General features: G+C 65.8%; 125 protein-coding genes (2 of these 125 running past the window's edge). 51 read left to right on the forward strand and 74 right to left on the reverse strand.

The genetic code is table 11. The annotated features are described in order from the left end of the window. Window positions 1-158: the 3' portion of an SDR family NAD(P)-dependent oxidoreductase gene (locus tag PRN20_RS17405; protein WP_273958874.1), read on the forward strand. Its footprint begins 625 nt before the window's first position; the window shows 158 of its 783 coding nt (coding positions 626-783); its start codon lies beyond the left edge, outside the window; it ends in the stop codon at window positions 156-158. A 193-nt stretch (window positions 159-351) separates the two neighbouring features. On the opposite strand, the gene PRN20_RS17410 is transcribed toward PRN20_RS17405, so the two are convergent. Then, window positions 352-1,785 carry an MFS transporter gene (locus PRN20_RS17410; RefSeq protein WP_273958875.1) on the reverse strand — a complete coding sequence of 478 codons (1,434 nt, stop codon included), beginning with the start codon at window positions 1,783-1,785 and terminating at the stop codon, window positions 352-354. Window positions 1,786-1,869: 84 nt separating this feature from the next. Here PRN20_RS17410 and soxR point away from each other — a divergent pair, with 84 nt between their 5' ends. The 3 genes from soxR to PRN20_RS17425 are packed head-to-tail and all read left to right on the forward strand — an operon-like array spanning window position 1,870 to window position 3,128. Continuing rightward, window positions 1,870-2,328: a redox-sensitive transcriptional activator SoxR gene (soxR, locus tag PRN20_RS17415; RefSeq protein ID WP_273958876.1), complete on the forward strand. Its 459-nt coding sequence runs from the start codon at window positions 1,870-1,872 to the stop codon at window positions 2,326-2,328. A gap of 57 nt (window positions 2,329-2,385) precedes the next feature. Beyond that, window positions 2,386-2,907, forward strand: a complete 522-nt coding sequence (locus tag PRN20_RS17420; protein WP_273958877.1) for an MgtC/SapB family protein — start codon at window positions 2,386-2,388, stop codon at window positions 2,905-2,907. 26 nt (window positions 2,908-2,933) lie between these two features. Beyond that, window positions 2,934-3,128, forward strand: a complete 195-nt coding sequence (locus tag PRN20_RS17425) for a DUF3008 family protein (protein ID WP_273958878.1) — start codon at window positions 2,934-2,936, stop codon at window positions 3,126-3,128. 7 nt (window positions 3,129-3,135) lie between these two features. Here PRN20_RS17425 and PRN20_RS17430 read toward each other — a convergent pair whose 3' ends face one another. Then, entirely contained in the window at window positions 3,136-3,627 is a 492-nt protein-coding gene (locus tag PRN20_RS17430; RefSeq protein WP_273958879.1) for a hypothetical protein, read from the reverse strand. 449 nt (window positions 3,628-4,076) lie between these two features. After that, on the reverse strand, window positions 4,077-4,523 hold the full coding sequence (locus tag PRN20_RS17435; RefSeq protein WP_273958880.1) for a hypothetical protein: 447 nt from the start codon (window positions 4,521-4,523) through the stop codon (window positions 4,077-4,079). A gap of 280 nt (window positions 4,524-4,803) precedes the next feature. Between PRN20_RS17435 and PRN20_RS17440 the strand changes: the two genes are divergently transcribed. Both PRN20_RS17440 and PRN20_RS17445 read left to right on the forward strand, forming a co-directional pair. After that, window positions 4,804-6,540, forward strand: a complete 1,737-nt coding sequence (locus PRN20_RS17440) for a tetratricopeptide repeat protein (RefSeq protein ID WP_273958881.1) — start codon at window positions 4,804-4,806, stop codon at window positions 6,538-6,540. Window positions 6,541-6,551: 11 nt separating this feature from the next. After that, on the forward strand, window positions 6,552-7,553 hold the full coding sequence (locus PRN20_RS17445) for an MDR family oxidoreductase (protein WP_273958882.1): 1,002 nt from the start codon (window positions 6,552-6,554) through the stop codon (window positions 7,551-7,553). A 3-nt stretch (window positions 7,554-7,556) separates the two neighbouring features. Here the strand turns inward: PRN20_RS17445 and murD are convergent, their stop codons facing one another. The 3 genes from murD to PRN20_RS17460 are packed head-to-tail and all read right to left on the reverse strand — an operon-like array spanning window position 7,557 to window position 11,084. Continuing rightward, window positions 7,557-8,870 carry a UDP-N-acetylmuramoyl-L-alanine--D-glutamate ligase gene (murD, locus tag PRN20_RS17450; RefSeq protein WP_273958883.1) on the reverse strand — a complete coding sequence of 438 codons (1,314 nt, stop codon included), beginning with the start codon at window positions 8,868-8,870 and terminating at the stop codon, window positions 7,557-7,559. After that, window positions 8,860-10,188, reverse strand: a complete 1,329-nt coding sequence (locus PRN20_RS17455) for a hypothetical protein (RefSeq protein ID WP_273958884.1) — start codon at window positions 10,186-10,188, stop codon at window positions 8,860-8,862. The genes murD and PRN20_RS17455 overlap by 11 nt, the downstream gene beginning before the upstream one ends. 2 nt (window positions 10,189-10,190) lie before the next feature. Beyond that, complete coding sequence (locus PRN20_RS17460; RefSeq protein WP_273958885.1) at window positions 10,191-11,084, reverse strand: metallophosphoesterase family protein; 894 nt, start codon at window positions 11,082-11,084, stop codon at window positions 10,191-10,193. Between the two features lie 85 nt (window positions 11,085-11,169). Here PRN20_RS17460 and PRN20_RS17465 point away from each other — a divergent pair, with 85 nt between their 5' ends. Further along, entirely contained in the window at window positions 11,170-11,643 is a 474-nt protein-coding gene (locus PRN20_RS17465) for an NUDIX domain-containing protein (protein ID WP_273958886.1), read from the forward strand. 60 nt (window positions 11,644-11,703) lie between these two features. On the opposite strand, the gene PRN20_RS17470 is transcribed toward PRN20_RS17465, so the two are convergent. Further along, window positions 11,704-12,132 carry a cupin domain-containing protein gene (locus PRN20_RS17470; RefSeq protein ID WP_273958887.1) on the reverse strand — a complete coding sequence of 143 codons (429 nt, stop codon included), beginning with the start codon at window positions 12,130-12,132 and terminating at the stop codon, window positions 11,704-11,706. Between the two features lie 110 nt (window positions 12,133-12,242). Between PRN20_RS17470 and PRN20_RS17475 the strand changes: the two genes are divergently transcribed. The 7 genes from PRN20_RS17475 to PRN20_RS17505 all read left to right on the forward strand — a co-directional run bounded on the left by PRN20_RS17475 (window position 12,243) and on the right by PRN20_RS17505 (window position 19,370). Next, window positions 12,243-13,772, forward strand: a complete 1,530-nt coding sequence (locus PRN20_RS17475; protein WP_273958888.1) for a winged helix-turn-helix domain-containing tetratricopeptide repeat protein — start codon at window positions 12,243-12,245, stop codon at window positions 13,770-13,772. A gap of 286 nt (window positions 13,773-14,058) precedes the next feature. Continuing rightward, entirely contained in the window at window positions 14,059-15,234 is a 1,176-nt protein-coding gene (locus PRN20_RS17480) for an aminotransferase class V-fold PLP-dependent enzyme (protein WP_273958889.1), read from the forward strand. 22 nt (window positions 15,235-15,256) lie between these two features. Then, window positions 15,257-15,781, forward strand: a complete 525-nt coding sequence (locus PRN20_RS17485; protein ID WP_273958890.1) for a hypothetical protein — start codon at window positions 15,257-15,259, stop codon at window positions 15,779-15,781. Between the two features lie 119 nt (window positions 15,782-15,900). Beyond that, entirely contained in the window at window positions 15,901-16,503 is a 603-nt protein-coding gene (locus PRN20_RS17490) for a glutathione S-transferase N-terminal domain-containing protein (RefSeq protein WP_273958891.1), read from the forward strand. A gap of 411 nt (window positions 16,504-16,914) precedes the next feature. Continuing rightward, on the forward strand, window positions 16,915-17,475 hold the full coding sequence (locus PRN20_RS17495; protein ID WP_273958892.1) for a GNAT family N-acetyltransferase: 561 nt from the start codon (window positions 16,915-16,917) through the stop codon (window positions 17,473-17,475). 75 nt (window positions 17,476-17,550) lie between these two features. Further along, window positions 17,551-18,177, forward strand: coding sequence for a CoA pyrophosphatase (locus PRN20_RS17500; protein ID WP_273958893.1), 627 nt, complete (start codon window positions 17,551-17,553; stop codon window positions 18,175-18,177). Next, entirely contained in the window at window positions 18,174-19,370 is a 1,197-nt protein-coding gene (locus PRN20_RS17505; protein ID WP_273958894.1) for a CCA tRNA nucleotidyltransferase, read from the forward strand. Before PRN20_RS17500 ends, PRN20_RS17505 begins: the two co-directional genes overlap by 4 nt. Here PRN20_RS17505 and PRN20_RS17510 read toward each other — a convergent pair. Beyond that, complete coding sequence (locus tag PRN20_RS17510; RefSeq protein ID WP_273958895.1) at window positions 19,367-19,555, reverse strand: DUF1059 domain-containing protein; 189 nt, start codon at window positions 19,553-19,555, stop codon at window positions 19,367-19,369. The two genes, PRN20_RS17505 and PRN20_RS17510, sit on opposite strands and share 4 nt — an antisense overlap. Before the next feature lie 267 nt (window positions 19,556-19,822). Here PRN20_RS17510 and PRN20_RS17515 point away from each other — a divergent pair, with 267 nt between their 5' ends. Next, window positions 19,823-20,872 carry an HD-GYP domain-containing protein gene (locus PRN20_RS17515; protein ID WP_273958896.1) on the forward strand — a complete coding sequence of 350 codons (1,050 nt, stop codon included), beginning with the start codon at window positions 19,823-19,825 and terminating at the stop codon, window positions 20,870-20,872. Between the two features lie 23 nt (window positions 20,873-20,895). Here PRN20_RS17515 and PRN20_RS17520 read toward each other — a convergent pair whose 3' ends face one another. The 4 genes from PRN20_RS17520 to PRN20_RS17535 all read right to left on the reverse strand — a co-directional run bounded on the left by PRN20_RS17520 (window position 20,896) and on the right by PRN20_RS17535 (window position 24,981). Next, complete coding sequence (locus tag PRN20_RS17520; protein WP_273958897.1) at window positions 20,896-22,362, reverse strand: hypothetical protein; 1,467 nt, start codon at window positions 22,360-22,362, stop codon at window positions 20,896-20,898. A gap of 67 nt (window positions 22,363-22,429) precedes the next feature. Continuing rightward, on the reverse strand, window positions 22,430-23,599 hold the full coding sequence (locus PRN20_RS17525) for an AAA family ATPase (protein WP_273958898.1): 1,170 nt from the start codon (window positions 23,597-23,599) through the stop codon (window positions 22,430-22,432). Between the two features lie 36 nt (window positions 23,600-23,635). After that, window positions 23,636-24,514: an oxygen-dependent coproporphyrinogen oxidase gene (gene hemF / locus PRN20_RS17530; RefSeq protein ID WP_273958899.1), complete on the reverse strand. Its 879-nt coding sequence runs from the start codon at window positions 24,512-24,514 to the stop codon at window positions 23,636-23,638. Beyond that, window positions 24,511-24,981, reverse strand: coding sequence for a tRNA (cytidine(34)-2'-O)-methyltransferase (locus PRN20_RS17535; RefSeq protein ID WP_273958900.1), 471 nt, complete (start codon window positions 24,979-24,981; stop codon window positions 24,511-24,513). The genes hemF and PRN20_RS17535 overlap by 4 nt, the downstream gene beginning before the upstream one ends. 229 nt (window positions 24,982-25,210) lie before the next feature. Between PRN20_RS17535 and petA the strand changes: the two genes are divergently transcribed. From petA to PRN20_RS17560, 5 genes are all read left to right on the forward strand, one after another. Then, window positions 25,211-25,735, forward strand: a complete 525-nt coding sequence (gene petA, locus PRN20_RS17540; protein ID WP_273959051.1) for a ubiquinol-cytochrome c reductase iron-sulfur subunit — start codon at window positions 25,211-25,213, stop codon at window positions 25,733-25,735. A gap of 10 nt (window positions 25,736-25,745) precedes the next feature. After that, on the forward strand, window positions 25,746-27,035 hold the full coding sequence (locus PRN20_RS17545) for a cytochrome b (RefSeq protein WP_273958901.1): 1,290 nt from the start codon (window positions 25,746-25,748) through the stop codon (window positions 27,033-27,035). A 17-nt stretch (window positions 27,036-27,052) separates the two neighbouring features. Beyond that, on the forward strand, window positions 27,053-27,898 hold the full coding sequence (locus PRN20_RS17550) for a cytochrome c1 (RefSeq protein WP_273958902.1): 846 nt from the start codon (window positions 27,053-27,055) through the stop codon (window positions 27,896-27,898). A gap of 117 nt (window positions 27,899-28,015) precedes the next feature. Next, a complete protein-coding gene (locus tag PRN20_RS17555) occupies window positions 28,016-28,216 on the forward strand; it encodes a hypothetical protein (RefSeq protein ID WP_273958903.1) in 201 nt (66 codons plus the stop codon). Window positions 28,217-28,311: 95 nt separating this feature from the next. Next, the gene (locus tag PRN20_RS17560) at window positions 28,312-28,842 is read left to right on the forward strand and encodes an adenine phosphoribosyltransferase (protein WP_273958904.1); all 531 of its coding nucleotides are present in this window, start codon (window positions 28,312-28,314) and stop codon (window positions 28,840-28,842) included. Here PRN20_RS17560 and PRN20_RS17565 read toward each other — a convergent pair whose 3' ends face one another. The 19 genes from PRN20_RS17565 to lgt form a co-directional block, all read right to left on the reverse strand. After that, window positions 28,843-30,729: a diguanylate cyclase gene (locus tag PRN20_RS17565; protein ID WP_273958905.1), complete on the reverse strand. Its 1,887-nt coding sequence runs from the start codon at window positions 30,727-30,729 to the stop codon at window positions 28,843-28,845. It abuts the gene before it with no gap. Window positions 30,730-31,158: 429 nt separating this feature from the next. After that, window positions 31,159-31,521: a hypothetical protein gene (locus PRN20_RS17570; RefSeq protein WP_273958906.1), complete on the reverse strand. Its 363-nt coding sequence runs from the start codon at window positions 31,519-31,521 to the stop codon at window positions 31,159-31,161. Between the two features lie 7 nt (window positions 31,522-31,528). After that, window positions 31,529-32,086, reverse strand: coding sequence for a MaoC/PaaZ C-terminal domain-containing protein (locus PRN20_RS17575; protein ID WP_273958907.1), 558 nt, complete (start codon window positions 32,084-32,086; stop codon window positions 31,529-31,531). Then, entirely contained in the window at window positions 32,083-32,607 is a 525-nt protein-coding gene (locus PRN20_RS17580; RefSeq protein WP_273958908.1) for a MaoC family dehydratase, read from the reverse strand. The genes PRN20_RS17575 and PRN20_RS17580 overlap by 4 nt, the downstream gene beginning before the upstream one ends. A gap of 37 nt (window positions 32,608-32,644) precedes the next feature. Continuing rightward, window positions 32,645-33,202, reverse strand: a complete 558-nt coding sequence (locus PRN20_RS17585) for a class I SAM-dependent methyltransferase (protein WP_337956260.1) — start codon at window positions 33,200-33,202, stop codon at window positions 32,645-32,647. A gap of 83 nt (window positions 33,203-33,285) precedes the next feature. Beyond that, window positions 33,286-33,708 carry an LPXTG cell wall anchor domain-containing protein gene (locus PRN20_RS17590; protein WP_273958909.1) on the reverse strand — a complete coding sequence of 141 codons (423 nt, stop codon included), beginning with the start codon at window positions 33,706-33,708 and terminating at the stop codon, window positions 33,286-33,288. Between the two features lie 53 nt (window positions 33,709-33,761). Beyond that, window positions 33,762-34,859: a redox-regulated ATPase YchF gene (gene ychF, locus PRN20_RS17595; RefSeq protein WP_273958910.1), complete on the reverse strand. Its 1,098-nt coding sequence runs from the start codon at window positions 34,857-34,859 to the stop codon at window positions 33,762-33,764. Window positions 34,860-35,043: 184 nt separating this feature from the next. Further along, the gene (pth, locus tag PRN20_RS17600) at window positions 35,044-35,778 is read right to left on the reverse strand and encodes an aminoacyl-tRNA hydrolase (protein WP_273958911.1); all 735 of its coding nucleotides are present in this window, start codon (window positions 35,776-35,778) and stop codon (window positions 35,044-35,046) included. A 61-nt stretch (window positions 35,779-35,839) separates the two neighbouring features. Further along, on the reverse strand, window positions 35,840-36,475 hold the full coding sequence (locus PRN20_RS17605) for a 50S ribosomal protein L25/general stress protein Ctc (protein ID WP_273958912.1): 636 nt from the start codon (window positions 36,473-36,475) through the stop codon (window positions 35,840-35,842). 137 nt (window positions 36,476-36,612) lie between these two features. Then, window positions 36,613-37,857 (reverse strand): RNA polymerase sigma factor, encoded by a 1,245-nt coding sequence (locus tag PRN20_RS17610; RefSeq protein WP_273958913.1) that lies wholly within the window; start codon window positions 37,855-37,857, stop codon window positions 36,613-36,615. A gap of 1 nt (window position 37,858) precedes the next feature. Next, on the reverse strand, window positions 37,859-38,239 hold the full coding sequence (locus tag PRN20_RS17615; RefSeq protein WP_273958914.1) for a YciI family protein: 381 nt from the start codon (window positions 38,237-38,239) through the stop codon (window positions 37,859-37,861). Between the two features lie 13 nt (window positions 38,240-38,252). Continuing rightward, complete coding sequence (locus PRN20_RS17620; protein WP_273958915.1) at window positions 38,253-38,690, reverse strand: iron chaperone; 438 nt, start codon at window positions 38,688-38,690, stop codon at window positions 38,253-38,255. 22 nt (window positions 38,691-38,712) lie between these two features. Next, the gene (locus tag PRN20_RS17625; RefSeq protein ID WP_273958916.1) at window positions 38,713-39,102 is read right to left on the reverse strand and encodes a VOC family protein; all 390 of its coding nucleotides are present in this window, start codon (window positions 39,100-39,102) and stop codon (window positions 38,713-38,715) included. Window positions 39,103-39,207: 105 nt separating this feature from the next. Then, on the reverse strand, window positions 39,208-39,621 hold the full coding sequence (locus PRN20_RS17630; protein WP_273958917.1) for a YciI family protein: 414 nt from the start codon (window positions 39,619-39,621) through the stop codon (window positions 39,208-39,210). A gap of 98 nt (window positions 39,622-39,719) precedes the next feature. Beyond that, window positions 39,720-39,911 (reverse strand): hypothetical protein, encoded by a 192-nt coding sequence (locus PRN20_RS17635; protein WP_273958918.1) that lies wholly within the window; start codon window positions 39,909-39,911, stop codon window positions 39,720-39,722. A 66-nt stretch (window positions 39,912-39,977) separates the two neighbouring features. Then, the gene (locus tag PRN20_RS17640; protein ID WP_273958919.1) at window positions 39,978-40,910 is read right to left on the reverse strand and encodes a ribose-phosphate pyrophosphokinase; all 933 of its coding nucleotides are present in this window, start codon (window positions 40,908-40,910) and stop codon (window positions 39,978-39,980) included. 125 nt (window positions 40,911-41,035) lie between these two features. Then, complete coding sequence (pgeF, locus tag PRN20_RS17645; protein WP_273958920.1) at window positions 41,036-41,812, reverse strand: peptidoglycan editing factor PgeF; 777 nt, start codon at window positions 41,810-41,812, stop codon at window positions 41,036-41,038. Further along, entirely contained in the window at window positions 41,809-42,888 is a 1,080-nt protein-coding gene (locus PRN20_RS17650) for a class I SAM-dependent methyltransferase (protein WP_273958921.1), read from the reverse strand. Before PRN20_RS17650 ends, pgeF begins: the two co-directional genes overlap by 4 nt. After that, on the reverse strand, window positions 42,881-43,693 hold the full coding sequence (gene lgt / locus PRN20_RS17655; RefSeq protein WP_273958922.1) for a prolipoprotein diacylglyceryl transferase: 813 nt from the start codon (window positions 43,691-43,693) through the stop codon (window positions 42,881-42,883). The genes PRN20_RS17650 and lgt overlap by 8 nt, the downstream gene beginning before the upstream one ends. 187 nt (window positions 43,694-43,880) lie before the next feature. Between lgt and PRN20_RS17660 the strand changes: the two genes are divergently transcribed. The 10 genes from PRN20_RS17660 (at window position 43,881) to PRN20_RS17705 (ending at window position 51,422) form a co-directional block, all read left to right on the forward strand. Next, window positions 43,881-44,123, forward strand: a complete 243-nt coding sequence (locus tag PRN20_RS17660) for an accessory factor UbiK family protein (protein WP_273958923.1) — start codon at window positions 43,881-43,883, stop codon at window positions 44,121-44,123. Window positions 44,124-44,129: 6 nt separating this feature from the next. Continuing rightward, window positions 44,130-44,843: a metallophosphoesterase family protein gene (locus tag PRN20_RS17665; protein WP_273958924.1), complete on the forward strand. Its 714-nt coding sequence runs from the start codon at window positions 44,130-44,132 to the stop codon at window positions 44,841-44,843. Between the two features lie 38 nt (window positions 44,844-44,881). Further along, window positions 44,882-45,604, forward strand: coding sequence for a metallophosphoesterase family protein (locus PRN20_RS17670; protein WP_273958925.1), 723 nt, complete (start codon window positions 44,882-44,884; stop codon window positions 45,602-45,604). 408 nt (window positions 45,605-46,012) lie between these two features. Beyond that, window positions 46,013-46,516 (forward strand): YbjN domain-containing protein, encoded by a 504-nt coding sequence (locus PRN20_RS17675; protein ID WP_273958926.1) that lies wholly within the window; start codon window positions 46,013-46,015, stop codon window positions 46,514-46,516. Further along, complete coding sequence (gene proC / locus PRN20_RS17680; protein WP_443112581.1) at window positions 46,513-47,328, forward strand: pyrroline-5-carboxylate reductase; 816 nt, start codon at window positions 46,513-46,515, stop codon at window positions 47,326-47,328. Before PRN20_RS17675 ends, proC begins: the two co-directional genes overlap by 4 nt. After that, entirely contained in the window at window positions 47,325-47,666 is a 342-nt protein-coding gene (locus tag PRN20_RS17685) for a tRNA-binding protein (RefSeq protein WP_273959053.1), read from the forward strand. Before proC ends, PRN20_RS17685 begins: the two co-directional genes overlap by 4 nt. 107 nt (window positions 47,667-47,773) lie before the next feature. Continuing rightward, window positions 47,774-48,691 (forward strand): siderophore ABC transporter substrate-binding protein, encoded by a 918-nt coding sequence (locus PRN20_RS17690; RefSeq protein WP_273958928.1) that lies wholly within the window; start codon window positions 47,774-47,776, stop codon window positions 48,689-48,691. 58 nt (window positions 48,692-48,749) lie between these two features. Beyond that, the gene (locus PRN20_RS17695; protein ID WP_273958929.1) at window positions 48,750-49,709 is read left to right on the forward strand and encodes an ABC transporter permease; all 960 of its coding nucleotides are present in this window, start codon (window positions 48,750-48,752) and stop codon (window positions 49,707-49,709) included. Next, the gene (locus PRN20_RS17700) at window positions 49,702-50,667 is read left to right on the forward strand and encodes an iron chelate uptake ABC transporter family permease subunit (protein ID WP_443112591.1); all 966 of its coding nucleotides are present in this window, start codon (window positions 49,702-49,704) and stop codon (window positions 50,665-50,667) included. Before PRN20_RS17695 ends, PRN20_RS17700 begins: the two co-directional genes overlap by 8 nt. After that, window positions 50,664-51,422, forward strand: coding sequence for an iron ABC transporter ATP-binding protein (locus PRN20_RS17705; RefSeq protein WP_273958931.1), 759 nt, complete (start codon window positions 50,664-50,666; stop codon window positions 51,420-51,422). The genes PRN20_RS17700 and PRN20_RS17705 overlap by 4 nt, the downstream gene beginning before the upstream one ends. A gap of 1 nt (window position 51,423) precedes the next feature. Here the strand turns inward: PRN20_RS17705 and PRN20_RS17710 are convergent, their stop codons facing one another. After that, the gene (locus PRN20_RS17710) at window positions 51,424-51,876 is read right to left on the reverse strand and encodes a MarR family winged helix-turn-helix transcriptional regulator (RefSeq protein WP_273958932.1); all 453 of its coding nucleotides are present in this window, start codon (window positions 51,874-51,876) and stop codon (window positions 51,424-51,426) included. Between the two features lie 201 nt (window positions 51,877-52,077). On the opposite strand from PRN20_RS17710, the gene PRN20_RS17715 reads away from it, so the two are divergent. After that, on the forward strand, window positions 52,078-52,968 hold the full coding sequence (locus tag PRN20_RS17715) for a branched-chain amino acid aminotransferase (RefSeq protein WP_273959054.1): 891 nt from the start codon (window positions 52,078-52,080) through the stop codon (window positions 52,966-52,968). 154 nt (window positions 52,969-53,122) lie between these two features. Next, entirely contained in the window at window positions 53,123-53,719 is a 597-nt protein-coding gene (locus tag PRN20_RS17720; protein WP_273958933.1) for a DUF922 domain-containing protein, read from the forward strand. 105 nt (window positions 53,720-53,824) lie between these two features. On the opposite strand, the gene PRN20_RS17725 is transcribed toward PRN20_RS17720, so the two are convergent. The 3 genes from PRN20_RS17725 to PRN20_RS17735 are packed head-to-tail and all read right to left on the reverse strand — an operon-like array spanning window position 53,825 to window position 56,587. Further along, window positions 53,825-54,415 carry a hypothetical protein gene (locus tag PRN20_RS17725; RefSeq protein WP_273958934.1) on the reverse strand — a complete coding sequence of 197 codons (591 nt, stop codon included), beginning with the start codon at window positions 54,413-54,415 and terminating at the stop codon, window positions 53,825-53,827. Further along, the gene (locus PRN20_RS17730; protein WP_273958935.1) at window positions 54,412-54,813 is read right to left on the reverse strand and encodes a hypothetical protein; all 402 of its coding nucleotides are present in this window, start codon (window positions 54,811-54,813) and stop codon (window positions 54,412-54,414) included. The genes PRN20_RS17725 and PRN20_RS17730 overlap by 4 nt, the downstream gene beginning before the upstream one ends. Before the next feature lie 58 nt (window positions 54,814-54,871). Beyond that, a complete protein-coding gene (locus PRN20_RS17735) occupies window positions 54,872-56,587 on the reverse strand; it encodes an FAD-dependent oxidoreductase (protein WP_273958936.1) in 1,716 nt (571 codons plus the stop codon). 164 nt (window positions 56,588-56,751) lie between these two features. Between PRN20_RS17735 and PRN20_RS17740 the strand changes: the two genes are divergently transcribed. Beyond that, window positions 56,752-57,243: a MarR family winged helix-turn-helix transcriptional regulator gene (locus PRN20_RS17740; protein ID WP_273958937.1), complete on the forward strand. Its 492-nt coding sequence runs from the start codon at window positions 56,752-56,754 to the stop codon at window positions 57,241-57,243. Here the strand turns inward: PRN20_RS17740 and PRN20_RS17745 are convergent. Next, entirely contained in the window at window positions 57,240-57,677 is a 438-nt protein-coding gene (locus tag PRN20_RS17745) for a VOC family protein (protein ID WP_273958938.1), read from the reverse strand. The genes PRN20_RS17740 and PRN20_RS17745 overlap by 4 nt on opposite strands. Window positions 57,678-57,873: 196 nt before the next feature. On the opposite strand from PRN20_RS17745, the gene PRN20_RS17750 reads away from it, so the two are divergent. Next, complete coding sequence (locus tag PRN20_RS17750) at window positions 57,874-58,902, forward strand: glycosyltransferase family 4 protein (RefSeq protein WP_273958939.1); 1,029 nt, start codon at window positions 57,874-57,876, stop codon at window positions 58,900-58,902. Here the strand turns inward: PRN20_RS17750 and PRN20_RS17755 are convergent. From PRN20_RS17755 to PRN20_RS17775, 5 genes are all read right to left on the reverse strand, one after another. Continuing rightward, on the reverse strand, window positions 58,899-59,345 hold the full coding sequence (locus PRN20_RS17755; protein WP_273958940.1) for a molybdenum cofactor biosynthesis protein MoaE: 447 nt from the start codon (window positions 59,343-59,345) through the stop codon (window positions 58,899-58,901). The genes PRN20_RS17750 and PRN20_RS17755 overlap by 4 nt on opposite strands. A gap of 2 nt (window positions 59,346-59,347) precedes the next feature. Beyond that, window positions 59,348-59,599, reverse strand: a complete 252-nt coding sequence (moaD, locus tag PRN20_RS17760; RefSeq protein WP_273958941.1) for a molybdopterin converting factor subunit 1 — start codon at window positions 59,597-59,599, stop codon at window positions 59,348-59,350. Continuing rightward, window positions 59,596-60,165 (reverse strand): CDP-diacylglycerol--glycerol-3-phosphate 3-phosphatidyltransferase, encoded by a 570-nt coding sequence (gene pgsA / locus PRN20_RS17765; RefSeq protein WP_273958942.1) that lies wholly within the window; start codon window positions 60,163-60,165, stop codon window positions 59,596-59,598. Before pgsA ends, moaD begins: the two co-directional genes overlap by 4 nt. Before the next feature lie 144 nt (window positions 60,166-60,309). Next, window positions 60,310-61,383, reverse strand: coding sequence for a 3-deoxy-7-phosphoheptulonate synthase (locus PRN20_RS17770; RefSeq protein WP_273958943.1), 1,074 nt, complete (start codon window positions 61,381-61,383; stop codon window positions 60,310-60,312). A 241-nt stretch (window positions 61,384-61,624) separates the two neighbouring features. Then, the gene (locus tag PRN20_RS17775; protein ID WP_273958944.1) at window positions 61,625-62,083 is read right to left on the reverse strand and encodes a MarR family winged helix-turn-helix transcriptional regulator; all 459 of its coding nucleotides are present in this window, start codon (window positions 62,081-62,083) and stop codon (window positions 61,625-61,627) included. Between the two features lie 78 nt (window positions 62,084-62,161). On the opposite strand from PRN20_RS17775, the gene PRN20_RS17780 reads away from it, so the two are divergent. From PRN20_RS17780 to PRN20_RS17790, 3 genes are all read left to right on the forward strand, one after another. Beyond that, on the forward strand, window positions 62,162-63,010 hold the full coding sequence (locus tag PRN20_RS17780) for a carbohydrate ABC transporter permease (RefSeq protein WP_273958945.1): 849 nt from the start codon (window positions 62,162-62,164) through the stop codon (window positions 63,008-63,010). Beyond that, window positions 63,010-63,804, forward strand: coding sequence for a carbohydrate ABC transporter permease (locus PRN20_RS17785; RefSeq protein WP_273959055.1), 795 nt, complete (start codon window positions 63,010-63,012; stop codon window positions 63,802-63,804). Before PRN20_RS17780 ends, PRN20_RS17785 begins: the two co-directional genes overlap by 1 nt. Window positions 63,805-63,933: 129 nt before the next feature. Beyond that, a complete protein-coding gene (locus tag PRN20_RS17790) occupies window positions 63,934-64,077 on the forward strand; it encodes a DUF1127 domain-containing protein (protein ID WP_273958946.1) in 144 nt (47 codons plus the stop codon). Window positions 64,078-64,331: 254 nt separating this feature from the next. Here PRN20_RS17790 and PRN20_RS17795 read toward each other — a convergent pair whose 3' ends face one another. The 3 genes from PRN20_RS17795 to PRN20_RS17805 form a co-directional block, all read right to left on the reverse strand. Then, window positions 64,332-64,934: a short chain dehydrogenase gene (locus PRN20_RS17795; protein WP_273958947.1), complete on the reverse strand. Its 603-nt coding sequence runs from the start codon at window positions 64,932-64,934 to the stop codon at window positions 64,332-64,334. 104 nt (window positions 64,935-65,038) lie between these two features. Further along, window positions 65,039-66,952 carry an excinuclease ABC subunit UvrC gene (uvrC, locus tag PRN20_RS17800; protein WP_273958948.1) on the reverse strand — a complete coding sequence of 638 codons (1,914 nt, stop codon included), beginning with the start codon at window positions 66,950-66,952 and terminating at the stop codon, window positions 65,039-65,041. Next, the gene (locus tag PRN20_RS17805) at window positions 66,913-67,704 is read right to left on the reverse strand and encodes an SDR family oxidoreductase (protein ID WP_273958949.1); all 792 of its coding nucleotides are present in this window, start codon (window positions 67,702-67,704) and stop codon (window positions 66,913-66,915) included. Before PRN20_RS17805 ends, uvrC begins: the two co-directional genes overlap by 40 nt. Before the next feature lie 261 nt (window positions 67,705-67,965). Here PRN20_RS17805 and PRN20_RS17810 point away from each other — a divergent pair, with 261 nt between their 5' ends. The 3 genes from PRN20_RS17810 (at window position 67,966) to PRN20_RS17820 (ending at window position 69,820) form a co-directional block, all read left to right on the forward strand. Continuing rightward, a complete protein-coding gene (locus tag PRN20_RS17810; protein WP_273958950.1) occupies window positions 67,966-68,289 on the forward strand; it encodes a hypothetical protein in 324 nt (107 codons plus the stop codon). A gap of 65 nt (window positions 68,290-68,354) precedes the next feature. After that, the gene (locus PRN20_RS17815; RefSeq protein ID WP_273958951.1) at window positions 68,355-69,302 is read left to right on the forward strand and encodes a DMT family transporter; all 948 of its coding nucleotides are present in this window, start codon (window positions 68,355-68,357) and stop codon (window positions 69,300-69,302) included. An 86-nt stretch (window positions 69,303-69,388) separates the two neighbouring features. Beyond that, window positions 69,389-69,820, forward strand: coding sequence for a hypothetical protein (locus PRN20_RS17820; RefSeq protein ID WP_273958952.1), 432 nt, complete (start codon window positions 69,389-69,391; stop codon window positions 69,818-69,820). 19 nt (window positions 69,821-69,839) lie between these two features. Here the strand turns inward: PRN20_RS17820 and PRN20_RS17825 are convergent, their stop codons facing one another. The 9 genes from PRN20_RS17825 to PRN20_RS17865 form a co-directional block, all read right to left on the reverse strand. Beyond that, window positions 69,840-70,064, reverse strand: coding sequence for a hypothetical protein (locus tag PRN20_RS17825; protein WP_273958953.1), 225 nt, complete (start codon window positions 70,062-70,064; stop codon window positions 69,840-69,842). A 64-nt stretch (window positions 70,065-70,128) separates the two neighbouring features. Next, window positions 70,129-70,548, reverse strand: a complete 420-nt coding sequence (locus PRN20_RS17830) for an SH3 domain-containing protein (RefSeq protein WP_273958954.1) — start codon at window positions 70,546-70,548, stop codon at window positions 70,129-70,131. A gap of 139 nt (window positions 70,549-70,687) precedes the next feature. Beyond that, the gene (locus PRN20_RS17835) at window positions 70,688-71,062 is read right to left on the reverse strand and encodes an SH3 domain-containing protein (protein ID WP_273958955.1); all 375 of its coding nucleotides are present in this window, start codon (window positions 71,060-71,062) and stop codon (window positions 70,688-70,690) included. Window positions 71,063-71,183: 121 nt separating this feature from the next. Continuing rightward, the gene (locus tag PRN20_RS17840; RefSeq protein WP_273958956.1) at window positions 71,184-71,564 is read right to left on the reverse strand and encodes an SH3 domain-containing protein; all 381 of its coding nucleotides are present in this window, start codon (window positions 71,562-71,564) and stop codon (window positions 71,184-71,186) included. A gap of 144 nt (window positions 71,565-71,708) precedes the next feature. Continuing rightward, entirely contained in the window at window positions 71,709-72,086 is a 378-nt protein-coding gene (locus PRN20_RS17845) for an SH3 domain-containing protein (protein WP_273958957.1), read from the reverse strand. Window positions 72,087-72,207: 121 nt separating this feature from the next. Next, the gene (locus PRN20_RS17850; protein WP_273958958.1) at window positions 72,208-72,510 is read right to left on the reverse strand and encodes a cupredoxin domain-containing protein; all 303 of its coding nucleotides are present in this window, start codon (window positions 72,508-72,510) and stop codon (window positions 72,208-72,210) included. A 127-nt stretch (window positions 72,511-72,637) separates the two neighbouring features. Then, the gene (locus PRN20_RS17855) at window positions 72,638-72,958 is read right to left on the reverse strand and encodes a hypothetical protein (RefSeq protein ID WP_273958959.1); all 321 of its coding nucleotides are present in this window, start codon (window positions 72,956-72,958) and stop codon (window positions 72,638-72,640) included. A 75-nt stretch (window positions 72,959-73,033) separates the two neighbouring features. After that, on the reverse strand, window positions 73,034-73,477 hold the full coding sequence (locus tag PRN20_RS17860; RefSeq protein ID WP_273958960.1) for a Crp/Fnr family transcriptional regulator: 444 nt from the start codon (window positions 73,475-73,477) through the stop codon (window positions 73,034-73,036). A 662-nt stretch (window positions 73,478-74,139) separates the two neighbouring features. Next, window positions 74,140-74,904 carry a hypothetical protein gene (locus PRN20_RS17865; RefSeq protein WP_273958961.1) on the reverse strand — a complete coding sequence of 255 codons (765 nt, stop codon included), beginning with the start codon at window positions 74,902-74,904 and terminating at the stop codon, window positions 74,140-74,142. A 644-nt stretch (window positions 74,905-75,548) separates the two neighbouring features. On the opposite strand from PRN20_RS17865, the gene PRN20_RS17870 reads away from it, so the two are divergent. Next, window positions 75,549-75,746, forward strand: a complete 198-nt coding sequence (locus PRN20_RS17870; protein WP_273958962.1) for a hypothetical protein — start codon at window positions 75,549-75,551, stop codon at window positions 75,744-75,746. 3 nt (window positions 75,747-75,749) lie between these two features. On the opposite strand, the gene PRN20_RS17875 is transcribed toward PRN20_RS17870, so the two are convergent. The 4 genes from PRN20_RS17875 to uvrB form a co-directional block, all read right to left on the reverse strand. Continuing rightward, window positions 75,750-75,998, reverse strand: coding sequence for a DUF7662 domain-containing protein (locus tag PRN20_RS17875; RefSeq protein WP_273958963.1), 249 nt, complete (start codon window positions 75,996-75,998; stop codon window positions 75,750-75,752). 223 nt (window positions 75,999-76,221) lie between these two features. Continuing rightward, window positions 76,222-77,826, reverse strand: coding sequence for an ORC-CDC6 family AAA ATPase (locus tag PRN20_RS17880; protein ID WP_273958964.1), 1,605 nt, complete (start codon window positions 77,824-77,826; stop codon window positions 76,222-76,224). Then, window positions 77,823-78,509, reverse strand: a complete 687-nt coding sequence (locus tag PRN20_RS17885) for a hypothetical protein (RefSeq protein ID WP_273958965.1) — start codon at window positions 78,507-78,509, stop codon at window positions 77,823-77,825. The genes PRN20_RS17880 and PRN20_RS17885 overlap by 4 nt, the downstream gene beginning before the upstream one ends. A gap of 196 nt (window positions 78,510-78,705) precedes the next feature. Next, the gene (uvrB, locus tag PRN20_RS17890) at window positions 78,706-81,120 is read right to left on the reverse strand and encodes an excinuclease ABC subunit UvrB (RefSeq protein ID WP_273959056.1); all 2,415 of its coding nucleotides are present in this window, start codon (window positions 81,118-81,120) and stop codon (window positions 78,706-78,708) included. A 477-nt stretch (window positions 81,121-81,597) separates the two neighbouring features. Between uvrB and PRN20_RS17895 the strand changes: the two genes are divergently transcribed. The 3 genes from PRN20_RS17895 (at window position 81,598) to PRN20_RS17905 (ending at window position 87,906) form a co-directional block, all read left to right on the forward strand. Then, entirely contained in the window at window positions 81,598-85,206 is a 3,609-nt protein-coding gene (locus tag PRN20_RS17895; protein WP_337956261.1) for a class I SAM-dependent DNA methyltransferase, read from the forward strand. Between the two features lie 133 nt (window positions 85,207-85,339). Further along, window positions 85,340-86,497 carry an MFS transporter gene (locus PRN20_RS17900; RefSeq protein ID WP_273958967.1) on the forward strand — a complete coding sequence of 386 codons (1,158 nt, stop codon included), beginning with the start codon at window positions 85,340-85,342 and terminating at the stop codon, window positions 86,495-86,497. Between the two features lie 452 nt (window positions 86,498-86,949). Further along, window positions 86,950-87,906 carry a Kelch repeat-containing protein gene (locus PRN20_RS17905; protein ID WP_273958968.1) on the forward strand — a complete coding sequence of 319 codons (957 nt, stop codon included), beginning with the start codon at window positions 86,950-86,952 and terminating at the stop codon, window positions 87,904-87,906. Here PRN20_RS17905 and uppS read toward each other — a convergent pair. Then, window positions 87,903-88,574, reverse strand: coding sequence for a polyprenyl diphosphate synthase (gene uppS, locus PRN20_RS17910; protein WP_273958969.1), 672 nt, complete (start codon window positions 88,572-88,574; stop codon window positions 87,903-87,905). The two genes, PRN20_RS17905 and uppS, sit on opposite strands and share 4 nt — an antisense overlap. Before the next feature lie 43 nt (window positions 88,575-88,617). Further along, complete coding sequence (locus tag PRN20_RS17915; protein ID WP_273958970.1) at window positions 88,618-88,983, reverse strand: transcriptional regulator; 366 nt, start codon at window positions 88,981-88,983, stop codon at window positions 88,618-88,620. A 753-nt stretch (window positions 88,984-89,736) separates the two neighbouring features. On the opposite strand from PRN20_RS17915, the gene PRN20_RS17925 reads away from it, so the two are divergent. Next, window positions 89,737-90,570: a peptidoglycan-binding protein gene (locus tag PRN20_RS17925; RefSeq protein ID WP_273958971.1), complete on the forward strand. Its 834-nt coding sequence runs from the start codon at window positions 89,737-89,739 to the stop codon at window positions 90,568-90,570. On the opposite strand, the gene arfB is transcribed toward PRN20_RS17925, so the two are convergent. Both arfB and PRN20_RS17935 read right to left on the reverse strand, forming a co-directional pair. Then, window positions 90,567-90,992, reverse strand: a complete 426-nt coding sequence (arfB, locus tag PRN20_RS17930) for an alternative ribosome rescue aminoacyl-tRNA hydrolase ArfB (protein WP_443112592.1) — start codon at window positions 90,990-90,992, stop codon at window positions 90,567-90,569. The two genes, PRN20_RS17925 and arfB, sit on opposite strands and share 4 nt — an antisense overlap. A gap of 10 nt (window positions 90,993-91,002) precedes the next feature. Continuing rightward, entirely contained in the window at window positions 91,003-91,335 is a 333-nt protein-coding gene (locus tag PRN20_RS17935; protein WP_273958972.1) for a winged helix-turn-helix transcriptional regulator, read from the reverse strand. Window positions 91,336-91,547: 212 nt separating this feature from the next. Here PRN20_RS17935 and PRN20_RS17940 point away from each other — a divergent pair, with 212 nt between their 5' ends. Then, window positions 91,548-92,933 (forward strand): MFS transporter, encoded by a 1,386-nt coding sequence (locus PRN20_RS17940; protein WP_273958973.1) that lies wholly within the window; start codon window positions 91,548-91,550, stop codon window positions 92,931-92,933. 67 nt (window positions 92,934-93,000) lie between these two features. On the opposite strand, the gene PRN20_RS17945 is transcribed toward PRN20_RS17940, so the two are convergent. The 4 genes from PRN20_RS17945 to PRN20_RS17960 form a co-directional block, all read right to left on the reverse strand. Then, window positions 93,001-93,681 carry an SH3 domain-containing protein gene (locus PRN20_RS17945; protein WP_273958974.1) on the reverse strand — a complete coding sequence of 227 codons (681 nt, stop codon included), beginning with the start codon at window positions 93,679-93,681 and terminating at the stop codon, window positions 93,001-93,003. Window positions 93,682-93,840: 159 nt separating this feature from the next. Next, window positions 93,841-94,416 (reverse strand): peptidase inhibitor family I36 protein, encoded by a 576-nt coding sequence (locus tag PRN20_RS17950; protein WP_273958975.1) that lies wholly within the window; start codon window positions 94,414-94,416, stop codon window positions 93,841-93,843. A gap of 294 nt (window positions 94,417-94,710) precedes the next feature. Then, entirely contained in the window at window positions 94,711-95,100 is a 390-nt protein-coding gene (locus PRN20_RS17955) for an acyl-CoA thioesterase (RefSeq protein ID WP_273958976.1), read from the reverse strand. Further along, window positions 95,090-95,695, reverse strand: coding sequence for a thymidine kinase (locus PRN20_RS17960; protein WP_273959058.1), 606 nt, complete (start codon window positions 95,693-95,695; stop codon window positions 95,090-95,092). The genes PRN20_RS17955 and PRN20_RS17960 overlap by 11 nt, the downstream gene beginning before the upstream one ends. A 328-nt stretch (window positions 95,696-96,023) precedes the next feature. Here PRN20_RS17960 and PRN20_RS17965 point away from each other — a divergent pair, with 328 nt between their 5' ends. After that, window positions 96,024-96,413 (forward strand): hypothetical protein, encoded by a 390-nt coding sequence (locus tag PRN20_RS17965; RefSeq protein ID WP_273958977.1) that lies wholly within the window; start codon window positions 96,024-96,026, stop codon window positions 96,411-96,413. An 8-nt stretch (window positions 96,414-96,421) separates the two neighbouring features. On the opposite strand, the gene PRN20_RS17970 is transcribed toward PRN20_RS17965, so the two are convergent. Together PRN20_RS17970 and PRN20_RS17975 are read right to left on the reverse strand one after the other, a co-directional pair. Beyond that, complete coding sequence (locus PRN20_RS17970; RefSeq protein ID WP_273958978.1) at window positions 96,422-97,312, reverse strand: DMT family transporter; 891 nt, start codon at window positions 97,310-97,312, stop codon at window positions 96,422-96,424. A gap of 74 nt (window positions 97,313-97,386) precedes the next feature. Then, window positions 97,387-98,289: a DMT family transporter gene (locus PRN20_RS17975; RefSeq protein ID WP_273958979.1), complete on the reverse strand. Its 903-nt coding sequence runs from the start codon at window positions 98,287-98,289 to the stop codon at window positions 97,387-97,389. A gap of 258 nt (window positions 98,290-98,547) precedes the next feature. On the opposite strand from PRN20_RS17975, the gene PRN20_RS17980 reads away from it, so the two are divergent. Further along, on the forward strand, window positions 98,548-99,261 hold the full coding sequence (locus tag PRN20_RS17980; RefSeq protein ID WP_273958980.1) for a DNA helicase: 714 nt from the start codon (window positions 98,548-98,550) through the stop codon (window positions 99,259-99,261). A 72-nt stretch (window positions 99,262-99,333) separates the two neighbouring features. Here PRN20_RS17980 and PRN20_RS17985 read toward each other — a convergent pair whose 3' ends face one another. The 3 genes from PRN20_RS17985 to PRN20_RS17995 all read right to left on the reverse strand — a co-directional run bounded on the left by PRN20_RS17985 (window position 99,334) and on the right by PRN20_RS17995 (window position 102,185). Then, window positions 99,334-100,014, reverse strand: a complete 681-nt coding sequence (locus PRN20_RS17985; RefSeq protein WP_337956262.1) for a class I SAM-dependent methyltransferase — start codon at window positions 100,012-100,014, stop codon at window positions 99,334-99,336. Window positions 100,015-100,120: 106 nt separating this feature from the next. After that, window positions 100,121-100,948: a carbohydrate-binding family 9-like protein gene (locus PRN20_RS17990; RefSeq protein WP_273958981.1), complete on the reverse strand. Its 828-nt coding sequence runs from the start codon at window positions 100,946-100,948 to the stop codon at window positions 100,121-100,123. A gap of 4 nt (window positions 100,949-100,952) precedes the next feature. Beyond that, the gene (locus PRN20_RS17995) at window positions 100,953-102,185 is read right to left on the reverse strand and encodes an aminotransferase class V-fold PLP-dependent enzyme (protein ID WP_273958982.1); all 1,233 of its coding nucleotides are present in this window, start codon (window positions 102,183-102,185) and stop codon (window positions 100,953-100,955) included. 298 nt (window positions 102,186-102,483) lie between these two features. On the opposite strand from PRN20_RS17995, the gene PRN20_RS18000 reads away from it, so the two are divergent. Then, complete coding sequence (locus tag PRN20_RS18000) at window positions 102,484-102,927, forward strand: glyoxalase superfamily protein (protein ID WP_273958983.1); 444 nt, start codon at window positions 102,484-102,486, stop codon at window positions 102,925-102,927. 136 nt (window positions 102,928-103,063) lie between these two features. Continuing rightward, entirely contained in the window at window positions 103,064-103,780 is a 717-nt protein-coding gene (locus PRN20_RS18005; protein ID WP_273958984.1) for a glutathione S-transferase N-terminal domain-containing protein, read from the forward strand. 24 nt (window positions 103,781-103,804) lie between these two features. Here the strand turns inward: PRN20_RS18005 and PRN20_RS18010 are convergent, their stop codons facing one another. Then, entirely contained in the window at window positions 103,805-104,290 is a 486-nt protein-coding gene (locus tag PRN20_RS18010; protein WP_273958985.1) for a DUF2147 domain-containing protein, read from the reverse strand. A 198-nt stretch (window positions 104,291-104,488) separates the two neighbouring features. Between PRN20_RS18010 and PRN20_RS18015 the strand changes: the two genes are divergently transcribed. After that, entirely contained in the window at window positions 104,489-105,424 is a 936-nt protein-coding gene (locus PRN20_RS18015; protein ID WP_273958986.1) for a serine hydrolase domain-containing protein, read from the forward strand. 202 nt (window positions 105,425-105,626) lie between these two features. Here the strand turns inward: PRN20_RS18015 and PRN20_RS18020 are convergent, their stop codons facing one another. The 3 genes from PRN20_RS18020 to PRN20_RS18030 all read right to left on the reverse strand — a co-directional run. Beyond that, window positions 105,627-106,751 carry a tyrosine-type recombinase/integrase gene (locus PRN20_RS18020; protein WP_273958987.1) on the reverse strand — a complete coding sequence of 375 codons (1,125 nt, stop codon included), beginning with the start codon at window positions 106,749-106,751 and terminating at the stop codon, window positions 105,627-105,629. 292 nt (window positions 106,752-107,043) lie between these two features. Beyond that, on the reverse strand, window positions 107,044-107,247 hold the full coding sequence (locus PRN20_RS18025) for a hypothetical protein (protein WP_273958988.1): 204 nt from the start codon (window positions 107,245-107,247) through the stop codon (window positions 107,044-107,046). Beyond that, window positions 107,248-107,328: the end of a hypothetical protein gene (locus PRN20_RS18030; RefSeq protein WP_273958989.1), read on the reverse strand. 345 nt of this gene lie beyond the right edge of the window; only the last 81 of its 426 coding nucleotides appear in the window; the start codon falls outside the window, past its right edge — the gene reads right to left on this strand; its stop codon occupies window positions 107,248-107,250.

A 107,328-nucleotide genomic window follows, 5' to 3' on the forward strand; every position in this document is an offset into this window, starting at 1 on the left:
CGCACCTGCAGGGTGTGGCCGACGAGGCGGGCGGCATGAAGCGGTTTGCGACGCCCGAGGAGCTGGCAAACTTCTTCGTCTTCCTGTGTTCCGACCGGGCGAGCTACTCCACGGGTTCGACGTATTTCGTCGACGGTGGATGGCTGCGGACAGTGTAGGGGTGGTCGGGGCTGGTGGCTCGCCCCGACCGAACCGCCGCGGCTGGAGGTCAGGCTCCGAGGCGGTAAATCGCTGTCAGTGTGACGCAGAACGTCACTACGAGGGTGATGAACACGGCTGTGCAGATGAGTTTCAGTCGGATGTCCATTACCGTACGTTAGGCCTCGCAACCTTACGGGAACCTGACAGACGCTACTCCGCCGGCTGAGTTTCGCCGGCGAGACGGTCGCCGCGGACGATGCTCCAGACGATCGGGATCGTGGCCAGCGGGACCAGCAGGAACAGGCCGTAGAGCCAGTTCGAGGCGCTGATCGTCGTCACGGTGGTGTGGGCCGAGGCGAGGCCCGCGGAGTTGACGATGACGCCGGCAACCGCGGCGCCGAGGCCCGAGGCGAAGAGCTGGACCATCGAGATCGAGGCCGAGGTGAGGTCGCCCTCGCCCGCAGGGGCGGCCTGCAGCAGGCGGGTCGACACATGTGGCCAGGAGATGCCGATGCCGAGGCCGAGCAGCACCAGCGAGATGCCGACCGGCAGCAGGGGCAGCAGTTCACCGGCGGTGTTGTCGCGGCCGAGGAAGAGGGCGAGGCCGATCGTGGCAACGAGTTGCAGGACAGGCCCGATGACGAGCACCGCGCGGGCGCGGTTGCCGGTCCAGCTCGAGGTGACGACAGATCCGGTGCTCCAGCCGACGGCTACGAGGGCCACCATATAGCCGGCAATGAGGGGCGCCTGCCCGTGCAACTCCTGCACGAAGAGCGGCACGAACATGTCGGAGACGATGGCGGCGTTGAGCAGCAGCATGGCGGCAAAGAGCGCTGCCAGTGGCGAGCCCAGGGAGAAGGTGCCGCGCGGGAAGAGACGGTTTTCGCGGCGCTGGTCGATCACGCCCAGCGCGATGATCGCCAGCACCGCGAGTCCAACCAGGAGCGTAGGCAGCATCACGCCCTCGGTCAGGATGGACGCCACCGATACGGCGAGCACGGCGCCGATCAGCAGCAGAATTTGGGGAATGGGGAAGGCCGTCATGCCGCGCTCGTTGCTGCGGGCGGGGATGACGCGGAAGGCAAGGAGGCCGAGCAGGGCGGCCAGCGGCACCAGCAGCCAGAAGGCCCAGCGCCACGCATCGAAGGTGGCGAAGACACCGCCGATGGCGGGGCCGATCAGGGTCGAAACGCCCCAGACGCTCGAGATGAGCGCGAAGGCGCGGCCCCAGAGCCGCTCGGGAAACACGATGCGGATCATGGCGTAGCTCATGGCCGTCAGCAGCCCGGCGCCGAAACCCTGGACGGCGCGCCCGAACAGCATCATCTCCATGCTGGAGGCCGAGCCGCAGATCAGGCTTCCAATGGCGAAACCCGTCGCCGCAAGGACATAGCTGCCGCGGGGGCCGATGCCGAATGGCCGGACGGCGGCGAAGATCGAGGCGATGATGGAGGCGACGATGAACACCGTCGTGTTCCAGGCAAACAGCTCGAGTCCGCCGATCTCGGCGACGACCGAGGGGAGAAGAGTGGAGCCGATGAAGGTTTCGATCGCCTGGAGGCCCACGCCACCAGCGAAAACGGTCACGGCAAGTGCCCGGCCGTCCGCGAACAGGTCGCGCCAGCCGCTCTGATGCGTGGTCATAAGTCGAATCCCGGTGGGCTGTCCAAATCGTTGGCGAGGGTCTACAACCTCAAGTGCAGTTGAGGTAAAGGGGCAAAATGAAGAATGTCGCGTGAGCTCACCGTTGGCCAGGTTGCCGAGCGCAGCGGCTTCGCCGTGTCGGCGTTGCACTTCTACGAACGCAAGGGCCTCATCCGCAGCCACCGCACGTCGGGCAACCAGCGGCGGTACGATCGCGATGTGCTGCGGCGTCTCGCCATCGTGAGAATGGGCACCGAGCTGGGCGTTCCACTGTCGGAGGTGGCCGAGGCGCTGTCGCATGTGCCGGTGGGGCATACGCCGAGCGCCGATGACTGGCGCCGGATGTCCGAGCACTGGCACGACAAGCTCAACCGCCGGATCGTGCTGATGACGCGCATGCGCGACGAACTCAACGGCTGTATCGGGTGTGGCTGCCTCAGTACGGTCAGTTGCCCGCTCATGAACCTGAATGACCAGCTGGCCGAGGAAGGCAGCGGACCGCGCCGGCTGATGCGCGAGGGCAGCGAGACCTACAAGAGCTGACGGAACCGGTTCGGCGAGCCTCCGTTGATTGCGGCAAGCGTCAACAGGGAGCGTCACATGGATTGGGCGGCCGCAATCGGCTTTCAGGACACACACTACAATTCACAGGGCGTCATCATCATCCGGCTGCTGATCGCTGCAGTCCTCGGGGCAATGATAGGCTTCGAGCGCGGAGCGAAGGGTGGCACGGCCGGGCTCAGAACCCACATGCTCATCGCGCTCGCGGCGGCGCTGTTCACCGTGCTGGCCTTCGAGATCTACGACCTCGCCCTCGAGGGGGGCAGCCAGAATCCCGATCCGATCCGCTCCATCGAGGCGGTGACGGCGGGCATTGCGTTCCTTGGGGCAGGGGCCATCTTCCAGCAGCGCGGCAGCGTGCAGGGGCTCACGACGGGGGCCGGGATGTGGCTGGCGGGCGCGGTCGGTGTCACCGCCGCCCTCGGCTACTACCTTATCGCGCTCGTCGTTGCGCTGTTCTCGGTCCTCGTGCTCGCGGCCCTCCGGGCCTTCTCGCACAAGGTGGTGAGCGTCGGGAACGAGAACATCAATCCCGGAACTCAAGCGGGCGACAAAGGTTGAATCCACATCGAACGATGGAGGTTCAGATGCCTGCAGTATCCAAGTCCCAGCAGAAGGCGGCCGGCGCGGCTCTGGCGGCAAAGCGCGGCGACACCAGCGTCGGCGAACTCCAGGGCGCCTCGAAGTCGATGTACCAGTCGATGAGCGAGGAACAGCTGGAGGAGCTGGCTTCGACCAAGCGCAAGGACAAGCCCGATCACAAGGGTCACACCAGACACTAGCGGAGTGTCATTCCTCGGCGGTGGGCGGCGCCGGCAACTGCGGATCGGCGCCCTCGCCGAACACCTGCTGGCCGTCATTGTCCCAGATGCGCACCGCCTCGCATGAGGTGAGGTAATCCTTGGCGCACTCGGTCTTCACGATAGCCTCGAGGCTCACCTGATCCTGCTGGTCGCAGACGAACTTGTGCCAGTGCGGCCCCTCCGAATGCTGCATGAAGATGTCGGCGACCCAGCCGTGCGGATAGCACCAGAGGTTGGGCGAGCAATCTTCTTCGCCGAGGCCGCTCTGCTCCATGCACTGCGCCACGGCGCACTGCATGGCGTCCGCGGCAAAAGTGCCGAAGCACACGCCGAGGCCCGCTTCTGGCGCCTGCGAGACGGCAACGCCGTTGAAGGCGGGGAGCACAAAGGTATCGACGGCTTCGTCCTGGGCAAGGGCAAGGCCCGGCGTGGCCAGCATGCCAAGCACGGCGGCAGCAAAGATCGATAACCTGAACATCGGGGAAGGCCTCCAGTCGGGAGGCGGACAATGCGGTGATCCGGCCTTGCCGGTCAACCGAGGCGGGCTAAGCGCGGTTGCGGAGGGAGAAAAAAACCGCAACCGCGCCTTGCCTGCTGACCCGAGCTGCAGGTCCGCCGCAACTGGGTGCACACCGAAACCGGAGAGGGCGGGGCGGCGTCAGGAGGGTCGCCGCGCCCCGTCTCTCCGGCAGTTGGCGGTCGTCGTGTGAGGGAACACGACGAGCCGCACTGTTGAGCCGACGCTTGGGGTCGTCGGCTCAGCCATCTAGCGCTGCAGGGATATCAGCGCCGGACGGTAGCTCAGTCCCCAGGGTGCATGTCCCCGGTTAGGCGGGAGAACGGAGAGCGCGTTTGGGAATGCAATCGGCAGTGGCCTGCCAGTATGCAACGCGCTCTCCGCCGGCACGTAACCTGTGGACGCAGTGATTACGTGCCAACCGCGTCCAGGTGCTGATTGCGCACCCAGAAACCCACGATTGCCGCCGCTTCGCGACGGAAGAAGTTGATGTCGGCCTGACGCTCGAACACAGCGTCGGCACCGGCCGACAGTAGAAAGTCACGCGTCTCGCGCTCTTGCGACGGCGCAATGGCCGCGATCAGCAACGCCCTGCCGTCGCCCATGCCGCGCAGCTTGACGATGAAGTCACGCGTCGCGGTAGAAGAACCCTTGAGGTCGACGATCACCAGTCCGGGGATCGTCGCAGAATCGTCCTCGAGCAGCTTGCCGATCTCGGCAGTTGCCAAAGCTTCGCCGTTCAGCCAGCTCACCGACGGCGCGCCATGGGCGAGCAGCATCCGGATCATCAGCCGGGCAGAATGTGAGTCGTCGTCGACCAGCGCCATGAAAGGCTGGTCGGCACCAATCGCGTCCATGATGGTTCCTTCTTTGCCGTGTCGCCACGGCACCGCCGAAAACTCGTCAGATAGTCGGTAACCTGTCGCAAGCCGCCTTGGTGCCGGAACGCCTCGTTGCGTTACCCCGAAGCCGAGACCGTGGCCTTGGTCTGGCTGCCTGCACCTTGCTGCGACGAGGCCCATATGATGCTTCGACGACAGTAGGGGTAGGCAAACAGGGGTAACAAGGCCGTAACGTGCCTTGCGATTAACATGTAAATCGCTGAGTCTGATCAGGAGTGCCCGTGTGGGGGTCCAGTTGGCCGAAACGCTGCCGTCTCGTTCCGAGATCGAAGCTGCCCTCGCACGCGTGCGGGAGTGGCCTGGTCTGGCGCGCTCGCCCCAATTGGCGAAGTTTCTCAACTACATAGTCGAGGCAAAGCTCAACGGGAACGAGGCCGGAATCAAGGCCTACGCGATCGCTGTCGACGTGTTCGGACGGCCGCAAAGTTTCGACCCGCAGAGCGATCCGATCGTGCGGGTTCAGGCTCGCCGGCTGCGCGCGGCGCTCGAGGAATACTATGCCACAGAAGGAGCCGGCGAGACGGTCCGGTTTTACCTTCCGGTGGGACGTTACATCCCGGAATTCGTCGGTCCGGAGGATCGCGTCGCTCCAGCGGTGGGTGAATCACTGCCGGCGGCGCCCCTCATGGGCCGGGATGCGAAGCGCGAGGAGGCGAAGCCGCTTCTGGCCCAGATCGAGGACATCGTGCTGGTCGTTTTGCTGGTCGCCGTGGCGCTGGGAGTCGCGCTGGCGCTGACACAGGTCCTGGCCCCGCGACCGGTGCGGAAGGGCGTCCCACAGCCGCCGCAGGTGGCGGTGGCTGAGTTCACCTCCGTGGCGGCGGGCGGGCAACCGGCGGTGAGCGTCGCCGGGCTGGCTGTCGAACTCGTCACCGATCTCGATCTCTTCCCCTATATCGAGGCGACTTACCTGCCGCGCCTCGACATAGCCGGCCCTGGCGCGTCCGCTCCGTACGAACTCACGGGCATTGCGCGCACCGAGGGGAGCGATGTGCAGATCACGGCGAGTCTCAAGCGCGCAGGCTCGGATACTGCGGTCTGGAGCATGACGCAGAGCGTGCCCATCGAGTCAGTCGCGGGCAGTCTCGACCGGCTGTCGCAGGCCTTCGCCGATCAACTGGGAGCCGTAGGCGGCCCGCTGCATGCAGAGGCTATTGCCTGGCTCCAGGCCAATCCTGACCTGAGCGGCAGCGAGACCGAATATCTGTGCTCGCTGCTGTTCTCGCTCTATCGCGACCACGGAGGCGATGCTGCCTACGATCGGGCAAGGACGTGCGTGTCGGGACTGCTGCGCCTCCAGCCACAATCTGCGGCAGCGCTGTCGATGAGCGCCAGCCTGCTGCTTGATGCCACGTTCAGGATTCAGCCGCCGGATCGCCCGGATCCCGAGCCTATCGCCCAGGCCGGGCGGCAGCTGACCGCCGCCCTGCGGGCTGCGCCCACGTCCAGCCAGGTCTGGCGCGAGTATGCGTTCTACCTCGACGAAGTCGGTCGGTTCGGGGAGGCGGAGGCCGCATTCATCTCGGCTCTGCAGCTCAACCCGGCCGATCTCGACGCGCTGGCGGGTTATGGGCGGATGCTGTCGCTCAACGGCGAGTCGGAGCGCGGCGAGCGCCTTGCCGAGGAGGCGCTGCGGCGTTCCATCGCTCCACCCTACTGGTACCATGAGGCGACGGCGGTGAATGCGCTGCGCAGCGGGGACAATGCACGGGCCCTGGCTGAGGCAGAACTCCTGACGGTCGGCGACGCCGAACTCGGGTCGGTGATCGCCGCGGTGGCGGCCCACAGGGTGAACTCGGTCGACGTGCTGAACCGATCAATTGCACAATTGCTGGAAGTGACGCGTTTCCGTCGTTTCGGTATCCTGCCAGTGCTTCGCCAGAGGCTGGGCGATGCCGAGCTTGTCAGCCAGATCGGCAAGGAGCTCGCCGCCGCCGGAATCGACCAGGCGGCACTGAACGGCCCGTACTGACCGGAGTGTCCATGCCTTTCACCGCCCTCGTCACCGACCGCAACTCGACCGGCGGGGTGACCAGCCGGGTGGAGGAGGTCGACGAGACACGGTTGCCGGAAGGCGATGTTCTCGTTGCGGTGGATTGGGCGGGCCTCAACTACAAGGATGCGCTGTGCCTCAGCGGGCAAGGCGGGCTGGTGAAGACATATCCGCACGTCGCCGGCATCGACTTCGCCGGGCGCGTGGTGGAGAGCAGCGATGGGCGCTACCACCCGGGCCAGGCGGTGATCCTCACAGGTTGGCGGGTCGGGGAGACACGCTGGGGCGGCTATGCGCAGCGCGCGCGGGTCAATGCCGACTGGCTGGTGCCGCTGCCGCGGCGGTTCTCGACGCGCACGGCGATGATGCTGGGTACGGCTGGCCTCGCCGCCATGCTCGCGGTCAACCGGCTGCAGGCTGAAGGCGTCCGGGCCGGAGAGGGCGAGGTGCTGGTGACCGGCGCGGGCGGCGGCGTCGGGAGCATCGCCGTGCTGCTGCTGGCCCGGCTGGGCTATGATGTCGCCGCCCTCACCGGGCGTCCCGAGCTTGGCGAGCAACTCATGCGTCTCGGCGCCAGCCGGATTGTTGCCCGAGACGAGATTCTTACGCCGAGTGGCAAGGTGCTCGACAGGGAGACGTGGTCCGGTGCGATCGACAATGTCGGCGGGCCACTGCTGGGCGAAGTGCTCAAGAAGATCAGCCATGGCGGGGTGGTTGCAGCGGTGGGCAATGCCGGCGGCCGCAACTGGGATGCCAGCGTCATTCCGTTCATCCTGCGCGGCATATCGCTGTGTGGCGTCGATACGGTGATGCTGCCCTATGACGAGCGGGTCGCGGCCTGGGACCGGCTGACCAACCTCTTCGTGCCGGCTGCGTTCGAACCGCTCCTGACCGAGGCGCGGCTGGAGGATGTGCCTGGGCTGGCCGACAAGATGCTTGTCGGCGGCGTGGCCGGCCGCGTCGTCATCGATCCGCGCGACCCGCCGACCTGACCGTCAGGCGCCGAAGTACTTTTCTGCCAGCCGGACGAAGGCGGCGCCGCGTTCCTCGAAATTCCTGAACGCCTTGCCGGCCGTCTCGAGCTGCCCGTAGCTCGGGGCGCCCGGCGACAGGATCACCGTCTCGAACTTCGCCTGCCGGCCGGCGAGAGCCTTCAGCGCATCATCGAGCGTGCCGGCTTCGATGACCTCGATTTCCGGGGCAGCGGCGTAGGTGAGCGTCGCAAGCCGGTCGCCGGTCACGGGGAGGCAGACAAGGACGGTGACGCCGCGGTGGGCGAGGAGCTGGGAGAGTTCGGAGTAGTCCTGGTGCCGCTCGTGGCCGCCGGCGATCAACGCGATGCGGCCGCCCTGATAGGCGGCGAGCGCCGCCTTGGTGGCTTCGGGCGTGGTCGAGATCGAGTCGTTGACGAAGGTCACTTCGCCGACCTTGTGTTCCTCCAGCCGGTGCGGGAGCGGGGCGAACCGGGCGATGCCACGGACCACGCCCTCGAGGTCGGCGCCGGCCTTGAGCGCGATCTGGGCGGCAAGCAGGGCGTTGTTGAGGTTGTGCTCGCCCTTGAGGCGCGAGCGCGCCACGGCCGCGGCGATGCGATCGTGGATGAAGGGGGCAAGCTCGGGAATGAGGCGCTTCCGGTCGCGCAGCGCTTCCATCACCAGCGGATGGTCCAGCGCGCCGACGCCGAGGGCGACGGGGAAGGGGGCGTCGCGATCGATGAGGTTGAGCTTGTCCGAATAGTAGCGCTCGACGCTGCGATGCCAGTCCGTGTGCTCGGGCGAAAGGTTTGTAATTGCTGCGATATCGGGCGTGAACGCCATGTCGGCGGTCTGGTAGCTCGAGAGCTCGAAGACGACGATCTGGTGCTTGTCGGCGATCTCGAGCGGGGCGAGCCCGACATTGCCGGCGAGGCCGGCGTCGAGGCCGGACTCCGTCAGCATCAGGTGCACGAGGGTGGCGGTGGTCGACTTGCCCTTGGTGCCGGAGATCGCGATGACCTTTCGGCCCTCACGGTAGGCCTCGCCCCAGAGGTTGAGATTGGAAGTGACGGCAATGCCGGCCTCACGGGCGACGGCGAAGACGGGCCGGTAGCGCGAGACGCCGGGGCTCTTCACGATGGTGGAAAAGAGCCTTGATTCAATGGCTTGGGTCAGGTCGGCAGGGGCGATGAAGGTCGTTTCCTCGACATCGGCTTCGCCGCTGTCGACGGTGACATAGACATGGGTGCCGGGGGCCCTGGCCTTGATGAAGGCGCGGGTCGAGCGGGCCTCGCGGCCGGCGCCATAGAGCAGGACGGGTTCGTCAAAGCGCATGCGGTGCGACTCGCTCGAAGATGGTCTTCGGGATGAGATGTTCTGGGCTATTGATCATCAGCTCGGCAAGGGCATCCTCGAGGCGGATCTGGCCGTACTGAGTCAGGAGATCGGGCTTGAGCGTTGAAACGATTGGCTCATTTTCCCATTCCGGCATCCGGGTAAGGGCGTAGAGGCAGGCCGCGGCTTCCTCGATTTCACCTACGCATTCCCACGGTTTCTGGCCCGCGAGGCCGGTCAGCTCGCGGAAGCTGCGCTCGTGGCTGGGCTGGGCGAGGAGGTCCTGGCCGAAGATGCCGACGAGGCGTTCCTTCGTCATCACCGGGGCGAAGATCAGGAACACGAAGTGGCATTTGGGGCAGTTGCCGCACCAGAGCGGGCCGGTGTTGCCGGCGAGCTTGAAGTTCTCGTTGCAGCTCGAGAACACGTGGTCGAAGCGCTGTACCCGGGTGAACAACCGGGCGATTTTGGCTTCCGAGTAGGGGCGAAGCAGCGAGAAGTAGCCCAGACTTCCGCCGGTGGATTCGGACAGTACGCGGGCGATGAGGTTTTCGAAGTCGAGCGACTTGGAATGCTGGTGGTTCGCCTGCCGCCCGTCGAACTCGACGTTCCCCTCGCTGGCCGAGCGCTCGTTGGAGAGGATGATCCGGTTGTGCCGGAAGAGGAGGGCGGTGAGCGCGGCGATCATCGAGTTGATCGCCGTCGAGGGTACGTGGCCGTTGTAGTAGCCGGGCTCCTTGCCGAGCCGGATCATCTCCGGATCGAGCCGGCGCGAGACGTAGAGCGGGCTGCGGCCGATGCGGTCGATGCTGGAGAGGATCGGGCCCTTGGGGTTCACCGCGAAGGGCGTGTAGTCGATGCCTGCCGCCTCGAGCAGCTCGACGCTCACGAGCGAGTCCTTGCCGCCGCCGATGGGCAGCAGGGCACGGTCCTCGAGTTGCGGCGCAGCAGGGGGCGGGCCGTGGTCCTCGGGATCGTCGATCTCGATCTGGCCGAAGCGGATCAGGTTGTTGCGGGCATAGAACTCGGCGAGGCCGTTCTCGTAGACGTCGAGCGCGAAGTCGTGTTCGCGCACTGTCACCGGGAAGGGCACCACGACCTTGAGGGGGGCGCGGAGCTTGAAGTAGCTGACGCCGAGGACGATGGCGGTGAGCTGCAGCAGCTTCATGAAGGACGGGGTGGCGACGACCGTCATGTCGCCGCCCGACGGGAAGGTCAGCACTTCGGAAAAGGACAGGCTATCGAGCCGATAGCGAAACGTCGCGGTGCCCGTCGACGGGTCGAAGACGGGGTGCTCGATGAAGAAGGTCTCGCTCACGCTCAGTAGATCCTCAGGCTCAGACGCAGCACAATATCGGTCGAAAGGCGCTGAAAGCCAAACTCGCGCAGCGTGCACTGCCAGGACGTGCCGAGCCGCTGGATCGAGAACAGGTTGTAGCGGGCCGGATCGTGCCCGCCGGTCTCGCCCTGGGCGGCACCGGCCGCAGCGACGCCGACGACCGGGACATCCCCCTTGGGCCCGGGGATCGCATAGATGGAGGATTGGTGGGTGTGGCCGTGCAGTATCAGCTCGGCGCCACTCTCGGCGATGGCCCGGCGGAAGCGCTTGGCGCCATAGAGCCCAAGGCGCGGATGGGCCTGTTCCTGGTTGGGCGGATGGTGGATGAGGACGACGCGGAAGTAGCCGCCATCGCCGAGCAGCTTCAGGCAGCGTGCGAGCCGCTCGGCCTGGTCTTCCTCGAACTTGCCGGCGGCGATCCAGGGGGCGGTCGGGACGGCGCTGTTGCACGAGACGATGGCGACATCGCCGACACGGCGCACGAATGGGAAGGCGTGGTCGTCAAGCGTTTCGCCGGTGACGTAGCCGTCCCAGCGGTCGATGGCCTTCTGGAGCTGGCCCTTGATGTAGGCGTCGTGGTTGCCCGGGCTGATGCAGACCTGCTCGGGCGGGCCGACGGTCTCGAGCCAGTTGTAGGCGGCGTTGATCTCGGCATCGAGCGCGAGGTTGACGAGATCGCCGGTGACGACGGTGAAATCGGGGTTCTGCTCGCGCATGTGGCGGATGAGCTTGGTCAGCCCTTCGCCCGCGAGCGTCTTCTCGCGCTTGATCTTCCAGTTGAGGAAGCCCGTGATCCGCTTGCTCATCAGGTCCCGCGCCCGAACGGGGGGCAGCGGCGCCAGATGGACGTCGGAGAGGTGGGCGAGCGTTATCATTGCCGGGGTAATGCCATGCGGAGCGGTGCATGGAAATGCCTTAGTTTGTGCCGTAGGTATTTGCCTGTTCAAGAGAGGCATGCCCATGAAGATGAGCCGCTGGCAGCGGGCACGGACGACTGCGCACCTTTTCCTGGTCGGCGTTCGCCGCCGTATGGTGCTCGGTGCGCGCGCAGTGCTGGTCGACGACGGCCGGGTGCTGCTGCTCCGGCACACCTACACGCCAGGCTGGCACTTCCCCGGCGGGGGCGTCGAACCCGGCGAAACGGCCGAGGAAGCAGCACGGCGCGAGGCGGAAGAAGAGACCGGCTTCCGCGTCGAGGGGCCCATGAGCATGCTCGGGCTCTATCTGCACAAGCACGAGGCGACGGACCGCGACCACGTGGCGGTGTTCGTGGCGCGCGCGCATCGACAGGTGAAGCCGTTCCGGCCCAACGGCGAGATCGCCGAGATCGGCTGGTTTGCCTTCGACGCGCTGCCCGAGGGGGTGAACTCCGGCACGGCGCGGAGGGTGGCGGAGGTTGCGGCGGGTGCGCGGGATGTGCCGGGGTTGTGGTGAGAGGGGCACGGACAGTCGGTGGCCGGTCGTCGCTGCCTGGCAATCCGTGCCTGCACCTCCTTAGGTCAGTCGCGCCATTTCGACGAGACGGGCGTCGAGTTCGGGCAGCATGACGACGCTTTCGTTGGCGTTCGGATCGGTGCGCGCGCCCATGAACACGGCTGGAGTGTCGCTAGGGTTCACCGCGACGTGCGGCAGCCCAGCCGGGATGAACAGGTAGTCCCCCGGACGAATGACATCGCGGTGCTCAAGTTTGGCGCCGGTGAAAAGCTCTACCTCGCCTCCGCTCATCATGAAGAGGGCGGACTCGTGCGCTGCGTGAAGGTGCGCGCTGGTACGCCTGCCGGGCGGCAGGGAAATGATGCCCAGCCACAGCCCGGCGGCGCCAGCCGTCTCGGCGCTGACGCCAGCAGAGTAGATCGAACCCTGCTCAGCCTGTGCCGGAGTGCCGGCACCACGGATTACCTTTGCCTGACGCTCGGTGATCATGCCAGTTTCCTCCGGGATGAACCTCGGAGCATCCTGGCGGCTGCGGCCGGTCGTTGTCTTGAAGCCGGCTCCGAAAACCTGCGAGAAGTTCCGAAAACGCATTGGGGGAAATGTCCTCGCGCTGCTTCGTATTCGGCTCTCATGTCCTTGATGTCGATCGCGAACGGCTCACCCGTGATGCGCGACCGCTTGCGGTCGGCGCCCGGGGCATGGCCATGCTTGGGACCTTGCTGGCTGCCCGTGGCAAGGCAGTCGACAAGTCGCAGCTGATGGAAGCTGCGTGGCCGGGGCTGGCCGTCGAGGAGAGCAATCTCTCCGTCCAGATCGCCGCGCTTCGCAAGCTTCTCGGTCCGGCCCCCGACGGCACGGCGTGGATCGAAACGGTGCCGCGGGTCGGCTATCGGTTCGCCGGCGAGGTGGCGTCGGAGGAAAGTCCCTCGGCGGGGCTCGATCCCGTCACTCGTTCGCCACGAGCCAGGATCGCCGTGGTACCGTTCGACAACGTCAGCGGCGATCCGAAGCAGGAATACTTTGTCGACGGCATCACCGACGACATCATCACCGCTCTTTCGAGATTCAGATGGTTTCTGGTCGCATCGCGCGGCAGCAGCTTCGCCTACAAGGGCCTCGGCAAGGATCCCAAGGCCATCGGCAGCGATCTGGGCGTGTCGTTTCTGGTCGAGGGCAGCGTCCGCCGCGCCGGGCACAGGGTGCGGGTCACAGCCGACCTTGTCGAGGTGGCCAGCGGCACAACGGTCTGGTCCGAGCAGTACAACATCGAGGACTCGGAGATCTTCGCCGTCCAGGATGCGATTGCCGAGCGGGTGGCGGGTGCAGTCGAGCCCGAACTGCTGAGGCGAGATTCCATTCGCGTCGCACATCACACCGGCAACCTGACAGCCTGGGACCTTGTCCGGCAGGGCACCTGGAATTTCCACAAGGTGTCGAAACCGACGCATGTCGAGGCTCGCAGGCTGTTCAGCGCCGCGTGCGCGCGCGATGAAGCCCTAGCTGAGGCGCAGTTCTGGAGGGCGCGGGTCAACGCCGGTCTTGTCGCCTACGGGTGGTCGACCGATGCCGAGGCCGACCTTCGGGAGGGGCTGGAGGCGGCATTGCGGGCCATCTACCTGGACGGCCAGAACCCGTACTCGCACTATGCGCTGGCGATCATCTCGGTCTATTCAGACCGCCAGCCGCAGGCTGTGCTTGCTGCCGAGAGGGCCGTTGAACTGAGCCCCAGCTTCGCGCTTGGACACCTCGTGCTTGGCATGTCGCAGCTGTTCAGCGGTGATGCCAAGGCCGCCATCGGCCCGCTGGCCCATGGCCTCCGCCTAAATCCGCACGATCCCCAGAACCCAGTCTGGTTCAACCTGCTTGCCCTTGCCCACTTCTTCTCAGGCGACACGGTTGCCTCACTGGACACCGCTCGCGCTGCCCTGAAGATCCGCCCGGACTCGAAGCCGCTGCTGCTGACCCTTGCTTGCTGCCATGCGGCGCGGGGCGAGTGGGACAATGCTCGGAGCACGGCGCGACTGGCAGGTGACGTGCAGGTCAAAGGGAACGACGCGCTCGAACCGATGCGCCGTCACAACCCGGAGTGGGACCGCCGCATTCGCGCGCTTCTCGAACGGACTCGGTGATTGTTGCGAAGGCCGAGCCGCAAATGGCCGCTTCTGGCCCAATGCGACGTCCGGAGGCATCCGGTGTTGTTTGTATCAGCAGTCCGACTAGATCGGTTCGTTTGATGTCGGCACCAGGTCCAGCTGTGCGGCCAACACGGAACTTTCGAGCATATGAAACCCGAAGGCAGGGAAGCCGCGACCCGGTCCCCTGGCCGGGAGCGGGAGAGTTCCCTGACGACGTCGAAGTTCGCCGAAGGGCAGATCGCCTTTGTGCTCAAGCACGTCATTCGGGCAGAATCGGTGAATGCAGCAGCCGTCCGCAATGGGTAGGCTGACGCCCAACGAATGGATTCGCCATTTTCGCGAGGGGGTTCTGCGGGTGGGCATCTACGAAGACCTGGGCATCAAGCCGATCATCAACGCGTCAGCAACACTCACCAAACTTGGTGGATCGCGCATGCCCGGGGAAGTCCTCGCGGCAATGAATGCGGCTGCTGGCTCATTTGTCGATCTGCCACTCTTTCAAACGCGGGTCGGCGACCGTATCGCCGAGCTCACCCGGAATGACGCGGCATTCGTTTCCTCAGGTGCGGCAGGCGGGATCGTGCTCGCGGTCGCGACTCTCATGGCAGCGCCGAACGAACCCGATCCGATGGCGTATCCAATGCTCAAGGGCATCACCAAGAACGAAGCCATCGTTTTCACTTCGCAGCGTAACGGCTACGACTTCGCGATTCTTCAGACCGGCGCCTCTCTCGTTGAGTGCGACGACACACTCGAATCGTTCGAGGCGGCCATAACCGGCCGTACGGCGTGCCTGGTCTGGTTTGCCGGGGCGCTGGCAGCGAAATCTCCGCCGATCGAGGATGTCATCGCGATCGCCAGGAAGCACCGCGTCCCGGTTCTGGTTGACGCCGCTGCCCAGATTCCACCGGTTTCGAGTTTCTGGCACTACACAAAGGCCCTCGGCTGCGAGGGTGTCGTCTTCAGTGGCGGCAAAGGTATCCGTGGGCCGCAATCTGCCGGTCTGGTTCTTGGGACCAGGGAATTGATCGCAGGTTGCCGCCGACTTTCAGCGCCAACGCAGGGCATCGGTCGACCTCTGAAAGTCGGAAAGGAAGAACTCGCCGGAATGCTGGCCGCCGTCCGGTACACGCTGGATCAGGACGAAGACGCGGTTCTCCAAGGCTACGAGTCGGTCGTCCAGAACTGGATCGGAGGGCTCGCCGGAATCGCGGGAGTGACGACGGAACGCGGCTTCCCAAGTGAAGCTGGTCAACCTCACGCCCGCGCAATCGTTCGTCTCGATGCCGGATTCAGGAAGACGCGCGACCAGGTCGTTGACGAACTCAAGACCGGCGATGTCTGGATTGAGGTAGCTGCACTGGAACCGAACGCCATAGCCTTGAATCCGCAGACGCTGACGAGCGAAGAGGCCGATGTCGTTGCTGCTCGATTGCGGCAGGTTCTGACAAGCTGATCAAGTCTCCAGGAAATCATCGATGGCATTCAATGTCCGCAAGCGCGGCAAACTCACCTATTACTATGAAGGCGATCGACCTGTTCTCTCGGCGCTGGTCACCGAGGAACAGGCGGATGGCGACCTCAAGATTCATTTCGCTGGTCTGACAGGTGGCTACTCAGCCAAGGGCGTATTGGGACTCAGCGAACTCGTGTCGATGGATCCCCACCAGGAAGTCGCGCTGGTCTTCAGGTGCTGGGAGAAGTGGTTGGTCGAGGCGGGAATCTGCTCGTCCTTGCAGGATATCGACTTCATCGAGATGCACGCGTTCGGTGCCCAACCGAAGACCCCGAACATCCTCGCCGACCCCGCCGGATATGCTGCTGAGCAGGATCGCCTTCGGAAAGCCTACGCCGAGGCGTACTCAGCCTTCTTCGCCGATCACCTTCCCGAAAATGGGGTTCCCTGCCGCTTCACAGTCCATCTGATCGATTTCCCGGACAAGGCGGCCTCGTACGAGTTCTATTCGACCGCGCTCCTTCAACGCGCATTGCAGAAGGGTTAGTTCTCACTAGTCCACGGGCGGCGAGGACATATTGCCGCTCCCACTGGCGGTGTGGATGGCCGTGACCTAGCAAGCAGGGGCAGTCATTCGGCTGGGTTACACAACTACCAAGGTTACCAATGAAACTGTTCTACGCGCCCGGCGCCTGCTCGCTGGCGTCGCATATCATCCTCAACGAAATCGGCCAGCCTTTCGAGACGGAAGCCGTCGACCTGCGGGCCAAGAAGACCGCTGCCAACACCGACTACCTGACGATCAATCCCAGGGGCGCCGTTCCTGCTCTCGAGATCGCCGAGGGCACCGTGCTGACACAGGGGCCAGCCATCCTGCAGTGGGTGGGAGACGCATCCAGCATTGCCGCGTTCAAGCCGGCGGTCGGTACCCTCGAGCGGGCACGGCTTCAGGAGGCCCTCGGCTTCATCGGCGACCTGCACAAGGCCTTCGGCGGCCTCTACAAGCCGAACATGACCGCGGACGAACGCGCAGCGGTGGTCGCCGAAATCACGCGACGCCTCGGTCAGCTCGAAGCCATGCTGCCCGAGAGCGGTCCCTATATGCTGGGCGCATATACCCAGGCCGACGCCTATGCCTACACCATCGTGCGCTGGGGCCAGGGCCTGATCGACCTCGCTGCCTACCCGCGCCTGTCCGCCCTGATGGCCGCGGTCGATGCCCGCCCGGCAACGCAGGAGGCGCTGCGCGCCGAAGGCCTGGCCGCCTGATCACCGGAGCGTCGAAGGGGCGCCGTTCTCCTTCGACGCGCCGGCCTGTTCTGCTTCATTGCCAACGCCAAGAGCGCCTTCCCTTGCGAACGAGAGGGGCATTTGCAGCTTGTAGCCCGGTCGCATTGTCTGCCTGTCGCCTCACTATCACCACGACCGGTCTTTAGCTCGGCGGCCGGCGATTTTGCGCGGGGGCGCGACATCGGAGGAGAGCGGTCTTGATTTTCGGCTGCATGTCCATAATTTTGCGTGGACGCATTGCCCGGCTGGGTGCTAATGCGCGTTTCAGGCGTCAGGAGGCGCCCAGGATGGAGAAGGCTTTTTACGTGATCCGACGACCGTGATGGTCGCTCGCCCGGCAGCGCTGATGCCGGCCACGTATGTCCTTGTCTCCAGTTCCTGGACCCATTCATGACCGCGCCGTCTGTTTTCGTCGCTGCCGAGGCAGCGCCTCCGCAACCGGGCTCGCCCGATGTCCGGCTCGCCACTCCCGAAGATGACCAGTTCGTCGAAGCCCTGCAGGCCCTTGCGTTCGGGCCTGGGCGCTTTGCACGTACGGCGTTCCGGGTGCGCGAGCGCTTCCCGATCGATCCGTCGCTGAGCCTCATCGCCGAAGTGAACGGCATCGCCTGCGGGTCGGTGTGGATGACGCCGATCAGCGTGGGCGGTCTCGACGGGTACCTCCTGGGGCCGCTCGCGACGCATCCGAACTTCCGCAAGCGCGGCGCCGGCAAGCTGCTGGCGCGCGAAGTCACGCGTCTCGCGCTCGAGCGGGGGGAGGGCGGCTTCGTGCTGCTCGTCGGTGACCGCGACTATTATTGCCCGCTCGGCTGGGTGCCGACGGAACTGGGGGCGATCGAGTTCCCCGGACCAGTCGACCCCGCGCGCGTGCTGGTCTATTCTGCCGATCCCACCATGGCCGCGCGGCTTTCGGGGCCGATCAAGGCATTCGGAGCGGGCAAGCGGTCATAAACGCTTCTGTTGGTCGCGCGATCGTGGCGGATTGGTCCGCAGCTTTTCCCGATCACGCTCCGAGAATGGTGTCCGGTGCAGGACGAGGACGCGCTCATTACGAGAATCAGCAACCGGCTGCTGCGTGAACCGCAGCCGCTGGACGCTGGCGCAGCCATGCTGCCCGACTGGGCGCCGGAGATTCCGCACACGCGGCCGCCCGTGCCAGCAGCGGTGCTGATCGGGCTGATCCGGCGACCCGGGGGGCTGTCGATCCTCTACACCGAGCGCTCCCCCGACCTGCGCGCCCATTCCGGGCAGATCGCCTTTCCGGGCGGCAAGATCGACCCGACCGATCGCGATGCCGCCGACGCGGCGCTGCGCGAAGCGTGGGAAGAGGTGCAACTGGAACGCAGGGATGCGCGGGTGCTCGGCTTCCTGCCGCTCTACTTCACCGGCACCAACTACCTGATCACGCCGGTGGTGGCACTGGTCGAACCGAGCGGGCCGTTCGTGCCCAATCCCGGGGAGGTGCGGTCGGTGTTCGAGGTGCCGCTCGACTACCTGATGACGCCCGGCAGCTACACGACGTTCCGCATCAAGCGGAACGGCAAGGAACACAACTCGTGGCAAATCCAGCACAGCGGGCTTGTCATCTGGGGCATAACAGCGAACCTAACGCGTCGCTTCCATGATCTGGCGCTGAGCCCGGAGACCGGTTGATCAAGCCACGTGACATCGAGAGCCGCCTCAAGCGCGCCGAGTGGCTGATGCGGCCGGAAACGCAGCGCATTCTTGCGCTTCTCGATGGCTCCTCGCACCGCACGCGAGCCGTGGGCGGGATCGTGCGCGACACGCTGCTCGATCGCCCGCGGGCGGCGGCCGATATCGACCTTGCCACCGAGCTCCGGCCGGAAGAGGTGAGCGAGAGGGCGAGGCGGGCAGGGCTCTCCGTCTATCCGACGGGAATCGAGCACGGGACGGTGACGCTCAAGCTCGATTCTGTGACGGCGGAGGTGACGACGCTGCGCGAGGATGTGGAAACGGATGGACGGCATGCCGTCGTCCGGTTCGGCACGGACTGGCGCCAGGACGCGCTCAGGCGCGACTTCACCATGAATGCGCTCTATGCCGGAATGAACGGCGTGCTGTTCGACCCCCTGCATGGGCTCGACGACTGCCTCAGCGGCCGGGTGCGGTTCATCGGCAAGCCGGCAGAACGGATCGCCGAGGACCGGCTGCGCGTCTATCGCTTCTTCCGCTTCTCGGCGAGCCACGGGAACGAACAGCTCGATCGCGAGGGGCTTGCCGCGTGCACGGTCGCGGCGGGGACGCTGGGGAGGCTGGCCGCCGAACGCGTGGGCGCGGAGATGCGACGGATGCTCGGGCTCGACCGCGTGGCCAAGACGTTGCGCGCCATGCGCGACGCAGCGGTCCTCGATCTGCCCGAGGTCGCGATCGACCATCTGCACAGCTATGAGCGACGGGTGCGAAAGCCGCAACTGACGGCGCGCCTCGCCATCGTGAGCGCCGAGACCGGCATCGAGCCGTTGAGGGCGATGTGGCGGCTGTCGAACGACGAGGTGAAGTCGGCCGAGAGCGTCCTTGCGGCCGCCGGGCTCATCGGTGACTTCGCGCTAAACGAGGCGGCCTACCGGTATCCGGGGGCGCTGACGGATGGAATCGACGTCGCGGCCACGCTCTCGAACTGGAGCGAGGCCGGCAAGCTTGCCGTGGTGGAGCAATTGCAGCGGCTGGACGTGCCCAGGTTCCCGATCGGCGGCAACGACCTCGTCGGTATCGGCATGAGCCCCGGCAAGGCGCTGGGGGCCGAGCTGCAGCGGCTCGAACGTGCCTGGATCGAGAGCGGCTTCGCCCTCGATCGCACGGCGCTGCTGGAGATGGCGCGGGGTTAGTTCAGGGCTTCGCCCTTCTCGTGCACCCGGGCCTTGATCTCCTCGATCATGTTGGGGCGGACGACTTCCTCTTCGTGCGCGGTGCGCAGGTGCTCGGCGGCACGCCGCACCACCTCCGCGCTCTCCTCGGCTTCGGTGTGCCAGGTGCAGCCCGGAACGAGAGTGCCACATTCGAAAGACTTCATGACCAGCCTCCTTCGTTGGTGACAGGTGATGGGGCCACAACAATGCGGCGGTGACGCGGCAGGATTCGCCGTGGTTATGCTCCGGTGATTTACTGCAGAGAAACGAAATAGAGGCAACATAGATGGGGATGATGCATGTAGTTCATTTTGCCCATGAGCGTGAAATCGCACAACTCATCTGATGATGGTCCCTCGCGGCTCGTATTCGTCTGCGATGTGGACTATCTCGAACATGCTCGGGAGCTATCGGCTCGGCTGGGCGCGCCGTTGCGCCTGATTGGCGAAATTGCGCCGGAATACCTGCAGAATGTCGATCACGTCGTCGTGGATGCCGATCTGCGCGACATGGAGTCGATCCAGATGCTCAAGCGTGCGCTGGACAGGGTGCCAGCGATCCGTGAGCGCACATATCTTGTCGACGGCGGCAACAGCGAGAGGCTGCTCAAGGTACAGGCCAATGCGCTGGGCGCTACAAGGCACATGCTGAGGCGCTTCGCACTGGCGGAACTGCAGCGCGAGTATTCGTTCGTGGGCCGCCGCCGCTCGCCGCGTGTCACCGGGTCCCTGCGCGGGGCGCCGGGCGGGGTTTCGATCATCAAGGCCGAGGAATCGCTCGAGGCCCTGTTCGAAGGGCTGCTGGGAGACAGCGCGATGTCGCTGCAGGGCGTTTCGCTAGCGGCAGCAGGCGTGCTCGCGAGCGTATCCGAAGTGGGCGCAGGGCAGTGGCTGGACACCGTGCGCAAGCACCACGAGGGGACGTTCCAGCACTGCCTGCTCGTCACCGGAGTGGCGGCCGGCTATGTGCGTGGCGCCAGGCTCAGCTCGGCGCAGGCCGGGGCGCTGATGAACGCGGCGCTGCTGCACGATATCGGCAAGGCGGCGATCCCGAGGCAGATTCTCGACAAGCCCGGAAAGCTCACGCCGGAGGAGTTCGAGGCGATCAAGCGGCACCCGGGCGCCGGCTACGAGTACCTGAGGAAGCACGGCAAGGTGTCGCCGGTGATCATGGATGCGGTGCATCACCATCACGAGGCGCTCGACGGCAGCGGCTATCCGGACGGGCTCAAGGGCGAGCAGATCGCGCCACTGACGCGCATTCTCACGGTGTGCGACGTGTTCGCGGCGCTGGTCGAGGCCCGGGCTTACAAGACGGCGCGGACGCCGCAACAGGCGGTCGAGGTGCTGATCGACATGACGCTGACGAGCAAGGTGGACTATGAGCCGGTCCGGGTGCTTGCGGCCAGCTTCGGCATCGAGCTGCCCGCCAATGTCGGCGGGTTGGTCAAGCAGGTTGCGGGCGTCAAGCCGCTGGGGTGATCGGTCGGTCGGGCGAGGCTCTCTCAGTCTGGCAGGAACAAAGATGGGTGCGACCGCCTGATGACGCCAACCCTTGGCGCTTTTGCGATCAGCAGCGGGTTCGACGCCGCCGGTATGTCCAGGGAGAACGCCACCGCAAGCAGCATCATCGCCGTGTCGTAGTCCCACTTTGCGATGTAGAGATCGGCGAGGTCGGTCCAGTACCACGGATTGTAGGGATAGGCCTCGATGCTCCGCACCATCAGCGGCAACGGATCGGACGGCAGGCCGGCAGAGGCGGCCCCTTCCTGGAACTCGCCGCCGAACTTCACTAGCGCCAGAGCAAATGTCTGCCCCAGCACCGGATCATCAGCAATGTCCGAGCGCTGGGCGGTCATCATAGCTGCCATCGCCATCACCTGATCGCCCGACTGTTCTGCCCTGGCGATCGCCAGCGCCCCACCTACTGCGGGCTCAATCTCGGCGAAGGCAATCAGGTTGGCGGAGAGCACGCAGGCGGGGGTCTTGTTTTCAGCCGAGCATGCCTGGAGAAGCTCGGGGAACATGGCTGAGGTCGGAAGGAGCGCAAGTACGGCGCTGCTGCCGTTGCCCTCCTGTGCCATCGCATACAGGCGCCGCCCCCAACTCTCGCTTGTCGGTACGCCGCCATCCGCAGTGCCCGCAACGGCCGCCTGCGCCGTCAGGGCGAGTTCAGGAGTGGTCGTCGCCGCGAGCCGGTCCGCCGATGTGTTTCTGAGGTCGGCCGTCAGCGGATAGGGCGCGGCGCTGGGGCCGGCGGCCTCCAAGGTCAGGGTTTCGGTCACCGACCCTCCCACCTGTTCATAAAACACCTGCAACTGGCGGGGTGCCGATGTCATACCTCCGAACTCTGCGGAAAGCGCAGGATGAAGCGGTAACGTGGCCACCAGCGTCGGCCAAAGTGCGGCGGGGACAGCGCCGCCCTCGCCGAGCTGGATAGTGCCAATCGTGCGCCCGTTGCAGGTTGCGGTTATCGAGGTCTTGTCGCGGTCAATAGTGACATTGCCACGGAAGCCGTCGCCCTCGGGCAATCTCGAACGCAATTCGGTTTCCGAATCGCAGACGTCACCAACACCGACCGTATCGAGCAAGCGTTGCATGCCCTTGCGGTTGACGATCTCGGCCGCGAGAAACGCCGCGTTGCCGACCTTGTTACCGGAGCTGAAGGTGCCCCGGGTGGTATCGATGAAGAACCAGCTCAGCAATCGGTAGTCGTGCAGAGTGGTGCGGCTGCCATCGCTGTAGAGTGCCCAATCATTGGCAACATCAATCACGACAGTGGCGACCTGATCGGCCTCGTCATTGTTCTTGGTGGTTCGCCGAAAGGTCAGTCGGTGCGTTGCGGCCTCGGGGGTGCTGCGTTGAAGCGCAAGTTCCTGCGGCGTCGCAAACGGATTGAGAAAGGGGATCTCTGCCGACCGTACAGACGTTGCCGAAAACATCATCGCTACGAGGAATGTCAGCTTCCACATGTGATCACCGCTCCATCGGATCGGCGAAGACTACACTGGCGCCGGAGGATACTGCCAGCGAGAGCTTTTACTCATCGTCGAATACGCCAATTGGGCTGAGGCCGCGGATGCCGGTGCCTTCCTCCGTGCGGATGACTTCGCGGGGGGCGACCCCGCTTTCCTCGGCGATGGCGTCGGCGAGGGGCTGGGAGTGGGTGACGACCCAGACCTGGGCGCGGCCGGCGGCCTTGACGATGGTCTGGGCGAGCGCGGGCAGAAGGTTGGGGTGGAGGCTGGTTTCGGGCTCGTTGAGGGCGACGAAGGGCGGCAGGCGGTAGGAGAGCAGGGCGCCCATCAGGGCGAGGAACTGCAGCGTGCCGTCGGAGAGTTCGTGGGCCCAGAAGGTGCGCTTGGGCGTCTCGGGGAAGATCAGGCCGAAGGTGGCGAACTCGCCGGGCTCGGGCACGACCAGTTCGGTGCCGGGGAAGGCGAGATCGATCGCAGCGTCGAGGTCCACGGTCTCATGCCGGATATGGCGGAGGGTGGCGAACACCGCCGCAAGGTTCGATCCGTCGGAGGCGAGGATGGGCGAGGTGATGGCGCGGGAGGGCCGGCGCAGCGGCGAGTCCGTATCGGTGCGAAAGCCGTGGAAGAAGCGCCAGTTGCCGAGTTCCTGGCGGACGGTGGCGATCTCGGGGTAGCCGCCGCGGAGCGTCGAGAGCGCGGTTTCGCTGGCCAGGGCGCGTTCTTCGACGATCTCGCGCTCGCCCTGGGCGCCGCGGGCCCAGATGGCTGGGCCAGTGCGCTCGAGCAGGCGGACGTCGCGCTTGCCGGAGCGGATGTCTAGGAACTCGGACTTGATTTGGGCTTCGCCGGAGAAGGCGGCGTCGTACGGGCTGGGGAAGCCGAGCTCGATGCCGTAGGTCGGGGCGAAGTCGTCGATCTCGAGGCGCGCCTCGAGGGTTAGGCGGGAGCCGCCCTCGCTCTTGCGGTAGCCGTCGGTCCGGTAGCGCGCGTCGAAGCGGCCGTCGTCGGTGAGGTTGCGGCCGCCGGCCCAGAAGATGGAGGCGAGCCCACCCTCGCGGGCGATCTCATCGGCAAGCCTGCCGAGGGCGGCGGCGTGGAGCAGTTCGATCGAGCGGTAGAGGTTGGTCTTGCCCACGCCATTGCCACCGATCAGCACGGTGAGCTGGCGGAGCGGCATGCGGAGCCTGCGGACCGACCGAAACCCCTTGATCTCGATGTCGGTCAGCGTCATGCGACCCCCACGGTCCCCTGGTCGTCGCGCCCGGTCCTACGGCCACTTCACCTCGGGTGGCATGGAGGAGAGGATAGAGGTGACGTTGCCGCCGGTTTTCAAGCCGAAAGTGGTGCCGCGGTCGTAGAGCAGGTTGAACTCGACGTAGCGGCCGCGGCGGATGAGCTGCTCTTCGCGGTCGGCCTCGGTCCAGGGCGTCTCGAAGTTGCGGCGGACGAGCCAGGGGTAGACATCGAGGAAGGCGCGGCCGACGTCCTGGGTGAAGGCGAAGTCGGCGTCCCAGTCCCCGGAGTTGTGGTTGTCGTAGAAGATGCCGCCGATGCCGCGGTGCTCCTTGCGGTGGGGCAGGTAGAAGTAGTCGTCGCACCATTTCCTGTAGCGCGGGTAGTCGGCGCCGTGGGCCTCGCAGGCGGCCTGGTAAGCGGCGTGGAAATCGACCGAGTCGGGGTCTTGCTGGGTGCGGCGCCGATCGAGGACCGGGGTGAGGTCGCCGCCGCCGCCGAACCACCACTTGCCGGTGACGATCATGCGCGTGTTCATGTGCGCCGCCGGAACATGGGGGTTCCAGGGGTGGATGATGACGGAGACGCCGGCGCTCCAGAACTCGGCGCCGGCTTCGGTGTGCGGCATCTGCCGGGCGAAATCCTCGGAGAAATGGCCGTGGACGGTAGAGATGTGGACGCCGGCCTTCTCGAAGACGCGGCCGTGCAGCATGCCCATTTCGCCGCCGCCACCCGCGTCGCGGTGCCACGGCGTGATCTCGAACTTGCCGGCGGGGCGATCGGCGTGCGGACCCTGGACATCGGCCTCGACGGCTTCGAGCGCGGCGCAGAGCTGGTCGCGGAAGCTGCGGAACCAGCCGGTGGCGCGCTCCTTGCGTGCGTCCATCTCGGCGGCGGTGCTGGTCTCGGTCATCTCAGTCCTTCAAATCCATTGGTCTGGCGCAGGGCCTCTCCCAGTACCAGCGTTGCGGCGACGGCTACATTGATCGAGCGCAAACCCTCCCGCATCGGGATGCGAATCCTGAGGTCGGCCGCCGCGGCGACATGGTCCGGCACGCCGGCGCTCTCGCGGCCTACCATGAGAATGTCGCCGGCGGCGTAATGCGTGCCATATGCGGTCTGGCTCGCCCTGGTGGTGAGGAGCACGAGGCGACGGCCGGTTTCGGCCCGCCAGCGCTCGAAGGCGGCGTAGTCGTCGTGCTCCGTGTACTCGGCGTGGGCGAGGTAGTCGAGGGCCCCGCGCTTCAGCGTTTTGTCGGAGAAGGCGAAGCCCGTGGGGTGGATGACGTGGATGCGGACGCCCAGGCAGGCACCGAGCCGGAGCAGGGTGCCGGTGTTCTGGGCAATGTCGGGCTGATAGAGGGCGAGATCGATTGCCATTAAACCTGACTTGTTTTGTTATCTTTTCTGGCGGTTGCTATAGTGTCGCAGCGGTTGAAAGTCACCTTTCCCACGGCTGGACAAGGCGTATCCATAGTGTCAAAAGAACGCCCAAATCACGCGCCCTTGAGGGCGGGGTGGGCTATGGCTGCAGGTCAGCCGCCGGCCGGCACCGAGGCGGTGATAAACGCACAATAGACGGAAGCTTACCTTGGCGACGCAATCCAATCTGGCACATCAGGATGCCCCTCAACCGGGACGGCGCGACTTTCTGTACATCGCCGCCGGCGCCGTGGGCGCCGTTGGCGTAGCAGGGGTCACCTGGCCGCTGATCAACCAGCTCAATCCAGATGCTTCGGTCCTGGCGCTTGCCAGCATCGAGTTCGACCTGTCGGGCATCGAGGAAGGGCAGTCGGTCACGATCAAGTGGCGCGGACTTCCGGTGTTCGTGCGTCATCGCACCGCCGCCGAGATCGCCGAGGCCCAGGCCGTACCGCTGAGCGACCTCAAGGATCCCGAGACGGACGAGCAGCGCACCAAGCCGGGCCACGAGCAGTGGCTCATCATGATTGCGAACTGCACGCACCTCGGTTGCGTGCCGGTGGGTGAATCCGGCGACTTCGATGGCTGGTTCTGCCCGTGCCATGGCTCGCACTACGACTCGGCCGGCCGCATCCGCAAGGGTCCGGCGCCCAAGAACCTGGTGCTGCCGCCCTATGAGTTCGTCTCCGATACTCTCGTGAAGATCGGCTAAGGGGGCAAAGATGGCACACGAATCCAGCTACGTCCCCGGCAACGCCGTCGAAAAGTGGATCGACGACCGCCTGCCCATCATCCGGTGGTCCAAAGAACACCTGATGGACTACCCGACGCCGAAGAACCTCAACTACTGGTGGACCTTCGGCGCCATCCTCGCCTTCATGCTCGGCGTGCAGATCGTGACCGGCATCGTGCTTGCGATGCACTACACGCCGCATGTCAGCCTCGCCTTCGACTCGGTGGAGCATATCCGCCGCGACGTGAACGGCGGCCGCGTCATCCAGGCGGTCCACACGACCGGCGCCTCGATGTTCTTCGCCGCGGTCTACATCCACATGTTTCGCGGGCTCTATTTCGGCTCGTACAAGGCGCCGCGCGAGATCCTCTGGATCCTGGGCGTCATCATCTTCGTGCTCATGGTCACGACCGCCTTCATGGGCTACGTGCTGCCGTGGGGCCAGATGAGCTTCTGGGCCGCGACGGTGATCACCAACATCGTTGGCGCCATCCCCGTGATCGGTAACCCGATCCTCGAGCTGCTGCGCGGCGGCTTCGCGGTGGACAATGCCACGCTCAACCGCTTCTTCTCGCTGCACTACCTGCTGCCGTTCGTCATCGCGGCGGTTGTGGCGCTGCACATCTGGGCACTGCACGTGCCCGGCAACAGCAACCCGACCGGCGTCGAGGTGAAGTCGAGCCGCGACACGGTTCCCTTCCATCCGTACTACACGATGAAGGACCTGTTCGCGATCGTGGTGTTCTGCATCCCGTTCGCCTGGTTCGTGTTCTTCGCGCCGGATATCCTCGGTCACCCCGACAACTACATCATGGCGAACAGCCAGGTGACGCCGACCCATATCGTGCCCGAATGGTACTTCCTGCCGTTCTACGCGATCCTGCGCGCCATCGACTTCAACATCTTCTTCATCGACTCCAAGCTGGGCGGCGTCATCTTCTTCGCCGGCGCGATCCTGGTGCTGTTCTTCGTGCCGTGGCTCGACACCAGCAAGGTGCGTTCGGGCTCGTTCCGGCCGATCTTCAAGTGGTTCTACTGGCTGTTCGTGGCGAACTTCGTCCTGCTCGCCTATCTCGGTTCCGCTCCGGCGGAAGGCATCTTCGTGCTGCTCTCCAAGATCGCGACGGCCTATTACTTCATCTACTTCCTGATCGTGCTGCCGCTGCTCGGCCGCTTCGAGACGCCGCGGGAACTGCCGACTTCGATCTCGGAATCGGTTCTCAAGCATTCGACGCCCGTGGGTGGGGCCGATCCCGCCCTGGCCAAGACGACGCACTAAGACCTCGGGGCCCAACCATGATCAAGACCAAAGCCATTATCGGCGCCCTGCTGGTGAGCATCCTCTTCGCGGCGGCTCCGGCCGCCGCGCAGGAAGGCGGCCACTCCACTCCCGAGATCAAGAAGGAGCCGTGGAGCTTTGCGGGGCCGTTCGGCACCTATGACCGCAACCAGCTGCAGCGCGGCTTCCAGGTGTTCCGCGAAGTTTGCGCCAGCTGCCATGGGGCTCGCCTGATGGCGTTCCGCAACCTCAGCGAACCCGGTGGTCCCGAGTTCACCGAAGGCCAGGTGAAGGCTCTCGCGGCCGAGTACGACGTGGCCGATCCGAGCGTTGCCGGCGGCACCCGTCCGGCTGTGCCGGCCGATCGCTGGCCGTCGCCGTTCGCCAATGAGCAGGAAGCCCGCGATGCCAATGGCGGCGCCCTGCCGCCGGACTTCTCGGTGATCGCCAAGGCGCGCGGCACGACGCAGCCGTTCCCGTGGTGGATCCTCAACTACTTCACCGCGTACTCGGAAGGCGGCCCGGACTACATCCATGCGGTGCTGACCGGCTACCACGAGCCGCCGGCCGGCGTGACGGTCCCGGAAGGCATGCACTACAACGAGTACTTCCCGGGTCACAACATCGCCATGGCGCCTCCGCTGAGCGATGGGGCCATCACCTACGAGGAAGGCGAGACCGGCAGCGTGCCGCAGACCACCGACCAGTATGCCCGCGACGTCTCCGCCTTCCTGATGTGGATGGCCGAGCCGCACCTCGTGGCACGCAAGGAAGCTGGCCTGCAGGTGATCGCGTTCCTGCTGCTGTTTGCGGGGCTGATGTACCTGGTCAAGCGCAAGCTCTGGGCCAAGGTCGAGCACTGAGCTCTGTCACCAATTGATCTCAAAGGGCCCTGCGGGGCCCTTTGTCATTGGCCGCGGACTTGCGAATGGCGGCCGCATCGTCGATATTGTCCAGAACCAATCTCGGGAGGCCCGCCGATGTCGATCATTCGCAGCGCACTGACCGTTGCCGCGCTGGCGCGTACCGCGATCGCTCATCCGGTCGTCCGGGCCGGAATCGCCGCGGCGCCCCTGCTGCTCACACCCCAGGTCAAGGCGAAGGCGCGCGAGGCCACTCTCAGCGGTGCCTACAAGGCCGGCGTCCTCGCCCGCAAGATCGTCGAAAGCACCAAGCGATAGCGAATAGCCGCGCGCGCGACGCGAATAGGGATTGACGCACCCGCCGGTGCGCGGCCTTGTACACGCCATTGGCTACGAACTGTTCGCATCCCCCAATGCTCGATCTCAAATCCCTCGTCCGCACGATCCCCGACTATCCGAAGAAGGGGATTCTCTTCCGCGACATCACCACGCTCATCGAGAACCCGGACGGGTTCCGGGCAAGCGTGGATCGCCTGGCCGCGGCACATCGTGAGCTGGGCATCACCCATGTCGCCGGCATCGAGGCGCGCGGCTTCATCTTCGGGGCAGGGGTGGCGATCGCCCTGGGCGTCGGGTTCATCCCGGTGCGCAAGAAGGGCAAGCTGCCGGGCGAGACCATCGGGCAGAACTATGCGCTCGAGTACGGCGTCGACACCATCGAGATTCATGCCGACGTGATCGGCGCGGGCGACCGGGTCCTGCTGGTCGACGATCTGATTGCGACCGGTGGCACGGCGCTGGCGGCAGTGTCGCTGCTCCGCCGCACCGGGGCGGATGTCGCGAATTCGGGCTTCGTCATCGACCTGTTCGACCTTGGCGGCGCCGACAAGCTGCGCGCCGCAGGCGTCAGGGTCGAAGCGCTGATCCCCTTCGAGGGACACTGATCAGTTCACGATCCGCAATGTGCGCGGAATGACCGGGAAGCGCCGGCGCCAACCGCTGACGCGGTCGCGTCCAGAGGTCTTGGCTTCGTAGAGGGCTTCGTCGGCCCGTCCCACCAGCTCCTCGGCGCTGCGCTCGGTTTCGCCGGGGGCGTAGCCTGCGATGCCAACGCTGACGGTCACGTGGCCGAGCGGGCTCGCCGTGTGCGGCATGGCCATGCCCTTGAGCGTACCACGATACTCGACGGCGAGCTGGTAGGCAGCATCGGCATCGGTGTCGGGCAGGACGGTGAGGAACTCCTCCCCGCCGTAGCGGGCGACAAGATCCGCAGGGCGCTGGAAGACCTGGATGAGGCAACTGCTCACCACCCTGAGGCATTCGTCGCCGGCGAGATGGCCGTAGGTGTCGTTGTAAGCCTTGAAGTGGTCGATATCGAGCAGGATGGCCGTAAGGGGAGCATCCGTCCTCAGGCTGCGCGCGATCTCGATATCGAGGCGCTGATCGAGGGCACGGCGGTTCATCAGCCCGGTGAGGGGGTCGGTGGTTGCTTCCTGCCGCAACTGCTCGGTGACGTTCAGCAATTCGATCTCGGTGCGCTTCAGGCGCGTGATGTCGGAGACGACGACCATGCACACACCGTCAGGGGAGGGGCGGGTAGAGACGCGCAGCCAGGTTCCGTTGAACAGATGCACCTCTTCCTCGTTGTCGCGACGCAGCGACGCTACGATGTCGTCGATCCACTTGGCGACTTCCGAGGCCGAGGCGCCAACCTGTTGTTCGCGGCGGGCCACGGCGCCGGCCAGGATCGTGCGGATATGGGTGCCGGGAATGCGCAGGTCGGAGGTGCGCGGGAAAAGCTGCTGGTACTGCGCGTTGCAGTAGAGTAGCCGGCCGTTGCGATCGAACATTGCCACGCCGTCAGACATCTGCGCCATGGCGAAGGACAGGACGCGCTGGCGTTCATCCAGATCCGTCTCCAGCCGGCGGCGCGCGGTTATGTCGTGCTCGTGGGTGATGGTGCCGATGGCGTGCCCGTAGTCGTCATTCAGCGGGGTCACCCGGGTCTGCAACCAGGTCTCGGTGCCGTCCGGATGCTTGAGAACCTGCTGCAACTGGACGGTGTCGCCCTTGGTCACCGGATGTGAGCCGGGTGCCGTCGTTTCGGTAACGAACTCGTCACGCCTGCGACCGATGAGATCATCGGAGGACGACACGCCAAGCAGGCGTGCCGTTGCCGAGTTGGCAGTCACGAAGCGCCCATCGAGGTCGCGGACGCTGACGCTGTCGGGGAGGGCGTCGACAACCTGGCGGAAGAGGCGGTTCTCGAGCCGCGTGCTGCGACGCTCCTCGACGCGCGTCAGGGCGAGTCCGGAAAGGAGCACGGCGACGAACAGGAGCAGCGTGCGGCCGATCGTGACGATCGGCTCCTCGCGAACCCGAACATCGTGGGGAAGGAACGAGAAGGCCAGCAGCACAATCGTACAGGTCGCCAGGGCCAGCGCCACCGAGTGCCAGCGGGCGAACGGCAGCTGGTTTCGGGTCAGTGCGACATTCGCCACCGCTCCCGTGAGGACGATGAGGCTGATGGCGAACAGGCCCGAGCCCGTGCCGATGCCCCCGATCCAGACGCGGTATGTACCGGCGAGCACGCCGGCAACCAGCCCCGCCAACGGCCCACCGAAGAAGGCCGCCAGGGCGACCAATGCGACACGAAGATCGAAGATGACGCCCGGCGAGAACTCGACCGGGAACAACATGGCCGTGATCGCTCCCAGCCCCATCACGAGGCCGAAGCAGACCTGAACGGTGCGCGGCCCGAACCGCTCGAAAACGTCACGGGCCTGTGTCCAGACACTGACGAAGAATGCGACCACTGCCACATTCGTCATCAGACTGTACCAGGGCGACAGCATATCTCGACGAGTCCCCTCTTGGGCACAGCCATTGCAGTCGTGCTGACATTGTGAGCCTGGCGCGATAACGAAGCGCTAAATCGGTGAATACAAAGCGTGGCGCTCGCCAAGTGAAAGCGATCGAACATCTGTCAGGCGGACAAGTGCATTGGCGGCGGCGTCACCGTGACGTCGGGGGAGACCCCGAGGACGGATCCGGATGTGAGGGAGGAAGCTCAGCTTCGCCGGGTCACACCTCGCCCGTCATCTGGAGCACTGCCGGAGACGACATCCATGCATCATCCGCCGCACGCAGCATGCGTGGGAGGGGATACTCGGGCGTCCGCAACAGCTCTCAGATCATTTCGGGGGTGGGGCTCCTCGGGAAGGCGGCCTGTTAGGCGCAGCCCGTTCCACGATCAACCCTCAGCCGCGGGGGCGGCAGGTGAGGACGTTCTTGTCGACGGTGTAGAGCTGCAGCACGTCCTTGCCCGTGTCGTCGAAGCCGAGGATGGCGGAGGTGATGCCGGCGCCGGCGACCATGTTGCCATCGAGGAAGGTGACGCCGTTCGACGCCATCTCGGCATTGCCGGTGCCGGAGGCCTTGCTGCCGTAGTTGGCCGAAGCGTAGCCGTAGGACCCGGCATAGATGGTCAGCAGGCCCGCGCGGGTTCCGTCGATGAGGGCGCGGCAGCCCCAGTTGCCTTCAACCCCGACGCCCGTCAGCGATTGCGCGGAGACTGGCGCGGCGAGAGCCGCAAGGGTGACAGCAGCGATGGCAAGACGCATGGGGGACTCAACTCCTTTGGCCGAGCAACTTCCCCAATACGGGGACTTTGGTCAACGCCTGGAGCATGGCCAACCTACGCGGCATTTTGAAGTCGCGCAGCTTGGAGAAGCCGACGAGTTCGGCGTGATAGACCGTCTCGCCGCGCTGGTTCACCGCATCGAGGCTGTTGAACAGCAGGCCCCAGCCCGGGATCGAGTTCGACGGCCGCTTGCCGGTGACAGTGAGCATGTAGGTGACGGTGTCGCCGGGACGGACGGGCGACTTGAACTCCATCCGGTTGACGCCGGGCGATGGGCCGGAAACGCCCGGCTCCTGGCCGAGATCGCGCAGGCGCACTTCCTCGGCATCGAGGGCGTCCACCATCTTGCGATGGCCGACCAGCACCGTGTGCCAGCCCGAGGCAACGACACCGCCGAAATGGCTCTGGCTCGCCGCTGCCGGATCGACGTGGAAGTATTGCGGGTCGTACTCACGACCGAAGGCGAGGATTTCCGCCTCGGTGAAGGTGTGGCTGCCGAGCGGGAAGGGCTCGTCGATGGTCACGTCCTCGAACCAGCGTGTCATTGCCCGCCTCCCTGCTCGACGTCATAGGGCTGCACGACCTGCGCCTGCATGCCGGTTTCGGGATCACGGGCCTCGACGAGATTGGCGAGCCGCATGGTCATGACCGGCTGGCCGCGCTGGTTGCGGACGGCGAGGTCGATGCCGACGATGCCCCATTGCGGGTGGTGGCGGGAGCGGCGGAGTTCGGCAACGGTGGCGGTGGCCCAGATGGTGTCGCCCTTCATCACCGGCTTCTTCCACTTGAGGTCGGAGAAACCGAGCCCGCCGGCGGCGGCGATCCTGTTGAGGAAGCCGTCGCCGAGGAGGCGCAGGGTCAGCGCGGCGGTCTGCCAGCCGGACGAGGCAAGGCCGCCGAGCAGCGACCGCTTGGCCGCCGCCTCATCAAGGTGGAAGGGGAGCGGGTCGAACTCGCGGGCGAAGGAGAGGATCATCTCCCTCGTCACCTTGACCGAGCCGAGGTTGACGGTTTCGCCGACGACGAGGTCCTCGAAATGGCGGCGATCGGCGGTGATGGGGTTCATGGTTGACGTATACGTCAACCTGCCCGGGCGGGCAAGTTCAGGGGCGGTAAGCGTACACTGCGGCCGGCGTCGTCGAGGCGGGGCCGGCGCCGAATTCGGGGACGTCGTAGGCGGCGAGCTCGACCAGCCTGTCGGTGGGGAGGTGGGCGCGGCCGGGATCGCCGACCAGCACTTCGATCCCCGCAGCGCGGAAGCTGTCGAGCTGGGTAGTGGAGCGGCGGGCGGCGCCGGCGTCGTAGAACACGTCGCCGGCGAGGATGAGATCGATCGGGGGCAGGGGATCGAGGTCGGGGAGGATTTCCACGGCGACTTCGTTGGCGGCTGCGTTCAGCTCGGTGGCGGCGCGGGCGAAGCGGTCGATGTCGGCGGCGTAGACCTTGCGGGCGCCGGCGCGGGCCGCAGCTATGGCGACGATGCCGCCGCCGCAGCCGAGATCGAGCACGGTGCGTCCCGCCACCGCGTCCGGGTGTTCGGCCAGGTGCCGGGCGAGCACGGCGCCGCCCGACCAGATGTAGGCCCAGTAGGGCGCCGCGCGCGACCAGCCCTGTTCCTCGAGGCGGCGAAGACCGCTGCCGGGGTGGGCGGAATAGAGCACGATGCCGGGGAAGCCGCGCGCCGGCTCGAGCCGCAGGCTGGCGCGGATGAAGCCGGCCGGGTCGGTGGGCGCGCGGCTGGTGCTCAGCTGAGGCCCCAGATGGCCGAGACGCTGAACAGCCCGCAGAACAGCAGGTAGCTGACGAGGCCGACGCCGATCAGCCAGACCGGCAGCCGGAACCGGGCGTCGGACGAGACCACGCCCACCCAGCCGAGCAGGCCGATGCCGCCCAGGACGAGGAAGAAGAGCACGCCGAACCAGCCCATCATGTCGTAGACGTAGCTGACGACGAGTGGCGAGATCGCAGCCGCGGCGGCGGGCAGGGCCAGCCATCGGGCCTGCTTCTCCTTGCGCCGTACCGCGACGATGATGCCGAGCACCAGCAGCACCATGCCGGCGACAGGGAGGATCGACTGGATGTCGACCCGCCCGCCCAGCAGTATGGCGGGCGCGGAAAAGTAGGCGGACGTCATCGTCCACCAAGTCGAAATCATGTTCTGCAGCATCGCCCCCTCCCTGGCGGGTCTGCCGGCGCGACCGAGGCCGCGCCGCTATGGATTTAAGTATTGAACTTGAACAGCATCACGTCGCCGTCCTTGACGACGTATTCCTTGCCTTCGTCGCGGGCCTTGCCGGCTTCCTTGGCGGCAACTTCGCCGCCCAGCGCCACGTAATCGTCATAAGCAATGGTTTGCGCGCGGATGAAGCCGCGCTCGAAATCGGTGTGGATGACCCCGGCCGCCTGCGGGGCGCGGTCGCCCTTGTGGATGGTCCAGGCGCGGGTCTCCTTCGGGCCCACGGTGAAATAGGTCTGCAGGCCAAGCAGTTGGTAGGCTTCCCGGATGAGACGATTCAGGCCCGGCTCATGCAGCCCGAGGCTATCGAGGTACTCGGCCTGCTCCTCGTCGGGGAGCTGGGCGAGCTGGCTCTCGATCTCGGCCGAGATGACGATGACGGCGGCATTGTGCTGCCTGGCGTATTCCTCGACCTGTTTGGTCATGGCGTTGCCGGTGGCGGCCGAGGCTTCATCGACGTTGCAGACGTACAGGGCGGGCTTGGAGGTGAGGAGCTGCAGTTCGACGAACGCCTTCTCTTCCTCGGGGGAGCGCTGCACCAGCCGCGCCGACTTGCCGTCGCGCAGCAGCACCAGCGAGCGATCGATCAGGTCAAGCGTCTGCTTGGCTTCCTTGTCGCCCTGCTTGGCCTTCTTCTCGACGCCGGCGCGACGCTTCTCGAGGCTTTCGAGGTCGGCGAGCATCAGCTCGGTCTCGACCACTTCGGCGTCGGCGAGCGGATCGACCTTGTTGGCGACGTGGATGATGTTGCCGTCCTCGAAGCAACGCAGCACGTAGGCGATGGCGTCGCACTCGCGGATGTTGGCGAGGAACTGGTTGCCGAGGCCTTCGCCCTTCGACGCGCCCTTCACGAGACCGGCGATGTCAACGAAGCTCATCCTGGCGGGCAGAATCTGCGCCGACTTGCCGATGGCAGCCAGCTTGTCGAGGCGCGCGTCGGGAACGGCCACTTCGCCGGTGTTCGGCTCGATGGTGCAGAACGGGAAGTTCGCGGCCTGGGCGTTGGCGGTGCGCGTCAGCGCATTGAAGAGGGTCGACTTGCCCACATTGGGCAGGCCGACGATGCCCATCTTGAAACCCATGACAGTCTCCGGAAAATCGTCGTTGGCGGCGCGTCAGGAACCGCGCCAATCGTTGCGCTTCACATCGGTTGATCGGGGGCGGAAGTCAATTGGTTTGGTGCGCCTGGCTGCCCCTCACCCCGGCCCTCACCCCAGAGGGGCGAGGGGGTGCGCCCCTCACCCTCAAGGTGAGGAGCGCCCGCGCTCAGTCCTTCTTGAAGAGCTTCTTCAGCATATCGGCCATCGGACCCGTCTCGGGCACCTTGGCCTGGGGCTCGCTTGGGCGCGCCGCGCGGATGTGGCTTTGGCCGGCCGACTTCTTGCGGGTCGGGTCGGCGGTCTCGGGGCGCTGGTCCCGCTCGGCTCCATCGCCCTGGACGGCGATGGCGAGCTTGTTCATCAGGCCGTTGTCGTCGCCCTTGACGATCATGCCGGCATTGTCGGCGATGGCGTCGAGCAGGGGGATCAGCCAGGCCTGCTGCTCGGCCTTGGAAAAATCGCCGAGCACGTGCGGCATCACCAGGTCCTTGTGGCCCGGGTGGCCGACGCCGAGGCGGACGCGGCGGTAGCCGAGGCCGATCTGCGGATCGATGGAGCGCAGCCCATTGTGGCCGCCATTGCCGCCGCCGACCTTGACGCGGGTCTTGCCGGGCGCGAGGTCGATCTCGTCGTAGAGGACGGAGACGTCGGCGGGGCCGAGCTTGTAGAAGGTGGTCACCTTCTGGACGCTGTCGCCCGAGGAATTCATGTAGGTCTGCGGCTTGAGCAGCAGGACTCGCTCGCCGTCGATGGTGCCTTCGGAAATGAGGCCCTGGAACTTCTCGCGGAACGAGGGGAAGCCATGGCGGCGCGCGATGGCGTCGACCGCGAGGAATCCGATGTTGTGGCGGTTGTTCCGGTATTTGTCCCCGGGATTGCCGAGGCCGACGATGAGGTGCATCGGCATTGTATCCAGGCAGAGGGGCAGGGGAACGGGCGGGCCGAAGCCCGCCCGAAAGTCATTACTCGGTGGCTTCGCCTTCGGCGGCGCCCTCAGCGGCACCAGCCTCGGCTTCCTCGGCGCGCAGGCCCGACGGAGCGACGATGGTGGCGATGGTGAGGTCGTCCTCGTGGCTGTGGTCGACGGCGCCGGCCGGCAGCTTGATGGCCGAGATGTGGATCGACTGGCCGACATCGAGATCGGTGAGATCGACGACGACCTCCTCGGGGATGTGGTCGGCATCGACCGTCAGGTCGAGCGTGTGGTGCACGATGTTCAGCACACCGCCGCGCTTGATGCCGGGGCAGGAGTCTTCATTGGCGAAGTGCACCGGCACCTTGACGTTGATCTTGGCGCCCTTGCCGATACGAAGGAAATCGACGTGCAGCGCGGTGTCCTTGACGGGGTCGAGCTGGTAGTCGCGCGGGATCACGCGGTGCTTCTCGCCGTCCACATCGACAGTGATGAGGTGGGAAAGGAAGCCGCCGGCATAGATGCGCTTCATGATCTCGTTGTACGAGATGGTGATGGCGAGCGGGGGCTTCTTGTCGCCGTAGATGACAGCAGGGATGAGCCCCTCACGACGCAGTGCACGAGCGGCCCCCTTGCCCACCCCGCTCCGCGCCTGAGCATTGAGCTCCTTAGCAGCAGTAGCCATTGAATTGATCCATTCATGGGTTGGTGTGATCTTTGAGAAGTCAAAGCTCACGCACCCGTCCTCCAGGGGTGACGGGTGCTTCATGGGCGGTGGCTATAGTGGAAAGGCGCCGGGCGGGCAAGGGGATCGGGCGGGTTTCAGCCGTCTGAGAGGGCATCGAGCCGCTCGTGCAGGTACTGCCGCACCGCAGCGTCCGTCGCAAGGCCGATGGCGAGGGTGAGTGCCTCGCGCGCTTCGCCGCGATGATTGGTTTCGGCGAGCAGGTGGGCGCGGGCGGCCCAGTAGGGCTGGTAGGTCCGCATGCGCTTGTCGGCGGCGAGAGGATCGGTCGCGGCGAGGGCTGCTGCCGGCCCCTCGACCTCGGCCAGCGCCATGGCGCGGTTGAGGGCGACAACGGGCGAGGCGCTGAGCGCGAGGAGGTGGCCGTAGAGGGCGACGACCACCGGCCAGGTGGGCTGGCCGCGGGTCAGGCGCGCGACGTGGGCGGACTGGATGGCGGCTTCGATCTGGTAGCGGCCCGACGGGCCCTGGGCGTTGGCGGCGTGGAGCAGATCCTCGGCGAGCGCGATCTGTGAGTCATCCCAAAGGGTTGTGTCCTGTTGCTCCAGCGGCACGTAGGTCCCGCTTGCGGTGCGCCGGGCCGCTCGACGGGCCTCGGTGTAGAGCATCAGGGCGAGGGCGCCCTTGGCTTCGGGCTCGTCGGGGAGAAGGGCGACGACAAGCCGGCCCAGCCAGATGGCTTCGTCGGTGAGTTGAGCCGAGGCGGCGTCGCCGATGTCGGCCCAGCCCTTGGAGTAAGCGGCGTAGATCGCCTCGAGAACGGCATCGAGCCGCTCGGGCAGCTCCTCCTTGCCGGGGACGCCGAACGGGATGCCGGCGTCGCGGATTCTGGTTTTGGCACGCACGAGGCGCTGGCCCATGGTGGCCGGAGGAATCAGGAAGGCGCTGGCGATGTCGATGGCCGTGAGGCCGAGAATGGTCTGCAGGATCAGCGGGGCCCGCATGCCGCGCTCGATGGCGGGATGGGCGCAGGCGAACATCAGGGCGAGGCGGCGATCGGGGATCTCATCCGGCATCTCGGCGGCGGCTTCGATTTCATCGGCCATCATCATCAGATGCTCCTCGCCCGCCTGCCGCGTGGCGCGGCGGCGCAATGCATCGGTCTGCCGGCGGCGGGCGACCGTCAGCAGCCAGGCATCCGGATTGTCGGGCACGCCCTCGCCGGGCCAGGTGCGCAGGGCCGTGGCGAAGGCTTCGGCCAGCGCATCCTCGGCGCTGGCGACGTCGCGGGTGCGGGCGGCGAGGAAGGCGACGAGGCGGCCGTAGCTCTCGCGGGCGACGCGCTCGGCGGTGCGGGCGGCCTCGTTGCCCTCCTGACGCACGTCAGTCGTCCTTCTGCCTGAGGCTCAGGTCCGGCCGGGGGTAGGTCTCGGCGAGCGGCCGGATCTCGATCGAGCCGTAGCGCGAGCTGGGGCAGCGCTTGGCCCAGCGGATGGCTTCGTCGAGATCGGGGACGTCGATCATGAAGTAGCCCGCCAGCTGCTCCTTGGTATCGGCGTAGGGGCCATCGAGGACGTCCGTCTTGCTGTCGGATACACGGACGGTGGTCGCCGCCGACGGAGGCTGCAGACGCTCGCCGGCGGCCATGCCCTGGCCCGCCTTGGCGAGGGCCTCGTTGAAGGCGGCGTAGTCGGCCCAGAGTTCCTTCTGCGGCGCGTTGGCGAGGGCGGCATCGTCGTGGTGGATCAGCATCATGTAACGCATGGTCGGTCGGTCCTCAGCTCATGGCCTGCTTCACGAGCTCGGCGATGCGCTTCTCGTCGGCCTCGGTGAGCTTGAGGAGCGCGTAGCTGGTCGGCCACATGTTGCCGTCATCGAGTCTGGCGGCCTCGTTGAAGCCGAGGGTGGAGTAGCGCGCCTTGAACTTGGCGGCGTCCTGGAAGAAGCAGACGTTCTTGCCGTCCCTGTAGTAGGCCGACATGCCGTACCAGAGCTTGGCCTTGAGCTCGGGAGCCGCCGCCAGCACGATCTCGTGGACGCGCTCGGCGATCTTGCGGTCGGCCTCGGGCATGGACGCGATCTTGGCCAGCACGGCCTTGGCGTCCTCGGCCTCGCCGGCGCCGCGCTTCTCGCGCTTGATCTCCTCGGCGCGCTCCTTCATCGCGGCCTTTTCCTCGGCGGTGAAGCTCTCGGTCTTTTTCCTGGTGGTCGCCATTTTCTGTTTCCTTCGCGCGCGTTTACCAGCTGAGCTGAACGAACTGGATGATGTTGCCGCAGGTATCGTTCACCTGCGCGATGATCGAGGCGGTCACGTCCGTCGGCGGCATGATGAAGTCGCCGCCCCTGGCCTTGATGCGCTCGTAGTCGGATTTCACGTCCTTGGTGTGCAGCACGAGTTCGGGCTGGCCCTGCTGGAACATGGCATCCTGGTAGGCCCTGGCGGCGGGATTGCTGTTGAGTTCGAGCTGCAGTTCCGTCCCATCGGGATCGTCGGGCGAGGCGACGGTCAGCCAGCGGTAGCCGCTGTTGCTGAAGTCGGCCTTCCTGGTGAGGCCAAGCACCTCCGTGTAGAAGTTCAGCGCCTTTTCCTGGTCGTCGACATACACCTTGGTGAGCTTGATCTGCATGGTCTCTTCTCCGTCTTCCCGTTGGTAGCGCCGGGACGACATGCCCCGACGCTACAATGACGGCGGTGTTCAGACCATTTCGACTCTGCGGCTGAAGATTGTTCGTCAGGCCCCGTAACCGGGGTGATAGGGCCGGATTTCGATCGAGCCCCACTGCACGGCGGGACACTTCCGGGCCCAGTCGATGGCGGCATCCATGTCGGGGGCGTCTATGATGAAGTAGCCGCCGAACTGCTCGCGCGTTTCGGCATAGGGGCCATCATGCACCTTCAGTTCGCCGCCCTCGTTGGCGAAGTAGACGTGGCCGCTCGGGGTCGTCTGGCGCATCACCTCGCCGCCTTCCATGCGGATGGTCTTCGATTCCCAGGTCGGCTGCAGCGCCGAGGTGGCAACGAACGCGCCGGCCTTGGCGAGCGCCGACTCATAGGCCGCCATGTCCTGCATGGCAGCCTTCATGTCCTCGGCCGGGATGTCGGCGCCGGCCTTCTCATCGGCATAGAGCATCAGCATGTAGCGCATGGTCGTCTCCTCTCATCGGCAACATAGCCCTTCAGGGCAATGTCGGGCGAGGAGGGCCGATTTCGACAGGGGAGGGCGGATTCCCGCGGATTGAGCCCCTAGTGTGGCTTCGACTTCTGGTTGACGTCGGGAGCGTCGGCCTTGTGCCTGGGAGGGCGCGGCACGCCGACGCTGCGCGCGATTTCCTGCGCCTTGTCGAGCGTGGCGCGGTCTCCGATCCGGTCGCGCGGATTGTTCACGCTGCGGCCGAGATCATCCTGGTTGTCGTCGATCTGGCGGTTATGGGGCATGGTGGTCTCCTCTCGTAGAGAGGAAACCGTCCGGCGTGATGTGGGTTCCGGCAGAACCCCAGGGGATCAGTCGAGGAGGCTCGAAACGCTCTGCTCGCTGGCGGTGCGGGCAATGGCTTCGCCCATCAGGGGAGCGATCGAGATGCGGCGGATGTTCTTGGCCGCCTTCACCGCATCGGTCGCGATGATCGAGTCGGTGATCACCAGTTCCTTGAGGTGCGAGGCGGCGATGCGCTCGGCAGCGCCATCCGACAGCACGCCGTGGGTGATGTAGGCGGAGACTTCCGTCGCCCCGGCCTTCAGCAGCGCCTCGGCGGCATTCACGAGCGTGCCGCCGGAATCGACGATGTCGTCGATGAGGATGCAGGCGTGGCCGGCGACGTCGCCGATGATGTTCATCACCTCGGAGACGCCGGCCTTGGGGCGGCGCTTGTCGACGATGGCGAGGTCGGCACCGATGCGCTGCGCAGTGGCGCGGGCGCGGGCCACGCCGCCGACGTCGGGCGAGACGATCATGACGTTGCCGTTGGTGTAGTGCTCCTGGATGTCGCGGACCATGACGGGCGCGCCATAGAGGTTGTCGGTCGGGATATCGAAGAAGCCCTGGATCTGGGCGGCGTGGAGATCCAGCGTGATGACGCGGTTGACACCGGCCTCGGTGATGAGGTTGGCGACGAGCTTGGCCGAGATCGGCGTGCGCGAGGCGGACTTGCGGTCCTGCCGGGCGTAACCGAAATAGGGGATCACTGCCGTGATGCGTCGGGCCGAGGAGCGGCGCAGCGCATCCGAGAGGATCAGCAGCTCCATCAGGTTGTCGTTCGCCGGGTAGGACGTGGACTGGAGGATGAAGACATCCTCGCCTCGCACGTTCTCATGAATCTCGACGAAGATTTCCTTGTCGTTGAAGCGTTTGACCGTGCAATCGGTCAGCGGAACCTCAAGGTAGCTCGCAACGGCTTCGGCAAGGGCGCGATTTGAGTTGCCGGTGACCAGTTTCACGAGCGCGCTCCGGGTTGACGCCGGGCGGGAGTTGGCCGGCTCCTGTCGCGCGGGTCTCTAGCGGACGGCGGGCCGGGACGCAATGCGCCTTGTGACGGATGGATGAAGGATTCGTGCGAACCCTGTCATAGTCCGCCCAGGCCGATGACGCTCAGCTGGCGGCCGGTGATGATGCCCTTGTGGGTCGCGTAGCGGTGGGAGAAGTACTTCTTGGGCTCGGCGTAGGTGCAGATGCCGAGATCGTCCACCAGTGCGATGCCGGAGGCCATCAACTGGTCGAAGACGAAGCCGGGGAGATCGAAGTGCTCGCGGCCGCCGTTGGGCGTGGTGATGCGGTTGGCGGCGTCGCGGTGGTCGCGCAGGACGTTGGCGGCGAACTCGGGGCCGACCTCGTAGTTGGGGCCGGAGATGGTGGGGCCGATGGCGGCGATGATGCGGTCGCGGCGCGCGCCGAGGTCGATCATGGCCTCGACGGTCGCTTCGGCAATGCCGCCGGTCGCCCCCTTCCAGCCGGCATGTGCGGCGCCGATGACGCGCGCCTCCGGATCGGCGAAGAGGATGGGGGTGCAGTCGGCCGTCAGGATGCCGAGCGCGAGGCCGTGGACGCGGGTCACGATGGCATCGGCTTCTGGGATGTCGTCGGGCTTGGGCTGGCGCGTCACTTCCATCACGGTGACGGAGTGGACCTGCTTCATCGTCACCAGCTGATCGGCGGAAAAACCAAGCACACCAGATATTTGCGCGCGGTTCTCGGCAACATGATTCAACCTGTCGCCGGCAGACACGGAGACGTTGAGCGAGGCGAACTCGCCGGTCGACACGCCGCCACGCCGGCCGAAGAAGCCGTGGCGGATGCCTGTGACGCGCTCGAGCGCGCGGCTCGTCTCGAAGGGCAGGCTCATGACGGGAACCCCACGGCCTCGAGGTCGCCCGAGTGGGCGCAGAACACCTTGAACAGCGTGCCCATCTCCTCCGGGGCGGTGAGGCGGCGCAGGGCGGCGCCTATCGCATCCATCTGGCCGGGGTTGGCGCGGGCGAGGGCGCTCGCGCGCTCGACGATACCGAGGGCGCCAAGGAAATCGCGCTGGGTGGAGAGCTTCTCGACGGTGAGGCCGAGGTCGGTCGCGACCCGGGCGAGCGCGCCGAAATCGACATGGGCGCTCAGGTCGATCTCGCCGGGGGATTCGAGCGGGTCGGCATAGGCGTGATGGCTCACGGCCTGCAGGGTTTCGCCGGTCTGGGTGGTGGCGTAGCCGTAGTCGATGGCGAGGAGGGCGCCCTTCTGCTCGCGGATGCGGGTGCCGAGTTTCTGCATCACGTCGGCCGCGGCGAGGCTGACCTCGTAGATCTCGCCGGGCCGGGCCGAACGGACCTCCTCGGGCATCACCGTATCCGGGATGGGCGTGGGGTTGAGGCCGAAGGTGCGCTTGCCGTCGCGGAGGCCGACCTGGCGCTCGTGCCAGCCATCGGTGCCCTTTACGAACTGGCGGATGGGCAGGGCGTCGAAGAACTCGTTGGCGACGACGAAGATCGGGTCCTCGGCGACGGAATCGATCTCGCTGGCCCAGTACGGGTTGTACTGGCCGAGACGCTCGGCCTGCTGGGCCTTGAGGGCGGGATTGGTTTCGAACAGCTGCAGATGGCAGGCATCGAGGAAGCCCTCGGCGCGGGCGGCGACGCGCAGCGCATCCTGCATGAGCGTGCCGCGGCCGGGGCCGAGCTCGAGGAGCGTGAAGCTCTTTGGCTCGCTCATCTGCTGCCAGAGATTGACGATGAAGAAGCCGATCAGCTCGCCGAACATCTGGCTGATCTCGGGCGCCGTGACGAAATCGCCGCCGCGGCCGAGCGGGTCCTTGCCGGTGTAGTAGCCCGAGCGCGGATGGGTGAGGGCGAGGCTCATGTAGGTCGCGATCGACATGGGGCCGTTCTGGCTCAGCTGCATGTCGATGAGTTCGCCGAGGGTGTGGTCGTCAGCCATGGCGGTTCCTCGATGCGTAGACGACAAGGCCGATGCCGGCGACGAGGATGGGCAGGCTCAGCACCATGCCCATGGTCAGCCAGCCGCCGTAGAGATAGCCGATCTGGGCGTCGGGCAGGCGGAAGAACTCGACGAAGATGCGGCTCAGCGCATAGCCGATGCCGAAAATGCCGGCGACGAGGCCGGGGGATTTCAGCGCATTGAACCGGTGCGTGGCGATGCGGATGACGATGAAGAGCAGGACGCCCTCGAGCAGGGCTTCGTAGAGCTGGCTGGGATGGCGGGGGAGTTGCTCGGGGTCGGTGGGGAAGACGACGCCCCAGGGCAGGTCGGTCGGCGCGCCATAGAGCTCGGCATTGATGAAGTTGGCGACGCGGCCGAGGAACAGGCCGATCGTCCCGATGCAGCCGAGCAGGTCGAAACCGGAGAGGATGTTGCCGCCCTTGTGGCGGGTGAACAGCGCCATGGCGACCATGATGCCGACGAGGCCGCCGTGGAAGCTCATGCCGCCGTCCCACAGGGCGAAGATCTCGCCCGGGTTCTGGAGGTAGTAGCCGAGGTTGTAGAAGAGCACGTAGCCGATGCGGCCACCGACGATGATGCCGATCACCGACCAGAAGGCGAAATCCCAGATTGCGGGGGCCTCGAAGGGCGGCTTGTTGTCTCGCCACAGGCCGTGACGCTTGAGGAGGGTCGCGCCGTAGGCTGCGCCTCCAAGGACCCCGACCAGGTAGGCGAGGGCGTACCAACGCACGACGAGCGGGCCGATGGCGAAAGCGACGGGATCAATAATGGGGAAGGGCAAGCGCGGCTCCGTTCGAGGAAATCGGGCGATTTCCTCTCACATTCTTACATGGTGATGCGTTCGGACCGGAGGATTGAACGCACTCCGATCGAAGCAAGCTGAGACCTTTTAGCCGCCGGCTGGCTCTGGTCAAGGCGAGCCGGTCCGCCTAAATAGCTCGGTGCAACCCGTTGAGAGGACAAGTCCTATGAGCCAGGGCAGCAAGATTTTCGACGAGCTGGGCAAGCTCATGAACAATGCCGCGGGCGTCGCCGACGGTGTCCGCCGGGAAATCGAGACCGTCGTGAAGTCGCAGCTCGAGCGGCTGGTGGCGGACATGGATCTCGTCAAGCGCGAGGATCACGACGCGCTGCGTGAGCTGGTGCAGGCGCAGAGTGCCGAGCTCAAGGCCCTCAAGGCCGAGGTCGAAGCCCTCAAGCCCAAGGGCTGAACGATCGTGCGGATCGCTGTTATTTCGGACGTGCACGGGAACCTGCACGCGCTCGATGCGGTGCTGGAGGATATCGGCCGGCAGAACGTCGAGGCCACGCTGGCGCTGGGGGACTTTCTCAGCGGCCCGAGTGACCCCGTGGGCGTTGCCGATCGCTTCATCGAAATGAACATGCCGTCCGTGCGTGGCAACCACGACCGCCATATCGTCAACGGTCGCGAGCAGGACTGGCACATCGATGCGCTCGTCCGCGACATGCTCGACCAGCGGCAGCGGGACTGGCTGGCTTCGGTGCCGGCGACACTCGTCTACGAGGAGGACGTGTTCCTCTGCCACGGCACGCCGCGGAGCGATGACGTGTCGTTCATGGACGGAATCGTCAACTCGGCCTCGTCGATCCTGTCGCGCGATCACATCGAGGCGCAGGCGGCCGGGTTCGACCATGAGGTGCTGCTGTGTGGGCATACGCATGTGCCGCGCAGCCTGCGGCTTGCCGATGGCCGGCTGGTCGTGAACCCCGGGTCCGTCGGCCTGCCGATGGAGATCGGCTCCCCTGACGCGCGCTACGCCATCATCGAGAAGCGCCGTGCCGGCTGGAATACCGAGCTGCGGACGGTTGCCTATGACCATGAGAGCGCGGCCAAGCAGGCGCTGGACCGGGGCTACCCCTATTGGGCAGAAACGCTGACATGGGGTTGGGCGAGTCCGCGGGGGCTGTAGCCGCGCGGGTGCCGCAATTGCTGGGGAGGGTGAACGGCATGCGAATCGCAGTGATCTCGGACATCCACGGCAATCGCCTGGCGCTGGAGGCCGTTGAGGCCGATATCGCCATGGTCGGCGTCGATGCGATCATCAACCTGGGCGATCTGCTGGCAGGGCCTCTCGATCCGGCGGCGACGGCCGATCTGCTGATCGAGCGGAACTACCCCACGGTCATCGGCAACCACGACCGCTACATGGTGAGCGCGCCACCGGAAAAGCAGGCGCCCGTCGACCGCTTCGTGGTCGAGCAGTTGCGGCCGGTGCATCTCGACTATCTCCGCAGCCTGCCGGCGACGCGCGACATCGAGGGCGAGGTCTTCCTCTGCCACGGTACCGCTGCGAGCGACGAGGAGCCCTGGCTCGATTCCTGGTGGGACGGCCGCACCGTCACCGTGCCCAGCGAAGCCGAGGTGACGGACAAGGCGCATGGCCTCGATTTCCCGGTGCTGCTGTGCGGCCATACGCATGTGGCGCGCATGGTGCGCCTCAGGGATGGGCGGATGGTGGTGAACCCCGGGGCGGTGGGGCTGCAGATCAACTACGGCCTGCCCGATGCGCGCTATGCGATACTCGAGCGCCACGCCGGCCGGTGGGCGGCGGACCTCAGGGCTGTGCCCTACGATTTCGAGGCCGCGGCACGGCAGACGATCGACAATGGTTTTCCCAATTGGGCGGAGGCGATCCGCACCGGTTGGACGAGCGCGGTGGGCCTGTTCTAGGCAGCCAGCTGGCGATCTGGTCCCGATGGATGGCTGCAGGAGTGGGTGCTGGGATGGATGAATGCCTGGCTGGTTGCGGCCCGGCAGTTCACCAAAGCGTCACAAGCCGGCTGCGGTGCGCATCCTAGTACGAGTCGGGTTCCGCGTTCTGTTCCAAAATCGCGCATATCGGCTGGGGACAGACTCGGCGAATTAATACCCTGTTAACCCTCCGGGCCGGATCATCCACAGAAGAAAGCCTTGGATGGCGCTGGCGGTGCAATCCCCGGAATCGGGGGTCGAGTGTAGCTTCGTGGCCATAGGACGATTCGTAGGCTTTCCTCGCGACGAGTTCTTTGAAGTAACGCGTAATGACCGGGACTTACCGGTCGAGCCTTCCAACGTTTCGCCCAATGGGACGCGCAGCCAATGGCACAACTTCTGGAACTTGAACCGGAACGCACGGTGCATCCGGTCGACATCATCGAGCACATCGCGTCGATCAACGACTGGAACTTCGAGCGCCAGGACGCCGACGAGATTTCAATTTCGGTGCGCGGGAACTGGGCCGACTACCACGTTTCTTTCAACTGGATGGAAGACCTCGAGTCGTTGCACATCGCGGCGGCATTCGACCTCAGGGTGCCGGACACGCGCCGGGCCGAAGTGAAGCACCTGATCTCGCTGATCAACGAGCAGCTCTGGATCGGCCACTTCGACATGTGGAACCACGAAGGCGTCGTGCTGTTCCGCAACTCGCACCTGCTGACCGGCGGCGCCGAGGTCAGCCCGCAGCAGTGCGAGGCGCTGCTGCGCTCGGCTACCGACAGCTGCGATCTGCACTACCAGGCGTTCCAGTTCGTGATATGGGCTGGCAGGAGCGCGCCCGACGCGCTCAGTGAGGTCATGTTCGAAACGGTAGGCGAAGCTTGAGCTTGTCAGATATCGGTCCCGTCGTCCTGATCGGGGCCGGCAAGATGGGTCTGGCGCTGGCCCGTGGCTGGATCACGGGTGGCCTGCCGCCAGACCGGCTCGTCCTCTGCGACCCGCAGCCCGGGGAAGCGGCGGTGAAGTTCGCCGCCGAGCACGGTGTGCGCCTGCTCGCGAGCCCGATCGGCGTGCTCACGCATGTGCTCGTGCTCGCGGTGAAACCGCAGATCATCTACGACGTGATGTCGGAGATTCAGCCCATCGTCGGTGGCTACACGCTCGTCATCTCCATCGCCGCGGGGATTCCGCTGGTCGGGCTCTCCGAGGGGTTGCTCACCGATCGCGTCGTCCGCGCCATGCCGAATACGCCGGCCCAGATCGGGCGGGGGATCAGCGGTGCGGTCGGGCTCAAGATTACCGACGAGGATCGCGAGACCGCGAATGCGCTGTTGAGTGCGGCGGGGCAGGTGGTCTGGTTCGACGATGAGGCCAAGATCGATGCGGTGACCGCGGTGTCAGGCTCGGGCCCGGCATATGTGTTCTACATGGTCGAGGCGCTTGCCGCCGCGGCTCGCAAGCAGGGGTTCGACGAGGAGCAGGCCATGATCCTCGCGCGCGCCACCGTCACCGGTGCGGCGGCACTGATGGATGCCGACCCGACTCCGGCCGCCACGCTACGCGAGAACGTCACTTCTCCCAACGGCACGACGGCTGCCGCGCTCAAGGTGTTGATGGCCCCCGACGGGCTGGAGCCGCTGCTCGACCGTGCGGTCGATGCGGCGCGCAAGCGCTCCGAGGAACTTGGCCGGTCCTGATGGGTGAGATCAGTTATGCCGCCTTCGAAAAGGTCGATATCCGGACGGGTACGATCATCGAGGCGCGGGTTTTCCCCGAGGCACGCAAGCCCGCCTATATCCTGCTGATCGACTTCGGCCCGGAGATAGGAATCAAGAAGAGTTCAGCGCAGATCACCGTGCACTACACGCCGGAAGCGCTGGTAGGGCGACAGGTGCTGGCGGTGGTCAACTTCCCGCCGCGGCAGATCGGGCCCGTGCGGAGCGAAGTGCTGACGCTCGGGTTCGAGGACGAGGACGGCGCCATCGTGCTTGCCGCCGCCGAAAGGGGCGTTCCCAACGGCCGTAAGCTGATGTGACATCGGGCTGCCTCTGGCGGGCTTTGACATCGCGACGGGCTTTCAATAGGAAACCGGACATCGCCAGTCATATTTGGCGACGTCCTTCAACCTATTGGAGTCTCGTCATGATCCCGCTGCGCCTCACCCGGGCCATTGCCGCGAGCGCCCTTGCTGTCTTCCTGTCGGCGGGCGTCGTCGGCGCCCAGGAGATCAAGGTCACGCATCCACAGGGCGAGACGGTTCTGCCGGGCGTGCCTCAGAAGGTTCTGGTGCAGGACTGGGCGGCGTTCGACAACCTCCAGGCGCTCGGCGTTGCCGTCGCCGGCGTGCCGGCTTCCAATGCGCCTTCCTATCTCAAGGATATCCCGGCCGACGCACTGCAGATCGGCTCGCTGTTCGAGCCTGACTTCGAGGGCATCGCCGCGGCCCGGGCCGACCTCTATATCGTGGCGGGCCGTTCGGCCAAGGCCTATGCGACGGCCAAGGACATCCTGCCGACCGTCGACCTGACCGTCGACAACACCTCGATCGTCGTGGGCGTGCAGGGCAACCTCACCAAGTTGGGCGAGATCTTCGGGCTTGAGGCCAAGGCGAGCGAACTCAACGCCAGCCTCGACGCCAAGGTGGCCGAGGTCAGGGCTGCTGCAGAAGGGAAGGGCACCGCGCTGGTGCTGGTCACCAATGCCGGCAAGGTCGGCGTCTATGGCCCCGACTCGCGCGTGGCCTGGCTCTACAACGAGATCGGCATGCCGGCGGCGATGAGCAAGGTCGATGACGGCGACCATGGCGGCGACACGGTGTCGTTCGAGTACATCCTCGAGATGAACCCGGACTGGCTGTTCGTGGTCGATCGCGACGCCGGTGTCGGCGAGAGCACGGGCTCCGCGGCGGCAGTGCTCGACAACGAGCTGGTCAACCAGACCAACGCCATCAAGAACAAGCACATCGTCTATCTCGATCCGCAGGCCGCCTACATCACCATGCACGGCTATTCGGGCCTGATGCTGATGCTCGACCAGGTGCTGGCCGGCCTCAAGGCCTGATCCGACAGGGGCCCGGCGTCACAGCCGGGCCTCACGGCTTCCCGCAGGAACCAGGCCATTGCGGCTACTACTCCTCGCCATCGCGGTAACGATCGTCCTGGCGATCGTCAGCCTCTTCGTCGGCGTCAGCGACGTGTCGCTAGGTGCGCTCCTTTCCTCGAGTCCCGAGGACAGGCCGATGCAGGTGCTGCTGATCAGCCGGATTCCGCGCACGCTGGCGATCATCCTCGCCGGCGCTTCGATGGCGATTGCCGGCCTCGTCATGCAGATGGTGGTGCGCAACAGGTTCGTCGAACCGTCGACGGCCGGCACCACCGAATCCGCGAGCCTCGGCTTCCTCGTCGTCACGCTGCTGGCGCCGGGCTGGCCGTTGATGGCCAAGATGCTGGTCGCCGCGCTGTTCGCACTCGGCGGGACGGCGCTGTTCCTGCGTATCCTCCGCGCCGTGCCGCTGCGCGATCCGCTGCTGGTGCCGCTGGTGGGCATCATGCTGGGCGGCATCATCGGCGCGGCGACGACCTTCATCGCCTACCGCTTCGACATGATGGCCTCGCTGCTCGCCTGGGGCATGGGCGATTTCTCCGGCGTGCTGCGCGGGCGCTATGAACTGCTCTGGGTCGGCTTCGCCTGCGCGGCGGTGGCCTATGTCGCGGCTGACCGCTTGACCGTGGCCGGCATGGGCGAGGATTTCACCACCAATCTCGGTCTCAACTACAAGCGCGTGATGATCGCCGGGCTGGTCATCGTCTCGCTGGCGAGCGCGGTGGTGCTGGTTTCGGTCGGCTCGATTCCGTTCCTGGGGCTCGTCGTGCCCAATCTCGTCAGCCTCTTGGTGGGGGACAACATGCGCCGCACCGTGCCGTGGGTGGCGGTGACGGGGGCGGGGTTCGTGCTGGCCTGCGACATCCTCGGGCGCGTCATCCGGGCGCCGTACGAGATTCCGATCAGCGTCGTGGTCGGAGTGATCGGCAGTGCGGTGTTCCTCTATCTGCTGCTGAGGACGCGTCGTGCTGCATAGGTTCTCGCGTTCGCGACCGGCGCTGGTCCTTGCCGTTCTGGCAGTCCTCGCGGTCGTCTCGGTCGTCTGCTTCATGACACTGGACGCCAAGGGCAGCTGGAGCTTCGTGCTGCCGTTCCGTGGGCGGAAGCTGCTGTCGCTGGTGCTCGTCGCCTACTCGGTCGCCATCTCGACCGTGCTGTTCCAGACGGTCACCAACAACCGCATCCTCACCCCCTCGATCATGGGGTTCGACGCGCTCTATGTGCTGATCCAGACCGGGATCGTCTTCTTCCTCGGCGCGAGCGCCCTGAACGCGCAGGACCCGCAGTTGCGCTTCGTGCTCGAGGTCGCGGTCATGGTGGGATTCTCGGCGCTGCTGTTCCGCTGGCTGTTCGTGGGCGAGGAGCGCAGCCTGCACCTGCTCGTGCTGGTCGGCATCGTCATCGGCATCCTGTTCCGCAGCCTCAGCCAGTTCATGCAGCGGATGCTGGATCCCAATGCGTTCAACGTGCTGCAGGACACGTTCTTTGCCAGCTTCTCGACAGTCGAGCCCACCCTACTGCTCGTGGCGAGCCTCATCGTGCTCGGGGTGAGCGTGGTGGTGTGGCGGCTGATGCATGTCTATGACGTGCTGTCGCTGGGGCGGGCGCAGGCCATCAACCTGGGCGTCGACTACAAGCGCGTGGTGGTGATCATCCTGATGCTGGTGTCGGTGCTGGTCGCAGTGTCGACGGCGCTGGCGGGGCCGGTGACGTTCTTCGGCCTCCTCGTCGTCAGCCTTGCGCACGCGCTGATCGGCAACAGCCTCCACAAGTACGTGCTGCCGGCGTCGGCGCTGCTGGCTGTCGTCTGCCTCGTCGGCGGGCAGACCGTGCTGGAGCGGGTGTTCGCGTTCGACACGGCGCTCTCCATCATCATCGAGTTCCTCGGCGGGCTCGTTTTCATCATCCTCATTGTCAGAGGCAAGCAACGATGATCGTCGCCAAGGGCATCAGCAAATCCTATGGCAGCAGCCTCGTCGTCGACGACGTGTCGCTGGAGTTGCCAGCCAAGGGCATCACCTCGATCATCGGGCCGAACGGGGCGGGCAAATCGACCTTCCTGTCCATGGTCAGCCGGCTGCTGGGGATGGATGCGGGCAGCGTAACGGTCGACGGACTCGATGTCAGCCGGACGCCGAACGACGTGCTGGCGCGGCGGCTGTCGATCCTCAGGCAGGACAATCACATGGCCGCGCGGCTGACCGTGGCGGACCTGGTGTCGTTCGGCCGCTATCCCCATTCGAAGGGCAGGCTGACGGTCGAGGACAGGCGACACATCGAGCAGTCGATCGCATACCTGAATCTCACCGAGCTTACGCACCGGTATCTCGACGAGCTCTCGGGCGGCCAGCGACAGCGGGCCTTCGTCGCGATGGTGCTGTGCCAGGACACGGACTACGTGCTGCTGGACGAGCCGCTCAACAATCTCGACATGAAGCATGCCGTGGCGATGATGAAGCTGCTGCGTCGCGCGGCTTCCGAGCTGGGCAAGACCATCGTGCTGGTGCTGCACGACATCAACTTCGCCTCGGTCTACTCGGACCACATCGTGGCAATGAAGAACGGCAAGCTGGCGGTGCAGGGCAGCCCCGAAGCCGTGGTCACGCCTGAGATCATGCGCGAGATCTACGATCTCGAGATCAACGTGCACAAGATCGCCGGCAAGCTGATCAGCGTCTACTACGACTAGCCTAGAGTTCGTCGGTGAGCCGCAGCCGGTCGAGCAGGGCACGGTCCTCGGGCTCGACCATGCCGACGAAGAACTTCAGCACCGTGCGCTTGCCTTCCGGGGGCAGGGCCGCGATGGCCGCCTCGATGCGGCTCGTCTGGGTGGCCGACAGGGTGTCGAAGAGTTCGCGCCCCTTCTCCGTGGCATAGAGCAGGCGCTGGCGGCGATCGGTGTCGCCGGTCCGCTGCTCGATATAGCCGTTGTCGATCAGTTGGCGCAGGACGCGGGCGAGGCTCTGCTTGGTGATCTTGAGGATATCGAGCAGGTCGGCGACGGGCATGCCGGGGCGCAGGCTGGCGAAGAACAGCACACGATGGTGTGCGCGGCCGAAGCCCTGCCGTTCGAGCAATGCGTCAGCATCGCCTACGAAGTCCCGATAGGCAAAGAAGAACAATCCCATGACGTCGAGCGGCATGGCCGGGTCGTCGGTCCGAACCAAATTTATGTCAGCCTTGTTGACATTTATTTTGCCCGATGCCATCTTCACCTCATCGAGAAAACCAATATTGCCTTATCCCAAAGCCGTTCAGGTTTGCCAAGGGCAAGCCTCTGGGGCAGGATCGAGACAAAGCGGACACGGCAGTCTGTCAGGCTGCAGAAGAATGAGTGGGAGAGAATTATGGCAGTTCCGATGGACCAGCGAGAAGGCTGGATCTGGTACGATGGAAATCTGGTTCCGTGGAAAGACGCCAAGGTCCATGTGCTGACGCACGGGCTGCACTATGCGAGCAGCGTTTTCGAAGGTGAGCGCGCCTATGGCGGCGAGATCTTCAAGTCGCGCCAGCATTCGGAGCGCCTGATCCAGTCGGGCAAGACGCTCGACTTCACGATTCCCTATTCGGTCGACGAGATCGAAGCCGCCAAGCGCCTCGTGCTCGAGAAGAACGGGCTGGTCGATGCCTATGTGCGTCCCGTCGCCTGGCGCGGCTCGGAAGAGCTGTCAGTTCCCGGTCGCAACAACAAGGTGCACCTCGCCATCGCCGCCTGGGTGTGGCCGAGCTACTTCTCCGTCGAGGAGAAGCTCAAGGGCATCCGCCTCGAGTGGAGCCGCTGGAAGCGCCCGAGCCCGGAGACGATCCCGTCCTCGGCCAAGGCCGCCGGCCTCTACATGATCTGCACGCTGAGCAAGGACGCGGCCATGGCCAATGGCTATGCCGACGCGCTGATGCTCGACTATCGCGGCTATGTCGCCGAGGCGACGGGCGCGAACGTGTTCTTCATCAAGGGCGACGAGATCGTCACGCCCACCCCCGACTGCTTCCTCAACGGCATCACCCGGCAGACGCTGATCGAGCTGGCCAAGCAGAACGGCTACAAGGTCACCGAGCGCCACATGCAGCCGGAAGAGCTTGCCAACTTCGACGAGTGCTTCCTCACGGGTACCGCCGCCGAGGTGACGCCGGTCTCCGAGATCGGCGAGTACAAGTTCAAGCCGGCCAACGGCTGCAAGACGCTGATGAACGCCTATGCCGAGGCCGTGACGCCGAAGAAGGTCGCAGCCGAGTAAGTTCGGCGCGAACTACAAGTATCCAGAGGCCCTGCCGTTCGGCGGGGCCTTTCTCTTTGGGCGGATCGCACCGGCGTGAGTTGCGGGCACCAGCTTGGGAAGCGCATCATGCGTGCGCCCGGGCAGGGGGCTTGCGGAGATCGGAGTGCCGATCATGCCGCGTCCAGTGCCCTTCGCGCGACGCCTGCTGTTGCTGCTTGTCCTCGGGATATCGACCATCGATCCCGCCGTGGCCGGTGTCACCAGCCGGTCGGTCGTCAACCCGCACTGGGTCGAGGGAACGACGGCCCGGGCGGTCGTATCGGACATGGCGCGCAATCCGTTCCCGGGTGATCATGGGGCCGCCTATGCCAACGTGCGGCCGCGATATGACCTGACGGTGGGTACCGCGGAGCGCGGCGGGGCGTGCGTAGCCGCTGCCATCGACCTGCACGTGCAGTTCACGATGACCCTGCCCAGGGCGCGGGACGAGAGCCGCATGAACTCCGGCACTCGTGCAGCCTGGACGCGCTTCGTGGCGTTCGCCCGCCGGCATGAGGAAACGCATGTGGGCAGCTATCTGGCCTATGCGCGCAGCTTTGCCGCGAGCACGATCGGGTTAGCGCGGCCGAGCTGCATGGAGGTGAGATTGGAGGTCCAGCGCCGGTTCATTGCCATGCGGCAAACGGCCGAACTGGCGCAGTCGGCTTTCGACAGGCAGCAGGCGGGAATGCTCCGCGGGCTCGGACTGTTCCGGATGGCGGGGCGATAAGGCGCGGACAAGGGGGGATGCGGCGGAGGCGATGGCGACGACTGTGGGTCGCAGCACGCCCCCCTCCCTCGGTCCCTCCCCTCAAGGGGGAGGGAGGCAAGGACCTCAGCGTGGGGTGGCGATGAAGCCGGGGATGGCGTCCGCGGTGGCGGCGATGGTTGGGTTCGCGCCGTGGGCGCCCAGATACTCGGCGGTCGCAGCGAGAGCCTCGGCATCTCCGATCAGCAGTACCGGCATGCCGTCGAGCGGCGGGAGGTCGAGGGGCATGTCGGAAAGGTTCTGCGGCAGCACGGCATCGGCGACGATCAGGCGATCCACCCGATCAGGCCAGATCAGGGCCGTCACCAGCGCGACAACGCCGCCCTGGTTCTCGCCATAGAGGCCGATGCGGCGCTGCCCGAGGCGCTCCGAGTTCTCGAGCAGAAGCAGTTCCAACTGGTAGAGCGCGTCGCCCAGCGTGGACAGCTCAGGCCGGTCGCCGGGACCGATGAACCAGTAGTAGCCGCGCACCTGGCCGGTGCCGCCCATGGTCTGCTGGCGCGGACCGCGCACGGCGATGCGCAAGGCATCCTCGCCCAGCCGCGCACCCATCGCCTGTGCGTCCTCGAGCGAGCCGTTGCGGCCATGCAGGACCAGGTACGGCGCACCCGAGGGTGCGCCGTCTCGTATGGAAAGCAGCAGGCTGGCGGAGGTCACTGCGCGACTGCCTCGCAACCCTCGATCCAGGCGAGGACCTTGTCGAGTTCGGCTTTGCGGAAGGTGCCGCTGGGCGGCATCTTGGTGCCCGAACCGCCGACGGACTCGTGCGTGTCCTGCAGCTTGTGCGCGATGTAGCTCTGGGAGAGATCGCCGGGCGTGACACGCGCCATGGTCGGCAGTTCCTCGCTGGGGACGCCGACGAGCAGGGCGTAGCCGCTGCCCTTCTGCATCGAGAGGCCCGAGCCGGGCGAGGCGTCGTTGTGGCAGGCCACGCAGCGCTTGGCGAGGATGGGCTCGACCTCGACTGTGTAGGTCTCGGCGCAGGTGGAGGCAAAGGCGGAGCCGCTGCCTATGAGCATGAAGGCGGCAACGGCCGCGGTGCGGATGGGGTTCATCGTCAGTTCCTTGAAGATGCCAGGGGTGCCAGCACGACGCGGGCACCCCCTTGTCGGATCAGGCCTGCCTGGCGGCGTGCTCGCCCGCCATGTACCCGAAGGTGATGCCGAGCCCGAGCGTGCCGCCACCGCCGAGGTAGCTCTTGCCGGAGGGCGACGCTGCGGCGTTGCCGGCCACATAGAAACCCGGGATCGGGTTGTTGTGGACGTCGACCACCAGGGCATTGGTGTCGAACACCGGGCCGCCCTTGGTGTCGAGCGTGCCGGGCGCGAGCAGGATGGCGTAGTAGGGGCCTTCGGCCGAGATCGGCGACATGTACGGGTTCGGGTTGCCCTTATCGACCGCCACCCAGTGGAAGTAGGAGTCGATCGGCGACTCCCCGCGGTGGAAGTCGAGGTCCTTGCCGGTCTTGGCAAAACCGTTGAAGCGCTCGATGGTCTCGTTGAGGTTGGCGAGGAAGTTCTCGTCCAGCCTGTAGGTGCCGATGCGCTCGGCGAGGCTGTCGAAGCGGGCCTGGATGTTGGCGGCCAGCTCCTCGATGGTGTTGCCGGTGATGATGTACTTGGGCAGGTCCGCACCCGGTTTCGGAATGTGGTAGCCGCCAAACTCGCGGCAGGCCTCGTCGAAGATCATGACCTGGTAGAGGTTGGGGTAGTCGCCGGTCCACTGGTCATAGACCTGGTGGGAGCGGGTGCGCTCGGGGTAGACGTACTTCTCGTCGTACATGCGCTTGCCGTGCTTGTTGACGGCGATCATGCTGTCGCCGCCAAGGAAGAACACGCCCGACGGCACGCTGGAGAACTCGAGCACTTCCTCTAGGATTTCCTGCTGGTTCCAGGCCTCGTTGAGGTTGCCCAGCTTCACGCCGACTTCGCTGGCCATGAGGATCAGGTCGCCCTCATTGGTCGGCACGGCACAGCCGCCCATGACCGGCGTGCGCAGGAACTGGGTGCGCATGTCGAGATTGTGGGTGAAACCACCGGTGCCGAAGACGACGCCCTTCCTGGCGCGGAAGGTCTTCTCGCCCTCGGGGGTCTGGACGTGGACGCCGACGACGCGGCCGCCTTCTTCACGCACGATCTTGATGACGCGGTGCTCGGTGCGGATGTCGGCGCCGTTGTCCTCGGCATAGGTCGACATGAAGTCGATCATGTCGGCGCCGCTGCCGGCCTTGCCGTCGACGCTGGTGGCGACCTGGCGGCCGAGGATCTGGGCGTTCTCGGCAAGATGGCCGTGGTAGTCCGGCGCGGGCTTGCCATCCCAGGACAGGAAGGTGGTGGCGGGCAGGGCGCCGTCGGCATCGAGGCGCTCGAAGACGCGGTTGGCGTTATCCCAGAAGGTGTTGAGCTGGGCCCAGTGATGCTCGGTCATGCCGAGGGTCGGGCTCTTGTCGTTGTAGAGCTCGGGGAACGAGACGCGGGCGACGTAGCGCAGGTAGTCGTCCTTGTTGTCGGTCTGGCCGTGGTCGGCCATCCACTTGTTGTTCGGCACCCAGGAGCCGCCGCCGGACTTGGCGGTGGTGCCGCCGATGAAAGCGGCCTTCTCGAGGACCAGCACAGTGGCGCCGTTGTGCAGAGCGCCAATAGCGCCGGCGAAGGCAGCGCCGCCGGAACCGGCGACGATGACGTCGAATTCCTCGTCCCATTCCTGCGCCTGGGCGCTGGTGATGCTTGCGGCGCCGATGGCGGTGCTCGCCGCTCCAAGGCCGGCTGCCTTCATGAAGTTGCGGCGCGAAACGCGCGATTCAGACTGGTTTTCCGGGCTCGATGCCATGGTGGATAGTCCTCCCTCTTTCGTACTTGGGCATATGGGAGGCGCAGCATCGCACATTTGTATGCATGGATACAGTATGCACGAATACAAAAATGAGGTTGTCGCCGCTGGTGGGGCTTGCCATGGGTCTCAAGGGGAGTTGGTGCGAGTTTCAGGAGACTTTCTTGACCGATCGAAAATCCACCATCCGGGACTATCGCCATGGCGAGGACGAAGCGCCGGACCTGCGTGCGCATGGCGAGGTGCTGTACCTCATCCACGAACTGTCGCGGCTGATCAGCGCCGATTTCGACCGTGCGATGGGGGCTCACGACCTGAGGAACGCCCAGTGGTGGGCGCTGATGCATATCCACCAGTATGAGGGCGTCACCCAGTCGGAGCTGGCCGCGGTCATGCAGATGGGGCGCGCCTCGGCGGGCAAGGTGCTCGAGCGGATCGAGAAGCACGGCTGGATCGAGCGACGCGCCGATCCCGAGGATCAGCGCGTGCGCCGGATCTACCTGACGCCGAAGTCACAGCCGATATTCGACGCCATGAGCGAGGAGGGGCGCAACCTGTTCGGCCGCCTGCTCAAGGGCTTCACGGATAGCGAGACCGCAGCGCTGCTGGGCGGGCTGCGCAAGCTCAAGCTGAACGCAGCGCGCGAGGCCGGCTAGCGCCAGTTGCGCCCGTCCTCGTAGACGGCCGGGCCCTTGAGCTCGAGCTTGTTGCCCCAGGGATCGAGGACATAGAACGAGTTGCCCATGCCGCGGGCGCCGCCGTGGAAGGCCTCGCGGTCGATCTGCACATTGTGCGCGGCGAGATGGGCGCGCATCGCATCCTCGTCGAAGGGGCTCAGGGCGATGCAGACATGGTCGACGTTGCGGCCACCCTGCACCGGCGGAACGGCCGAGGCGGCGCCGGGATGGGTGATATCCCACAGCACGATCAGCGCCGATCCGCACCAGACCTGCTCCATGCCGAGGGTCGGGTAGGAGTAGCCCGGCTGGCAGCCCAGCACATCGGCGTACCAGCGCACCGCCTTGGCAAGGTCGTCGACGATGAAGACGACGTGGTCGATCCCGACGAGGGAAAAGGGCGGAGTGGTCAATGCAGGGCTCCTCAGCTTTTGAGCGTCTCTTTGCCAACTCACCGCGACTACTGCAAGATGCGCCGGCTCGCGGGGGAAATCTCAGTTGGTCGAGCCCATTAGGTTGCACGTTGCGGGTTGGCGGCACCTGACGCACTCATTTGCGCTTGTCAACCAATGGCAACTACTGGCTCTGCACAAACGGTCCGACGTGAGGTTGAGCGTCGAGGACGTTGCGATCCCGGTAGCGGCGTGGCGACCTCGGCCCGGCGCATTCGACGATGACCGAACGGCAACGATCTCCGGCCTGTCGGCGCCTGAAGGGGCAATCGACGTAGAATACAGGATCGCGTTCCCGTTCAACCTCGGCGCGAGCCGGCATCAGCGGCCAGTGCTCGTCTTTGGGGTCACGGAGAACTGGACGTTTCCCGCCCACTACTTCTCGAACGGCGCGGTTCCCTCCGACATCAATGCCAGGGATGGCTTCCGGCTGGTCGTTCCGTCTCGATGGGCGATGCGCGGCTTCGTGGCGAACGGGGTTGATCCCGGCAGGGTGGAGGTCGTCCCGCATGGCGTGGACACCGAGGTGTTCCGCTTCGATGTGCAGAAGCGCGACGACATGCGGCGGCGCCTCGCGGTCGAAGGGTTCGTCTTCCTGAGCGTTGGCTCGCTGGTCGGGACGAAGGGAGGAGTGCATCTGCTCGACGCCTTTGGCATCCTCCTGGAGCGCGGCATCAAGGCGACCCTGCTGATCAAGGGTCACGACGAACTCTATCAGTCGCAGGGCAGGCTGCAGCAGTTGGTCGGGCGGATGAACGACAGCCGTCGGCGGCTCGTTCTCAAGAACATGAAATATGTCGGCCTGTCGCTGGACATGTTCCAGATGGCAGCGCTCTACAGCGCGGCCGATGCGTACGTTTCCCCGTATCTCGCCGAGGGGTTCAACATCCCGGTGCTGGAGGCCGCGTCCGTCGGGTTGCCGATCATCGCCACGGGCGGTGGCGCGACTGACGATTTCACGACCGACTTGTTCCGTCGGCAACTCAGCGCCCGGCTCGATACCAGCGACGGCAAAACGCGCCTCCGTCCTGACGTCGAGCACCTGGCCGCGCTGATGCAGGAGATGGCGGGTGACGAGGCCTTCGTCAGGCAGGCGTGGACAGCAGGTCCCGAGCACGTTGCCAACGGATATCGCTGGGACGACGTGGCGGCGAAGCTGGTCGAGGTTGCGCGACGCGCCAGCTAGCGCCAGCGGTCGCGGGCCTTGTCGTCCTCGGCCTTGGCCTCCACCCAGCGGTCGCCCTCGGGGGTGGCTTCCTTCTTCCAGAAGGGGGCGTCGGTCTTGAGGTAGTCCATTAGGAAGCTGGCGCCGTCGAAGGCGGCCTGGCGGTGCGGGGCGAGGGTCATCACCTGGACGATGGGTTCGCCGACGGCGAGGCGGCCGTAGCGGTGGATGACGGAGGCCTTGATCAGGCCGAAGCGGGCGACGGCCTCGGCGATCGCCTTGCCGATCTGGGCTTCGGCCAACTCGGGGTAGCTTTCGAGGGTGAGCGTGCTGACAGGGTCGTCGGGACGAGAGCGGACGAGGCCGGTGAAGGTCACGGCAGCACCTGCGCCGGCGGAGGCTTCGAGGAAAGCGTTGGTCTCGGCGCCGGGATCGAAGGGCGCTTCCTGCAGCCGGACGGACACGATCAGCCGCCGGTCATGGGCGGGAAGAGGGCCACGACCTTGGCGTTGCCGAGCGGCGTCGAGTGCGGGACGATCTCGGTGTCGAGCGCGGCCTTGATGAGGCTGGGCTTCTGCATGGCGAGGTCGGCCGCTTCGTCACGCGCCCGCAGCCACTGGATCAGGTCGGCCACGGTGAGGACCTCGGGGGGAAGGTCGACATCCTCCTCACCGCGGTTCAGGCGTTCGCGCAGCCAGGCGAAGTAGCGGACTTTCATATCTCGGGCCCCGACAGGTGCGGCCAGGTCGAGCGGAGATATTCCCAGCCCGTCCAGACCGTGAGGGCCGCAGCGATCCAGAGGAACAGGTGGCTGATGAAGGCCAGGCCGATCAGCATGGGCGTTGCCATGATCAGCGCGAGGGCGACGAGCTGGACGGTGGTCTTCCACTTGGCGAGGAAGGTGACCGGCACCTCGATGGAGCGCTTGCCCAGGTATTCGCGGAGGCCGGAGATGAAGATTTCGCGCAGGAGGATAGCGATGGCCGGGATGAGGTCCCAGCCCGAGAAGTCGCGCGTCCAGGCGAAGGTGACGAGCAGGGCACCGACCAACAGCTTGTCGGCGATGGGATCGAGCATCTTGCCGAGCGCGGAGTTGAGGTTCATGCGCCGGGCGAGAAACCCGTCGAGCCAATCGCTGACGGCGGCCGCGATGTAGAGCAGCAAGCCCAGCCAGCGCAGCCACTCCCAACCGCTCGCGACAAACAGGCAGATGACCGGAATGACCAGGATGCGGCCAATGGTCAGCTGGTTGGGAAGCGTCATCAGTTGCGGCGGTATTTGCATGCGCGGAGCCAATCCCATCAGAGGGTTGCGGTCAAGGTGTGGCTCCGGTGGAACGCGCGCAAGGGTTGAGGGATGCTTTCCGCATGCGCCCGCCGCCGCCTCCCCCGTCGTGCACGGGGGAGGATCCGGTGCGGTTGGGAGGGCTTACGCCACCAGCTGACCTGTCGCGCGCCGGCGCTCCTCGACAGACGCGGCGAGTTGCTCGAGCACTGTAACCGTGGTGTCCCAGTCGATGCAGCCGTCGGTGATCGACTGGCCGTAGACGAGCTCCTTGCCGGGGACGAGGTCCTGGCGGCCGGCGACGAGGTTGGACTCCGCCATGACACCGATGATGCGCTTGTCGCCCGCGGCGATCTGGGCGCCGACGTCGGCCAGCACCTGCGGCTGGTTCTCCGGCTTCTTGGAGGAGTTGGCGTGGCTGGCGTCGATCATGATCGAGGCGCGGAGCCCCGACTTCTCGACTTCGGCGGAGGCGGAATCGACGCTGCCGGCGTCATAGTTCGTCGCCTTGCCGCCACGCAGGATGATGTGGCAGTCGTCATTGCCGCTGGTCCTTGCGATGGCCGAATGGCCGGACTTGGTAACGGCGAGGAAGTGATGCGGCTGGCTGGCCGACTTCACAGCGTCGACCGCGATGCGGACGTTGCCGTCGGTGCCGTTCTTGAAGCCGACGGGGCAGGAGAGGCCGGAAGCGAGCTCGCGATGCACCTGGCTCTCCGTGGTGCGCGCACCGACCGCGCCCCAGGAAACCAGATCGGCGAAATACTGCGGCGTGGTCATGTCGAGGAATTCGCAGCCGGCCGGCAGGCCCATATTGTTGACCTCGAGCAGCAGCGAGCGGGCGAGCCGCAGGCCGTTGTCGATATCGAAGCTGCCATCGAGGTTGGGGTCGTTGATGAGGCCCTTCCAGCCGACGGTGGTGCGGGGCTTCTCGAAATAGACGCGCATGACGATCTCGAGCGCGCCACCGAGCTTCTCGCGCAGCGGGGCGAGGCGGCGGGCATAGTCGAGTGCAGCGTGGGGATCGTGGATGGAGCAGGGGCCGATGACGACGGCGAGGCGGTCGTCGGTGCCATGGATGATGTTGTGCAGCGCATGGCGGGCGCTGATGACGGTGCGGGTCGCAGCGTCGGTACGGGGGAACTCGCGGATGACCTCCTCGGGAGTTCGGAGTTCTCGCAGTTCCTTGATGCGCAGATCGTCGGTGGATTTCAGCATTTGTCGTCGGCTCCTCGGGGGATTTTCGGGCACCGGCGACAAAAAAGCCGCCAGTTGCTGGCGGCTCTTCGGGTCTACTATCGCTTGGTCTTCAGATCAAACGCGCCCCTCCGGCTGCCAGCGGCTTCCGTTGCTAAAGTACCAATAGAAGAAGGTGGCGCGGAGGTTCATGGGCGCAACTCTTAGCTCAGAGGCGGGAGCTTGTCACGGGGTTGCGCTCATCCGTTCGTCGGATACGTGCTCAGTTTGCCTCACTGTCCTTGCCGGCGGCGGACTTTATTGCGGCGAGGACGCGCATGGTCGCCTCGATATCGGCGGCAGGCAGGGCCGAGAAGACCTGCCGGCGGAGTGCCTGGACGTCCTCGTTAACCTCGGCCACGACTTCGCGGCCGCGCGGGGTCAGCGAGACGGAGTTGGCGCGGCGGTCTGTGGGGTCGGGCTCGCGGGTGACGAGGCTGGAGCCCTCCAGCTCATCGAGCAGGCGGACGAGCGATGCACCTTCGATGCCGATGGCATCGGCGAGGGCGTTCTGCCTGACGTTCTCGCCCATGCGGTCGATCCAGATGAGGGGGGCCGAGGCCGCCTCGGAAACGCCATGCCGAGCGGCGACCTCCCGGGCCATCTTGCGCCAGAGCCGACCGGCCAGCAGCAGGTCGCGCGTCATGTCTCGCAGGGTGTTCTGGGGATCGGTGTGCGCCATGGGCGAGGTATCCTCATTTGCAGGACAATGGCACTACGTGATTGACCGGGCCACGCATAGGCCCCAAAAGCCGCGGCGATGACCAAGTTGCGGACGAAGCACGACAATCGCACGGCGCTGCTCCTGGTGGCGCCGTTCGTCATCGTCTACGCCGCGCTATTTCTTTACCCCACGCTGCAGATGCTGGCGATGAGCCTGACCAACGGGCAGCTCATCCTGCCCGGCGAGTTCGTGGGCCTCGACAACTATCTCAAGCTCTTCCGCGACTGGCGGTTCGGCAACTCAGTCCGCAACACAGCCTATTTCGTGGGGCTGACGGTGGTGCCGGGGACGCTCCTGGGCCTCGCCTTCGCCATGCTCGTGGTGCGGCTCAAGGGGCTGTGGCAGGCGGTGGTGCTTGCAGCGTTCTTCCTGCCCTACATCCTGCCGGTCACGACGGTGACGACGATCTGGAGCTGGTTTGCCTACGGCCCGGGCCAGCTCGTCCTCCCCGAGCGGGTGCTGGCGACCCCGGCCTGGGTGCTGCCCATGGCGGCGGTAATCACGGTCTGGTGGACGGTCGGCTTCAACGTGCTGCTGTTCATGGCGGGCCTCAAGAACATCCCGGCCGAGCTCTACGAGGCGGCGCGGCTTGACGGGGCAGGGCGCTGGGCGCAGTTCCGCAACATAACCTGGCCGCTGATCTGGCCGGTGACGGCGCTGGTGCTGACCATCCAGCTGATCACGCAGATCAAGGTGTTCGACCAGGTGTACCTCCTGGTGCAGGGCGGCCGCGTCGACGCCACGATGGTGCTGGTGCAGTACATCTACACGCTGGCTTTCCAGCGTAACCAGGGCGGCTATGCGGCGACGGTCGCGGTGGCGCTGTTCGTCCTCGTGGCGGTGCTCTCGGTGCTGCAGTTCCAGCTGTTGAGGTCGCGGCGATGATCCGGCGGCTCAACCTTGCCGGGCTGGTGCTCGCCCTGCTCACGCTCGCTGCCAGCGTGGCCTGGGCCTATCCGCTGGTCTGGGCGATCCGGACAACCGTGGTGCCACGGGCGGATGGATCGGTGTGGGATGGTCTCGCGGTCTACGCCAATGCGCTGTTCAACTCGCCGATCGGGCTCTGGTACTTCAACTCGCTGGTGACTTCGGGAACCGTCACGGCAGTGGTGATCGGCATCAGCGCGGCTGCGGGCTACGCGATCTCGCAGCTCGAGTTCCACGGCCGGAAGCTGCTCTGGTACACGATCCTCGCGAGCTTCATGATCCCGGTGCAGGCGCTGATCGTGAACCACTTCCTGCTGATGAACAGCTGGAAGCTCATCAACACCTGGGCCGGCGTGATCCTGCCGCAGCTGATCGCTCCGGTGGCGGTGATCGTCTACAAGCAGTTCTTCGACAGCATGCCCAAGGAGTTGAGCGAGGCCGCCCGGGTCGATGGGGCGAGTCATGCGCGGGTGCTGTGGAGCATCTACCTGCCTGCCAACTGGGGGGTGACGGCGGCGCTGGCCATCATCGTCTTCATCGGGGCGTGGAATGCGTTCCTGTGGCCATTCCTCGTGGTGACGAAGGAACCGCTGATGAACATCACGGTGGCGATCGGGCAAGCCGAGCAGTATCTCGGCGTGAGCGGGCTGGCGGCGGCGCTGCTCGCCGGATTGCCGGTGGCGGTCGTCTACCTCGTGTTCCAGCGCAAGGTGACCGAGGCGATCATGCTCTCGAGCGGCATCAAGGGTTAAGCTGAACGGAAACTTAGCGGCGGTTAACAGGGCTTGCGCTGCGCGCATAGCTCGGGTGCGAAATACACTACTGGTCCGGTCGGGTTGGTGGCCCTATATCCAGGTCACCAAACAGAAGGGGACAAGAAAATGAACATCCGCCAGAAGCTTTCGCAGATCGCCGCCTACAACCGCACCGTCCGTGAGCTGTCGCAGCTGAGCAATACCCAGCTCCGCGACCTCGGCATCACCCGCGAAGACATCAAGTCGGTCGCGCGGACCGCGGCTAACTAAGTAGCGATCTCAGCGATGAGAAGAACGAAGGCGCCCATCGGGCGCCTTTTGTTTTTTCCGAAGCTGATGACAGTGTTGGATGTACTTCTGTTGCGTGAGAAATGGGTCCGCGGGTCAAGCCCGCGGATGACGGTGAAGGGGGAGCCCAGAGCGCCCGCCTGATCTCTGCCTGCGCTGGGATGACGGCGGTGGTCGAGGGAGCGACATCGCCCCAGCCCCCGCATGGGAGGAGATGAGGCGGCGCCTTTGCTGGCCTAAGCCGCCCTGGCGTAGGGGCGGGTGTCGATGATCTGGCCGGTGGCGGTGCCTTCGACGGCTTCGAGGTAGCCCTTGGCGGTATCCTCGGGGGTCATGCGCGCGACCTTGCCGGCGTTCCACTCGGGCGCGCCGACGAGCGGCGGGCTGACTAGGTTGATGCGGATGCCGCGCGGCAGCTCGATCGCCGCGGCGCGGGTGAAACCCTCGAGGCCGGCGTTGACGGTGGCGATGGCGGCGACGTTGGGGACGGGCTCGCGGGCCCACCAGCCGGCGGTGAGGGTGATCGAGCCGTTGTCGCGCAGGTAGGCCGGGGCGATGCGGGCGAGGTTGATCTGGCCCATCAGCTTGTAGTCGAAGCTCATCTGGAAATCGGCGGGCGTGAGATCGGCGAGCGGCTTGTAGGCTGCGCCACCGGCGGCGCTGATGATGGCATCGACCGGACCGACGGACTTGAGCAGCGCTTCAACGCTGGCGGTATCCTGGATGTCGGCCTTGTGCGGGCCGTTTCGCGAGGCGGAAATCACCTCGTGGCGGGGCGACAGGGCGGAGACGACGGCCTTGCCGATGGTGCCGGTGGCACCAATGACGATGATCTTCATAGCAATGTCCTTGATGGAAACGCGTGCTGGGGTCGCCCCCTCCACCATGCTTCGCATGGTCCCCCTCCCCCGCCACGCGGGGGAGGATCAAGAGAGATGCGCGACTAACTCCCGTTGAAGTGGTCGTAGATCTGCTGGGCGAGCTGGGTCGACACACCGGGCACCGAGGCCAGGTCCGCGAGCGCGGCTCTGCCAACCGCTTTGGCCGAGCCAAAGCGTTGAAGCAACGCACGTTTTCGTGTTGGCCCGATCCCCTCGATTTCGTCGAGCGGGTTCTTGATCACGTCCTTCTTGCGCTTGGCGCGGTGGGTGCCGATGGCGAAGCGGTGGGCTTCGTCGCGCAGGCGCTGGACGTAATAGAGGACCGGGTCGCGGTGCGGCAGCATGAAGGGCTCGCGGCCCTCCATGTGGAACTTCTCACGGCCGGCGTCGCGCTCCTCACCCTTGGCGATGCCGATGAAGGTGACCTCCTTGGGGAGGTTGAGCTGGGCAATGACTTCGCGGACCGCGTTGAGCTGGCCGGCGCCGCCGTCGATGAAGACGACGTCGGGCCAATCGGGCATGCCGGTGTTCTCGTCCTCGGCCTCGACCGGGCTCTCGTTGGCGAGGCGGGTAAAGCGGCGCGTCAGCACCTCGCGCATCATGCCGAAGTCGTCCCCGGGGGTGATATCGGTCGAGCGGATGTTGAACGTGCGATAGTACTTCTTGTCGAGACCTTCCTCACCCGCGACGATCATCGCACCGACGGCGTTGGTGCCGGAGATATGAGAGTTGTCGTAGACCTCGATGCGGCGCGGCGGCTCGTCGAGGCCGAACAGGGTGGCGACGCCCTCGAGCAGGGTCTTCTGCGTCGCGCCTTCGGCGAGCTGGCGGCCGAGCGCTTCGCGGGCGTTGTTGAGGGCGTGCTGGACCAGGTCCTTCTTCTCGCCGCGCTGCGGGGTCTGGATCGAGACTTTTGAGCCGAGGCGGGCGGACAGCGCCTCCTCCATCAGGTCCTTCTCGCTGAGCTCGTGCGAGAGGAGGATCTGCTTGGGCGGGGTGCGGTCTTCGTAGAACTGGCTGATGAAGGCTTCGAGCACTTCGGCGTCGCTGAGCGAGGCGTCGGCGCGCGGGCGGAAGGCGTGATTGCCCCAGTTCTGGAAGGCGCGGAAGAAGAACACCTGGACGCAGAACTGCCCGGCCTCGTGGCCGATGGCGAAGACGTCGGCTTCCTCGACGGTCTTGGCGGCGACGTCGCCCTGCGACTGGACGAGGGCGAGGGCCGAGAGGCGATCGCGGAGCAGGGCGGCGCGCTCGAAATCGAGGTTCTCGGCAGCAACGTTCATGTCGGCGGCGAGGTGATCCTGCACGGACTTCGACTTGCCGGAGAGGAACTGGCGGGCTTCCTCGACCAGCTCGTTGTAGTCGGTGATCGAGATTTCGCCGGTGCAGGGGGCCGAGCAGCGCTTGATCTGGTGCAGCATGCAGGGGCGGGTGCGGGCCTTGTAGAAGCTGTCCGAACAGGTGCGGAGCAGGAAGGCGCGCTGCAGGGCGGTGATGGTGCGCTTGACCGCCAGAGCAGAGGCGAAGGGGCCGAAATAGTGACCCTTGATGCGGCGGGTGCCGCGGTGCTTCTTCAGTTCGGCGGCTTCGTGCTCGGTGGCGATGAGGATGTAGGGGAAGCTCTTGTCGTCGCGCAGCAGCACGTTGAAGCGCGGCTTCAGGCGCTTGATCAGGTTGGCTTCGAGCAGCAGCGCTTCGGCTTCCGTCTCGGTGCGCACGAACTCCATGTTGCGCGTGGCTTCGATCATCCGGCGGATGCGGATGTCGAGGCCCTCGGGGCGGGTGTAGTTGGTGACGCGCGCCTTGAGGTTGCGCGCCTTGCCGACATAGACGACCTCGCCAGCCTCGTCGAACATCCGGTAGACGCCGGGCGAGGTGGGCAGGGTTTTCACGAAAGTCTTGATGACTTCCGCGCCGTGAAGGGGAGGCGTGTCGGTCATGTGCGCCTCGGAGTGGGGCCGCGGCGGGCGGGCCATTCGATGTGCTCGCCGCCGTCGAGGACGATCATCTGGCCGGTCATGGTGTCGAGCGTGAGGATCGCGGCGACGCCATCGGCAATGCCGTCGGCATCGGCACTTCGGCCGAGTGGTAGCTCGGTAAGGCGGCGGGCGTGGGCTTCGGGCGAGACGTGCGGCGGCGGCACGGTGGGGCCGGGGCCGATGGCGTTGACCCGGATGCGCGGAGCGAGCGATTGGGCGAGGGTGCGCGTCATGGTCCAGAGCACGGCCTTCGACAGGGTGTAGCTGAAGAAGGCAGGCGACAGATCGAGGACACGCTCGTCGATTATGTTGATGATGTTGCCGCTGGCATCGGCCCGCAGTTGGGCAGCGAAATCACGCGCCAGGAAGGCCGGGGCCTCGGCGTGGACGGCGAAGTGGGCGTCCCATAGCGCCTCGTCGAGATCGGCGACGGCGTCACGCTCGAAGATCGAGGCGTTGTTGACGAGGAGCGTGAGCGGGCCGAAGGCCTTCGCCGCATCGGCAATGAGGCGGCTGCGCTGGGCGCGGTCCGCCAGATCGGCGCCGATTGTCGCCGCGCGCCCGCCTGCTTCGCGGATGGCTGCGGCGACGGCTTCGGCTTTGTCGGCTGAGCTTCTGTAGTGCACGACCACGGACCAGCCATCGGCGGCGAGACGGCGCGCGATGGCGGCACCGACGCGATCGGCGGCACCGGTGACGAGAGCGACCCGGCTGATGTCGGCCGGCTGATTTGCGGATGCGGATGTCATGAGTCGAGCAGGAATGTAGGCGTTTCGGACACGGCGTTCAATTCGGGGCACGGGATTGCCGTCAGCACGGTCAAGGGACGCGCCTGACAAGTCGGGTGGCTCGAATACATGCGGCCGGCAGATCGCGTGCAAGTAGTCGATATCCACTACTTACTGATGCAAAGGACTGTAGCAGCTACCGACTCTCTCAACATGCGCCTATGCTTGCCGGGCGAGTTGGGGGCCACCCTGGCTTCCAATGCTGGATACGAGGAGCGTCCAATGGAAGCAATTGTCTCTATTCTGGTGCAACTGGTTGCCGGTGGTGTCGGCGGAAACGGACTTGCAGCTGTCGTGAAGCAGGTCAATCTCGGGCCGACCGGCAATACGATCGCCGGGGCGATCGGTGGTTGGCTGGGGACCTGGCTGGCTACGCAGGTGCCCGGGCTCAGCGGCCTGGTCGGTGGCGCGGCCGCCGCGGCGGGTGCGGGCGGGCTCGACATTGCTGCACTGGCCGGGCAGGGGCTCACCGGTCTTATCGGTGGCGGCGTCCTTACGGCGATCGCCGGGCTCATCAAGAATGCTACTATGAAGAGCAGCACGTAACCGGCATAGTGTGATGGTCAGCCCCGGACCGCCGGTCCGGGGCATTTCTTCGTCCAGAGTTTCCCATGACAAAGCCCACTCGAGGGCAAACGCGCCGTCGGGCCGACAATGTCGCGCTCGGCATCGGCCTCACCCTTTTCGCCATCGTCATCTTCGGCATCCAGGACGCGGTATCGAAGTCGCTGGTGCAGACGCATTCGCCGTTCCAGCTGGCAATGATCCGCTTCTGGGCATTCGCGGCGTTCTCGTTGGTGCTGGTCGCCCGGCAGGGACCGCTCAAGGAAGCCTTTCGTTCGAAGTATCCCTGGCTGCAGTGGTTGCGGGCCCTGCTGCTGGTGGTCGACATCTGGGCTTTCGCGATTGCGCTGAAGACCGTGCCGCTCGCCGAGCTGCAGGCGGTGGTGCTGGTCTATCCGCTGATGGCGACGCTGGTGGCGGTTCCCATCCTCGGCGAGAAGGTCGGGGTGTTCCGGATGGTGGCGGTGTTCATCGGCTTCTGCGGTGCACTGGTAATCGTCCGGCCCGGCGGGCTGCCGATCGATGGAGGCGTAATGTTCGCCATGCTCTCGGCGGCGAGCTACGCGGTCTACATCGCGCTGACGCGCAAGGTTTCGAGTACGGACACGACTGCGACCAGCATGGTCTATGTCGGGGTCGGCGGGCTGATCCTCACGACGGCGGTCGGCGTATTCTTCTGGGAGCCGATGGACCTGGCGGCGATGCTGCAGATGGGTCTCGTCATGGTGACCTCCACCGCGGCGCACGGGCTGATGATGGTGGCGCTGTCGCGTGCGCCCGCCAGCACGCTGCAGCCGTTCAACTACTTCGCTCTGCCCTGGGGCATATTCCTCAGCTACCAGTTTTTCGGCCACCTGATCGATCCCGTCGCCCTGATCGGCGGTGGCGTGATCGTGGGCGCGGGGCTCGTGGTGATGGCGCGGGAGCGGCACCTCAGCCGGCAGGGCAAGAAGATCGCGCCGACCGAAGCCGAGGAAGAGTATCTGCCGCACTGATGCTGTCCGCCACGTCTTGAATCGCGGGGCAACCGGGGACATCTGAATCGCGGGGGCGATGGGGCCCCGGTGAAGGGAAACCGTCGATGGTCGTTCTGCTTGAAATCGCCTTGGCGCTGGGGCTGGTCGGGCTCGTCGTCAGCTATTTCTTCCGGGGCCGCCGTGACGCCGAGCGGCAGGACGTCATCGAGCGCCGGGTCGAGGCCTACATGCAGACCATCCGCCGCGAGGGCGGCAATGGCGAACTGGCGCGGATGGGCGACCTCGAGCTGCGCGACCTTCTGCTGTCGGCTGCTCGCAACCTCAGAATCCAAGCCGAACGGCGCTGGTATATCCTGCTGGGTGGTGCGGCTGCGGCCGTGCTCGCAGCCATTGCCGTCGGCACCGAGGAAGGGACGCGCGGCTTCGGCATCGTGCTCGTGGTGGCGGCGGTGGTGCTTTACGAGTTCCTCGGCCGGCGGATGCGTGAGCCGCTGGCGGCGAGGGGCATCGACGTGGAGCGCCTGCGGGTAGAATAGCGACCCTAGCGTCCGGCGGTCAGAGCCGGCGCATCTTGCCGAACATGAAGATCGCGGCGCCGGCGAGGATCAGCAGGATCGGGGCGATCACCAGGATCGACAGGACGGTGCCGTCGATATGCATCGTGCCGTTCTTGTTGAGCTCGGACAGCACGAGGCGCTCGATGAAGAAGATGCCGAGGCCAAGGCTGGCGAGGGTGCCGGCGAGCTTGACGTAGGGCTTGGTGTTCTTTTCCGTGGCCATATTTCATCGAACGTCGTTGTGAGCGGGGCCTAGATAGACCCCGCCAATGCCCCCGGCAAGCGCGTCAATCGCTGACGCAGAACGATGCCCTCTGGCCGCCCCAGCAGAACTCGCTGCGGTAGATGGGGTAGATCGGCCGAGCGCGGTAACGCGGGCGTTCGATGACGAAGTCGTCGTCTTCGTAATCGTCGTAGTCATCGTAGCCGTAGTCGTCGTCATACGAGCGGCCGGCGCTCAGGTAGTTGGCGCTGACCCAGCCGTCAGGCCCTGACTTCCGGACGTAGCACCAGCTGCCGCGGCAGTGGTCGACCTCGACCTGCTGGCCGGGGCGGAGCACGTCAACGACGGAGAAGCCGGTGCCGGAGCCCGAACGCACGTTGACCGTTGCGGATGCGAAGGCGGTGGCTGCACTGGCGGCGGAAACGCCGAGGCCGAGCGCGAGGAGGGCGCCGGTGACGCCGAGGGTGAGGCGATGGAGAGGCATGGTAAAGGAGTCCTTTCAGGAGAGGTGACGTTTGTCCCCCGAACGGGCCAACGGTGCTCCGGGTTTCATGAACCGAAAATGAACGAACGGCCCCCTGCCGGGCGCAGGAGGCCGTTCGTGATCGATGGAATAGCCGGAGCTAGAACTGGCTGCCCATGCAGAACTGGGCGTTCTTGCCGTCGACGCAGAACGACGTGCCGAAGCCGGGCTTCACCGGATAAGCCGGATAGGACGGGGTCGGGTAATCGTCGTCGTAGTAGTCGAAATCGATGGCGTTGGCGCGGACCCAGCCGTCGGGGCCGGGGAGCTGGACCTTGTACCAGTTCTTCCACTCGCCGATGATGCGGACCTTCTGGCCCTCTTCGACACCGTTGATGATCTGCGAATTGGGAGCATGGTTCTTGCGGACGGGCGCATCGCGATCGGCGTAGGCCCAGGTTGCGGCCATGGAGGCACCCGCCGTGGCGAGGACAACCGCGGTTGCGAGCAGTGCGGTCTTGATGATGCGGGTCATTGTGAGGAGTCCCTGTTTGTTGCTGGCCCTGAAAGCCATGGTGAGACGCTAGTCGGGTCTAGCTGAACGGCGGCTGAACTCGGAGAAGGCGCCCCCGGGATCCGGAGGCGCCGAGGCGTTGTCAGTATCCGGTGCTGAGGCAGAACTGGGCGTTCTTGCCGTCGATGCAGAACGAACCGCCGTAGCCGTAGCCGCTACCATAGCCATAGCCGTAGCCCGGGAAGGGGCCCGGGAACGGACCGGGGTGGAAATCGAGCACGCCCTTCTTCACCCAACCATCCTTGCCGGGGATCTGGAGCTTGTACCAGTTGCCCTGCTGGCCGATGATCTTGACCTTCTGGCCTTCCGAGACGTGGTTGACGATGACGGAGTTCGGGGTGGCCTTCTGGCGAACCTTGGCATCCTGATCGATCCAGGCGTACTGGGCGGCGATCGAAGCGCCGGCGGTGGCGAGGATGACGATGGTTGCGACAGCGGCGGTCTTGAGGGTCTTGGCGAACATTTCAGTGTCCTTCGGTTTGTGGTGTGGCATCACTGCCTTGACCGTGACACTAGAAGGACGTGCCTGAACGCAGGCTGAAACCCTTGTTCAAGTAGAATTATTTCGCGCGGTCACGAAAATCTGTTCATCTTTGTGGCGGCGAGCTCACCGGCAAGCCAGGCCATGATAGCCGGCTTCGCCATCGTTGCAGAGGTCGAGCGGGTCCAGGGGATCAAAGGTCAGGAACCGGTTCGGCATGGCGTGCAGCTTGGCGGCTGCGCCGACGAGGTATGAGCCGCGGACCCAGCCGGCGGGCCTGCCGTCACGGCCGAGAAAGAGGCACCAGTCGGCATCGCGGGTGCAGTGCCGGAGCCGGACCTCCACACCCTCGCGCAGGACGCCGATGGTTTCGTAGCCGCCGCCCGGACTGCTGCGGACCGGGATATCGGCGGACGCCCGAACCGTGCCGCGCGAGGCCGCTTCGGCCGGCACGGCGGCGAGCAGCGCTGCAACAAGCGTGAGGACGGTCAGGACAGTGCGCACTCGAACAGCTCCGTTTCTCTTGCCTGCCAAGAGGATGGCAAAGTGGTTGGCCATGCCATCCTGACCATCACAGGCGAGCACGGAGTGTATCGTATCCGGGAGTGAGGTGGATAATGCCGCGCTACTGGACCTTGATGTTGCCCTTCATCGAGGGGTGGATGGCACAGATGTAGGCGAAATCGCCGGGTGCCGAGAAAGTGAGCTTGACGCCCTGGCCCGGGTTCATGGGGCCGGTGTCGAAGGCGCCCTGGGCGGTGGCGGTGTGCGGGGCGCTGTCCTGGTTGACGAAAGTAACGGTATCGCCGGCGGCGATGGTGAGTGCTGCCGGGGCGAACTTCATGTCCTTGATCGTGACTGTGTGATCGGCGGCAAAAGCCGGGACGGCCATGAGGGCCGTGGCGGCGAGGACGGCGAGGATACGCATGACGAACCTCCTTCTCGCAATGAGGCCGGGAGGATACGCCTGCCGCCCGGGGCGGGAAAGCAGCGGTCGCGCGGAATTGCGTTGAGTCAGAGCCTACGCCACTCCGCTGCGCGCGGGGATATTCGCGTCAGTAGCGGATCGGGCGGCGGCGCTTGATCTCGGCGATGCGCTCGGCGTCGGCTTCGGCGCTGAGGTAGCGGCCGCGCTCGAGGATCTCCAGCGTGTATTCGCGGTAGGTGAGGCCCATGGCTTCGGCGCGGCGGGCGCGCATCACGGCGATATCGTAGGGCACGTCGTTGAAGGCCTTCTCGCTCGCTGCCTTCCATTCAAAGTAGTTGCCGATGCCGTTGTCGCCCCAGGGGCGGGGCGAGTCGTCGAGAGGCGGACCGCCGTTCGAGAGGGACGGGGCGGGGGTGCGGGTGTCGTAGCTGTCGTCGTCCTTGCGCATGCTGCCATGATCCGGCAGCGCGGGGGCAAGATCAATGCAGCCGGGTTGATGGCTGCCATCAACGGCGCGGATGGCTCAGGGGCGCGTCTCCGCCCCGGTGATGGTGCTGAACAGGCGCTCGAGGAAAGTCTCCTCGCGCCCGGCGCCGGCATCCTTCTTGAGCTGGACGAGCAGGGCGCTGGTCGCATCGAGCCGCTGGCAGGCGAGGGCGGCGACGTGGATTGCGGCGAGCGGGTTTGTCTCCAGCCAGCGCAGGCCATCGTCGATGTGGCGCACCTCCACCGGCGTGAGCGCCGTGACCGTGGCCGAGTGATCGGCGCCGAGCAGCACGCTCATTTCGCCGATCAGGGTGCCGGGCTCGTTGATGCGGGCGATCTCGACGCCGTCGCGTTCGACGACCAGCTGGCCGGAAACGAGCACGTAGAGTTCGCCGAGCGCCTCGCCGGTTTCGATCAGCCGCTCGCCCGGCTTGAGGCTGAGGATGGGATAGGCATTGGTCAGCGCCAGAAGGTTGGCCATGTCGAAGGTCCCCCGGTTGTCAGCGCGGGCCCGCACCCCGCGGGGCGACCATAGCGCGGATGCGCGGCGCGGTCATGTCGGTTGGCGCGCCTGGCGGGGGAAGGCGCCGTGCTGCGCGCATCGGACGGGTGGAAAGAGGCGGCGGCGGAGGAGCGACAGACGTGCGGAAGCGCCCCGCCGGCCGGTGGCCGCGGGGGGACTGGGGAGGCAGGACGTGGCCGGCGAGGCTTGCGCCCCGATGCGGGTAGTCCGCGAGAATGAGGCGTTCGTCTCGCCGGCCGCTCGGGATTTTGGGCTTATGTCCAGCGGGCTTCGGGTTCACCCGATGTCGCATCGCCTGGCCTGGCGCCAGCCTGACGGTCCAGATCCTCGGGCACAGGGCCCGGACGTTTCCGGACAGGCTGGTCCGGCTCCCGCGTGACCGGGAGCCTTGCCATCGGCGGGCCCAGTCACAGGGGCCTACCCGGCGTGTACTGGCGGCTTGGCTGCCTCGCAGCCCGGCCGGCCGGACTTTCGACCTGAAGCACGGCGACCCGCGCTCCACCCGATCCCCACCCGCAAGCGTTCGTTGCGCTCACGTCCCATGCGGGCAGGCACGGGGAGAATAGGCGGTGGGCGAAAGCGGGGGGACAAGTTTCGGCGAAACGCCCCGGCCCGACCGATCAGAGGGCGGGCGCGCCCCTGCCGGGCGGGCTCCACTCGCCCCGCTTGCGCTCGCCACGCCGCTTGTTGGCGCGGATGTAGCGACGGGTACGCCGGCGGGAAATGCGCGGATAGGGCGGCAGGGTCTCCGGCGTCGTGTCGCCGGCATCGCCGCCGCCTTCCTCCGCCTCGGATTCTTCCGGCTTCTCCGCCGGCCGCAGCCCCGGCGGCAGCGTGACCTCCTGGTGGTCCGCGAGCCGGCGCAGCTGTGAGCGGAGGACCTCGGCGGTCATCAGGTTCAGCTCGTCGAGCGTGCGGCCCACGGTGGCAGGGCGACCGAGCCAGCGCGGATCGGGGTTGCCGAAGGCATCGGCGACGGCCCAATCGGGCCCATCGGTGAGCGGATTGTAGCCGTAGTAGCGATCGCGGAAGCCGGCGACGGCGTGCGACAGCTGGCGGACGCCGAGCGCCAGCGCCTGCACGCGCATGGGCGGGGTGAAATCGAGATCGGCGAGATGCGCGCCGGGCTCGCCGCGCAACAGGCGCCGGGCATCGCGGAGAAGGCCCGCCGCCTGCGCGACGACCTGCGGCTCCGCGGCGAGGCCAGCGGTCTTGAGGTTGAGCTGCATGAGCCCATCGGCCAGCGCCTCGAGCTGCGGCGCGATGACGAGATAGAGCTCGACCTTGCCGTGCGTGGTGTGGGGGATGGTTTGGCGCGCCGGACGCTGCAGGTGGGGGACGGGGCCGGTGGCATGGGCGGGCGGATCGATGGGGGGACGGGGCATGGCGGTTCTCCTCTGGGGTGGCAACAGGGGAGTATGCGGGCGGCTGGGGTGGGCGGGGATTGGTGGCGGGCGAGCCGCGTGGAAGGCGGGGCTTCTGCGGCGGTGCGGTGCACGGGCTTGGCGTGGGCTCGCTACGCCGAGGCGTGCGGCGCCATCGCGTGGGTCCCCGGGTCTTCGCCCGGGGATGACGGTGGTTTTGGTTGCGGGCGGCGGGGGGGTGAGGGCGCAGGGGGGAGGCGTGGGCGTTCGCCCGGTGGTGGAGGGGGCGAATGGCGGCGCAGGAGATGCATGGTGCAGCAAGCCCCTGTCTCGCCCCTCCATCTCCCGTCATCCCCGGGCTTGACCCGGGGACCCATTTCTCCGCCAGCACGGGCTTTGACCTGGGTCCCTGCTTTCGCAGGGATGACAGCCGGTGTGCATGGCAAGCGGCGGGACTGGGGGTGGTTGCGGTCGTCCCCGCCGCGTTTGCGGGTATCTCCGCCTGCGGCGGGCCGCGGAAACGAGGCCTCCCGCCGACGCGGGGGTGAGCCGCCGGCCAGTGCGGGCGTTCGCCGCCAGCGGCTCCGCGCAGGGTTGTGACTCGCATATGTTCCTGTTTTGTTCTAGAGTGGATGGATCGAACCGTCCATGCCGGAACTACGCCCATGCCCCAGCACACGATCGCCCTCAACGGCCGCACCACCCGCCACCCGAGGTTCACGCCGGAGGAAGCCGAAACCCTCAGGGCGAAGGGCTTCCGCTTCTCGATCTACCGCCCGGAGGAGGATGAGTTCAGACTCAGCCTGCCGCTGCAGACGATCGAAGACCGGGCGCATGGGACGCTGACGATCGAGCAGGGGTGAGGGTTAGAGGCGACGAAAGGTAACCAGTCCGCGCTCTTGATCGGCTTTGTCGACGGTCCACCCCGCGTCAATCCAGGCATGATCTTGAGACCTGTGGGCGACGTTGGCCGACCACCATGCCTGATGCTTGCGGGCGCTTGGCGGCAGAGGCGCTTCCAAGATTGCCTCGATTTCTACGAAGCTGAGCGTCACCGCCGAGCCCTGTTGGCGTTGAAGATGACTCCTAAGCGGTTCGTACTTCTCGCCGACCATGCCTGCTGCCCCACAATGACCGACAGCTTGCCTCGCCATGGGCGATGTATCAAGCACGAGGTGTGGGCTAAATCGAAGACGTTCAGGCTGAAGGGCTTTCGCTTCTCGATCTGTCGGCCGGAAGAAGACGACCTCCGGCTGACCCTTCCGCTGCAGACGATCGAGGACCGGGTGCACGGGACACTGACGATCGAGCAAGGGTGGGGGCTAGGAGGGGGCAGATTTAGCCAGATAGATACTCTAGCACCGCCGCTACGGCGGCGTTCCTCATCCGCCTAGCGCGCTTATTGCCTACATACAGAGCCTCCTTCAGCTTCTCTTCTGTCGCACCGAACACTTGGCCCACAGTTTTGAGCCCCAACTCCAGAAGTTTTTCCTTTTGCCACTCGGAGACGTCCAGGACGTCGATCGACTTGTCCATCTGGGCTTGCAACGAGAAATTGTTGCCGCCTGCAATCGCTGCACTCTGATCGAGTAGTTTCTTGTAGGTGGGGTGGTTGGCGCCATACTCCGTCATGCGCTTTGGGGTCAGTTCAGACGCAATTTCAAACGCAGTTGCCGTTGGCGTGGACTCGTGCGCGAACAGGCAACCAAGGTTGACCATATAGCGAGTTCCAATCTCCGCGCGCGACGCCTTAATGCCAGACGCTTGCTCATTCACTATGCCTGTATAGGCAAGCACGCGTAGAGCCTCTTTGACAATCTCCGGTGCGTCGCGGTGAAGCCAAAAATAGGCACTAGTCGCCTTGTCCGATGACAGGTACTGATCGTTTTTTGCCTTAATATCTAACGTTACCGTAGACTCTACAAACGACCGCCCCCAATCGATTACCGATCGGTGACCAGCATATTTCTCAGATAGTGTCGAGTGTTCCGCCCAAATATCGGTTCGGTAATAATCACGAATTACATTTGTTACCTCAGTCGAATTTACTCGGGGAGCTGAAGCTAGGGTCTTTAACAATATTCGTGGATTGCCCGACGCGGCGTAAGCGAGTATCGCAAAATTGCGGCCGTTCTGAGCTATATTTCGTAATGTTGCTGACTCCGCCTGCTTTTCGACAATCTCACGCATGTTGTCGACATAGTTACTAGCTTGGACATCCCGGTCAATCGACAGCATCGTGGCGTCGTGCACCGGTTGAAAGGTTTCACCAAAGCTAGTTACGCCTGGGTATACTGCCGCATTGCAGGTTATGCAGTGACTTCTCAGGTCGCGAAAAAGAGTAAAAAACTGCCTTTGCTGATCTGGCAAGAAAATGTGCGCCGCTTCGTCTATGAGTAGTACAAACCTCTTAATATTCAACTCATCCGATAGATCTTCCAGTGCTTCTTTTAGGTCGTCTACACTTGGAATTGCGCTGACATCGATCGGGGCTGTGGGGGATTTCCATGAATTCTCGAACGCCTCCGCGATTTGCTCTATCTTGGAGGTGGACGTTGGGGAGTTCTGATCCCCGGTCAAAAGCTTGGCTGTTGCGGGCGCAGCACTTATGATGCCTGCCTTCATCAAAGATCTAACTGCAGCCGAGCAGATTTTTGCCAGCATCCAATGTTTGAACTGCTGCTGGTCGGGGGAAAGCAGGAGTGAACTCCTGACAAAGCTTAGATAGATCGGAAAAATTCGGTCGCTTTCAAACGACTCGAGCATCTCCTGTTGAGCGACCCGCAGCAGGAACGACTTTCCGACCCCTCGGCTTCCAACTACAATGGTAGGGTTTCGGTTTTTCAGCGCGTTTACGATCTGGCGATCCTGCTGAGTCTCAACAAAATAGCCCAACACCTCATCCGGTTTCACATCTTCAGTGCGATAGAAGAAGTCGCTCATTTAGCCGCCCCAAAAAGTGCCTGGACTGCAGGCAACTCACCAATTGCGTCAGTCAAAATCGGTTGAACTGACGAAAGATCGTCGGTGCCGAGATAGCTGCCGAAACGCGCGGCAAACGCAAACGTGATCGCCAAGTGCACACTGTCGGCAAGCTCATGCCAAGCGATGAACAACTCTTCCTTCAATTTGACGTGCGAGCCAGCCTGTTCGTGCGTTTTCCAGTTCCCATGAACGTATTCAGAGCACTCGCGGTAGCTAGCGGCTGCGATAGCCCTATACTGGGCCCCGTTCTCAGCAAACTCCGGCGAAAACGCCTTAATGAAATTCTTCGAGAATAGTCCCTCCTCATTGTCGATCACAGCCCCCCAGTTGATGTCTGCCGAACCTGCGACCCATCTGCGATAGCGTATTTCCTCGGCGGAATAGAATATCCCGCTTAGCGCGAGTTCCATCGTGAGTCTGAGGCTCATAAATGCATGCCGATACAGACCGCTGGCCAAGGCGAATAACGCATACTGATACTCTAGGTGCGCGACCTCAAGCATCGCCGATTCTGGTCGCGTTTTGATCGCGGCGGAAAAAGACGAGTACTCATCAAGATAATTGTGCGACTGTGATTGTCTGGCGAGCAGGTTTGCGTCGCTGCATACTTCCTCAACTATTGTCGCGGCGCTGGTGTTCAAGCCAAGGTAGTATTCTTTGAGTGATAATGTAGCCAATGCCTCCCCCCAAGGCGCTTGCAAACGTCGATGGTTAGCGCTCTTTTGGGCGAAAGAGAAGGTCCTCCTAGTTGCGAGAAGGAAGGAAACGCTGGCCCGCTGTCGCGAAAGCGCCAAGCGCTGCTTTTCAAGCTCCCAAGAAGCTGTTCAGGCACTCAGGTTAGCTATCCTCCCGCGCCTCCAGCACATCCAGCTCCATCTCCCGCAACCGCTTCACCTCGTCCCTCAGCCTTGCGGCCTTCTCGAACTCCAGGTTCGTCGCCGCTTCGCGCATTTCGCGTTCGAGGTCCTTGATGACCGCGGCGAGGTTGGCGCCGGCTTGCACCTTTTCTTTTCCGCTCTTGTCCTTGCCGATCGAGACGGTGACGTGGTCCTGTTCGTAGATGCTGTCGACGATTTCCTTGATGTTGGACTTTACCGACTGCGGGGTGATGCCGTTGGCTTCGTTGTAGGCCTGCTGCTTTTCGCGGCGGCGGTTCGTCTCCGCCATGGCGCGTTCCATGGAGCCGGTGATGTTGTCGGCGTAGAGGATGACCTTGCCGTCGACGTTGCGGGCGGCGCGGCCGATGGTCTGGATCAGTGAGGTTTCGGAGCGCAGGAACCCTTCCTTGTCGGCATCGAGGATGGCGACGAGGGCGCATTCGGGGATGTCGAGGCCTTCGCGCAGCAGGTTGATGCCGACGAGGACGTCGAAGGCGCCGAGGCGGAGGTCGCGGATGATCTCGATGCGCTCGATGGTGTCGATGTCGGAGTGCATGTAGCGGACGCGGATGCCCTGCTCGTGCATGTACTCGGTGAGATCCTCGGCCATGCGCTTGGTGAGCACGGTGACGAGGGTGCGGTAGCCGGCCTTCGACACCTGGCGGATCTCGTCGACGACGTCGTCGACCTGGGTCTTGGCGGGGCGAATCTCGACCGGGGGATCGATGAGGCCGGTGGGGCGGATGACCTGCTCGGCGAAGACGCCGTTGGCCTGCTCCATTTCCCAGGCGCCGGGGGTGGCCGAGACGTAGACGGTCTGCGGGCGCATGGCGTTCCACTCCTCGAAGCGGAGCGGGCGATTGTCCATGGCGGAGGGCAGGCGGAAGCCGTATTCGGCGAGGGTCGCCTTGCGACGAAGATCGCCGCGATACATGGCGCCGAGCTGGCCGACGGTCACGTGGCTTTCGTCGATGAAGACGAGGGCGTTGTCGGGCAGGTATTCGAACAGGGTCGGGGGCGGCTCGCCCGGCTTGCGGCCGGAGAAGTAGCGCGAATAGTTCTCGATGCCGGCGCAGGAGCCGGTGGCTTCCATCATCTCGAGATCGAACAGGGTGCGCTGCTCGAGGCGCTGGGCCTCGAGGAAGCGGCCGGCGCCGTTGAGCTCCTGGAGGCGCGCGGCGAGCTCCTTCCTGATCTCCTTGATGGCGCCGGTGAGGGTGGCGCGCGGCGTGACGTAGTGGCTGTTGGCGAAGATGCGGACGCTGAGCAGATCGGACGACTTCTTGCCGGTGAGCGGGTCGAACTCGGCGATGGATTCGATCTCGTTGCCGAACAGCGTGATGCGCCAGGCGGCATCCTCATAGTGGGCGGGGAACAGTTCGACCGTGTCGCCGCGGACCCGGAATGTGCCGCGGGTGAAGCCGGCGTCGCCGCGCTTGTATTGCAGCTGGGCGAGGGAGCGGAGGAGCTGCTGGTGGTCGACCTTCTGGCCCTTGCGGAGATCGAAGGTCATGGCGGTGTAGTCTTCGACCGAGCCGATACCGTAGATGCAGGAGACCGAGGCGACGATGATGACGTCGTCGCGTTCGAGCAGGGCGCGCGTCGCCGAGTGGCGCATGCGGTCGATCTGCTCGTTGATGGTCGATTCCTTCTCGATATAGGTGTCGGTGCGCGGAACGTAGGCCTCGGGCTGGTAGTAGTCGTAGTAGGAGACGAAGTACTCGACGGCGTTGTCGGGGAAGAACGACTTCATCTCGCCATAGAGCTGGGCGGCCAGGGTCTTGTTGGGCGCGAGGATGAGGGCCGGGCGCTGGGTGCGCATGATGGTCTGCGCGGCGGTGAAGGTCTTGCCGGAGCCGGTGACGCCGAGCAGCACCTGGTCGGTCTCGCCGTTCTCGATGCCTTCGACGAGGTCGGCGATGGCGGTGGGCTGGTCGCCGCGCGGCTCGTACTGGGTGACGAGCTTGAAGGGCACGCCGCCTTCGGATTTGTCGCGCGGGGCGGGGCGGTGGGGCTTCCACTCGGTGTTGCCCTCGACCTCCTTGCGGCCGTGCAGGATGATGTCCTCAAGGGCCTTCACGGTGGCGGAGATGCCCACGGTCTGCGCGCCGGCCAGCGACTGGCCGGGCATGTTCCTGGCCTTGACCTTCTTCTTGGATGTCTCGAGCGCCTCGCGCAGCTGCTCCATGACCTCGGGGTCCTTGGCGGCCTGGCGGGAGATGTCGCGCGCCGTGACGCGTGAGTCTTCGTTTTGCGCGCTGCGCGTCGCCGCGGACGGGAGGTGGCCGAAGCCGGCCTGGTCCGACTCGCCCATGCCGCCGAAATCCGGGCGATCGACGGAGTTGGCCTTGGACTTGGGGGCCTTCAGCGTCATGCCGGTGGCGGCGGACTTGGCGGTCTTCTTCGGCTTCTCGAGGGGCTGGGGAGCCAGGGGCTGGATACCGGTGCCGGCGGCCTCGGCGGCGCGGCGGGCGGCGTTGTCGAGGGCACGCTTGTTCTTCAGCCGCTCCTGCGGGAGGCGCTTGTTCAGGCGCTCGTCCTCGGCCTTCTCGATCTCGCCGAGGAAGTCGTCGATGGAGAATTCGGTGGCTGCGGGCTTCTTCGGAGCGGGCATGGCGGACTCGCGACGGTTCGATCTCGGGGCTGCCCCTCACCCCGGCTCGCCCGGCGAGGGGCGAGGGGCACAGGCAGGGCGCAGCGGACACCATAGATAGGTGTGCTGTCAGGAAGTGTCAGTATTCGGATGCGGGACGCTAGCATGCTGCGAACGGAAAGGGAACGGGTAGGTAGTGGCCACTAGGGGGAGTTCCGAACGCGGGCGAACACCGGCGGTGCGAGACTGCCGCCCGGGATGGGGATTTCAGAGGCTGGCGTCGATACCGACGCGCTTTCGGGGCTCATTGCGGACGTCAAGGCCTCGGGCGGTTCCGAGATTGCGAACACGCAGCCATTCGTCGAACGCCTGTGCCGTGCGCTCGGGCTGGAGCCGCCGGCCTTCAGCAGCCAGCAGAACCTACACAACGACTACGTGTTCGAGCGGCGCATCACCTTCAAGCATCCGGACGGCTCGACGTCGCCTGGGCGCATCGACCTCTACAAGCGCGGTTGCTTCGTGCTGGAATCGAAACAGTCGAGCCTGCGCGAAGCCAAAGCGCATCGCGACCAGCTTGATCTGGAGCCCGAAGACGCGACCCGGGTGAAGCTGGGTACGGCGCGGCGTGGCACGGGCGGCTGGGACCGGGCGATGCTGGCGGCTCGCAACCAGGCCGAGAGCTACGCCCGGGCGCTGCCCGTGGAGCATGGCTATCCGCCGTTCCTGCTGGTGCTCGATGTCGGACACGTGCTCGAGGTTTATGCCGACTTTTCGGGGCAGGGGAAGAACTACGCGCACTTCCCCGACCGGCAGGGGTACCGGCTGGCGATGGACGACCTGCTGCTGCCCGACGTGCAGGAGCGGCTGCGGGGGATCTGGACCGAGCCGCTGGGCCTCGACCCGGCGAAGCGTTCGGCGGAAGTGACGCGGGACATTGCGGGGCGGCTGTCGATCATCGCGCGCCGGCTCGAGGGCAAGCACGACGCGCGCGACGTGGCCGAATTCCTGATGCGGTGCCTGTTCACGATGTTCGCCGAGGATGTCGGGCTGCTGCCGGGAGCGGGGCTGGCGGAGCTGCTGAAGCAGCTGTCGAACCGGCCGGAAGCCTTTCCGATGGCGCTTGAGAGCCTGTGGAAGACGATGGATGAAGGCGGCTACGAGCCGCGGATGATGGCGACGCTCAAGCGCTTCAATGGCTCGCTGTTCAAATCGCGCCGGGCGCTGCCGCTGGCTGCCGAGGACATCCACGAACTCTATGTTGCCGCGATGCAGGACTGGTCGGACGTGGAGCCGGCGATCTTCGGGACGCTGCTGGAGCGGGCGCTCGACCCGCGGGAGCGGAGCAAGCTCGGGGCGCACTACACGCCGCGCGCCTATGTGGAGCGGCTGGTGATCCCGACGATCATCGAGCCACTGCGCGCCGACTGGGACGAGGTGCAGGCGCATGTGGCGGACCTGAAGCGCGAGGGCAGGGATACCGAGGCGCTGCAGGCGGCGCGAGAGTTCCACCACAAGCTGTGCACGACGCGGGTGCTCGATCCGGCCTGCGGCTCGGGCAACTTCCTGTATGTGTCGCTGGAGCTGATGAAGAAGCTCGAAGGCGAGGTGCTGGAGGCACTCGAGGGGCTAGGGGAGGACCAGCGCCGGCTGCTGATGGAAGGCGAAACGGTCGGACCGCGGCAGTTCTACGGGCTGGAACTCAACAAGCGGGCGGTGCCGATTGCCGACCTGGTGCTGTGGATCGGATTCCTCAAGTGGCAGCTCAGGACGGTGGGGCTGGGCCAGATCGCGGAACCGGTGCTGCATGCCTATGGGACGATCCGGCACCAGGACGCGATTCTCGCCTATGACAGGGAAGAACTGCTGCGCGACGACAAGGGCGCGCCGGTGACGCGTTGGGATGGCGTGGGGATGAAGCTGCATCCGGTGACGGGTGAGCTGGTGCCCGATCCCGAGAAGCGCGTGGAGGTGTACCGCTATGTGAACCCGCGGCCGGCGGAATGGCCGGAGGTGGACTTCATCGTGGGGAACCCGCCGTTCATTGGCGGCAAGGACATGCGGGCCGAACTCGGCGACGGGTATGCCGAGGCGGCATGGAAAGTACGGCCGGAAGTACCGGGCGGCGCCGACTTCGTGATGCACTTCTGGGACCAGGCGGCGGAGTTGCTGCGGCGGAAGGGGACGAATGCGCTGCGGCGGTTTGGGTTCATCACGACGAATTCGGTCACGCAGACGTTCTCTCGGCGGGTGATCGAGCGGCATCTGAACGGCAAAGTGCCGGTGTCGCTGGTCTACGCGGTGCCGGATCATCCGTGGATGAAGGCGGCTGACAAGGCGGCGGTGCGGATTGCGATGACAGTCGCGGAGAAGGGGGAGCGAGATGGCGTGCTGGCGGAGGTGGTCGGCGAGGCGGAGCTGAATACGGATACGCCTCAGGTGGGGCTCGAACTTAGCGGAGGAAGAATCAGGGCGAACCTGACGGTTGGAGCGGACCTCGGTTCGGCTCGGGCGCTGCAGGCAAACGACCTCCTCTCGAGTCCGGGTGTCAAGCTGCATGGCGCTGGGTTCATCGTGACGCCGGCGCAGGCGACATCATTGGGGCTTGGGAAGGTACCCGGGCTGGATCAGCACATTCTGAACTATCGCAATGGTCGCGACATCGCGCAGCGACCGCGCGGCGTGATGGTGATCGACCTTTACCCGCTGACGAGCCGGGAGGTGCAGGGCCGGTTCCCGGCGGCTTACCAGCACGTGCTGGAGAATGTTAAGCCGCAGCGAGATCAGAACAACCGAACAACCTATCGCGACAGTTGGTGGATATTTGGGGAACCGCGGCGGGACCTGCGTCCTGCTCTTGAGGGCCTGTCGCGATATGTCGTCACGGTCGAGACGACCAGGCATCGCACATTCCAGTTTCTCGACGCGAGCATCCGGCCGGACAATATGCTTGTGTGCATTGGCGTCGATACAGCCGAGCACCTGGCAGTCCTTTCGTCGCGCCTGAATGTGGCATGGGCTATCGCGTCAGGGGGATGGCTGGGTGTGGGAAACGATCCCCGCTACTCGAAGTCGCGTACCTTCGACCCATTCCCGTTTCCCATTTCGGTCGGCTTGACACTTTCATCATCCGACCAACGCCTCGCTCAGCTTGAGCGCCTCCGTGAACTCGGCGAACGCCTCGATGCCTTCCGCAAGGAACGCCTGGCTGCGCACGACTTCCTGACCATGACCTCCCTCTACAACGTGCTCGAGCGCGAACGGGAGTTGGACAATGGCGCCGATGTCGAGCCGCTGAGCGACAAGGAACTCGCGATCCATCAGGCCGGGCTCGTTTCGGTGCTCAAGGAGATTCATGACCATATCGATCGGGCGGTGCTGGAGGCTTATGGGTGGGGCGACCTGATCGCGCCGCTGGTGGGCAAGCCGGGGGCGACGCTGCCGAGCCCGCACAAGTCGCCGACACAGGAAGCGGCCGAGGAGGAGCTGCTCGGCCGGCTGGTGGCGCTGAACAAGGAACGGGCGGCGGAGGAGGCGCGCGGGCTGGTGCGCTGGTTGCGGCCGGACTACCAGATCCCGAGGCTGGGCAAGAAGGTGGTTGGCGCGGGCGAGCAGATCGAGGCGGATCTCGGGGTGGCTGCCTTGGCCGTGCAGCGGCCGAAATGGCCGGGCGATGCCTTCGAGCAGATCAGGCAGGTGCGCGAGGTGCTGGCCACCGCTCAGGCGCCGCTGCCGGTGGAGGGGATTGCCGTGGCGTTCGACGGCCGATCGACCGAGAAGCGGCGCGACCGTATCCGGCAGGTATTGTCGACGCTGATGGCGACGGGGGCGGCACGCACCGCCGGCGCCGCCTTCTTCGTGCCTCGGTAGGTCGCCCGCCGACAGCCTGCTGATCTCGATAGGTCGTCAGTCCAGAGGCATCGACCAAAGGAGGGACTGACGGGACGCCTGGGGTCTGTTCAACCGCGCTCCCGGCCGCCAAGAATGGTGGCGAGGGGGAATCATGGATTCGCGGCTGTATTGGCTGGCGCTGGCGGCATTCGTCGGCGCCATCGAAGGGGGACTGATTGCCGGATTGCTGCCGCTGATCGGTGCCGACCTCGGGGTAAGCCTGGGGCAGGCGGGGTTGCTGGTGCTGTTCTACTCGCTGGCCTATGCGTTCGGCCCGCCGCTCTTGGCGCTGCTGCTGGGCGGGGTGGGGCGGCGGCGGATACTCGCGGGGGCGGAGTTCGGGTTCGCGGTGTGCGCACTGCTCATCGTGCTGGCGACGACCTTCGAGGCGCTGGTGGTGGTGCGGACGGCGCTGGCGGTCGCGGCGGGCACCTATACCGGCACGGCGATGGCGACGGCGGCGATGATCGCGCCCTATGGCAAGCGCGGGCGCTACATGCAGGTGATCAGCATGGGGCAGGCGATCGCGGCGCTGGCGGGCGTGCCGCTCGGCGCGTGGATCGCGGCGGAGTTCGGCTGGCGCCTCGTCTATGTGATGCTGTCGGTCATGGCGGGCCTCGCGGCGCTGGCACTGTATGTGAAGCTGCCGCGCGGCATGGCGGGCGACACGCTGACGATCAAGGATCGGCTGCGGGTGCTGCGCAACCCGGGGATGGGGCCGGCGCTGCTGTCCACATTGATCTTCATGATCGGGTCGGCGCCGATGATGGTCTATATCGGCGCACTGATGACGGCGGCGGGGGTGGGCTACGACACGCTGCCGCTCGTGCTGCTGGCGGGCGGTATCGGCGCCATAGCCTGCAGCGCGACCGCGGGGCGGATGGCCGACCGGTTCGGCAGCGCGAGGACGGCGATGATTGCCGGGGTGGCGGTGACGGTGGTGATGCTGGTCTTCGTCGGGCTGCCGCATGTTCCGGCCGATCTTGCCTTGCCGGCGCTGATGCTGACAGTGGGGGCGCAGGGGTTCGTGGTGCGGACCTATTCGATCGCCGTGGCGAGCCATATGGCGCAGATCGCGCCGGGGGCGGTGCCGGTGGCCATCTCGCTCAACATGTCGGCCTTCCAGATCGGCATGGCGGTCGCGGCGGCCGTGGGCGGCATCGTGGTGGATGGCTGGGGCGCCATCACCCTGCCGCTGATCGGGGCGCCGCTGGTGATCATCTCGCTGATCGTGTGGCGTTCGGTGCCGGAAGGTCCGGGGGAGAACTGAACCACGTTCGCGCCCTGCGATCGGCGTGGCAAGCGCCTTGGGTCGGATCCAGCGGTCTGGAGCGCGTCGCTGCTGCGCTGCAGCACCTGGGAGCTCTTGAAGCCGGCAACCAGCGAAACCGTGGTGCCGAGGACGAGGATGATGGGCCAGGGTATCGAGAAGCCGGCGGTGGGCGGGAAGATGAGCACTGCGACGATGCTGATCAGCGCCATGTAAATGACGCTCCGGCGCGACCAGAGGGCGAAGTCGATCAGCCGATATGACCGCCCAACCTGCATGCGCGTTCTCCAATGCGACGAGCGTCGCAGCCGATTTCTAGCGGAAGAGATGGGTGGTGCGCTATGGCCGCGCGTGACGCGCTGGCCCGGCGAATGCCGGACATAGGGTGGCCTCGGGTGGACGGGGGCGATTGCATCGGACTAACCTTCGGGGCGAGGGCGTAGGAGGATGCAATGCGGTGGTCGCTGGGCCTGGTTCTGCCGATCCTGATGTTGCCGCAGGTGGCGCTGGCGCAGACCTGCGCGCCGAACACCTGGCGCAACGCCGCGCCGCTGCCGGTCGAGCGGACGGAGGTCGCTGCGGCGACGGACGGGCAGTCGATCTATTTGGCGGGCGGGATGGCGGCGGACCCGGCGACGGACCTCGTGACGGTGTTCAGGTATGATCCGGCGGCGGATGCGTGGACTGGCCTCGCAAGGCTCGACCATGACGTGAACCACACCGGGCTCGTTGCGCTGGGGGGCAAGGTCTATGTCGTGGGCGGCTACGAGTCGCCGGGCAACCGGCCGACGGCGCGGGTGCGGGCGATCGACATCGCGAGCGGAAGCGTAACCGATGTTGCACCGCTTCCGGCGCCGCGGGGAGCGCTGGTCGCGGTGGTGCTGGACGGGAAGATCCACGCTATCGGCGGAACGACCGACAGGAGCGTCGCGACGCACGAGGTCTACGATCCGGCGACCGATGCGTGGACGACGGCTGCGCCGATGAAGGTGGCGCGCAACCATATCGCGGCGGCGGTGTCGGGCGGGAAGGTCTACGTGTTCGGCGGGCGCGACGAGCAGACATTCGTGCTGACGGCGGCCGAGGTCTACGACCCGGCGACCGACGGCTGGGCCCCGGTGGCGTCGCTGCCGACGGGGCGCAGCGGGATCGGCGCTGCCGAGGTGGGGGGACGAATGGTCGTCTTCGGTGGCGAGGTGATGGGCGCGGGCGGCGGGCACACCTTTGCGGAAGTCGAGGCGTTCGACCCGGCTACCGGTCTGTGGACGCCGTTGGCGCCGATGCCGACGTCGCGGCATGGGCTGGGTGTCGCGGCGATCGGGGACGAGATCTACACCATCTCGGGCGGACCCGAGCCGGGGCTGACGGTCAGCAGCGTGAACGAGGTGCTGTGCGCGGCGGCCCGCTAGGCCGCGGGCACGGCGCCGAAGCTGCGGGTGCGGACGGCGAAATCGGCGAGGGCTGCGTCGAACTCGGCGGGGCCGAAGTCGGGCCATTGCACCTTGGTGAAATAGAGCTCGGCCTGGGCGCATTCCCACAGCAGGAAATCGGAGAGGCGCTGGTCGCCGCCGGTGCGGATCAGGAAATCGACATCCTCGGTGCCGAGCCGTTCGGCCAGGGCTTCGGCGGTGACGCCATCGGCGACGGCGGAGAGGATGGCGTCGCGTGCGGAGTAATCGATGGCGATGCGCAGGTGCAGGCGGGTGCCGCCGGCCGTGGCGCGCTCGGCGGCGGTGATGGCGCGCGCGAGGCCGAGCGGCACACGATCGCGCCGGCCGAGCACGGTGATGCGGACGCCGTTGCGGCGGAGCTCGGGCGCCTCGACGAGGAGGAAGTGGCGGAGCAGTGACATGAGGCCGGCGACCTCGGGCTCCGGGCGCTGCCAGTTGTAGGTGGAGAAGGCGTAGAGCGTCAGTGCGCCGATACCGTGCCCGATGGCGGTGCGGACGATGGAGCGGACGGTGTCGGCGCCGACCTCGTGGCCGGCGGAACGCGGCATGCCGCGGGTTTCCGCCCAGCGGCCATTGCCATCCATGATGATCGCGACGTGGAGTTTGTGGCTGGAATTTGTTTGCATCGTAAACCTATGGGGCGAGGTTGAGGGATGTGGGGGGCAGAGCTCAGGCGGGGCGGAGCTTTGGGTCCGTCATCTCGGCCGTTTCGGCGCGGGCCGAGGCGTCGCGGACCACCTGTTCGAGGACGCCGAGGTAGTCGAGGAAGCGCTGGCGGCCTTCGGCGGTGAGACGGATGTCGGTGCGCGGGCGGCGGGACTCGAAGGCCTTCGAGATGGTGACGAAACCGGCCTCCTCGAGCACCGAGAGGTGGCGGCTGAGATTGCCCTGGGTGAGGCCGCAGAGCCGGATCAGGTCGTTGAAGGAGAGGCCTTCGGGGCGGCTGACCAGGGCGGTGACGATACCGAGCCGGGCCTTCTCGTGGATGACGCGGTCGAGCCCGTCATAGGCGAAGGGGGCGGGATCAATGGGCATTGGAGGCTCCCGAAGCGCGATGGACGATGGCGGCGACGAGGAACTGGCCGACGGTGAAGGGCAGGCCCATGAACCAGGGCGAGAGCGTGTGGTCGCGTGCGGCCAGCAGCAGGACGGCGAAGCCGGAGAGCAGGTACCAGGCTGCCGCGAGAGGCATGGCGCGGGGAAGTGAGCGGGCGGCGGCGAAGATGCCGAGGCTGACGAGGATGAGCCACAGGCCGGGCAGCAGCCAGGCGAGATCGGGCGGGCGAGGGCGACGAAGGCGAGGAGGCCGGCGCCGGCGACACCGGCCGGAACGAAGTTGAGCACGGCCTCGCGGATCATCTGGTCGGCGAGCCCCACATGATGACGGTCGGCCCGGCGCAGCATCTCGGCGCCGATGAGGGCAGTGGCGACGACTGCGGCGACGACCCAGGCGGCGAAGTAGGGGGCGGGAGCAGGCGACGGGCCCGACCACAGGGTCTGGGCGAGGGCGACGGCAAAGGCGAGGACGCCGGTCAGCGCGAGCGCCGCGGGGCCGAGGCCGAGGAACTCGCTCGAGCGAGCGAGGCGGCTCTTGATCTCGACGATGTCGGCCAGGGCTTTGTCGAGGTCGGACAAGGGCTTATCCGGTTTGCGATGCAAAGTAGATTGCGGCGCAGATTCGGGCGGACTTGTGGCGGGCGCGACGCCGTCCGTAGTCATCCCAAGTTATCCCCACGCGGACGGCGGATCATAGAATGGGCCGGGGAGGCGCGGACCGGAGGGGGAACCATGATCTCGGAGGCAGTTCTACGTCAGCTTTATCCTTCGGCGCGGGAGGGGGCGGTCGAAGGCGTCGTGAGCCAGGCCGGGGAGGTGCTGAGCCAGTTCGGCATCTCGGATCGGCAGAACCGGCTGCATTTCTTCCTCGCGCAGATCGGACACGAGTCCGGCGGGCTGAGGATCGCCGAGGAGAACCTCAACTACACGGCGCCGCGCATGATGCAGGTGTGGCCGTCGCGGTTCCCGACTCTGGCTTCGACCAACGGCCTTGCGGGCAATCCACGGGCGCTGGCCAACAGTGTCTATGGCGGCCGGATGGGAAACGACGCGGCCGATGACGGCTGGACCTATCGCGGGCGGGGCTTCATCCAGATCACCGGGAAGGACGGTTACGCGCAGGTGGGAGAGCGGGCGAGGCTCGACCTCGTGGGCAACCCGGACTGGGCGGCGAAGCCGGAGCATGCGCTGAGGGTCGCCTGCGCGTTCTGGACGTGGAAGGGGCTGAACCCGAAGTGCGACGCCGGGGATTTCGTGGCGGTCACGAAGGGCATCAATGGCGGCAAGACCGGCCTGCAGGATCGCTTCAACTGGCTCGAGAAGGTGCAGGACCTCGTGGCGTGGCCGCTGAACGGGGCTGCGCCGGCCTTGCCCGAGGTGGTGCTGGGCATTCCGCGGCTCAAGGCAGCGCAACTCAAGCTGAGGGACCTCGGGCTTTATGACGGGTCGATCGACGGGATCTTCGGCACGCGCAGCCGGAAGGGACTCAAGGTCTATCAGGCGGATAACGGCCTGCCGGTGAACGGCAAGCTGACGCAGGCGACGGTCGAGCTGCTCGGGATCTAGAGATCGACCTTGCCGCGCAGGCGCTTGGTGGTGCCGCGCTGGGTCTTGGTGTCGAGGCGGCGGCGTTTCGAGCCGAGGGTAGGGCGGGTTGCCCGGCGCGGCTTTGGCGGCGTCAGGGCGGCGCGAAGCATGGCGACGACGCGCTCGATGGCGTCGTCGCGGTTCTGCGGCTGGCTGCGGAAGCGGTTGGCGGTGACGACCATCACGCCGTCGGCGGTGAGGCGGCTGCCGGCGAGCGCGGCGGCACGGAGCTTGACGGGCTCGGGCAGCGAGGGCGAGCCCATCAGGTCGAAGCGCAACTGGGCCGCGGAGGCGACCTTGTTGACGTTCTGGCCGCCGGGGCCGGGGCTGCGGATGTAGTCGATCTCGAACTCGGCGAGGGGGAGATGGACGCTGCCGCCGATGTGGATGGATTCGGGAATGGCGCGGCTCCTATTGGCCGGTGGCGCGGGCGTCGAAGGCGGTGCGGGCCATGGCGATGGTCCGGGTGTTCGACTCGGCCCAATCAACGAAGGGGCGCATCAGCCCATGCAGTTGGCGGCCGAGCGGGGTGAGGGTGTACTCGACCTTGGGCGGTACCGTCGGATGCACGGTGCGGATCAGCATGCCGTCGCGCTCGAGCTGGCGCAGGGTGGTGGCGAGCATGCGGTGGCTCACGCCTTCGAGACGGCGCTGCAGCTCGTTGAAGCGGTGGGTGCGATGGTCGAGCAGGGCGAGCACCTGCAGCGTCCACTTGTCGGCCAGGCGATCGAGCTGCTTGCGCACTTCGCAGTCCTCGCGCGAGTCCCACTGAACCACGGAATCGGGCAGGTCGGTTCTTTGGCAGTGCGTCGGTAATTCCAAAGTGCGTTCTTCCATAACGATTTAGCCTCACCTAACTGGCAACTCCCTTCAACCAGCGCCGGGCCGATGGCCGGGCGGAAAGCGGAGTTTCTGCCATGTCAGCACGGATCACTGATTCAGCAAGGGGCACGGGGATGGACTGGCGTGCCATGGGTGCACTGGCAGTGCTCTCGAGCTCGATTTTCCTCGAGGGCGTCGACGTTGCAATGCTCAACGTGGCGCTGCCGGCGATCCGGGCCGAGCTCGGGCTCGAGACGACGACGCTGAGCTTCGTGGTCAGCGCCTATGTGCTGGGCTATGCCGGCTTCCTGCTGCTCGGGGGCCGGGTGGCCGACCTGTTCGGGCGGCGCCGGATGTTCCTTGCGGCGCTGGTGACGTTCATCGCCTTCTCGGCACTGGGCGGAGTGGCGCAGGAAGGCTGGCTGCTGCTGGTCTCGCGGTTCGTGACCGGTATGTCGGCGGCGTTCATGACGCCGGCGGCGCTGTCGCTGATCACCACCAACTTCGCGGAAGGACCGCAGCGCAACCGGGCCGTGCTGATCTACGCCTCGACCGGATCGGCGGGGTTCGCGATGGGACTGGTGCTGGGCGGGCTGCTGACGGCGATCAACTGGCGGTGGGTGTTCTTTGCGCCGGTGATCGTCGCGACGGGCGTGCTGCCGTTCGCGTTCTGGCTGCTGCGCGACAGTGTCGAGCGGCCGGCGCGGATGTCGTTCGACTTCGGCGGGGCGATCACGCTCACGGCGGCGATGCTGCTGGCGGCGTTCGGCGTGACGCGGCTCGAGCATGCCGGCACGACGCTATGGGTCGGGCTGGCGTGCCTCGGCGGGAGCGTGGTGCTGGCGGCACTGTTCGTCACCATCGAGCGGACCGTGCGCGAGCCGCTGGTGCGGCTGGGCGTCTTCCGGTCGGGCTCGCTGGTACGGGCCAACCTGATCGCGCTGCTGTTCATCGGCTCGTTCATGGGGTTCCAGTTCCTCACCTCGCTCTACCTGCAGGAAGTGCTGGGCTGGACGGCACTCGAGACGAGCCTGACGCTGCTCGTCATGGCGATCGACGTGGTGCTGGCGCCGCTGGTGTCGCCGTGGTTCGTCAGGCGGCTGGGCAGCATGGGCACAATGTTCGGCGGGCTGCTGCTGGCATCGGCGGCCTACCTGATCTTCGTCAATGTCGGGCTCGACTGGAGCTACCTGCAGATGCTGCCGATGCTGGTGCTGGTCGGGCTGGCGTTCACGCTGGTCTACGGGGTGATGACGATCGTCGCCACCGAGGGCGTGGGTCCGTCGGAGCAGGGGCTGGCGAGCGGGCTGCTCAACACGTCGGTGCAGTTCGGCGCGGCGCTGGGGCTGTCGGCCGTGAGCGCGGTGATGGTGCTCAACCTCGGGGGGGCCGACACGACCGGGGCGCGGCTCGAGGCGTTGCGCTGGGCCTACCTGCTCCCGGCGAGCGGCGTGGCGCTGGGCGCGCTGATCGCCTTCACCGGGCTGCGGAGCGCGCGGCGCAGTCGGGCCGCGCAGTAGCGGTCGGGGCCCAAAAGCAGACGCCGCCCGAGGGGGGCGGCGTCCAATGTGCTTGCTGCAGCCGGGATCAGCGGACGCGGATCGAGCTGATGTTGTTGCCGGCACCACGCAGGTTCGGGACGCTGCGCGAGATCACGATGCAGCGGCCGTTGAAGTTGGTGCGCTCGCAGACCAGGGCCTCGGCATTGCCGCGGATTTCGATCGAGCGGATCGAGTCGTCCCAGTTGCCGAGACGGGCAAGGCGCTCGCCGGGGCGGGCGCAGAAGCTGTCACCACGGAACTGGGTGCGCTCGTAGAAGCAGACGCGGTCGCGCGTGCCGCCGGGGCGGCCGGGCTTGCTGGGGCGCATGTCGAAATTGCCCGAGCCGATCTGGAAGCTGAAGCCGGGGACATCGAAGCCGATGCTGACGTCGACATCAGGACGGGATGGGGCAGGACGGACGGGGCCGGGGCCCGGGCGATCGGGAACGATGACGCGGGTATCGTTGTCATCGTAGCCGTCATCTTCGCTGAGGAAGGACTGCGAGACCCAGCCATCCGGGCCGGGCTTGATCACGTAGCACCAGCCGCGCTGGCAGCGGTCGATCTCGACCCGCTGGCCGGCCCGGAGCACGTCGATGACGGCGCCGTTCACCGGGGCATTGCGGACGTTGACGGTGCTGGTGGCCACGGCGGCATTGGCCGCCGAGGCGAAGAAGAGAGAGCCGAGCAGCAGGGCTGCGGCTCCAGCGAGCCTGATGGGGAGCATGGGTTGTCCTCTCGTTGTGACGCTTGGGAGTGCCGCGGGCCTGAAACGGCCATGGCAACGGTTGGGTTCCACGCATTCGGTACAATTGCGTCTAAAATGCAAGCGCCGCCCGGACGGGTGGCCGGGCGGCGTGCGGCAAGGTGAACGCGCGGTAAACGGTCAGTAGACCCGGACCGCGCTGACGTGGTTGTCGAGGAAGCCGTGGAGCCGCGGCTCGCTGTCGTTGATGCGCTCGCAGTAGCTGTGGAAGCCGCGATCGCGGCAGAGGTCGACGGAAACGTTGCCTTCGATGGTCACCGACGAGAAGAGGTTGTCGGCGCCGAGCAGCATCAGATCCTTGAGGATGGTACCGGCCCTGGCGCACATCGAGGCGCCGGTGAAGTTGCGGCCCTCATAGAGGCAGACGAGGCCGGGGCCATTGCTCTTGTAGTTGAGGCGCGGGCCGGTGAGGGGGCCGCGGGCGACGTTGCCGAAGGCGATGGCGTAGAGGCTGGTCCAGCCGGCCTCGCGGCCGGAGTGAACGCGGCACCACTCGCGCGAGCAGCGATCGACGTAGATCCGCACCTGTCCTTCGATCCCGCCGACGACGTTGTAGTCGTAGCCGGGTCCCTCCATGAGAATCAGAGGTTGAATCGACCAGGCGGGAGTGCCGGTCTGCACGCCGCCGGAGAGGGATGCGGAAGCGCCAAACAGCAGGAAAACAAGGGAAGAGAGGGCGGTCACTAACTGCTTCATCGAAAGGCCTCGCGAAACAATGACGTGCCCGAGCCTAGCCTCAGCCCGTGACGGGCGGAAGTGTGGCGGCGCAACAGCTGGCGGGGAAAGTCCGGGTGGCCAGGACGCCGCGCAGGGTCCCAGCGCGGCGTCCTGCCGTCGATCCGCGGAAGAGGCCACCCAAGCCGCGGATCATCCGATTCCCCAGCAGCAGGCATGGGAACCAGATTGACCAGGCGAGACTGGCAAGCGGTGGCTGAACGGTGTCTGAACGAAGGCAGGGCGATGGCGTGCGGTTGTGCACCGCAGCCGAAGTCAGCGCGGGATCTGGCGCTTGTTGCCGTCGTCGTCGAGGGCGACGTAGACGAAGTGGCCATCGGTGACCTTGACGCGATCGGCGAGGCGGTTGCGACGGGCCCAGGCCTCGATGGCGACAGTGATCGAGGTGTTCCCGACACGGCTGATCGAGGTGTAGACGCACAGGATGTCGCCGACCTTGACCGGTGCGATGAAGGTCATGGCTTCGACGGCGACGGTGACGACGCGGCCCTGGGCGCGCTCGACTGCCGCGATGGCGCCGGCAATGTCCATCTGGCTCATCACCCAGCCGCCGAAGATGTCACCGGCCGGGTTGGTGTCGGCGGGCATGGCGAGCGTACGGACGGTGAGCGTGCCCTCGGGCTCAGGGGCGGCTTCAGTGGTCATGTTGTGGTCCTCTCGGCGGCCAGCGGCCGATTTCTTCTTCCCAGTGCTGGCGGCAGAGAGAGACATACACCGATTTCTCGATGGAGACCTGGTTGCCTTCGGTGAGCGCGCCGCCTTCGGTGTCGCGGCGGACGACCATCGTGGCCTTGCGGCCGCAGAAGCAGATGGTGCGGACCTCGCGAAGCTCGTCGGCAATGGCGAGCAGTTCGGACGAGCCGGGGAAGAGCTGGCCGCGGAAATCGGTGCGGAGGCCATAGCACATCACCGGGACGTTCAGCCGGTCGGCGACGCGCGCCAGCTGCCAGACCTGCTCGGAGGTGAGGAACTGGGCCTCGTCGACGAAGACGCAGTCGACCTTGGATTCCTGGATGTGGTCGTTGACGCGCTGGAACAGGTCGTCAGTGGTGCCGAACATCTCGGCCGGGGCCGAGATGCCGAGGCGCGAGGAGATGCGGCCGACATCGTCCTCGGCATAGAGCGACGAGGTGAAGAGCAGCGTGCGCATGCCGCGCTCGACATAGTTGTAGGACGCCTGGAGCAGCAGGGTCGACTTGCCGGCGTTCATCGCCGAATAGGAGAAGTAGAGCTTGGCCATGCGCCCGTTCATGCCGCAGGCAGAGACCGGCGGCGAGGGCAATCAGCGCCTCTCAACAAAAATCGGCCGCCCGACGAGGCGGCCGAAAGTGGAAACTGCCGAAGGGGCTCGGCGGCAAGCGCGTGCTGGCGGAACGGCGCCTGCCCGAAACATGCCGGTTACCAGAAACGAGGCGGAGCAACCGGCCTGGGGTCGGGGCAATGGGGAATGGCCCCGAGCACCCGCAAGCTATTGAGACAGTGTAACAAGCAGATGACGCGCGTTATCATATTCGCGACATTTTCGGTGCCTAGCGATGGGACGCGGGCAGGGCTTGGTGGAGATACACATGAAGCAGTTTCTGACGGGCGCGCTGGCGCTGGTGATGGCAGCGGCAACGATCGCTCCGGCCGTGGCGCAGGATGCGGCCGGCCTGTGGCGGCCCGACATGACGTCGGACTATGAAGTCACGATGTGCGGCAAGGACGACGCCCAGCTCTGCATCCGGGTGGTGGCCCTGCGCGACGCCATGGATACCAAGAAGAACCGCCCGTACCTCAACACGACCATCGTCGACAAGGCGAAGCCGGTGGGCAAGAACCGCTGGAAGGGGCCGATGCACCTGTTCGGCCAGAGCGGCGACGCGACGATCACGCTGCGCGGCGAGAACGACCTGATGGTCAAGGTGTGCGCCTATATCGTGGTGTGCCGCGAGTACCCGATGAAGCGGGTCGAGTAACCCGTCCGCTACGCTGCGGACCGGCGCTGCTGCAGCGCCGGCACCGCTTCCACCAGCACGATGGCGAAGAAGATCATGGCGGCCCCGGCATAGCCGATGGGCGTCAGCCGCTCGCTGAGGAACAGGGCGCCGCCGATGGCGGCGAACAGGCCCTCGGCCGCGAGGATGATCGCTGCGTTGGCCGGCGGCACGTATTGCTGCGCCACGGCCTGCAGGGTGAAGGCCACGGCCGTCGAGAGCAGGCCGGCGTAGAGGAGCTCGATCCAGCCGTTGCCGATGGCGGCCAAGCTGGGCGTTTCGAACAGGAATGCGCCACCGCCTGCAGCGAGCGCCGTAGTCAGGAAGCAGATGACCGAGATGGTGATGGGGAGGCCCGTGCTGCGGCTGACGATGCCGATGAGCAGGACCTGCACGGCCCATGCGACGGCGCTGGCGATGACGAGGAGATCGCCGGCGTTGAGGCCGTCGATGCGCCCGCCATTGAGGAAGTAGACGCCGACCACTGCCATGGGCGCGCAGGCCCACAGGATCGGATGCGGGCTGTGCCTGAGCGCCACCAGCGCCAGGATGGGCACGAACAGCACGTAGAGGCTGGTGAGGAACCCGCCATTGGTCACGGTGGTCATGGTGAGGCCGAGCTGCTGCAGCCAGACGCCGAGGAAGAACGCGACGGCGATGAGGGCGATCTGCCAGAGGTCGCGGCGGGCGAGGCTCGCGGGCTTGCGGCGGCGCAACTCCCACAGCACCAGCGGCACGATGGCGAGGCCGCCGAGCAGGTAGCGGGCGGCGATGAAGGTCAGCGGCCCCATCTCGCTCATGGCGGACTTCTGCGCGACGAACGCGAAGCCCCAGAGCATGGTGGTGAGGATCAGGGCGAGAACGGCAAGGGAGCGCGGCATCCGCGCTGTGTAGCGGTCGCGGCTTCGGGCGTCGAACGGATTTTGACGACGGGTGCCCGACGCGTCCGGTGTGGCTAGGCGGCCCGCAACTGCCGGCGTTGCCGCAGTGCCGGGATGGCTTCGACGAGGATGATGGCGAAGAAGATGAGCGCCGCCCCGGCGTAGCCGATGGCGGGCAGGCGCTCGCCGAGCAGCAGGGCGCCGCCGAGCGCGGCAAACAGGCTTTCGGCCGACAGGACGATCGCGGCATTGGCCGCCGGCACGTGCTGCTGGCCGATGGCCTGCAGGGTGAAGGCCAGCCCGGTGGACAGCAGGCCGACATAGAGCAGTTCCATCCAGCCGGCGGCGATGCCGGACAGATCAGGAGCCTCGAGGCTGAAGGCCAGGGCGAGGCAGATGACGCCGACGCTCAGGAAGGTCATCGCCGACAGCGCGACAGGCAGGCCGGTCTGGCGGCTGAGCAGGCCGAGCATGAAGACGTGGCCACCCCAGAACACGGCGCTCGTCACCATCAGCAGGTCGCCGACGTTGAAGGCTTCGAGGCGGCCGCCGTTCAGGTAGAAAATGCCGATGAGCGCCAGCGGGACGCCGACATAGATGATCGGGTGCGGCCGGGCGCGAATGGCGATGAAGGCGATCAGCGGCACGAACAACACGTAGAGCGCGGTGAGAAAGCCCGAATTGGTGACGCTGGTGTGGGCGAGGCCGTATTGCTGCAGGATCGAGCCGGCGAAGAAGGCGGCGCAGAGGATGGAAATCTGCAGCCAGAGGCGCGGGGTGAAATCGGCGCGGGTCACGGCCTTGCGGCGCAGTTCCATGATCGCGAAAGGCAGGAGCGCGATGCCGCCGAGGAGGAAACGGGTCCCCGAGAAGGTCAGTGGCCCCATATGGTCCATCGCGGATTTCTGCGCGACGAAGGCGAAGCCCCAGATGGCGGTGGCGATGAGGAGCAACAGGACGGCGATAGGGCGGGACATGCGCCGGATGTAGCGGGGGCGGTCCGCGGCGTCGAACGGATTTTCGCGATGGGCGCGATCAGCGTGCGTGATGGGCGGGCGGTGGGCCGATGGAGGGCGGCGGAGGAATCAGCTAGCTTTCGGTTCTGGCGCACGGCCCGCGCCTCCCCCCTCCGACGGGAAAGTAGATCGCATGCAGGGCTGATTGAGCATCGAACCGACTGATCGGGCGAAGGCAAAAGGAGGGATTGCTGTTGGGCTCGTACCAGGAGGTTTTTGATGAAGCTGTCTGTTCCGATCTATCAGTTGAAGCGTGACGCCAAGCGGCGGGCGCGTGACGAGGGGATACCCCTGCACGAGGCGCTCGATCGCGTGGCTGTCGCAGAGGGGTATTCCGGGTGGAGCCTGTTGGCCGCCCGGTATGCCGAGAGTTCTCCGGCGGCCAGGCTTTATGGGCGACTGGAGCCCGGAGAGATGGTGCTCGTCGGGGCGCGACCCGGGCAGGGCAAGACGCTGCTGGCGCTGGAGCTTGCCGTCGAGGCGGCGAAATCTGGCGGGCAGGGCATGTTCTTCACGCTCGAATACACCGACAAGGACGTGCTGGAGCGGTTGCGGGCGATCGGACGGGAGCCGGAGGAGCTGGGCTCCCGGTTTGGCTTCGATTGCTCCGACAGGATCTCGGCCGACTACATCATCGAGAAGATGGCTCAGGCACCACGCGGCACGCTTGTTGTCGTCGACTACCTGCAACTGCTCGACCAGCGGCGGGAGAATCCGCCACTGGCGGAGCAGGTCCGGGCGCTGAAGGCCTTCGCCGGCGAACGCGGGCTGGTGATCGTCTTCATCTCGCAGATCGACCGCTCGTACGACCCCACGGAGAAGCCGTACCCGGATGCAGGAGACATCAGGTTGCCCAACCCGGTGGACCTGCGGTTGTTCAGCAAGACCTGCTTTCTGAACAATGGCGAGATCAGCCTGCAGACGGCAAGTTGAGCTTCGGGCCTCGCCTCAGCACGCATCCAGCGCTTCGAACGAGGCGCTGGATTTACGATGAGTGTCGGGTGGCTAGCGGACGGAGAACACCAGGAACGACTGGGAGTTTGCCCACCAAGGCAAGGCGGCCAAGGGAGCGCTGAAGTGCGATCGGAGATCGAAAGCACCCTGCAACAAGACCCGCAGTGCACGATGATCGAAACCCTTGTGCGAGTGCCGGACGTCGGTCGCGCGCCGGACCTGCCGGCCGAAGAGGCCCTGGAGCACGTCGCGAGCCGAATAGTCGGATGGGCGGCGGAACAGCAGGACGCGGTTCAGTTCCTTCAGCGGCAATGCCAGCCCCTGCATTATCGGCACCGACACTATGAGCGTGGCGCCCGGCTTGCAGGTGCGGGAGACGTCAGCGATGAAGGCCGCGATCTCGTGATCCGTGAGATGCTCGAGCACCTCGAAGGCCGTCAGCACGTCCACCGTTCGGGGTTCGACGGAGGCGAGGTTCGGCAGGTGAGAGACGTCGGCGTGCAGTAGCTGCATGTATGGCTCGATCGCCACCCGCCGCAGGTCCGACCGCCGCCGACCGAGCTGATGCAGCATCTCGCCGGTGCCGGCGCCGAAATCGACGATCAAGCCGCCGGCAGGTGCGTGCTTCTCAAGCAACGCCAGAGACAGGCGATGGCGCGAGCGGTGCGCGAAGCGAGCAAGCGGGTTGGGGCTGGCGATCGTTTGCCTGTCGTATGAAACCGACCTGTTCAATGCAGCCCCTCCGGCGCACCACCTTCGCGTGTGCGCCCCTGCAGCACGCTATGCGTGGTCCCCCGCCCCTGCAAGCGGGAGAGGAGGCCTGACTGCTGCTGTCGGGTCACTCGGCGAAGGTCACCTGGGTGAAGCACTCGGGGGTGTGGGTGTCGGCGACGCCGAAGGGGTGGGCGGCCCAGCCGGCGGTAGCGGTTTCGGTCCGCGTGCGCAGTTGCTGGAAACGGCCCATGAAGATGCCCCAGGTATCGCCGGGCCTGGGCGGCAGCGAGCGGCCATTGGCGAGGTCGGCGAGGCCTGCCCAGGGGATGACGATCTCGGCGGACCAGCCGCGATCGAGCGTCGTCGGGTCGTTGAGGGTGCCATCGGCGTGGACATGCACCTCGAGGCCGGGCAGGTCGTAGTCGAGGAACGTCCAGCGGGTGCCGCGCGGATGGTTGCCGGTCCAGAAGGTCCTGGGGCCGGGGACGTAGTCGCCGCCGAAGCTGTGGACGCGCGGGTGGTGGACGTCGAAGCGCGGCACATCCCACTTGCTGCCTCGGGTGTAGGCGTCGCGCCAGATGTAGAACACCTCGTAGATGGTGCCGAGCGCGTTGAACTCCAGTTCGTAGTAGCTGTCGCCGCCATCGATGAAGATCTCGAGGTCGTTCTCGTAGAACAGCAGTGCGTCGCGCTCGGTCATGGTGGCGGTGAGGTTGGGCTCGTCGGCCCAGAAGGCGAGGTAGAGCGCCTTGTCGTCCCACAGGATGCTGGCGGTGGTCCCGAGCGGTGCCGGATCGCCGGTCAGCATGTCGACGAAGCGCGGGGTGCGCGGGGCATTGGCCCACGCGGGACCGGCTGCCCTGCCGTCAGGATGGATGGGAGCGCTGGCGCGGCGGGCAGTGTAGGCGCCGGGGACGTTGCCGTAGCCGTTCGGGTTCGGTCGGGGTGTCATGGCTCTACTTCAGCTCGGAATCGAGGGCCTCGATGAGGCGCTGCACCTCCTCGGGGGAGGTGTAGTGCGTGAACGAGACGCGCAGGACGCCGTGGCCGGGATTGATGCCGAGGGCTTCGAGCAGGCGGTAGGCGTATAAATGGCCGCCCGAGGCCATGATCTGCTTGCGCGCCAGGCGTTCGGCGGACTCGATGGCGAGCCCGGTGGTGGCGATCGCGATGGTGGGAGCACGCAGGGCGGGGTCGGTGGGGCCGATGACGCGCAGGCTGTTCCGCGAACGCAGGAAATCCATCAGCGGCACCATCAGCGCCTCTTCCTGGGCGCGCATGGCGGCGTGGGCCTTGCGGTAGGGATTGGCGCCTTCGACCTTGTCGCCGGCGATCTCGGCGACGCGCTCGAGATAGTCGGCGATACCGGCCGAAGCGGCGATCTGGGCGTGGTCCGGGCCCGCCGGGGTCAGGCGCTTGCGCGGCTGGGTGTCGTTGAAGAAGTGGCCCTGGTTGGGGAGTTCGGTGGCGAGCGAGGGCCGGATGGCCATGATGCCCTGATGCGGGCCGTACACCTTGTAGGCCGAGAACAGGTAGATGTCGCAGCCGAGTTCGAGCAGGTCGGGCAGGCCATGCGGGGCGTAGGAGACGCCATCGACGACGGTGACGGCGCCGAAGCTCTTGGCCTTCTGGACGATCTCCCGGATCGGGTTGATCTCGCCGACGATGTTGGAGGCGTGCGGGAAACAGACGGCGCGGACCTTGCTGTCGAGCAGCTTGTCGAGGGCGGCCGGATCGAGATTGCCGGTCTCAGGGTCGACCTTCCACTCGCGCACGACGATGCCGCGGTCGGCCAGCCGCCGCCACGCGCCGGAATTGGCCTCGTGGTCCTGGTTGGTGACGATGATGGCGTCGCCGGGCTTCAGCCAACCGCCGAAGGCGTTGGCCAGCACATAGGTGTTGGCCGAGGTGGAGGGGCCGAAATGGATCCAGTCCATGCCGACATTGAGGGCCTGGGCGATACGGCGATAGGCCAGGTCCATGGCAGCGCCGGCTTCGCGCGAGGCGGGGTAGAAGCCGTAGGGCTGCACCTTGGTGGCGCGGTAGTAGTGATCGAGGCGATCGATGACGTGGCGCGACGTGTACGAACCGCCCGCGTTCTCGAAGAAGGCCCAACCGTCGAGACTGGGCTCGCGGAAAGCGGGGAACTCGGCACGGATCAGTTCGGTATCGAGAGGAAGGGCGGTCATCGGGCGCTCGGAAATGGCGGGACACCGATGGTTAGCGGAGGCCTGCGACGCCTGCAATTCAGCTGTGTGGATAAGGCGCTGTCCGGGCGGGGAGGGGCTCGGGCGCCGGCATTGACAAGCAGGGACATCTCACCCACATGTGGACCCGTGCTGCTGGCGCCTGCCGCTCGCCGGGAAAACCCGATGGTGAAGTCCAGCCGCGGATGGCCCGCGACCCCTACATGATCGCTCCTTTGCGAGGCGGTTCATGGCAAGGCGAGCCCCATGAGATGATCCGCCTCTGTTGAAGAGGACCGACATGACTTTCTCTCTCGATACCCCCAGTGCGGCCACTCTAAAGGCCGAGGCAAAAGCCCTGCGCTCCGAGCGCGCCCTTTCCGGCAGTCCCATCTCGCATGGCGAGGCGCTGGAAGAAGTGGCGCATCGGCACGGCTACCGCGACTGGAACACCGCCGCTGCGGCGATCCCCGATCGCGTGTCGGGCCCGGTGCAGGTGGGCCAGCGGGTCAGCGGCGCCTATCTCGGCCAGCCGTTCCTTGGCCTCGTGATCGGCGTCAACCTGATGGGCGACATGCAGCACTATGCGGTCACGGTGAAGTTCGACCAGCCGGTGAACGTGTCGCGCTCGGAACTGATGGGCCCGATCTGGCGCCAGCGCGTCCGCTCGACGGTCGACCTGCGCGGCATCTCGATCTCGCACACCAGCGACGGCGAACCGCACATGCGCATCCGCCGGGCCTGACGGAACGGCGTGCCGGATGGTGGGTTTTCCCCCGCCGTCCGGCCGCCGGGTTGTCTTTCATCGGTAACTGCCGATATAAAGGCGGCTCCGGCGGCTGCGGCCCCGGCTCCTCTGCAGCAGCACGGACAGATAGCCCATGACCACCCAGACTCTGCCGATCGACCTTTACTATGCGGCCACGCCGAACGGCCGGAAGATCACCATCATGCTCGAGGAGCTGGAGCTTCCCTACGGGATCTACCCGATCAACATCGGCCGCGGCGACCAGTTCAAGCCCGACTTCCTCGCGATCTCGCCCAACAACAAGATCCCCGCGATCGTCGATCCGGAGGGGCCGGAGGGCAAGCCGATCTCGATCTTCGAGTCGGGCGCGATCCTGAAGTACCTCGCAGAGAAGTTCGGCCGCTTCTACGGCACGACCTGGCGCGAGAAGGTCAAGATCGACGAGTGGCTGTTCTGGCAGGTGGGCGGCTTCGGCCCGATGCTGGGGCAGAACAACCACTTCTCGCGCTATGCGCCCGAGAAGGTTCCCTACGCCATCAAGCGCTACATGGACGAGTCGCACCGGCTCTACCGCGTGCTCGACACCCAGCTGCAGGCGCAGAAGGCGGCGGGCAAGGATTTCGTCGCCGGCGACTATTCGATCGCCGACATCGCGATCTATGACTGGTCGCGCGGCTCGGACAACCACGGCATCGACATTGCCGAGTTCCCGACCTTTGCCGACTGGCGCCAGCGCGTCACAGACCGTCCGGCGGTGCAGCGTGCGCTCGGCATCACGCTCGATTCCTCGCAGAACATCAGCGCCGCGACCGACAAGGAAGCGCAGCGGATCATGTTCAACCAGCGATAATCGGATGATCGGGGGCGGGGTGGCCTAGCGGCCGACCCGCTCCCATTCCTGGTCCTGGCAGAGCACGTAGAGGACGCACCCCTTCAGGCGGATGGCGTTGGCGTGCATGACCTCCACCGAGCCGGCATAGACGTTGCCGTCCTCGGGGTTGTAGATCTCGCCCTCGTAGTAACGGGGGTTGCCGGTGGCCCGCAGGGTCAGGATCTGCAGGCCCTGAATCGGCCTGTGCTTGAGCTGCGGGTTCTTGTTGTTGACGTCCGTGTAGGACGCCGGGTCGAGCGTTTCGAGCTCGGCGCCGTACTGCTTCTTGAGCCGGTCGGGCACCACGATCTTGGTGATGTAGCCGCAATAGCCCGCCGAGCAGCGCGCGATCGTCAGCTCCGTTTCGGCATCGGTGAGCCACACACCTTCGACGACGGCCGGTGCAGCGTGACTGACGCCGGCCAGAAGCATCATGCCTGCGGAAACAGCGCCCGCAGCGTTACGCAGCCAATTGTTCAGCCCAGACATTGGACCATCCCAACCTCACGCCGCGCTGCTCGAATCGAGCCCTGCGGTTATACCATCAGGTGGGATGATGATGGGCGCATGCGCCAAATCAATGGTAATCTCAAGTAAAGAACATCTTCGGCAAAGCGCCGCGACAGTTATGCATCACTGGTGCGGTTGAGTACGCTGGGGAGGCATTTCGGCGCCCGGGAACCTCGAATGTCCGCCACAGACGCTGATGCGCTGATCACGCAGGCCGGCCTTGCGACAACGCAGCCGATCGCCATCGCGGCGCGCGGTCGACGTGGCCGCGTGAGCGCGGTCACTGGTTACTGGCCGGATGGTGGACCCGTGCAAGCGGGTGATCTCTTTTACGCTGCCAGCCTGACCAAGCAGGTGACCGGAGCCATCATCGCGCGTCTGGTCCAGTCGGGGAGCATCGATCCGGACTTTCCTGTTCCCCAGAACTTTCTGCCCAGGTGGACAGTGTTGCCCACGGTGCGGCAGGTGCTGCACCATACCGCTTCGCTGCCCGAGGCGGGCCGGCTCGAGAACGCGCTCGATGGCGGGTCGTGGACGAGCGAGTACGTGATGCAGATGGCCGCCGAACTCGCGCCTCCTGATTGTCCTATCGGCTCCGCCTTTGCCTACTCCAACCTCGGCTATGTCATGCTTGCCCGCCTTGCGGAGCAGGTTGCCGGAAGGACTTTCGCCGAACTCGCTGCGGACGTACTGCCTTCGTCTGCGGCCTCCGGAATGGCCTTCTTCGCTACCGGTGCGCTTCCGGTGTCACCGCACGCGGCCCTGCTTGGATCGAGCCTGCCACTTACCACCGGTGACGGAGGGCTGTGGACGACAGCCGACGCCTATGCCGATTTTCTCGACATGCAGAACGAAGACCGATCGGGTGCAGCCCGTCTGACCCAAGCGGACCACAGGCTCCGGAACGGCGAGTTCGTGCGCTACGGGTGGGGCATAGGCATCCGGACGCTGGCCGGGCACCCGCTGTACATTCACGGCGGTGGCTGGACCGGAGCCCGCTGCAAGGCCATCCGTTCGCCTGCTCTCGGGCTGAGCGTCGTGGTGCTGACCGTCGGAGAGCAGGATGCCGCCATCTCCGCGCTGGTCGATAAGCTAGCGGAGGCGGTCGCGTAGTCGCCGCGTACGCTCGCCGGCACCGACCCATCAAGCTGACCCACCGCTTGTACTGGGCTTTTCGACGCGACCTGTCACCACGGTTTGGTAGCTGTCGTCAAAACCCCTTGCCCATCCCCGCGATTGCCCCTATCAGGACCGGCGACGGAGAGGTGGCCGAGTGGTCGAAGGCACGCCCCTGCTAAGGGCTCGATAGGATCGCTCATTTTCGCTTGCCTGCCAAGCGCTTGACCACGCTTCCGGTTTTGCCCTGTACAGCCAGCGTACGAGCGGCCTCTTTCCCGGCTCGGAACGCATCGCGAACGCGGGCCTCTGAATCCTCCGGGTGCGTGTAGGTATTGAGCATCACGGCGGGGCTTGCCCAGCGTCCTTCCTTGGCCGCGGAAACCGCGTCAACACCCTGACGGACGATCATCTCGGTTCCAAACCCGTGGCGGCCGGCGGCGTGGGGGGACAGGTATTCGATGCCCGCTCGCTTGCACGCAGCCTGCCAGCGGCGGTAGAGCGCACCGCTTCGCCCACCGGCAATAGTGAATACGCGCTTCTTCGCCTCCCCGCGGTACGGCACTGGTAGGTTGGAGATCATCACGACAAGCTCGGGTTCGACGGTCACCCACTGCGTCGGGTGCCCCTTCGTGGCCGGGAGTCGCAGTCTGCCCGCAGAGAGGTCCATGTCGTCCTTGCGGGTCATGGCGATCGACTGGCTCACCCGAGCTCCGCGCGTGAACATGAAGTACGCCAAGGCGGCGTCTCTAGGCTCGGCATGCTCACAGAAGGCCAGCAGCCACGGCCAGCTCCCAGGCGTGCGAGGCTGGCGACTATCGACCCCCCTTAGCCGATCCTGGTTCATGGACGCTATGCGGTCGAATGCCTTTATGCGAATTGGCGAGCACTTGCCTAACTCGTGCGCGTGGTTGATGACAGACCGAACCGGCGTCACCACCTGACGCTGCCACGTGTCGGTTGAGGCGAGCGGGTACAGTTCCTTCGCCAGCTTGCGCACATAGGCCGGGGTGATGTCCTTTACCCGCATCTTGCCGATCCGGCGCATGATCGGGATGAGGTACTGCGCCTCTCGTTTACCCGCCGGGTATTCCAGAGACGCCATGCCGAACGTCAGCTCGTCTTCTGGCTTCGGCGCATCTGGTCCAAGGATACGACGGACCCGCGCCGCCCGGTATATTTCTTCGAGTTTGGCTTCCGCGACAACTCGGTCAGTCGTGCCAAGGCTCTCTCGGATATATCGGTCGTTATCAGGTCGACGGCCTTTGACCCACCAGTAGCGGCCGCGTGGGTAGAGCTCGAGAGTTCTTTCCTCGTCGGACATGCCGGCTCCTCGAAGATCTGGTCGATATGCTCGGGAAGGAGAACGATCGCATTCCCCAGCGACCGATAGGCGCCCAACTGGCGCGCTTTCTCCCTCAGCGTGCGCTCGGATATTTCAACACCCGCGGCTGATAGTTCGGCAACCCACCCGGCAGGCGTTTTGCCCTCGGAAAGAATGCGTGGCGTCATCCCAGCACCCCCAACGCCTTAAGCCCTTGGTACGCAGCAGATGCGATAATCCCGAGGCCAACAACAATAGCGGCCCATTTAGCTTCGGCCCCGTTGAGCTTCATCTATTCAAGCTCCTTGAGGGCAGCGCGGCCGGCTTCGGTGATGCGATGGAAGCCGAGGTCATCCCCTTCGAGGAAGCCGGCCTTGACGAGCGCTGCCGTGTGAGCGCCCCACTTCTTGATGCCGGCGCGCATAGGATCCCCAATGGTCCAGCCACCAGCCTCCCACCTCCGCAGCCACCATAGACGTTCGGTCGTCAGCTTCATCTATTCCACCTCTTGAGGGGTGAGGGAGAGGGCTTCGCGGGCGCGGCGGAAGTCGGCTTGCGTGAGGTATACCCAGCCGAC

This window comes from Devosia sp. ZB163 (genome assembly GCF_028613635.1).
GTDB lineage: Bacteria > Pseudomonadota > Alphaproteobacteria > Rhizobiales > Devosiaceae > Devosia_A.

Bases quoted from the DNA above. Each gene is read 5' to 3' on its own strand.
- PRN20_RS17410 (WP_273958875.1), bottom strand. From the start codon at position 1,785: ATGACCACGCATCAGAGCGGCTGGCGCGACCTGTTCGCGGACGGCCGG.
- soxR (WP_273958876.1), top strand. From the start codon at position 1,870: ATGTCGCGTGAGCTCACCGTTGGCCAGGTTGCCGAGCGCAGCGGCTTC.
- PRN20_RS17420 (WP_273958877.1), top strand. From the start codon at position 2,386: ATGGATTGGGCGGCCGCAATCGGCTTTCAGGACACACACTACAATTCA.
- PRN20_RS17425 (WP_273958878.1), top strand. From the start codon at position 2,934: ATGCCTGCAGTATCCAAGTCCCAGCAGAAGGCGGCCGGCGCGGCTCTG.
- PRN20_RS17430 (WP_273958879.1), bottom strand. From the start codon at position 3,627: ATGTTCAGGTTATCGATCTTTGCTGCCGCCGTGCTTGGCATGCTGGCC.
- PRN20_RS17435 (WP_273958880.1), bottom strand. From the start codon at position 4,523: ATGGACGCGATTGGTGCCGACCAGCCTTTCATGGCGCTGGTCGACGAC.
- PRN20_RS17445 (WP_273958882.1), top strand. From the start codon at position 6,552: ATGCCTTTCACCGCCCTCGTCACCGACCGCAACTCGACCGGCGGGGTG.
- murD (WP_273958883.1), bottom strand. From the start codon at position 8,870: ATGCGCTTTGACGAACCCGTCCTGCTCTATGGCGCCGGCCGCGAGGCC.
- PRN20_RS17460 (WP_273958885.1), bottom strand. From the start codon at position 11,084: ATGATAACGCTCGCCCACCTCTCCGACGTCCATCTGGCGCCGCTGCCC.
- PRN20_RS17465 (WP_273958886.1), top strand. From the start codon at position 11,170: ATGAAGATGAGCCGCTGGCAGCGGGCACGGACGACTGCGCACCTTTTC.
- PRN20_RS17470 (WP_273958887.1), bottom strand. From the start codon at position 12,132: ATGATCACCGAGCGTCAGGCAAAGGTAATCCGTGGTGCCGGCACTCCG.
- PRN20_RS17475 (WP_273958888.1), top strand. From the start codon at position 12,243: ATGTCCTCGCGCTGCTTCGTATTCGGCTCTCATGTCCTTGATGTCGAT.
- PRN20_RS17480 (WP_273958889.1), top strand. From the start codon at position 14,059: ATGCAGCAGCCGTCCGCAATGGGTAGGCTGACGCCCAACGAATGGATT.
- PRN20_RS17485 (WP_273958890.1), top strand. From the start codon at position 15,257: ATGGCATTCAATGTCCGCAAGCGCGGCAAACTCACCTATTACTATGAA.
- PRN20_RS17490 (WP_273958891.1), top strand. From the start codon at position 15,901: ATGAAACTGTTCTACGCGCCCGGCGCCTGCTCGCTGGCGTCGCATATC.
- PRN20_RS17495 (WP_273958892.1), top strand. From the start codon at position 16,915: ATGACCGCGCCGTCTGTTTTCGTCGCTGCCGAGGCAGCGCCTCCGCAA.
- PRN20_RS17510 (WP_273958895.1), bottom strand. From the start codon at position 19,555: ATGAAGTCTTTCGAATGTGGCACTCTCGTTCCGGGCTGCACCTGGCAC.
- PRN20_RS17520 (WP_273958897.1), bottom strand. From the start codon at position 22,362: ATGTGGAAGCTGACATTCCTCGTAGCGATGATGTTTTCGGCAACGTCT.
- PRN20_RS17525 (WP_273958898.1), bottom strand. From the start codon at position 23,599: ATGACGCTGACCGACATCGAGATCAAGGGGTTTCGGTCGGTCCGCAGG.
- hemF (WP_273958899.1), bottom strand. From the start codon at position 24,514: ATGACCGAGACCAGCACCGCCGCCGAGATGGACGCACGCAAGGAGCGC.
- PRN20_RS17535 (WP_273958900.1), bottom strand. From the start codon at position 24,981: ATGGCAATCGATCTCGCCCTCTATCAGCCCGACATTGCCCAGAACACC.
- PRN20_RS17545 (WP_273958901.1), top strand. From the start codon at position 25,746: ATGGCACACGAATCCAGCTACGTCCCCGGCAACGCCGTCGAAAAGTGG.
- PRN20_RS17550 (WP_273958902.1), top strand. From the start codon at position 27,053: ATGATCAAGACCAAAGCCATTATCGGCGCCCTGCTGGTGAGCATCCTC.
- PRN20_RS17555 (WP_273958903.1), top strand. From the start codon at position 28,016: ATGTCGATCATTCGCAGCGCACTGACCGTTGCCGCGCTGGCGCGTACC.
- PRN20_RS17560 (WP_273958904.1), top strand. From the start codon at position 28,312: ATGCTCGATCTCAAATCCCTCGTCCGCACGATCCCCGACTATCCGAAG.
- PRN20_RS17565 (WP_273958905.1), bottom strand. From the start codon at position 30,729: ATGACGAATGTGGCAGTGGTCGCATTCTTCGTCAGTGTCTGGACACAG.
- PRN20_RS17570 (WP_273958906.1), bottom strand. From the start codon at position 31,521: ATGCGTCTTGCCATCGCTGCTGTCACCCTTGCGGCTCTCGCCGCGCCA.
- PRN20_RS17575 (WP_273958907.1), bottom strand. From the start codon at position 32,086: ATGACACGCTGGTTCGAGGACGTGACCATCGACGAGCCCTTCCCGCTC.
- PRN20_RS17580 (WP_273958908.1), bottom strand. From the start codon at position 32,607: ATGAACCCCATCACCGCCGATCGCCGCCATTTCGAGGACCTCGTCGTC.
- PRN20_RS17590 (WP_273958909.1), bottom strand. From the start codon at position 33,708: ATGCTGCAGAACATGATTTCGACTTGGTGGACGATGACGTCCGCCTAC.
- ychF (WP_273958910.1), bottom strand. From the start codon at position 34,859: ATGGGTTTCAAGATGGGCATCGTCGGCCTGCCCAATGTGGGCAAGTCG.
- pth (WP_273958911.1), bottom strand. From the start codon at position 35,778: ATGCACCTCATCGTCGGCCTCGGCAATCCCGGGGACAAATACCGGAAC.
- PRN20_RS17605 (WP_273958912.1), bottom strand. From the start codon at position 36,475: ATGGCTACTGCTGCTAAGGAGCTCAATGCTCAGGCGCGGAGCGGGGTG.
- PRN20_RS17615 (WP_273958914.1), bottom strand. From the start codon at position 38,239: ATGCGTTACATGATGCTGATCCACCACGACGATGCCGCCCTCGCCAAC.
- PRN20_RS17620 (WP_273958915.1), bottom strand. From the start codon at position 38,690: ATGGCGACCACCAGGAAAAAGACCGAGAGCTTCACCGCCGAGGAAAAG.
- PRN20_RS17625 (WP_273958916.1), bottom strand. From the start codon at position 39,102: ATGCAGATCAAGCTCACCAAGGTGTATGTCGACGACCAGGAAAAGGCG.
- PRN20_RS17630 (WP_273958917.1), bottom strand. From the start codon at position 39,621: ATGCGCTACATGCTGATGCTCTATGCCGATGAGAAGGCCGGCGCCGAC.
- PRN20_RS17635 (WP_273958918.1), bottom strand. From the start codon at position 39,911: ATGCCCCATAACCGCCAGATCGACGACAACCAGGATGATCTCGGCCGC.
- pgeF (WP_273958920.1), bottom strand. From the start codon at position 41,812: ATGAGCCTGCCCTTCGAGACGAGCCGCGCGCTCGAGCGCGTCACAGGC.
- PRN20_RS17650 (WP_273958921.1), bottom strand. From the start codon at position 42,888: ATGGCTGACGACCACACCCTCGGCGAACTCATCGACATGCAGCTGAGC.
- PRN20_RS17660 (WP_273958923.1), top strand. From the start codon at position 43,881: ATGAGCCAGGGCAGCAAGATTTTCGACGAGCTGGGCAAGCTCATGAAC.
- PRN20_RS17670 (WP_273958925.1), top strand. From the start codon at position 44,882: ATGCGAATCGCAGTGATCTCGGACATCCACGGCAATCGCCTGGCGCTG.
- PRN20_RS17675 (WP_273958926.1), top strand. From the start codon at position 46,013: ATGGCACAACTTCTGGAACTTGAACCGGAACGCACGGTGCATCCGGTC.
- PRN20_RS17690 (WP_273958928.1), top strand. From the start codon at position 47,774: ATGATCCCGCTGCGCCTCACCCGGGCCATTGCCGCGAGCGCCCTTGCT.
- PRN20_RS17705 (WP_273958931.1), top strand. From the start codon at position 50,664: ATGATCGTCGCCAAGGGCATCAGCAAATCCTATGGCAGCAGCCTCGTC.
- PRN20_RS17710 (WP_273958932.1), bottom strand. From the start codon at position 51,876: ATGCCGCTCGACGTCATGGGATTGTTCTTCTTTGCCTATCGGGACTTC.
- PRN20_RS17720 (WP_273958933.1), top strand. From the start codon at position 53,123: ATGCCGCGTCCAGTGCCCTTCGCGCGACGCCTGCTGTTGCTGCTTGTC.
- PRN20_RS17730 (WP_273958935.1), bottom strand. From the start codon at position 54,813: ATGAACCCCATCCGCACCGCGGCCGTTGCCGCCTTCATGCTCATAGGC.
- PRN20_RS17735 (WP_273958936.1), bottom strand. From the start codon at position 56,587: ATGGCATCGAGCCCGGAAAACCAGTCTGAATCGCGCGTTTCGCGCCGC.
- moaD (WP_273958941.1), bottom strand. From the start codon at position 59,599: ATGAAAGTCCGCTACTTCGCCTGGCTGCGCGAACGCCTGAACCGCGGT.
- pgsA (WP_273958942.1), bottom strand. From the start codon at position 60,165: ATGCAAATACCGCCGCAACTGATGACGCTTCCCAACCAGCTGACCATT.
- PRN20_RS17770 (WP_273958943.1), bottom strand. From the start codon at position 61,383: ATGCTGAAATCCACCGACGATCTGCGCATCAAGGAACTGCGAGAACTC.
- PRN20_RS17775 (WP_273958944.1), bottom strand. From the start codon at position 62,083: ATGGCGCACACCGATCCCCAGAACACCCTGCGAGACATGACGCGCGAC.
- PRN20_RS17780 (WP_273958945.1), top strand. From the start codon at position 62,162: ATGACCAAGTTGCGGACGAAGCACGACAATCGCACGGCGCTGCTCCTG.
- PRN20_RS17790 (WP_273958946.1), top strand. From the start codon at position 63,934: ATGAACATCCGCCAGAAGCTTTCGCAGATCGCCGCCTACAACCGCACC.
- PRN20_RS17795 (WP_273958947.1), bottom strand. From the start codon at position 64,934: ATGAAGATCATCGTCATTGGTGCCACCGGCACCATCGGCAAGGCCGTC.
- uvrC (WP_273958948.1), bottom strand. From the start codon at position 66,952: ATGGCCCGCCCGCCGCGGCCCCACTCCGAGGCGCACATGACCGACACG.
- PRN20_RS17805 (WP_273958949.1), bottom strand. From the start codon at position 67,704: ATGACATCCGCATCCGCAAATCAGCCGGCCGACATCAGCCGGGTCGCT.
- PRN20_RS17810 (WP_273958950.1), top strand. From the start codon at position 67,966: ATGGAAGCAATTGTCTCTATTCTGGTGCAACTGGTTGCCGGTGGTGTC.
- PRN20_RS17815 (WP_273958951.1), top strand. From the start codon at position 68,355: ATGACAAAGCCCACTCGAGGGCAAACGCGCCGTCGGGCCGACAATGTC.
- PRN20_RS17820 (WP_273958952.1), top strand. From the start codon at position 69,389: ATGGTCGTTCTGCTTGAAATCGCCTTGGCGCTGGGGCTGGTCGGGCTC.
- PRN20_RS17825 (WP_273958953.1), bottom strand. From the start codon at position 70,064: ATGGCCACGGAAAAGAACACCAAGCCCTACGTCAAGCTCGCCGGCACC.
- PRN20_RS17830 (WP_273958954.1), bottom strand. From the start codon at position 70,548: ATGCCTCTCCATCGCCTCACCCTCGGCGTCACCGGCGCCCTCCTCGCG.
- PRN20_RS17835 (WP_273958955.1), bottom strand. From the start codon at position 71,062: ATGACCCGCATCATCAAGACCGCACTGCTCGCAACCGCGGTTGTCCTC.
- PRN20_RS17840 (WP_273958956.1), bottom strand. From the start codon at position 71,564: ATGTTCGCCAAGACCCTCAAGACCGCCGCTGTCGCAACCATCGTCATC.
- PRN20_RS17850 (WP_273958958.1), bottom strand. From the start codon at position 72,510: ATGCGTATCCTCGCCGTCCTCGCCGCCACGGCCCTCATGGCCGTCCCG.
- PRN20_RS17855 (WP_273958959.1), bottom strand. From the start codon at position 72,958: ATGCGCAAGGACGACGACAGCTACGACACCCGCACCCCCGCCCCGTCC.
- PRN20_RS17860 (WP_273958960.1), bottom strand. From the start codon at position 73,477: ATGGCCAACCTTCTGGCGCTGACCAATGCCTATCCCATCCTCAGCCTC.
- PRN20_RS17865 (WP_273958961.1), bottom strand. From the start codon at position 74,904: ATGCCCCGTCCCCCCATCGATCCGCCCGCCCATGCCACCGGCCCCGTC.
- PRN20_RS17870 (WP_273958962.1), top strand. From the start codon at position 75,549: ATGCCCCAGCACACGATCGCCCTCAACGGCCGCACCACCCGCCACCCG.
- PRN20_RS17875 (WP_273958963.1), bottom strand. From the start codon at position 75,998: ATGGTCGGCGAGAAGTACGAACCGCTTAGGAGTCATCTTCAACGCCAA.
- PRN20_RS17880 (WP_273958964.1), bottom strand. From the start codon at position 77,826: ATGAGCGACTTCTTCTATCGCACTGAAGATGTGAAACCGGATGAGGTG.
- uvrB (WP_273959056.1), bottom strand. From the start codon at position 81,120: ATGACGCTGAAGGCCCCCAAGTCCAAGGCCAACTCCGTCGATCGCCCG.
- PRN20_RS17895 (WP_337956261.1), top strand. From the start codon at position 81,598: ATGGGGATTTCAGAGGCTGGCGTCGATACCGACGCGCTTTCGGGGCTC.
- PRN20_RS17900 (WP_273958967.1), top strand. From the start codon at position 85,340: ATGGATTCGCGGCTGTATTGGCTGGCGCTGGCGGCATTCGTCGGCGCC.
- PRN20_RS17905 (WP_273958968.1), top strand. From the start codon at position 86,950: ATGCGGTGGTCGCTGGGCCTGGTTCTGCCGATCCTGATGTTGCCGCAG.
- uppS (WP_273958969.1), bottom strand. From the start codon at position 88,574: ATGCAAACAAATTCCAGCCACAAACTCCACGTCGCGATCATCATGGAT.
- PRN20_RS17915 (WP_273958970.1), bottom strand. From the start codon at position 88,983: ATGCCCATTGATCCCGCCCCCTTCGCCTATGACGGGCTCGACCGCGTC.
- PRN20_RS17925 (WP_273958971.1), top strand. From the start codon at position 89,737: ATGATCTCGGAGGCAGTTCTACGTCAGCTTTATCCTTCGGCGCGGGAG.
- PRN20_RS17940 (WP_273958973.1), top strand. From the start codon at position 91,548: ATGGACTGGCGTGCCATGGGTGCACTGGCAGTGCTCTCGAGCTCGATT.
- PRN20_RS17945 (WP_273958974.1), bottom strand. From the start codon at position 93,681: ATGCTCCCCATCAGGCTCGCTGGAGCCGCAGCCCTGCTGCTCGGCTCT.
- PRN20_RS17950 (WP_273958975.1), bottom strand. From the start codon at position 94,416: ATGAAGCAGTTAGTGACCGCCCTCTCTTCCCTTGTTTTCCTGCTGTTT.
- PRN20_RS17955 (WP_273958976.1), bottom strand. From the start codon at position 95,100: ATGACCACTGAAGCCGCCCCTGAGCCCGAGGGCACGCTCACCGTCCGT.
- PRN20_RS17960 (WP_273959058.1), bottom strand. From the start codon at position 95,695: ATGGCCAAGCTCTACTTCTCCTATTCGGCGATGAACGCCGGCAAGTCG.
- PRN20_RS17965 (WP_273958977.1), top strand. From the start codon at position 96,024: ATGAAGCAGTTTCTGACGGGCGCGCTGGCGCTGGTGATGGCAGCGGCA.
- PRN20_RS17970 (WP_273958978.1), bottom strand. From the start codon at position 97,312: ATGCCGCGCTCCCTTGCCGTTCTCGCCCTGATCCTCACCACCATGCTC.
- PRN20_RS17975 (WP_273958979.1), bottom strand. From the start codon at position 98,289: ATGTCCCGCCCTATCGCCGTCCTGTTGCTCCTCATCGCCACCGCCATC.
- PRN20_RS17980 (WP_273958980.1), top strand. From the start codon at position 98,548: ATGAAGCTGTCTGTTCCGATCTATCAGTTGAAGCGTGACGCCAAGCGG.
- PRN20_RS17990 (WP_273958981.1), bottom strand. From the start codon at position 100,948: ATGACACCCCGACCGAACCCGAACGGCTACGGCAACGTCCCCGGCGCC.
- PRN20_RS17995 (WP_273958982.1), bottom strand. From the start codon at position 102,185: ATGACCGCCCTTCCTCTCGATACCGAACTGATCCGTGCCGAGTTCCCC.
- PRN20_RS18000 (WP_273958983.1), top strand. From the start codon at position 102,484: ATGACTTTCTCTCTCGATACCCCCAGTGCGGCCACTCTAAAGGCCGAG.
- PRN20_RS18005 (WP_273958984.1), top strand. From the start codon at position 103,064: ATGACCACCCAGACTCTGCCGATCGACCTTTACTATGCGGCCACGCCG.
- PRN20_RS18010 (WP_273958985.1), bottom strand. From the start codon at position 104,290: ATGTCTGGGCTGAACAATTGGCTGCGTAACGCTGCGGGCGCTGTTTCC.
- PRN20_RS18015 (WP_273958986.1), top strand. From the start codon at position 104,489: ATGTCCGCCACAGACGCTGATGCGCTGATCACGCAGGCCGGCCTTGCG.
- PRN20_RS18020 (WP_273958987.1), bottom strand. From the start codon at position 106,751: ATGTCCGACGAGGAAAGAACTCTCGAGCTCTACCCACGCGGCCGCTAC.
- PRN20_RS18025 (WP_273958988.1), bottom strand. From the start codon at position 107,247: ATGAAGCTGACGACCGAACGTCTATGGTGGCTGCGGAGGTGGGAGGCT.